General features: G+C 67.6%; 114 protein-coding genes, 2 tRNA genes, 1 pseudogene and 1 riboswitch (2 of these 118 only partly in view). Of the genes and pseudogenes, 63 read left to right on the top strand and 54 right to left on the bottom strand.

What is annotated here, in order from left to right:
• The 3 genes in view from BU124_RS01090 to BU124_RS01080 are tightly spaced (at most 19 nt apart) and all read left to right on the top strand, a layout consistent with a single transcriptional unit that may run on beyond the window.
• Positions 1–251: the end of a hydantoinase/oxoprolinase family protein gene (locus BU124_RS01090; protein WP_084860589.1), read on the top strand. It extends 1825 nt beyond the left edge of the window; only the last 251 of its 2076 coding nucleotides appear in the window; its start codon lies off the left edge, out of view; the stop codon is at positions 249–251.
• Complete coding sequence (locus BU124_RS01085) at positions 248–1954, top strand: hydantoinase B/oxoprolinase family protein (RefSeq protein ID WP_084860588.1); 1707 nt, start codon at positions 248–250, stop codon at positions 1952–1954. Before BU124_RS01090 ends, BU124_RS01085 begins: the two co-directional genes overlap by 4 nt.
• A gap of 19 nt (positions 1955–1973) precedes the next feature.
• Positions 1974–3914, top strand: coding sequence for an acetoacetate--CoA ligase (locus BU124_RS01080; RefSeq protein ID WP_084860587.1), 1941 nt, complete (start codon positions 1974–1976; stop codon positions 3912–3914).
• Positions 3915–3972: 58 nt separating this feature from the next.
• Here BU124_RS01080 and BU124_RS01075 read toward each other — a convergent pair whose 3' ends face one another.
• Entirely contained in the window at positions 3973–4179 is a 207-nt protein-coding gene (locus tag BU124_RS01075) for a cold-shock protein (protein WP_084860586.1), read from the bottom strand.
• Between the two features lie 203 nt (positions 4180–4382).
• Between BU124_RS01075 and BU124_RS01070 the strand changes: the two genes are divergently transcribed.
• Both BU124_RS01070 and BU124_RS01065 read left to right on the top strand, forming a co-directional pair.
• The gene (locus tag BU124_RS01070) at positions 4383–4709 is read left to right on the top strand and encodes an arsenate reductase family protein (RefSeq protein ID WP_084860585.1); all 327 of its coding nucleotides are present in this window, start codon (positions 4383–4385) and stop codon (positions 4707–4709) included.
• Between the two features lie 46 nt (positions 4710–4755).
• A complete protein-coding gene (locus BU124_RS01065) occupies positions 4756–5124 on the top strand; it encodes a hypothetical protein (RefSeq protein WP_084860584.1) in 369 nt (122 codons plus the stop codon).
• Here the strand turns inward: BU124_RS01065 and BU124_RS01060 are convergent.
• The 5 genes from BU124_RS01060 to thrS form a co-directional block, all read right to left on the bottom strand.
• Entirely contained in the window at positions 5027–5659 is a 633-nt protein-coding gene (locus BU124_RS01060) for a DoxX family protein (RefSeq protein WP_084860583.1), read from the bottom strand. The genes BU124_RS01065 and BU124_RS01060 overlap by 98 nt on opposite strands.
• Positions 5656–6405, bottom strand: coding sequence for an HvfC/BufC N-terminal domain-containing protein (locus tag BU124_RS01055; protein ID WP_084860582.1), 750 nt, complete (start codon positions 6403–6405; stop codon positions 5656–5658). Before BU124_RS01055 ends, BU124_RS01060 begins: the two co-directional genes overlap by 4 nt.
• The gene (bufB, locus tag BU124_RS01050; RefSeq protein ID WP_084860581.1) at positions 6402–7256 is read right to left on the bottom strand and encodes an MNIO family bufferin maturase; all 855 of its coding nucleotides are present in this window, start codon (positions 7254–7256) and stop codon (positions 6402–6404) included. Before bufB ends, BU124_RS01055 begins: the two co-directional genes overlap by 4 nt.
• Positions 7257–7325: 69 nt before the next feature.
• Complete coding sequence (locus BU124_RS01045; RefSeq protein WP_084860580.1) at positions 7326–7628, bottom strand: BufA1 family periplasmic bufferin-type metallophore; 303 nt, start codon at positions 7626–7628, stop codon at positions 7326–7328.
• Positions 7629–7830: 202 nt separating this feature from the next.
• Entirely contained in the window at positions 7831–9822 is a 1992-nt protein-coding gene (thrS, locus tag BU124_RS01040) for a threonine--tRNA ligase (RefSeq protein ID WP_084860579.1), read from the bottom strand.
• 155 nt (positions 9823–9977) lie between these two features.
• Here thrS and BU124_RS01035 point away from each other — a divergent pair, with 155 nt between their 5' ends.
• The 3 genes from BU124_RS01035 to BU124_RS01025 all read left to right on the top strand — a co-directional run bounded on the left by BU124_RS01035 (position 9978) and on the right by BU124_RS01025 (position 13035).
• Positions 9978–10718, top strand: coding sequence for an alpha/beta hydrolase (locus BU124_RS01035; RefSeq protein ID WP_084860578.1), 741 nt, complete (start codon positions 9978–9980; stop codon positions 10716–10718).
• Between the two features lie 187 nt (positions 10719–10905).
• Positions 10906–12252, top strand: a complete 1347-nt coding sequence (locus BU124_RS01030; RefSeq protein ID WP_084860577.1) for an MFS transporter — start codon at positions 10906–10908, stop codon at positions 12250–12252.
• A 72-nt stretch (positions 12253–12324) separates the two neighbouring features.
• Positions 12325–13035 (top strand): alpha/beta fold hydrolase, encoded by a 711-nt coding sequence (locus tag BU124_RS01025; protein ID WP_084860576.1) that lies wholly within the window; start codon positions 12325–12327, stop codon positions 13033–13035.
• A 39-nt stretch (positions 13036–13074) separates the two neighbouring features.
• On the opposite strand, the gene phaZ is transcribed toward BU124_RS01025, so the two are convergent.
• Positions 13075–14346 carry a polyhydroxyalkanoate depolymerase gene (gene phaZ, locus BU124_RS01020; protein WP_084860575.1) on the bottom strand — a complete coding sequence of 424 codons (1272 nt, stop codon included), beginning with the start codon at positions 14344–14346 and terminating at the stop codon, positions 13075–13077.
• A 122-nt stretch (positions 14347–14468) separates the two neighbouring features.
• Here phaZ and BU124_RS01015 point away from each other — a divergent pair, with 122 nt between their 5' ends.
• From BU124_RS01015 to BU124_RS00980, 8 genes are all read left to right on the top strand, one after another.
• Positions 14469–16283, top strand: a complete 1815-nt coding sequence (locus BU124_RS01015) for a PHA/PHB synthase family protein (RefSeq protein WP_084860574.1) — start codon at positions 14469–14471, stop codon at positions 16281–16283.
• A 203-nt stretch (positions 16284–16486) separates the two neighbouring features.
• Positions 16487–16930 carry a phasin family protein gene (locus BU124_RS01010; RefSeq protein WP_084860573.1) on the top strand — a complete coding sequence of 148 codons (444 nt, stop codon included), beginning with the start codon at positions 16487–16489 and terminating at the stop codon, positions 16928–16930.
• Between the two features lie 146 nt (positions 16931–17076).
• Complete coding sequence (gene phaR / locus BU124_RS01005) at positions 17077–17634, top strand: polyhydroxyalkanoate synthesis repressor PhaR (protein WP_084860572.1); 558 nt, start codon at positions 17077–17079, stop codon at positions 17632–17634.
• 67 nt (positions 17635–17701) lie between these two features.
• Positions 17702–18508, top strand: coding sequence for an ABC transporter permease (locus BU124_RS01000; RefSeq protein WP_084860571.1), 807 nt, complete (start codon positions 17702–17704; stop codon positions 18506–18508).
• Positions 18509–18568: 60 nt separating this feature from the next.
• Positions 18569–19249, top strand: coding sequence for a type 1 glutamine amidotransferase (locus BU124_RS00995; protein ID WP_084860570.1), 681 nt, complete (start codon positions 18569–18571; stop codon positions 19247–19249).
• On the top strand, positions 19246–20601 hold the full coding sequence (locus tag BU124_RS00990) for a glutamine synthetase family protein (RefSeq protein WP_084860569.1): 1356 nt from the start codon (positions 19246–19248) through the stop codon (positions 20599–20601). The genes BU124_RS00995 and BU124_RS00990 overlap by 4 nt, the downstream gene beginning before the upstream one ends.
• Complete coding sequence (locus BU124_RS00985) at positions 20601–21908, top strand: NAD(P)/FAD-dependent oxidoreductase (protein WP_084860568.1); 1308 nt, start codon at positions 20601–20603, stop codon at positions 21906–21908. The genes BU124_RS00990 and BU124_RS00985 overlap by 1 nt, the downstream gene beginning before the upstream one ends.
• A 133-nt stretch (positions 21909–22041) precedes the next feature.
• Positions 22042–23250, top strand: a complete 1209-nt coding sequence (locus BU124_RS00980) for a DegT/DnrJ/EryC1/StrS family aminotransferase (RefSeq protein ID WP_084860567.1) — start codon at positions 22042–22044, stop codon at positions 23248–23250.
• Between the two features lie 2 nt (positions 23251–23252).
• Here the strand turns inward: BU124_RS00980 and BU124_RS00975 are convergent, their stop codons facing one another.
• Positions 23253–24218: a LysR family transcriptional regulator gene (locus BU124_RS00975; protein WP_084860566.1), complete on the bottom strand. Its 966-nt coding sequence runs from the start codon at positions 24216–24218 to the stop codon at positions 23253–23255.
• Positions 24219–24434: 216 nt separating this feature from the next.
• Between BU124_RS00975 and BU124_RS00970 the strand changes: the two genes are divergently transcribed.
• Positions 24435–24674, top strand: a complete 240-nt coding sequence (locus BU124_RS00970; RefSeq protein ID WP_084860565.1) for an N-(5'-phosphoribosyl)anthranilate isomerase — start codon at positions 24435–24437, stop codon at positions 24672–24674.
• A gap of 49 nt (positions 24675–24723) precedes the next feature.
• Here the strand turns inward: BU124_RS00970 and BU124_RS00965 are convergent, their stop codons facing one another.
• The 9 genes from BU124_RS00965 to BU124_RS00925 all read right to left on the bottom strand — a co-directional run bounded on the left by BU124_RS00965 (position 24724) and on the right by BU124_RS00925 (position 32297).
• Positions 24724–25611 (bottom strand): ABC transporter permease, encoded by an 888-nt coding sequence (locus tag BU124_RS00965; RefSeq protein ID WP_084860564.1) that lies wholly within the window; start codon positions 25609–25611, stop codon positions 24724–24726.
• A 94-nt stretch (positions 25612–25705) separates the two neighbouring features.
• Positions 25706–26422: a transporter substrate-binding domain-containing protein gene (locus BU124_RS00960; RefSeq protein ID WP_084860563.1), complete on the bottom strand. Its 717-nt coding sequence runs from the start codon at positions 26420–26422 to the stop codon at positions 25706–25708.
• Positions 26423–26498: 76 nt separating this feature from the next.
• Positions 26499–27281, bottom strand: coding sequence for an ABC transporter ATP-binding protein (locus tag BU124_RS00955; RefSeq protein ID WP_084860562.1), 783 nt, complete (start codon positions 27279–27281; stop codon positions 26499–26501).
• 82 nt (positions 27282–27363) lie between these two features.
• Complete coding sequence (locus BU124_RS00950; RefSeq protein WP_245831568.1) at positions 27364–28149, bottom strand: phosphate/phosphite/phosphonate ABC transporter substrate-binding protein; 786 nt, start codon at positions 28147–28149, stop codon at positions 27364–27366.
• Entirely contained in the window at positions 28115–28558 is a 444-nt protein-coding gene (locus BU124_RS00945; protein WP_084860561.1) for a tellurite resistance TerB family protein, read from the bottom strand. Before BU124_RS00945 ends, BU124_RS00950 begins: the two co-directional genes overlap by 35 nt.
• Before the next feature lie 55 nt (positions 28559–28613).
• Positions 28614–29048, bottom strand: a complete 435-nt coding sequence (locus BU124_RS00940) for a tellurite resistance TerB family protein (RefSeq protein WP_084860560.1) — start codon at positions 29046–29048, stop codon at positions 28614–28616.
• A 482-nt stretch (positions 29049–29530) separates the two neighbouring features.
• A complete protein-coding gene (locus BU124_RS00935; protein ID WP_084860559.1) occupies positions 29531–31174 on the bottom strand; it encodes a CTP synthase in 1644 nt (547 codons plus the stop codon).
• Between the two features lie 171 nt (positions 31175–31345).
• Positions 31346–31738 carry a preprotein translocase subunit SecG gene (gene secG, locus BU124_RS00930; protein ID WP_084860558.1) on the bottom strand — a complete coding sequence of 131 codons (393 nt, stop codon included), beginning with the start codon at positions 31736–31738 and terminating at the stop codon, positions 31346–31348.
• A gap of 340 nt (positions 31739–32078) precedes the next feature.
• Complete coding sequence (locus BU124_RS00925) at positions 32079–32297, bottom strand: hypothetical protein (RefSeq protein WP_084860557.1); 219 nt, start codon at positions 32295–32297, stop codon at positions 32079–32081.
• A gap of 136 nt (positions 32298–32433) precedes the next feature.
• Between BU124_RS00925 and BU124_RS00920 the strand changes: the two genes are divergently transcribed.
• The 3 genes from BU124_RS00920 to BU124_RS00910 all read left to right on the top strand — a co-directional run bounded on the left by BU124_RS00920 (position 32434) and on the right by BU124_RS00910 (position 34507).
• Complete coding sequence (locus BU124_RS00920) at positions 32434–33726, top strand: adenylosuccinate synthase (protein WP_084860556.1); 1293 nt, start codon at positions 32434–32436, stop codon at positions 33724–33726.
• 9 nt (positions 33727–33735) lie between these two features.
• Positions 33736–33957 (top strand): DUF2842 domain-containing protein, encoded by a 222-nt coding sequence (locus BU124_RS00915; RefSeq protein WP_084860555.1) that lies wholly within the window; start codon positions 33736–33738, stop codon positions 33955–33957.
• 142 nt (positions 33958–34099) lie between these two features.
• Entirely contained in the window at positions 34100–34507 is a 408-nt protein-coding gene (locus tag BU124_RS00910) for a GNAT family N-acetyltransferase (protein ID WP_084860554.1), read from the top strand.
• Positions 34508–34651: 144 nt separating this feature from the next.
• On the opposite strand, the gene BU124_RS00905 is transcribed toward BU124_RS00910, so the two are convergent.
• On the bottom strand, positions 34652–36739 hold the full coding sequence (locus BU124_RS00905; RefSeq protein ID WP_084860553.1) for a hypothetical protein: 2088 nt from the start codon (positions 36737–36739) through the stop codon (positions 34652–34654).
• 138 nt (positions 36740–36877) lie between these two features.
• Between BU124_RS00905 and BU124_RS00900 the strand changes: the two genes are divergently transcribed.
• Positions 36878–37576 (top strand): thiamine diphosphokinase, encoded by a 699-nt coding sequence (locus BU124_RS00900; protein WP_084860552.1) that lies wholly within the window; start codon positions 36878–36880, stop codon positions 37574–37576.
• On the opposite strand, the gene BU124_RS00895 is transcribed toward BU124_RS00900, so the two are convergent.
• On the bottom strand, positions 37515–38429 hold the full coding sequence (locus tag BU124_RS00895; protein WP_084860551.1) for a DMT family transporter: 915 nt from the start codon (positions 38427–38429) through the stop codon (positions 37515–37517). The genes BU124_RS00900 and BU124_RS00895 overlap by 62 nt on opposite strands.
• A 111-nt stretch (positions 38430–38540) precedes the next feature.
• Between BU124_RS00895 and BU124_RS00890 the strand changes: the two genes are divergently transcribed.
• Entirely contained in the window at positions 38541–39422 is an 882-nt protein-coding gene (locus tag BU124_RS00890; RefSeq protein ID WP_084860550.1) for a hypothetical protein, read from the top strand.
• On the opposite strand, the gene BU124_RS00885 is transcribed toward BU124_RS00890, so the two are convergent.
• The 4 genes from BU124_RS00885 to BU124_RS00870 form a co-directional block, all read right to left on the bottom strand.
• A complete protein-coding gene (locus tag BU124_RS00885) occupies positions 39419–40366 on the bottom strand; it encodes a DMT family transporter (RefSeq protein ID WP_084860549.1) in 948 nt (315 codons plus the stop codon). The genes BU124_RS00890 and BU124_RS00885 overlap by 4 nt on opposite strands.
• Before the next feature lie 54 nt (positions 40367–40420).
• Positions 40421–41476 (bottom strand): YeeE/YedE family protein, encoded by a 1056-nt coding sequence (locus BU124_RS00880; RefSeq protein WP_084860548.1) that lies wholly within the window; start codon positions 41474–41476, stop codon positions 40421–40423.
• Between the two features lie 28 nt (positions 41477–41504).
• Entirely contained in the window at positions 41505–41840 is a 336-nt protein-coding gene (locus tag BU124_RS00875; RefSeq protein WP_084860678.1) for an ArsR/SmtB family transcription factor, read from the bottom strand.
• 116 nt (positions 41841–41956) lie between these two features.
• Positions 41957–42361, bottom strand: a complete 405-nt coding sequence (locus tag BU124_RS00870) for a thioredoxin domain-containing protein (RefSeq protein ID WP_084860547.1) — start codon at positions 42359–42361, stop codon at positions 41957–41959.
• Positions 42362–42426: 65 nt separating this feature from the next.
• On the opposite strand from BU124_RS00870, the gene BU124_RS00865 reads away from it, so the two are divergent.
• The 13 genes from BU124_RS00865 to hemA all read left to right on the top strand — a co-directional run bounded on the left by BU124_RS00865 (position 42427) and on the right by hemA (position 54499).
• Positions 42427–43164 (top strand): cytochrome c biogenesis CcdA family protein, encoded by a 738-nt coding sequence (locus BU124_RS00865; protein ID WP_084860546.1) that lies wholly within the window; start codon positions 42427–42429, stop codon positions 43162–43164.
• Positions 43165–43196: 32 nt separating this feature from the next.
• Positions 43197–43790: a thioredoxin family protein gene (locus tag BU124_RS00860; RefSeq protein ID WP_084860545.1), complete on the top strand. Its 594-nt coding sequence runs from the start codon at positions 43197–43199 to the stop codon at positions 43788–43790.
• A gap of 185 nt (positions 43791–43975) precedes the next feature.
• Complete coding sequence (soxX, locus tag BU124_RS00855) at positions 43976–44431, top strand: sulfur oxidation c-type cytochrome SoxX (RefSeq protein WP_084860544.1); 456 nt, start codon at positions 43976–43978, stop codon at positions 44429–44431.
• Between the two features lie 38 nt (positions 44432–44469).
• Entirely contained in the window at positions 44470–44886 is a 417-nt protein-coding gene (gene soxY, locus BU124_RS00850; protein WP_084860543.1) for a thiosulfate oxidation carrier protein SoxY, read from the top strand.
• A gap of 21 nt (positions 44887–44907) precedes the next feature.
• A complete protein-coding gene (gene soxZ / locus BU124_RS00845; RefSeq protein ID WP_084860542.1) occupies positions 44908–45237 on the top strand; it encodes a thiosulfate oxidation carrier complex protein SoxZ in 330 nt (109 codons plus the stop codon).
• Between the two features lie 30 nt (positions 45238–45267).
• Complete coding sequence (soxA, locus tag BU124_RS00840; protein WP_084860541.1) at positions 45268–46116, top strand: sulfur oxidation c-type cytochrome SoxA; 849 nt, start codon at positions 45268–45270, stop codon at positions 46114–46116.
• Positions 46117–46252: 136 nt separating this feature from the next.
• On the top strand, positions 46253–47950 hold the full coding sequence (gene soxB, locus BU124_RS00835; protein ID WP_084860540.1) for a thiosulfohydrolase SoxB: 1698 nt from the start codon (positions 46253–46255) through the stop codon (positions 47948–47950).
• 28 nt (positions 47951–47978) lie between these two features.
• On the top strand, positions 47979–49253 hold the full coding sequence (soxC, locus tag BU124_RS00830) for a sulfite dehydrogenase (RefSeq protein WP_084860539.1): 1275 nt from the start codon (positions 47979–47981) through the stop codon (positions 49251–49253).
• A complete protein-coding gene (locus BU124_RS00825; RefSeq protein WP_245831566.1) occupies positions 49237–50670 on the top strand; it encodes a c-type cytochrome in 1434 nt (477 codons plus the stop codon). The genes soxC and BU124_RS00825 overlap by 17 nt, the downstream gene beginning before the upstream one ends.
• Positions 50670–51374: a c-type cytochrome gene (locus BU124_RS00820; RefSeq protein ID WP_084860538.1), complete on the top strand. Its 705-nt coding sequence runs from the start codon at positions 50670–50672 to the stop codon at positions 51372–51374. The genes BU124_RS00825 and BU124_RS00820 overlap by 1 nt, the downstream gene beginning before the upstream one ends.
• Before the next feature lie 112 nt (positions 51375–51486).
• Positions 51487–52755 (top strand): NAD(P)/FAD-dependent oxidoreductase, encoded by a 1269-nt coding sequence (locus tag BU124_RS00815; protein ID WP_084860537.1) that lies wholly within the window; start codon positions 51487–51489, stop codon positions 52753–52755.
• 85 nt (positions 52756–52840) lie between these two features.
• A complete protein-coding gene (locus BU124_RS00810) occupies positions 52841–53269 on the top strand; it encodes a DUF302 domain-containing protein (protein WP_084860536.1) in 429 nt (142 codons plus the stop codon).
• A gap of 6 nt (positions 53270–53275) precedes the next feature.
• Positions 53276–54499 carry a 5-aminolevulinate synthase gene (gene hemA, locus BU124_RS00805; protein WP_084860535.1) on the top strand — a complete coding sequence of 408 codons (1224 nt, stop codon included), beginning with the start codon at positions 53276–53278 and terminating at the stop codon, positions 54497–54499.
• A 66-nt stretch (positions 54500–54565) separates the two neighbouring features.
• Here the strand turns inward: hemA and BU124_RS00800 are convergent, their stop codons facing one another.
• Positions 54566–55474: an MBL fold metallo-hydrolase gene (locus tag BU124_RS00800; RefSeq protein ID WP_084860534.1), complete on the bottom strand. Its 909-nt coding sequence runs from the start codon at positions 55472–55474 to the stop codon at positions 54566–54568.
• 129 nt (positions 55475–55603) lie between these two features.
• Positions 55604–55690, top strand: a riboswitch (glycine riboswitch).
• Positions 55691–55833: 143 nt separating this feature from the next.
• On the opposite strand from BU124_RS00800, the gene gcvT reads away from it, so the two are divergent.
• Genes gcvT through gcvP form a run of 3 tightly spaced genes read left to right on the top strand, consistent with a single transcriptional unit; the run spans position 55834 to position 60209 of the window.
• Positions 55834–56934 carry a glycine cleavage system aminomethyltransferase GcvT gene (gene gcvT, locus BU124_RS00795; protein WP_084860533.1) on the top strand — a complete coding sequence of 367 codons (1101 nt, stop codon included), beginning with the start codon at positions 55834–55836 and terminating at the stop codon, positions 56932–56934.
• 11 nt (positions 56935–56945) lie between these two features.
• Positions 56946–57308, top strand: coding sequence for a glycine cleavage system protein GcvH (gene gcvH / locus BU124_RS00790; protein WP_084860532.1), 363 nt, complete (start codon positions 56946–56948; stop codon positions 57306–57308).
• Positions 57309–57359: 51 nt separating this feature from the next.
• Positions 57360–60209: an aminomethyl-transferring glycine dehydrogenase gene (gcvP, locus tag BU124_RS00785; RefSeq protein ID WP_084860531.1), complete on the top strand. Its 2850-nt coding sequence runs from the start codon at positions 57360–57362 to the stop codon at positions 60207–60209.
• Positions 60210–60264: 55 nt separating this feature from the next.
• Here gcvP and BU124_RS00780 read toward each other — a convergent pair whose 3' ends face one another.
• From BU124_RS00780 to BU124_RS00740, 9 genes are all read right to left on the bottom strand, one after another.
• Entirely contained in the window at positions 60265–60660 is a 396-nt protein-coding gene (locus tag BU124_RS00780) for a Na+/H+ antiporter subunit G (RefSeq protein ID WP_084860530.1), read from the bottom strand.
• Between the two features lie 7 nt (positions 60661–60667).
• Entirely contained in the window at positions 60668–60937 is a 270-nt protein-coding gene (locus BU124_RS00775; protein WP_084860529.1) for a K+/H+ antiporter subunit F, read from the bottom strand.
• Positions 60934–61425 carry a Na+/H+ antiporter subunit E gene (locus tag BU124_RS00770; protein ID WP_084860528.1) on the bottom strand — a complete coding sequence of 164 codons (492 nt, stop codon included), beginning with the start codon at positions 61423–61425 and terminating at the stop codon, positions 60934–60936. Before BU124_RS00770 ends, BU124_RS00775 begins: the two co-directional genes overlap by 4 nt.
• Before the next feature lie 3 nt (positions 61426–61428).
• Positions 61429–62973 (bottom strand): monovalent cation/H+ antiporter subunit D, encoded by a 1545-nt coding sequence (locus BU124_RS00765; RefSeq protein WP_084860527.1) that lies wholly within the window; start codon positions 62971–62973, stop codon positions 61429–61431.
• Positions 62970–63344: a Na+/H+ antiporter subunit C gene (locus BU124_RS00760; protein WP_084860526.1), complete on the bottom strand. Its 375-nt coding sequence runs from the start codon at positions 63342–63344 to the stop codon at positions 62970–62972. The genes BU124_RS00765 and BU124_RS00760 overlap by 4 nt, the downstream gene beginning before the upstream one ends.
• Position 63345: 1 nt before the next feature.
• On the bottom strand, positions 63346–66207 hold the full coding sequence (locus BU124_RS00755; RefSeq protein ID WP_084860525.1) for a monovalent cation/H+ antiporter subunit A: 2862 nt from the start codon (positions 66205–66207) through the stop codon (positions 63346–63348).
• Positions 66208–66324: 117 nt separating this feature from the next.
• Entirely contained in the window at positions 66325–66963 is a 639-nt protein-coding gene (gene hisH / locus BU124_RS00750) for an imidazole glycerol phosphate synthase subunit HisH (protein WP_084860524.1), read from the bottom strand.
• Positions 66960–67547, bottom strand: coding sequence for an imidazoleglycerol-phosphate dehydratase HisB (hisB, locus tag BU124_RS00745; protein WP_084860523.1), 588 nt, complete (start codon positions 67545–67547; stop codon positions 66960–66962). The genes hisH and hisB overlap by 4 nt, the downstream gene beginning before the upstream one ends.
• A gap of 80 nt (positions 67548–67627) precedes the next feature.
• Entirely contained in the window at positions 67628–68458 is an 831-nt protein-coding gene (locus BU124_RS00740; RefSeq protein WP_084860522.1) for a hypothetical protein, read from the bottom strand.
• A 183-nt stretch (positions 68459–68641) separates the two neighbouring features.
• Here BU124_RS00740 and BU124_RS00735 point away from each other — a divergent pair, with 183 nt between their 5' ends.
• Positions 68642–68881 carry an Lrp/AsnC family transcriptional regulator gene (locus BU124_RS00735; protein ID WP_084860521.1) on the top strand — a complete coding sequence of 80 codons (240 nt, stop codon included), beginning with the start codon at positions 68642–68644 and terminating at the stop codon, positions 68879–68881.
• Positions 68881–69468 carry a GNAT family N-acetyltransferase gene (locus tag BU124_RS00730; protein ID WP_084860520.1) on the top strand — a complete coding sequence of 196 codons (588 nt, stop codon included), beginning with the start codon at positions 68881–68883 and terminating at the stop codon, positions 69466–69468. The genes BU124_RS00735 and BU124_RS00730 overlap by 1 nt, the downstream gene beginning before the upstream one ends.
• Before the next feature lie 3 nt (positions 69469–69471).
• On the opposite strand, the gene BU124_RS00725 is transcribed toward BU124_RS00730, so the two are convergent.
• The 4 genes from BU124_RS00725 to BU124_RS00710 form a co-directional block, all read right to left on the bottom strand.
• The gene (locus BU124_RS00725) at positions 69472–69993 is read right to left on the bottom strand and encodes a flavodoxin domain-containing protein (RefSeq protein ID WP_084860519.1); all 522 of its coding nucleotides are present in this window, start codon (positions 69991–69993) and stop codon (positions 69472–69474) included.
• Positions 69994–70107: 114 nt separating this feature from the next.
• Positions 70108–71088 carry a hypothetical protein gene (locus tag BU124_RS00720; protein ID WP_084860518.1) on the bottom strand — a complete coding sequence of 327 codons (981 nt, stop codon included), beginning with the start codon at positions 71086–71088 and terminating at the stop codon, positions 70108–70110.
• Positions 71089–71212: 124 nt separating this feature from the next.
• Positions 71213–71287, bottom strand: a tRNA-Gly gene (locus BU124_RS00715).
• A 102-nt stretch (positions 71288–71389) separates the two neighbouring features.
• The gene (locus BU124_RS00710; RefSeq protein ID WP_084860517.1) at positions 71390–74833 is read right to left on the bottom strand and encodes a pyruvate carboxylase; all 3444 of its coding nucleotides are present in this window, start codon (positions 74831–74833) and stop codon (positions 71390–71392) included.
• Between the two features lie 170 nt (positions 74834–75003).
• Here BU124_RS00710 and BU124_RS00705 point away from each other — a divergent pair, with 170 nt between their 5' ends.
• On the top strand, positions 75004–77361 hold the full coding sequence (locus BU124_RS00705) for an ATP-dependent helicase (RefSeq protein WP_084860516.1): 2358 nt from the start codon (positions 75004–75006) through the stop codon (positions 77359–77361).
• Between the two features lie 365 nt (positions 77362–77726).
• Here the strand turns inward: BU124_RS00705 and BU124_RS15180 are convergent.
• A pseudogene (locus BU124_RS15180) lies at positions 77727–79121 on the bottom strand (integrase core domain-containing protein).
• Positions 79122–79279: 158 nt separating this feature from the next.
• Positions 79280–79369, bottom strand: a tRNA-Ser gene (locus BU124_RS00690).
• Positions 79370–79522: 153 nt separating this feature from the next.
• Between BU124_RS00690 and BU124_RS00685 the strand changes: the two genes are divergently transcribed.
• The 8 genes from BU124_RS00685 to BU124_RS00650 all read left to right on the top strand — a co-directional run bounded on the left by BU124_RS00685 (position 79523) and on the right by BU124_RS00650 (position 86156).
• A complete protein-coding gene (locus tag BU124_RS00685) occupies positions 79523–80365 on the top strand; it encodes a DUF2059 domain-containing protein (protein ID WP_084860514.1) in 843 nt (280 codons plus the stop codon).
• Positions 80366–80551: 186 nt separating this feature from the next.
• Positions 80552–81175 carry a 50S ribosomal protein L21 gene (locus BU124_RS00680; protein ID WP_084860513.1) on the top strand — a complete coding sequence of 208 codons (624 nt, stop codon included), beginning with the start codon at positions 80552–80554 and terminating at the stop codon, positions 81173–81175.
• A 21-nt stretch (positions 81176–81196) separates the two neighbouring features.
• Positions 81197–81466 (top strand): 50S ribosomal protein L27, encoded by a 270-nt coding sequence (gene rpmA / locus BU124_RS00675; protein WP_084860512.1) that lies wholly within the window; start codon positions 81197–81199, stop codon positions 81464–81466.
• A 134-nt stretch (positions 81467–81600) separates the two neighbouring features.
• Positions 81601–82158: a GNAT family N-acetyltransferase gene (locus tag BU124_RS00670; protein WP_084860511.1), complete on the top strand. Its 558-nt coding sequence runs from the start codon at positions 81601–81603 to the stop codon at positions 82156–82158.
• The gene (locus BU124_RS00665) at positions 82155–82679 is read left to right on the top strand and encodes a GNAT family N-acetyltransferase (protein ID WP_179141831.1); all 525 of its coding nucleotides are present in this window, start codon (positions 82155–82157) and stop codon (positions 82677–82679) included. The genes BU124_RS00670 and BU124_RS00665 overlap by 4 nt, the downstream gene beginning before the upstream one ends.
• An 84-nt stretch (positions 82680–82763) precedes the next feature.
• On the top strand, positions 82764–83804 hold the full coding sequence (obgE, locus tag BU124_RS00660; protein ID WP_084860509.1) for a GTPase ObgE: 1041 nt from the start codon (positions 82764–82766) through the stop codon (positions 83802–83804).
• Positions 83792–84898, top strand: a complete 1107-nt coding sequence (proB, locus tag BU124_RS00655; RefSeq protein ID WP_084860508.1) for a glutamate 5-kinase — start codon at positions 83792–83794, stop codon at positions 84896–84898. Before obgE ends, proB begins: the two co-directional genes overlap by 13 nt.
• A gap of 16 nt (positions 84899–84914) precedes the next feature.
• On the top strand, positions 84915–86156 hold the full coding sequence (locus BU124_RS00650; RefSeq protein ID WP_084860507.1) for a glutamate-5-semialdehyde dehydrogenase: 1242 nt from the start codon (positions 84915–84917) through the stop codon (positions 86154–86156).
• Here the strand turns inward: BU124_RS00650 and BU124_RS00645 are convergent.
• Entirely contained in the window at positions 86153–86743 is a 591-nt protein-coding gene (locus BU124_RS00645) for a histidine phosphotransferase family protein (protein WP_084860506.1), read from the bottom strand. The two genes, BU124_RS00650 and BU124_RS00645, sit on opposite strands and share 4 nt — an antisense overlap.
• Between BU124_RS00645 and BU124_RS00640 the strand changes: the two genes are divergently transcribed.
• The 3 genes from BU124_RS00640 (at position 86742) to olsA (ending at position 88650) form a co-directional block, all read left to right on the top strand.
• The gene (locus BU124_RS00640) at positions 86742–86924 is read left to right on the top strand and encodes a DUF3553 domain-containing protein (RefSeq protein ID WP_084860505.1); all 183 of its coding nucleotides are present in this window, start codon (positions 86742–86744) and stop codon (positions 86922–86924) included. The two genes, BU124_RS00645 and BU124_RS00640, sit on opposite strands and share 2 nt — an antisense overlap.
• A 131-nt stretch (positions 86925–87055) precedes the next feature.
• Positions 87056–87820 (top strand): L-ornithine N(alpha)-acyltransferase, encoded by a 765-nt coding sequence (olsB, locus tag BU124_RS00635; RefSeq protein ID WP_084860504.1) that lies wholly within the window; start codon positions 87056–87058, stop codon positions 87818–87820.
• Positions 87817–88650 carry a lyso-ornithine lipid O-acyltransferase gene (gene olsA / locus BU124_RS00630; RefSeq protein WP_084860503.1) on the top strand — a complete coding sequence of 278 codons (834 nt, stop codon included), beginning with the start codon at positions 87817–87819 and terminating at the stop codon, positions 88648–88650. Before olsB ends, olsA begins: the two co-directional genes overlap by 4 nt.
• A 3-nt stretch (positions 88651–88653) precedes the next feature.
• Here the strand turns inward: olsA and BU124_RS00625 are convergent, their stop codons facing one another.
• The gene (locus BU124_RS00625) at positions 88654–89277 is read right to left on the bottom strand and encodes a thiamine phosphate synthase (protein WP_084860502.1); all 624 of its coding nucleotides are present in this window, start codon (positions 89275–89277) and stop codon (positions 88654–88656) included.
• 123 nt (positions 89278–89400) lie between these two features.
• On the opposite strand from BU124_RS00625, the gene BU124_RS00620 reads away from it, so the two are divergent.
• From BU124_RS00620 to BU124_RS00610, 3 genes are all read left to right on the top strand, one after another.
• On the top strand, positions 89401–90144 hold the full coding sequence (locus BU124_RS00620; RefSeq protein WP_084860501.1) for an RNA methyltransferase: 744 nt from the start codon (positions 89401–89403) through the stop codon (positions 90142–90144).
• 80 nt (positions 90145–90224) lie between these two features.
• Positions 90225–91367, top strand: a complete 1143-nt coding sequence (ctaA, locus tag BU124_RS00615) for a heme A synthase (protein WP_084860500.1) — start codon at positions 90225–90227, stop codon at positions 91365–91367.
• A gap of 1 nt (position 91368) precedes the next feature.
• Positions 91369–92841, top strand: coding sequence for a carboxypeptidase M32 (locus BU124_RS00610; protein WP_084860499.1), 1473 nt, complete (start codon positions 91369–91371; stop codon positions 92839–92841).
• A gap of 133 nt (positions 92842–92974) precedes the next feature.
• Here BU124_RS00610 and BU124_RS00605 read toward each other — a convergent pair whose 3' ends face one another.
• Positions 92975–93760, bottom strand: coding sequence for an enoyl-CoA hydratase (locus BU124_RS00605; protein ID WP_084860498.1), 786 nt, complete (start codon positions 93758–93760; stop codon positions 92975–92977).
• Between the two features lie 70 nt (positions 93761–93830).
• Here BU124_RS00605 and BU124_RS00600 point away from each other — a divergent pair, with 70 nt between their 5' ends.
• From BU124_RS00600 to rpsI, 4 genes are all read left to right on the top strand, one after another.
• Positions 93831–94259, top strand: coding sequence for a PaaI family thioesterase (locus tag BU124_RS00600; protein ID WP_084860497.1), 429 nt, complete (start codon positions 93831–93833; stop codon positions 94257–94259).
• Between the two features lie 82 nt (positions 94260–94341).
• Positions 94342–95319, top strand: coding sequence for an SLAC1 anion channel family protein (locus tag BU124_RS00595; RefSeq protein ID WP_084860496.1), 978 nt, complete (start codon positions 94342–94344; stop codon positions 95317–95319).
• Positions 95320–95446: 127 nt separating this feature from the next.
• Positions 95447–95914 carry a 50S ribosomal protein L13 gene (gene rplM, locus BU124_RS00590; protein ID WP_084860495.1) on the top strand — a complete coding sequence of 156 codons (468 nt, stop codon included), beginning with the start codon at positions 95447–95449 and terminating at the stop codon, positions 95912–95914.
• Positions 95914–96402: a 30S ribosomal protein S9 gene (gene rpsI / locus BU124_RS00585; RefSeq protein ID WP_084860494.1), complete on the top strand. Its 489-nt coding sequence runs from the start codon at positions 95914–95916 to the stop codon at positions 96400–96402. Before rplM ends, rpsI begins: the two co-directional genes overlap by 1 nt.
• A 63-nt stretch (positions 96403–96465) precedes the next feature.
• Here the strand turns inward: rpsI and BU124_RS00580 are convergent, their stop codons facing one another.
• On the bottom strand, positions 96466–97305 hold the full coding sequence (locus BU124_RS00580; protein WP_084860493.1) for a LysR family transcriptional regulator: 840 nt from the start codon (positions 97303–97305) through the stop codon (positions 96466–96468).
• Between the two features lie 195 nt (positions 97306–97500).
• Here BU124_RS00580 and BU124_RS00575 point away from each other — a divergent pair, with 195 nt between their 5' ends.
• The 3 genes from BU124_RS00575 to BU124_RS00565 are packed head-to-tail and all read left to right on the top strand — an operon-like array spanning position 97501 to position 100252.
• Positions 97501–98373: an ABC transporter permease gene (locus BU124_RS00575; RefSeq protein WP_084860676.1), complete on the top strand. Its 873-nt coding sequence runs from the start codon at positions 97501–97503 to the stop codon at positions 98371–98373.
• On the top strand, positions 98370–99173 hold the full coding sequence (locus BU124_RS00570; RefSeq protein ID WP_084860492.1) for an ABC transporter permease: 804 nt from the start codon (positions 98370–98372) through the stop codon (positions 99171–99173). The genes BU124_RS00575 and BU124_RS00570 overlap by 4 nt, the downstream gene beginning before the upstream one ends.
• A 2-nt stretch (positions 99174–99175) precedes the next feature.
• Positions 99176–100252, top strand: a complete 1077-nt coding sequence (locus tag BU124_RS00565) for an ABC transporter ATP-binding protein (RefSeq protein WP_084860675.1) — start codon at positions 99176–99178, stop codon at positions 100250–100252.
• 84 nt (positions 100253–100336) lie between these two features.
• On the opposite strand, the gene BU124_RS00560 is transcribed toward BU124_RS00565, so the two are convergent.
• The 11 genes from BU124_RS00560 to BU124_RS00510 form a co-directional block, all read right to left on the bottom strand.
• A complete protein-coding gene (locus tag BU124_RS00560; protein WP_084860491.1) occupies positions 100337–100849 on the bottom strand; it encodes an acyloxyacyl hydrolase in 513 nt (170 codons plus the stop codon).
• Between the two features lie 66 nt (positions 100850–100915).
• Positions 100916–101560 carry a TetR/AcrR family transcriptional regulator gene (locus BU124_RS00555; protein WP_084860490.1) on the bottom strand — a complete coding sequence of 215 codons (645 nt, stop codon included), beginning with the start codon at positions 101558–101560 and terminating at the stop codon, positions 100916–100918.
• Positions 101553–102425 carry a polyphosphate kinase 2 gene (gene ppk2, locus BU124_RS00550; protein WP_084860489.1) on the bottom strand — a complete coding sequence of 291 codons (873 nt, stop codon included), beginning with the start codon at positions 102423–102425 and terminating at the stop codon, positions 101553–101555. The genes BU124_RS00555 and ppk2 overlap by 8 nt, the downstream gene beginning before the upstream one ends.
• Before the next feature lie 49 nt (positions 102426–102474).
• Positions 102475–103479, bottom strand: coding sequence for a DUF3137 domain-containing protein (locus tag BU124_RS00545; protein WP_084860488.1), 1005 nt, complete (start codon positions 103477–103479; stop codon positions 102475–102477).
• 70 nt (positions 103480–103549) lie between these two features.
• Complete coding sequence (locus tag BU124_RS00540; RefSeq protein WP_084860487.1) at positions 103550–104494, bottom strand: alpha/beta fold hydrolase; 945 nt, start codon at positions 104492–104494, stop codon at positions 103550–103552.
• Positions 104495–104566: 72 nt separating this feature from the next.
• On the bottom strand, positions 104567–105514 hold the full coding sequence (locus BU124_RS00535) for a homoserine O-succinyltransferase (protein WP_084860486.1): 948 nt from the start codon (positions 105512–105514) through the stop codon (positions 104567–104569).
• Between the two features lie 27 nt (positions 105515–105541).
• Entirely contained in the window at positions 105542–106405 is an 864-nt protein-coding gene (locus tag BU124_RS00530; protein ID WP_084860485.1) for an ATPase, read from the bottom strand.
• 104 nt (positions 106406–106509) lie between these two features.
• Positions 106510–107607: an outer membrane protein transport protein gene (locus BU124_RS00525; RefSeq protein ID WP_084860484.1), complete on the bottom strand. Its 1098-nt coding sequence runs from the start codon at positions 107605–107607 to the stop codon at positions 106510–106512.
• Between the two features lie 113 nt (positions 107608–107720).
• Entirely contained in the window at positions 107721–108629 is a 909-nt protein-coding gene (locus BU124_RS00520) for a DMT family transporter (protein WP_084860483.1), read from the bottom strand.
• Positions 108626–110218: a glutamine-hydrolyzing GMP synthase gene (gene guaA, locus BU124_RS00515; protein WP_084860482.1), complete on the bottom strand. Its 1593-nt coding sequence runs from the start codon at positions 110216–110218 to the stop codon at positions 108626–108628. Before guaA ends, BU124_RS00520 begins: the two co-directional genes overlap by 4 nt.
• A 94-nt stretch (positions 110219–110312) precedes the next feature.
• Positions 110313–110993, bottom strand: a complete 681-nt coding sequence (locus BU124_RS00510; RefSeq protein ID WP_179141830.1) for an outer membrane protein — start codon at positions 110991–110993, stop codon at positions 110313–110315.
• Positions 110994–111201: 208 nt separating this feature from the next.
• Here BU124_RS00510 and BU124_RS00505 point away from each other — a divergent pair, with 208 nt between their 5' ends.
• On the top strand, positions 111202–111414 hold the 5' portion of the coding sequence (locus BU124_RS00505) for a trimethylamine methyltransferase family protein (RefSeq protein WP_084860480.1). 1341 nt of this gene lie beyond the right edge of the window; the window shows 213 of its 1554 coding nt (coding positions 1–213); it begins with the start codon at positions 111202–111204; its stop codon lies off the right edge, out of view.

The raw sequence follows: 111414 nt of genomic DNA, 5'->3' as shown, positions 1-111414 counted from the left end.
CGCCTGTCGCGCCAGTCCCTGACGGGCCTGAACCGACAGGCGCGGGCCGACGGGATCTGTTTGATCCCGCGCGCGCCGCGACGGTGTCCGCCGTGGTTCAGCCCCGGACGGGGCTGGCTCCCGGCGGCGCGGTGCCCGGCCCGGCCCTGATCACCGAGGACGAGACCACCATCGTCGTCCCCGCCGGCCGCCGCGCCCGGGGGCTGGGCGACGGCACGGTCGAGGTGGTCGCGTCGGAGGGCACAGCATGAGCACCCCCTCGAACGTCGCCCATCAGGTCATGTGGACGCGGCTGATCTCGGTCGTCGAGGAACAGGCGCAGGCGCTGATCCGCACCGCCTTTTCCACCAGCGTCCGCGAGGCCGGCGACCTGTCCGCCGGGGTCTACAACGCGGGTGGTGAGATGCTGGCCCAGGCCGTCACGGGCACGCCGGGGCACGTCAACGCAATGGCCGACGCGGTGGGCCACTTCATCCGTCGCATCGGGGCGGACACCATGGCACCCGGCGATGTCTACCTGACGAACGACCCCTGGGAAGGAACCGGCCACAAGCACGACATCACGGTGGTGACGCCGACCTTCCACGGCAAAACCCTGATCGGCTTTTTCGCCTGCACCGCGCATGTCACGGATATCGGCGGGCGCGGCTTCGGCGCGGATGCCAACGACGTGCACGAAGAGGGGCTCTATATCCCCGTCATGCCCGTCGCGCGGGCCGGCGCGGTGGACCGGACGCTGCTGCAGATCCTGCGCGGCAACGTGCGCGACCCCGACCAGTTGGTCGGCGACATCCACGCCCTGGCCGGCTGCAACGAGATCGGCCAGCGCCGTCTGCTGGCCATGATGGAGGAGTTCGGGCTGACGGACCTGCAGGCCGTTTCCGATTTCATCCTGACCAATTCGCGCGAGGCCACGCTTGCCCGGATCAACGCGCTGGAACCGGGGCAGGCCGCGGGGCACATGCGGATCGACGGCTACGACGCCCCCATCGACCTGCGGGTCAAACTGACCATCGAGACAGACCGCATCCTTTGCGACTGGACCGGGACCAGCCCGGTCGACCGCAAGGGCATCAACGTGCCGCTGGTCTATACCAAGGCCTATGCCTGCTATGCGCTCAAATGCGCCATCGCGCCGGACATTCCCAACAACGCGGCCAGCCTCGCCCCCTTCGAGATAACCGCGCCCGAGGGCACCATCGTCAACGCGCCCTGGCCCGCGCCGGTGGCGCTGCGCCACGTGATCGGCCACATGGTGCCCGATACCGTCTACGATGCGCTGGACAAGCTCTTGCCCGGCGTCGTGCCCGCCGAGGGCGCGGGCTGCCTGTGCAATTTTCAGCTGTCGCTGCGGCCGCGCCCCGATGCGGCCGCCCCCGATGACGCGGCGCGGGCCGAGGTGCTGACCTTCAACTCCGGCGGCTCTGGCGCGCGGCCGGGACTGGACGGGATGAACGCCACCGCCTTTCCCTCGGGCGTGATGACAATGCCGGTCGAGGCCACCGAACAGGCCGGCCCGGTCATCATCTGGCGCAAGGAACTGCGCCCCGACAGCGGCGGCGCGGGTCGGTATCGCGGCGGGCTGGGCCAGTACATGGAGGTCGGCGCGCGCGCGGGCCACGACTTCGACATCTCCGCCATGCTGGACCGGGTCGATCATCCGGCCCGCGGCCGCCGCGGCGGCGGCGACGGCGCGCCCACCCGGATCGCCCGCGAGGACGGCACGCCGATGCGCGGCAAGGGCCGGCAATCGTTGCCCCATGGCGGCCGCGTATGCATGGCCTTTCCCGGCGGGGCGGGCTACGGTGCGCCCGTCGAGCGTGATCCCGCGGCCGTCCGGCGCGACCTGGCGCTGGGGTATATCACCGTTGAGGTGGCGCGTGAGGTTTACGGGCTAAGCCCGGAGGATATAAACAGAATCACAGCCAGCGACCGCCGGGGCGACGCCGTCTGACAAAGGAGAAAGCGACACAATGCCCGAGATTGTCTGGACCCCGCCCGAGGACCGCTGGACCGACAGCGCGATGGCCCGTTTCGCCCGCGCGGCGGGCTTCGATCCGCAGGACTACGCCGGTCTGCACCGCTGGTCGGTCAGCGATCTGTCGGGGTTCTGGTCCCGGGTCTGGGACTTTGTCGGCGTGATCGGCGACAAGGGCGATGTGGTCTTTCAGCCCGACGATGACGCCTGGATGACCGGCGCGCGTTTCTTCCCGCAAGCGCGCGTGAACCTGGCCGAGAACTTCCTGCGCCGGACCGGCGACACGGTGGTCGTGGTCGAGGCCGACGAGACCGGCCACCGCGCCCATGTCACCGCCGACGATCTGCGCGCGCGGGTGGCCAAATGCGCCGACGGCCTGCGCGCCGCGGGCGTGGGGCAGGGCGACCGCGTCGGCGCGGTCCTGCCCAACCGCACCGAGGCGCTGGTGACGCTGCTGGCCACGGCCGCCGTGGGCGGGGTCTGGACCTCGTGCTCGCCCGACTTCGGGGCGGCGGCGATCCTCGACCGGATCGGGCAGGTGGAACCCAAGGTGCTGTTCGCGGCGCCGCGCATCACCTACGGCGGCAAGCCGGTCGATGTCTCGGACCGCATCGGCGAGGTGGCCGACCGGATGCCGGGGCTGGCGCAACTGGTGCTGGTGGGCGAGAACACGACACAGGCGCAGGTGCCCAGCGTCGCCTGGGAGGATTTCGGGCAAGAGACCGAGCTGACCGTCACCCGCGTGCCCTTCGATGCGCCGCTCTACGTGATGTATACCTCGGGCACGACCGGCAAGCCCAAGGCCATCGTGCACAAGACCGGCGGTATCGTCCTGAACATGATGAAGGAACATGTCCTGCACGTGGACACGCGGCCCGGCGACCGTTTCCTGTGGTACTCGAACACTGCCTGGATGATGTATCACTGGCTGATCTCGGGGTTGGGCGCGGGGGCGACGGTGGTGCTTTACGACGGGGCGCCGGTGGTCAAGCGCGACGGGGCGCTCGACGGCACGATGCTGTGGCAACTGGTCGAAGAGGAGCGGTTGACGCACCTCGGGATCTCGCCCAAGTACCTGTCGACCCTGGCCGACATGGGGTTCCGGCCGCGCGATCACTTCGATCTGTCCTCGCTGCGCTGGCTGCTGGCCTCGGGCAGCCCCATGGCGCCCTATCAATACGACTGGATGTATGACGCGGTGGGCGACCATTTCGGGTTCTTCTCGATTTCTGGCGGCACCGACCTGATGGGCTGTTTCCTGACCGGCGCGCCCATGCTGCCGGTGCGGCGCGGGGCGCTGATGACCAAGGCGCTGGGCATGGCGGTGCAGGTGCTCGACGATCGCGGCGTGGCCGTCATCGACCGCCCCGGCGAGTTGTGCTGCACCGAACCCTTCCCCTCGATGCCGCTGACCTTCTGGGGCGAGGACGGCGACGCGCGCTACCACAAGGCCTATTTCGAGGACCGGGCGCAGGTCTGGACCCACGGGGATCGCCTGACCGAGCACCTGGACGGCAGCCTGACGATCCACGGCCGGTCGGATTTCACGCTCAACCCCGGCGGGGTGCGGATCGGGACGGCGGATATCTACAACGTCTGCGAGCGTTTGCCGCAGGTGGCCGATTGCCTGGCCTTCGGGCGGCCGGTAGGCGAGGACGAGGAAATCGTGCTCTGCCTGCAACTGGCCGAGGGGGCGGAGGCCACGCCCGACCTTGCGAAAGATATCCGCACCAAGCTGCGGCAGGAATGCTCGCCGCGCCACGTGCCGGCGGCGATCTATACCGTTTCGGCGGTGCCCTACACGATCAGCGGCAAGCGGGTCGAGGGCGCGGCGAAATCCACCGCCCTGGGTCAGGAGGTCCGCAACAAGGCCTCCTTGGCGAACCCCGAGAGCCTGGCCGACTATGCCGATCTGGGGGATCGCGCGGCGTTTTAGACCGCGAGCGGCGCCGCGGTCGCCGACCGGGTCTTGAGGTGATGCGCGCCGCCGCGCCTCAGGCCAGCTTCAGTTCGCCCGCCATCTGGCGCCCGTCCGGGCCGTCGACCAGTTCGAATTCGACCGCCTGCTCATCGGCCAGGCCTGTCAGGCCGGCCTCTTCCACCTTCGAGATGTGAACGAAGACGTCCTTGCCGCCCTCGTCCGGTGCAATGAAGCCGTAGCCCTTGGCAGTGTTGAACCATTTCACGGTGCCCTTGGGCATGTCCGTTTCTCCTGTGCTTTCAGGGGGGACTGGGCCCCAGTCCCCGGGGTCCAGGTCTTCCGGTCCCGCGCGGGAAAGGGCGGCGATCCGTCAGCCTTGCCTTGATGAAATTAGACCGGACGGGCAAAAGGCAAATGACAATCCCGGGCCGGGGCCGCGGTTGTGGCGATCCCGACGGCACATGCACAAAAAGGAGGCGACGAATGCGCGTTTTCGGGCTGAAATCCTGCGATACCTGCCGCAAGGCGCTCAAGGCGCTGCGCGCGGCGGGTCATGAACCGCAGGTCATCGACGTGCGCGCCGACGGGATCGCCGAAGCGGATCTGCAGGCGATCGTGGATCGTTTCGGCGACGCGGCGGTGAACACCCGCTCGGCCACCTGGCGCGCCCTGTCGGACGAAGAGCGCCAGCGCCCGGCGGCGGAGCTGCTGACGGCGCATCCGACCCTGCTGAAACGCCCGGTGATCGCGGCGGGCGGCCAGTGGCACCAGGGCTGGACGGCGACCGTCCGCGATGCGCTGCTTGGATAACCGGCGCCGCGCCCCCATTTAGTTTTAAGCGACACACGGAGGCATCATGCGAAACGCGGCACTGGTCCTTGGCCTGATAGGCGGCATCATCGGCATCATTGTCGGGCTTGTGGGCTACGGCTATACCGAGGTCACGGAACGCCACGGCGAGATCGCCGAGATATTCGGCGTGCTCGACAACCCCGGCTTCATACGGGCGGCCAGTTTCCTCGCGCCGCTGCTGGCCATCGCGGGCGGGGCCATGGCCAAGGTGCGCGCGCTCTGGGGCGGGATTCTCATGCTGGCGGCTTGCGCGTTGTTCTACGGCGCCTTCGGGTTCAACGTGGGCACGATGTTTCCCATCGGTTTCGTCGGGTTGGGCGGTCTGTTGGCGATCGCGGCCGGCAAACCGGACGAGCCGAAGGCGCATTTCTGAGCAAGCCGTCCAGCGACAGCGGCCCGGCGCCCCGCAGCACAAGGCAGGCCAGGACAAAGACCCAGAAGGCCCGCTGGTCCAGGATCAGCGCATCCGGCGCGCCGTCGAACCATGCGCCCAGCGTGCCGGCGTGGCCGAGTCCGCCGTGACCGTAAAGGTCGGTCAGGCTTTGCACGGTGACGAAGCCGATCATGCCAAGGGCCGCCAGCCGGGTGAACAGCCCCAGGACGATCAGCAGCGGCAGGATGAACTCCGCGAGCGTTCCGGCCACGACGACGGCCCAGTGAAATGCCCCCAACTGGCCGGGGTCCAAGCCCGCGGCCTCCATCGCCCGCGGAAATATCTGTGCATAGGCCCCCAGCGATGGGTGCACGACCCCGATCAGGCCGTCCCCGACCTTGGTCATCGCAGATTTCCAGAAATAGACGAGGAGCGTGCCGGCAAAGACGAGACGGGCAAGGCTGGGCAGCAGCAGCGGCGCGGTGCGCTCCAGCCCGTCAACGAGACGATCATAGGCGGACAGAAGGGCGGTCATGGCCCGGGCTCCTCGGCGGTCAGAGAGGTGATGGCGCCGCGCTGCAACAGCACGGCCAGCAGCGGGCCGACATCGACTGCCGGACCGCCGGTGTGCAGGGCGTCGCCCAGCGGTGCGCCATCCACAAGCGCGGCCAGAATGCGGCCCTGATCGGGGGTCAGGGCATCGACCATCGGGTCGAAGCCGGGCCGGGTGACAAGGGCGGTTTCCGCGCGTGGCACCGGCTTGCCGCCGCCCGCCGCGTTCGCGGCCCAGATGCCGTGCACCGGATGGTTCGAAGCCACCAGGCGCAGCGCCGGGGCAAAGCCGATGCGCAGTCGCGGCAGGGTGTGCTCGGGCAGGGCGGCCAGCGCGGCCGGGTCGACAGGGGCCGCATCCGCGGCGCGGTAGGCTTGGCCGAGGGCCAGTTCCAGCCGCGCCACATCTGGCAGGTAGGGCAGGGATTGCGCCGGGGCGAAGCCCTGCAGGAAGTCCGGCAGCTCAGCGCCATAGCCCATCATCAGCGGCGAGCGCGGCGGGTGCCGGCGCAGGTAGACCCCGGCCATGGCGCGGAAGAAGGCATCGCCGACGAGTTTGTGCAGGACTGGAAAGGCGGTTTCCAGCGCCTCGGCCAGGCTGACCGCGACATTGTTGCGGTAGACGTCGAACCGCCGCGTGGCGGTAGCGCCCTCCGGGGTGATCAGCCCCGCGGGCGTCGGCGCCTCGGGGTCGAGAAGGGCGGTGCGGAAGGCGGCCTGCGATGTCATGCCGACACCTTTTGCAGCGCGGCGGCCGCGCGCTGCGCCGCGTCGGCCAGAACCGGCCAATCGGGGACATCCGTGTCCCATTCGATCAGCACCGGCTTGGGGCCGATCCTGTCCAATGTTTCATCCAGCAGGGCCCAGACAGGATCGGCCACGTCGCGCCCGTGGCTGTCGATCATCAGCGGCGCGCCGGTTTCATCGCTGTCCTCGTCATGGCCGCCGAGGTGAATCTCGCCCACCGCGTCCAGCGGAAAGGCGTCGATATAGGCCTGCGGCGCCTGGCGCAGGTTCGTGGCGCTGACGAAGACGTTGTTGACGTCCAGCAGCAACCCGCAGCCGGTGCGGCGGGCGACCTGCGACAGGAAGTCGGTCTCCTCCATCTCGCTGTCTGCGAAGGCGAGGTAGGACGCGGGATTTTCCAGCAGCATCTGCCGGCCCAGCACGTCCTTCACCTGGTCGATATGCGCGCAGACACGATCCAGCGTGGCGGCCGTGTAGGGCAGCGGCAAGAGATCGTTGAGAAATGCATCGCCATGGCTGGACCAGGCCAGATGCTCGGAAAAGCTGGCCGGTTGCAGCCAGTCGCAAAGGGTCTTGAGGCGCGCGAGGTGATCGGGGTCGAGGCCGCCCTCGCCGCCGATGGACAGGCCCAAGCCGTGCACCGAGACCGGGAAGCGGTCGGACAGGTGCCGCAACTGGGCGCGCGGCTGCCCGCCCGCGCCCATGTAGTTCTCGGCATGGATCTCGAGCCAGCCCACGGGGCCGGCATCCGCCATTATGGCCGAGAAATGCTGTGGCTTGTAGCCGACGCCGGGCAGGGCGGGCAGGCTGTGACGGGGGCAGGCATCGAACATGGCAAGCGGCCCTTGACTGAGGTTCACAAAAGGGGGCCGGACACCGCGCCCGGCCCCCGCAGGATCGGCTTAGGCCGGCAGGTCGCGCTCGAGCGGTTCGAGGCTGCCCATGCGCTCGGTCCCGTCGGCCATCTCGGGCAGGTCCATGTCCTCGCAGGTGCCGGCGGGCACCAGCGTCCAGGCGTTGCCCTGGTAATCGACGGTCGAGGTGCCCGCGCAGGTCGTGCCGGGGCCGGCGGCGCAGTCGTTCTCTCCGGCCAGGCTTACACCGTAGCACTTGACGTTCTCCTGCGCCTGGGCGGCGGTGGTCAGCCCGGCAACGGCGGTGGCCACAGAGGCGGCGAGCGCCAGCCTGGTGGTGGTCTTGGTCATGGGAGGTCCTCTCATCTGGAATATGGAAACGTTGCCGGCCATTGACAGCCGGTGGCGGAACACTGGGCGGCCGGCCGGAACACGCGCCAATAACGGCGCCGTGCCTCACCGGTCTGTCATGGGGCGGGACGGGGAAAGGCTTGAAAACAAACGCCCCGCGCGAGGCGGGGCGTCGGAGATTACAGCGCGGGACAGGCGAATGTTACAAAAGATCGGGTGGCGTGGCCGACCGCGCCAGTTCGGCGGTGATCTCGTCGAGCGTCGCGGTCGCGGTCTGTTTCTGGCCCAGGCGCCGCACCGAGACGCTGCGATCGGCGACCTCGCGCGCGCCGCAGGCGAGGATCACCGGCACCTTGCCCACGGAATGTTCGCGCACCTTGTAGTTGATCTTTTCGTTTCGGGTGTCGGACTCGGCCCGCACGCCCGCTGCCTGAAGTCGGCCCACCACTTCTTGCACGTAGTCATCGGCCTCGGAGGTGATCGAGGCAACGACCACCTGCCGCGGGGCCAGCCAGAAGGGCAGCTTGCCTTCCCAGTTCTCGATCAGGATGCCGATGAAGCGCTCGAAAGAGCCAAGAACGGCGCGATGCAGCATGTAGGGGCGGTGCTTTTCGCCGTCGGCCCCGATATAGGTCGCGCCCAGCCGCTCGGGCAGGTTCGGGTCCACCTGGAAGGTGCCGCACTGCCAGACCCGGCCGATGGCGTCGGTCAGGTAGAAGTCCAGCTTGGGACCGTAGAAGGCGCCGTCGCCGGGCTCCAGCGTATAGTCGCGGCCCACGGCCTCGATCGCCTTTTCCAGCGCGCCCTCGACGTAGTCCCAGGACTCGTCTGACCCAACGCGCTTTTCGGGGCGGGTGGCGAAGCGGATCTCGAAGTCGTCGAAGCCCAGTTCGCGGTAAACCTCGGCCAGAAAGGCGATGAAGCGCGCGCATTCGTGCTGGATCTGGTCCTCGGAGCAGAAGATATGCGCGTCGTCCTGGGTAAAGCCGCGCACGCGCATGATGCCGTGCAGCGCGCCCGAGGGTTCGAACCGCGCGCAAGAGCCGAACTCGGCCAGCCGCAGGGGCAGGTCGCGGTAGGACTTGAGGCCCTGGTTGAAGACCTGCACGTGGCAGGGGCAGTTCATCGGCTTGAGCGCGTTGATACGCGTCTGGTCGGTGTTGCGGACGCTGGCGTCGTCATCCTCGCCGTCGCGGGATTCGTCGACCTCGACCACGAACATGTGGTGCTGGTACTTGTCCCAGTGGCCCGAGGCCTCCCAGAGCTTGCGGTCCACGACCTGCGGCGTGTTGATCTCGCGATAGCCGCCGGCGCGCTGCTTGCGGCGCATGTAATCCTGCAGCGTGGTGTAGATCGTCCAGCCGTCCGGGTGCCAGAAGACCTGGCCGGGGGCCTCTTCCTGCATGTGGAACAGGTCCATCTCGCGGCCCAGCTTGCGGTGGTCGCGGCGCTCGGCCTCTTCGAGGAAATGCAGGTAACTCTTGAGCTCCTCGCGGGACTGGAAGGCGACGCCGTAGATGCGTTGCAGCATCTGGCGGCTGGAGTCGCCGCGCCAATAGGCCCCGGCCACCGACATCAGTTTCCACGAATCGGCGGGCACCTGGCCGGTGTGCTGCAGGTGCGGGCCGCGGCAGAGGTCCTGCCAGTTCCCGTGCCAGTACATGCGCAGCGGCTCGTCGCCGGGGATCGAATTGACCAGTTCGACCTTGTAGGGCTCATCATTGGCCTCGTAATGCGCGACAGCGCGGGCGCGGTCCCAGACCTCGGTGGTCACCGGGTCGCGGGCGTTGATGATCTCTTTCATCTTCTTTTCGATCGCGCCGAGGTCCTCGGGCGTGAAGGGCTCGGCCCGGTCGAAATCGTAATACCAGCCCTTGTCGATCACCGGGCCGATGGTGACGTTCACCTCGGGCCAGTTTTCCTGCACCGCGCGGGCCATGATGTGCGCCAGATCGTGGCGGATCAGTTCCAGCGCCGGGGCCGCGTCCTTCATGGTATTGATGGCGATCTCTGCGTCGGCGTCGATGGGCCACTGCAGGTCCCAGTGCTGGCCGTCGACATGGGCCGAGATGGCCTTCTTGCGTAGCGAGGTCGAGATGGCGGCGGCCACGTCCGCCGGGGTCACGCCGCTGGGGAAGCTGCGGTTGGTGCCATCGGGAAAGGTCAGGGAAATCTGCGGCTGGCCGTCGTGCATGGCCTGTCTCCTCGTCGGTCTGGCGCCCACGGAACGCCCGGTTGCGGGTATGTCGTACCGCAGACTTGTCGCCGCGCCCGGGCGCGGTGTCAAGCTTGCATCCTGTTGGCCGGGTGTGCACAGAACGTTCGCGAGACACGCAAAAGGGGGATCGCATGGCCGAGCATTTCGAAACGCCGCAGGGGCGCCGCATCGCCTGGGCGCACAGCGCCGGCGTGGGGCCAGCGGTGGTGTTCTGTAGCGGCTTCGCGTCGGACATGGCGGGGACCAAAGCGGTCCACCTCGAGGGCTGGGCGCGGGCCCGCGGGCGGGCCTTCGCGCGGTTCGACTACTCCGGCCACGGGATCAGCGGCGGGGCCTTCACCGAGGGCTGCATCGGCGACTGGCTCGCCGACACCTGCGCAGTGCTGGACCGGATCGCCGGGCCGGTGGTGTTGGTGGGGTCTTCCATGGGGGGCTGGATCGCGCTGCTGGTGGCCCGCGCGCGGCCCGAAAAGGTCGCCGGCCTTGTCACCATCGCCGCGGCACCGGATTTCACCGAGGATGCGATGTGGGCGGGCTTCGATGCCGACCAGCGCGCCGCACTGGACCGAGACGGCCAGGTCGCGCTGCCCTCGGACTATGGCGCGCCGCTGGTGATCACCCGCCACCTGATCGCGGAGGGGCGCGCGCATCTGGTGCTGCGCGCGCCGCTGGCACTACGCTTTCCCGTGCGCTTTCTGCAGGGCACTGCGGATGAGGATGTGGAGATGTCCGTGGCGCTGCGCCTGCTGGAGCACGCGCAGGGGCCGGACATGCGCCTGACGCTGGTGGACGGGGCCGATCACCGCTTTTCCAGCCCCGATTGCCTGGCGCTGATCGAAAGCAGCCTCGAAGAGGTGCTGGGGCGGATCTAGCGGGGCGGCTGCGCCGCGCAGGTATGCCTCGGCTGCGCCTCGGGCATGGGGGCTGTCTGCCCCCCTTGGCCCGTCGGGCCAATTCCCCCCGAGGATATTTCGGGCCAGAAGAAACGGGGGCCGGTATGGCGGTTTCGCTTGGGCCGAGGCCGGATTCGGTGTTGTCTGGAGCCAGCGGGGAGGGTGCATGGCGCTGACACAGGGGCAAAAGGCGGGCTGGGGACTGGCGGACCTCGGCGTGGTGGTCTTCGTGGTGGTCAAGCAGTTGCTGGTGCTGGCCTTCCTGACCTCCTACCTCGGGGTGCCGGCGGGGATGGCGGGGGCGGCCACGACGGGCGTTCTGGTCTTCGACATGATCACCGACCCGGTGATCGGCTATCTGTCGGACCGCACCGACAGCCGTTTCGGGCGGCGCGCGCCCTGGATGGTGGCGGGGGCGGTGGTCATGGTGGCGGGCATGGTGGGGCTTTTCGCAGTGCCCGGGGGGATGGCGGGCGTGGCGGCGCTGCCCTGGGTGCTGGGGTTTTTCTGTCTGGCCACGCTGGGGTTCACCATGGTTGCCATTCCCTATGGCGCCCTGGCCGGCGAGATCACCGAGGACGCTCGCGACCGGTCGCAGATGATGTCCTGGCGCATGGGATTTGCCAGCCTCGGCATCCTGCTGGGCGGGGCGCTGGTGCCGGCGCTCGCCGCCTCGGTCGGGCATGCGCGGGCGGCGCTGGTGGTCTCGCCTTTGATCCTGGGGGCGATCTGGGTCTCGGTCTGGTCGATCCGGGATGCGCCGCGGCATGCGACGCCGGTGCGGATCGGGCCGCGGCAGGTGTTGGCCCATGTGCTGGGCAATCGCCCCTTCCTGGTGCTGGCCGGGCTTTACGGGGTGATGACGCTGGCGGTGGCGCTGATCACCGCCGGGCTGCCCTTTGCCGCGCTGTATCTGATCACCGATACCGGGGACACGCCCCTGTCGGGGGTGGCGCAGGCGGTGTCGGTGCTGTCGCTTCTGTTTGCGGCCTTCACGGTCGGGTCGATCCTGAGCCAGGCGGGCTGGGTTCTGGCCTCGGCGCGGCTGGGCAAGCTGGGGGCGCTGGTGCTGGGCTTGTGTCTCTACGTCGTGCTGCTGCTGGGGCTGTTCGCCGCGCTTCCGTCTTCGAATGTCACGGCGATTGCCGGGCTTTTCGTGCTGGCGGGGATGACCAACGGCGCCTACCAGCAGATCCCGTGGGCCATGTATCCCGACCTGATGGATGTGACCCGCGCCCGCACCGGGGCCGCGATCGAGGGCGGGTTCTCGGCCATATGGCTGGTCGGCCAGAAGCTGGCCAACGCGCTGGCACCGGGGGCGCTGGGAATTATCCTGGGCGCTTTTGGCTGGCGCGAGACGACCCGGGGCCGGATCGTGCAGGACCCCGGGGCGCTGGAGGCGCTGCAGGTAACGGTGACGCTGGTGCCGGCGGCGATCCTCGGGCTTGCCGTGGCCGGCTTGCTCGTGCTTTACCGGCCGCTTGTCGCGCGGGCGCGGGCCGCCCCGGGATAGGTGGTTGCATCCGCAGCGCCGGCGTGTCTGTTTGACGCCGGCGGATCAAGCCGGGTGGGGAGTCGGGCGCTCATGCGCGAGACACTGGTGCTGTTGCCGGACATGCTGTCCGACGCGCGCGGCTGGGCCGATGTGACCACCGCGCTCAACCGTGTGCGGCCGGTCATGGTCGCCCCGGTCTGGACCGGTGAGCGGATCGAGGAAATGGCCTCAGCCGCGCTCTCGGGGGCGCCGGCGAAATTCGCCCTGGCCGGGCACGGGCTGGGCGGCGTGATCGCGTTGGAGATGGTCCGCCGGGCGCCGGAAAGGGTCACCCGCATCGCCCTGATCGGCACCAATGCCCTGGGCGACACGCCGCAGGAGGCCGCCGACCGCGAGCCGCTGATGATCGGCGCCCGCGCGGGCCGTTTCGAGGAGGTGCTGGCGCAGCAGGTGCTGCCCATGCAAGTTGCTGCCGGGCCGCGGCGTCGCGAGCATGTGGACCGACTGTCGCAAATGGCGCGCGATCTTGGTGCCGAGGTTTTCGCCCGCCAGCACCGCGCCATGCAGCGGCGATACGATCATCAGGCGAGCCTGCGCCGGATCGCCCGGCCCGCGCTGGTCCTGGCGGGTGCGCTGGACAGGACAGCCCCGCTCAAGCGGCAACAATTCCAGGCCGACCTGATTCCCGGTGCCACGCTGGCGGTGCTCGACGGGGTCGGGCATTCGGTCATGCTGGAAGATCCCGGCGGCACCATCGCGGCCCTTGAGGCCTGGTTGGAGCAGCCATCGCCGCGGCTCTGAGTGGGGCGCGCGCCAGCCGGCCGGTAGTCTTCCGGGGAATTATTCGACGGCCGCGATGCGCGGCGCAGGTTCGTCCCGGGCTTCGGAATTGGCGTCGATGAAGTCCAGCACAAGCGGGCGGATGTTGTTGCGCCAGCTCTTGCCGGCGAAGATGCCGTAATGCCCGGCGCCGGGTTCCAGGTGGCTGGCCTTCTTGCTGTCGGGCAGGCCGGTCAGCAGGTCGAGCGCGGCCAGGCACTGGCCGGGGGCCGAGATATCGTCATCCTCGCCCTCGACGATCTTGACCGCGACATCGGTGATCTTGCCGAAATCGACCTTGTGGCCATCGACGGTGAAGTCGTTGCGGGCGATCTCGCGGGCCTTGAAGATGCGTTCGACCGTGGAAAGGTAGAATTCGGCCGTCATGTCCATCACGGCGAGATATTCGTCGTAGAAGGTGTTGTGCTTGTCGTGGTCGCTGGCCTCGCCCCGCGCGCCGCGCAGGATCTGGTTGGTAAAGGCATTGGTGTGGGTCTCGCCGTTCATCGAGATGAAGGAGGCCAATTGCAGCAGCCCCGGGTAGACCTTGCGGCCGACCCCGCCATACTTGAAGCCGACGCGTTGAATCATCGACTGTTCGAGCTGGCCCATGGTGACCGTGCGGCCGAAGTCGGTGACCTCGGTGTGGTTCGCCTCGGGGTCGACGGGGCCGCCGATCAGCGTCAGCGAGCGTGGCTGCGCCTCGGGGTGCAGTTCGGCCAGGTAGGCGGTGGCCGCCAGCGTCAGCGGCACCGGCTGACAGACGGCGATGACATGGGTCTCGGGGCCCATCTCGCGCATGAAGTCCATGACGTGCAGGGTGTAGTCCTCGATGTCGAACTTGCCGGCCGAGACGGGGATGTCGCGGGCGTTGTGCCAGTCGGTGATATAGACCTCGCAGTCGGGCAGCATCGAAATCACGGTCTTGCGCAGCAGCGTCGCGTAGTGGCCCGACATGGGCGCAACCAGCAGCACCTTGCGCGGGCGCTCGTGCCGGCCAAGGCAACGGAAATGGATCAGGTCGCCGAAGGGCCGTTCCATGACCTTGCGGATCGAGACGACGTGGTCCTTGCCATCCTCGCCGGGCACCGAGGGAATGCCCCAGTCGGGGCGGGCGGCCATGCGCGCGAAGCTGCGTTCGGTCACCTCGCCCCAGGCCTTGAGCATCGCCATCCCCGGGTTGGGCCACATCGCGAAGGCCGGGTAGGAGGCCATGGCCCGTGCGGTCGCGCCCAGCCACTCGTTCGTGTTCCGGGCCGTTTCCATCATGTCGTAGGTCATCATGTACTTCACGGGTGTCTCCTGCTTGCGCGTGGCCGGTCGAACACGTCGACCATCCGTGCTATGGATAGCATTGACCGCTGGCCGTGCCAGTGGCAGATGCTGCAGCTGCAAAATATCCCGGGAGGGCCCATATGACAACCGAGGATTCCGGAGAGGGCACGGCGGACGATCCTGCGGCGCTGTCGCGGCTGGAGGAAAACATGTCGCGGATCGAGGAACTGACCCAGCGCCTGGTCAATGTCCTTTCGCACAAGCGGCACGTCCCCGAGGACCTGCAGGGCCCCAGTCACGCGCTCTACGCCAAGGCTGCCACGACCTATTGGACCGAGATGATGCAGAACCCCGCCAAGCTGATCGAGCAGCAGGTGGGCTACTGGGGCAAGACGCTGCAGCACTACGTAGAGGCGCAGCAGGCGCTGGCCAGCGGGCAGCTCAAGGCGCCCGAGGATCACACCCCGGATGACAAGCGGTTTCGCAACCCGCTTTGGGACACGCACCCCTATTTCAACTTCGTCAAGCAGCAGTACATGCTCAATGCCGAGGCCGTGTCCAACGCGGTCGAGGCCATCGAGGGGCTGGACGACCGCGATCGCAAGCGTCTGCGCTATTTCAGCCAGCAGATCGTGGACCTCATGGCGCCGACGAACTTCCTGGCCACCAATCCCGACGCGCTTGAACGCGCGGTCGAGACCGAGGGCGAGAGCCTTGTCGCGGGGCTTGAGAACCTCGTCCACGACCTTGAGGCCAACGACGGCGAACTGATCGTGAACCTGGCCGACCGCGAGGCCTTCAAGGTGGGCGAGAACCTGGGGACGACGCCGGGCGAGGTGGTGTTTCGCAACCACATGTTCGAACTGATCCAGTATGCGCCGAGCACCGAGAAGGTGCACACCACGCCGCTGGTGATCTTTCCGCCCTGGATCAACAAGTTCTACATCCTCGACCTGAAAGCGCGCAACAGCCTGATCAAGTGGATCGTCGACCAGGGCTACACGCTCTTCGTGGTCAGCTGGGTCAACCCCGATGCCACCTATCGCGAGGTGGGCATGGCCGACTACATCGAGGATGGCTATGTCACCGCGCTGGAGACCGTGCGCGAGATCTGCGGGGTCCGGAAGGTCAATGTCGTCGGCTACTGCATCGCCGGCACGACGCTGGCACTGACGCTGTCGATCCTGCGTGATCGCGGGCTGGACTACGTCAATTCGGCGACCTTCTTCACCACGCTGACGGATTTTTCCGATCAGGGCGAGGTGGGGGTCTTTCTCGACGACGATTTCGTCGACGGGATCGAGGCCGAGGTCACCGAGAACGGTTATCTCGACAGTTTCTACATGTCGCGGACCTTTTCCTTCCTGCGCGCCAACGATCTGGTCTATCAGCCGGCGATCCGGTCCTACATGCTGGGCGAGGGGCCGCCGGCCTTCGACCTGCTCTACTGGAACGGCGACGGCACCAACCTGCCGGCGAAGATGGCCATGGAATACCTGCGCGGCCTTTGCCAGCGTGACGAATTCGCCAGCGGCGGGTTCGAGGTGGCCGGCCACGTGGCGCGCATCGAGAACGTACAGGTGCCGCTCTGTGCCATTGCCTGCGAGACCGACCACATCGCCGCCTGGAAAAGCTCCTACCGGGGCATCCGCGGGATGGGGTCCGAGGACAAGACCTTCATCCTCGCCGGGTCGGGGCACATCGCGGGGATCGTCAATCCGCCGGCCAAGGACAAGTATGGCTACTGGACCAACGATGACCTGACCCTCGCGCCCGAGGACTGGCAGGCCGCAGCCGACCGGCACGACGGCAGCTGGTGGCCCGAATGGGAACGGTGGCTGCGCAAGCGCTCGGGCAAGAAGACCACGGCGCGGCGCCCCGGTACCGAGGCGCATCCGCCGCTGGCCCCCGCGCCCGGCACCTATGTTGTCGCCGACACCCCCGAGAGCGGCTGACTCTCCGCGGCCCACGCGAAACGCGTGCGTGGGCCTGCGCGAATGTTACAGGATTTTCGCCTGAAATTTCCGGGGTTGGGCGAAATTCGTGAGGGTCATGCTGCGCTGCAGAAAAAAGGTTGAAATGCTGCATTGCAGCATCTATTTTTCGATCAGCCGCAGAACCGGGATCATCCCGCAAACTTGACCAAGGAGATCAGATCATGACTGCCAAGACCCAGGACTTCACCACCGTGATGAAAGACATGATGGGCGCGTTCCCCGTCGACACCAAGGCCATGGAAGACGCCTTCAAGACCCAGACCTCGCTGACCGAGAAGCTGTCGGCCGTCTCCATCGACGCCGCCCAGAAATCGACCGAGTTGAGCGCCAAGTGGACCCAGGACACCCTGGCCAAGATGACCGAGATGGCCAAGGCCAAGGACGAGCCGGCCGACTACGCCAAGGCGATGAGCGACTTCACCTCCGCCTCCTCGGAAGCCGCCGCCGAGCACATGGCCGCCTTCGCCGAGATCGCCAAGAAGGTCCAGACCGAGACCATGGAACTGATGATGGCCGCCGGCAAGGACATGTCCGAGGACATGAACGCCGCCGCCAAGAAGGCCACGCAGGACGTGACCGCCGCCGCCAAGAAGGCCGCGAAGTAAGCGATACGCAAACGCCCGGCCCTCTTCCTCCTCCCCGGGGGCCGACGTCACGCGGGGCGGGTTGCGCAAGCAGCCCGCCCTTGCTTTTTGCTGCAAAGGCATTCACGCTTCTCTGCACCGCAAAACGGTCCTGAGGAGGGAATACCTTGGCCGAAACGTCCCAGCCGCTGCTGATCAAGCGCTATGCAAGCCGCCGTCTGTACAACACCGAGACGAGCGACTACGTGACGCTCGAGGACATCGCCGCCTTCATCCGGGACGGTCGCGAGGTCCAGATCGTGGACCTGAAGTCAGGTGACGACCTGACCCGACAGTATCTGCTGCAGATCATCGCCGAACACGAAAGCCGCGGCGAAAGCGTGCTGCCCGTGGATGTCCTGACCGACCTCGTGCGGTCCTACACCAGCCAGTCGATGTCGGTGGTACCGCAGTTCCTCGCCCAGTCCTTCGAGATGCTGCGCGAGAGCCAGTCCAAGATGATGGAGAACATGGGGCCCATGGGCGCGCTGTCGCAGATGCCCGGGGTCGAGGCCATGCAGGCGCAGCAACGGGCCTTTCTCAAGGCAATGACCGGCGGTGTCATGGGAACCGGGACAACCGACGCAGAATCCGGGGCGCGGACGGACCAGGGCGAGGAAGATCTCGACGATATCAAGACGGAGCTGGCCAAGCTTCAGGAAAAGCTGGCGAAGATGGGGAAATAGAACGAAATTCCGGAATTTCGTTCGCGCCGCAAAATTCTGGAATTTTGCGCGCACCTGGACCGAACCGATGAGTTGTTGGCAAACCATATCCGACTACGCTTTCCGGTCGCTCGGGTTCGGCGAGCGCCTGCTCCCGCGCGAGGACTTCACGCTGTGCCAGCAATTCACCCTGATCGGTTCGGGGATGATCTGGAACGTCTACTTCGGCCTCGTCGCCCTTCTGACGGGATTCGTCTTGGCCACGGCGGTGGCCATGGGAAAGGCCAGTCCCAACCGGCTGCTGCGCACACCGTCCACATGGTTCATTTTCCTGTTCCGGGGCTCGCCGCTCTTCATCCAGTTCTTCTTTGCCTATTTCCTCTTTCTCAGTCTCAAGTCGACCTATCCGGTCTTCGACGCCTTCACCTCGGCGGCGGTAGGCGCGGCCATCGTGCTGTTTCTCAACACGGCCGCCTACTCGGGTGAGATCTTTCACGGCGCGCTGCAATCCATCCCGCGCGGTGATACCGAGGCCGCCGACGCCTACGGCTTTTCCGGCTGGGCCAAGTTCCGCAAGATCACCTGGCCGACGATGCTGCGGCTGGCTTGGCCCGCCTATACCAACGAGGCGATCTTCCTGTTTCATTCCACCACGCTGGTCTTCTTCAGCAGCTTTCCGGCCTGGCAACAGCGCGGCGACGCGCTCTATTACGCCAGCTACTTCGCCGACAAGACCTTCAATCCCTTCGTGCCCTACCCGATCCTGGCGGGGTTCTTCATCCTGCTGACCCTGGTTATCATCGCCGTAATGGGGGCCATCAACCGCCACCTGAACCGGCACCTGCCGCAGGAGCGGCGCGCACGCTTGCGCCTGCGCGCCCCGGCGGTGCGCTAGGCCGCCGCTCGACAAGGCCGGTGCCGGGTCCTAGGGTCTGGCCAGAACGCGAGGTGATCCATGAAAATCGGTGTCCTGCAGACGGGCCATGCGCCCGACCAGATGCGCCCCTTCCTGGGCGATTACGACGCGATGTTCCGCCAGCTTCTCGCCGGCCGGGGCTTCGACTTTGCCACCTTCGATGTCGTCGACGGGGTGTTTCCCTCCGGCCCGACGGCCTGCGACGGCTGGCTGATCACCGGATCGCGGCACGGCGCCTACGAGGATCACCGCTGGATTCCACCGCTCGAAGAGCTAATCCGCGCCATTGGTGAGGCGGGCCAGCCGCTGGTGGGCGTCTGTTTCGGCCACCAGATCATCGCGCAGGCCTTCGGCGGCCGGGTCGAGCAATTCGCCGGCGGCTGGGTCGTGGGGCGGCAGACCTACGACTGGCAGGGCGAAACGCTTGCCCTGAACGCCTGGCACCAGGATCAGGTGGTCGAGCTGCCCCCGGGGGCCGAGGTTCTGGCCACCAACGACCGCTGCGCCCATGCCGCGCTGCGCCTGGGCCCCGAAATCCTGACGGTTCAGGCCCACCCCGAGTTCGACCGCGACGTGATCGCCGGGCTGATAGACCATCGCGGCGACACGGTGCCCGATGCGCAACTGGCACAGGCCCGCGCCGGGCTGGACCGGCCCGTGGACAATGCGCCGATCGCGCGGCAAATCGGCGATTTCCTCCGCGCCCGCGTGCCCGCATGACCGACTGGGTCGACCGTATCCCGGCGGCCGCGCAACGCTACGCCGAGGCGCACCCCCTCGACGAGGTCGAATGCATGATCGCCGATCTGCCCGGCATCGCCCGCGGCAAGGCCGTGCCGGCCTCCAAGTGGGATAAAATGCAGAAATTCCACCTGCCCAACTCGATCTTCTTTCAGACCATCACGGGCGGCTGGGGCGAGGCGGCCGGCGCCGAGGGCTTCACCGAACCCGACATGGTGCTCTATTCCGACCTCACAACGGCCACGGCCGCGCCGTGGGCCGACGACGGCACGTTGCAGGTGATCCACGACGCCTTCGACCAGAAGGGCGCACCGATCCCCTTTGCGCCGCGCAACGTGCTCAAACGGGTCGTCGCGCTTTATGAGCGCGAGGGCTGGACACCCGTCGTCGCCCCCGAGATGGAATTCTTCCTCGTGGCCCGCAACACCGACCCGGCCAAGCGGATCACGCCGATGATGGGCCGCTCGGGCCGCCCGGCCGCCGCGCGGCAGGCCTATTCCATGTCGGCCGTCGACGACTACGGCCCGGTGATCGACGACATCTACGAATATGCCGAGATCCAAGGCTTCGAGATCGACGGCATCACCCAGGAGGGCGGCGCCGGCCAGCTGGAAATCAACCTGCGCCACGGCAACCCGGTGAAACTCGCCGACGAGGTTTTCTACTTCAAGCGGCTGCTGCGCGAGGCCGCGTTGAAACACGACTGTTTCGCCACCTTCATGGCCAAGCCGATCGAGGGCGAGCCGGGCAGCGCCATGCATGTGCACCACTCGATCCTCGATGCCGAGGGGGCCAACATCTTCACCGGCCCCAATGGCGGCGAGACGGATGCCTTCTATCAGTTCATCGGTGGGCTGCAGGCGCATCTGCCCAGCGTCATCGCGCTGATGGCGCCCTACGTGAACAGCTATCGCCGCTACGTGCGCGACCACGCCGCACCGATCAACCTGGAATGGGCGCGCGACAACCGCACCACCGGGCTACGCGTGCCGCTGAGCGATCCGGACGCGCGGCGCATCGAGAACCGCGTCGCGGGCATGGACTGCAACCCCTACCTGTGCATCGCAGCCTCGCTGGCGGCCGGGTTCCTCGGGCTGACGCAGGACCTCTGGGCCGACAAGAGCTTTCGCGGCGACGCCTACGACGGCCAGCCGGACCTGCCGCAGGGCCTGGGCGCGGCGCTGGACCTTTTCGATGCCAACATGGCCATGCACGAGGTCCTGGGCCCGGAATTCACCCGGGTCTATTCCATCGTCAAGCGCGCCGAATACGAGGAGTTTCTGCAGGTCATCAGCCCCTGGGAACGGGAACATCTTTTGCTCAACGTCTGATGCCCGATCCGCTGCATCACAACGACCCTGCGGCCACCTACCCCGAGAGCTGGTATGCCGCCAGCGCCCCCATCGCGCCCCAACGGATCGGCCTGCACGGGGACCGGCGCGCGGATGTCTGCGTGGTCGGGGCCGGGTTCTGCGGGCTGACGGCCGCACTGCACCTGGCGCAGGCGGGGTTGTCGGTGATCGTGCTCGAGGCGCACCGCGCGGGCTGGGGGGCCTCGGGGCGCAACGGCGGGCAGGTCGGCTCGGGCTTCAACGCGGACATGCCCTGGCTGCGTGCGCGCCTGGGCGATGGCCCGGCCCGGGCACTGTGGGACATGACCGAGGAGGCCAAGCAACTGCTGCGCACTCTCGCGACCGCCCATGCCCCCGACGCGCCTTTCAAGTTCGGCGTGGCCCATGCCGCCTGCTCCGCGGCCGAGGCGAGGACCCTGCACGCCACGGCCGAGGATCTGGCCCGCAACTATGGCTACGACCGGATCGAACCGCTCGGGGCCGACGGCTTCCGGCGCATCGTGAAATCACCGTGCTACCGCGGCGGCGTGATCGACCACGGCGCCGGCCACATCCACCCGCTACGCTACGCGCTGGGGCTGGCGCGGGCGGCGGAACAGGCCGGGGCGGTGATCCACGAAGGCTCGGAAGTGCTGGAGGTCGTGCCGGGCCGCCCGGCCGAGGTGACCACCCGCTCGGGTCGTATCACGGCGGACCATGTGCTGCTGGCCGGCAACGGGTACATGCCGCGCCTGAGCGGGCGCGTGGCGGCCCGGACCATGCCGCTCAACTCCTTCATGGCGGCGACCGAGCCGCTGGGCGACCGCGCCGCGCAGGTGCTGGCCGAGGATATCGCCTGCGCCGACAGCAAGTTCGTGGTCAATTATTTCCGCCTGTCCGAGGACAGGCGCCTGCTGTTCGGCGGGTGCGAGAATTACTCGGTCGCCTTCCCGAAGTTCGTTGAAGCGAAACTGCGCAAGCGGATGGAGTCGGTTTTCCCGCAATTGGCGGGCGTCGGGATCACCCACACCTGGGGCGGCACCCTGGGGATCACCATGACGCGCCTGCCGCTGCTGACGCGCGCGGGCGAAGGGGTGCTCAGCGCCGGCGGCTTTTCCGGGCACGGCGTCGCGCTGGCGGGGATGGCCGGCAAGCTGATGGCCGAGGCGGTGCAGGGCCGCGCGGGCCGCTTCGACACCTTCACGCGGCTGCCCGTGCCCCCTTTCCCCGGCGGCACCGCGCTGCGGGCGCCGCTGCTGACCCTGGCCATGACCTGGTATGCCCTGCGCGACAGGCTTGGTCCCTGAGCACTGAGTGTCACACACCTGCAACGGATCGCGCGACGCGCCCCCTGCGCGCCCGTCGTCATGGAACTGACACGCCAAACGTGTTAGTAAAAAGTGAAACCCCGTTTCGATTTATCCGAAAAGAGACCCAGCCATGCCAGAGACCCGCCCGGAGATCCCGAATGTCTACGACGCTGAACCCATCCCGGCGGCGGCCATGGAGGAAGTCACACGCCTGCTGAGCACCGGCGACCTCTTCCGCTATACCGCGCCCGAAAACGCGCCGGTCTCGCTTCTGGAGCGGGAATTCGCCGCGCTGCTGGGCACGAAATACGCGCTGGCGGTGTCGTCCTGTTCGGCGGCGCTGTTCCTGTCGCTGAAGGCGCTGGACCTGCCGCGCGACGCGACGGTGCTGATCCCGGCCTTCACCTTCGCCGCCGTGCCGTCGTCCATCGTGCATGCCGAGTGCCAGCCGGTCCTGGTGGAATGCGGCGCGGACTACCGCCTCGACATGGCCGATTTCGAGGCCAAGCTGCCGCAGGCCGACGCCGTGATCATCAGCCATATGCGCGGCCATACCAGCGACATGGACGCGATCATGGCGCTGTGCGAGACCGCCGACGTGCCGGTGATCGAGGACGCGGCGCATTCGCTCGGCACCACCTGGCATGGGCGCAACATCGGCACGATCGGCAGGCTGGGCTGTTTTTCCTTCCAGTCCTACAAGCTGATCAACGCAGGCGAAGGCGGCATCATGGTGACCGACGATGCCGATCTGGTGGCCCGCGCGGTGATCATGTCCGGCGCCTATGAACACGCCTGGAGCAAACACGACGTGCCCGCCGAGGCGATGCGTACCTGGCAGAACCGGCTGCCGCTCTACAACCTGCGCCTGTCGAACCTTTCGGCGGCGATCATCCGGCCGCAGTTGCCCGAACTGGCGCGCCGCGTGCGCGACGGGCGGCGCAACCACGATCACGTCGCCGCGATGCTCAATGCCAGCCCCTGGCTGCGCGTGCCCGAGAAGCTGGAGCCCGAGGAACGCGCCCCGGATTCCATCCAGTTCAACCTCGAGGCCATGTCCGAGGACCAGATCACCGCCTTTGCCGCCGCCGCCGCCGCGCGCGGGGTCAAGGTGCAGATCTTCGGGCGCAGCACCGACAACGCGCGCGCCTACTGGAACTGGCAGTTCCTGGACCGCGACTGGGACCTGCCGCGAACCCGCGCGATGCTGATGCGCGCCTGCGACGTGCGCCTTCCCGCCCGCCTGACGCCCGAGGAGTGCAGTATCGTGGCAGGTGAACTGGTGGCTGCGGCCGAGGACGCCATGACCTCGGGCGGCGGGGCCGTGGCGGCGGAATAATCCTAGCCCAGAATGCGCAACTGCCCCTCCAGCCAGGGCAGCTTGCGCGTCGCCGGCCCCACGATCACCTCTGCCAGCAGGCGGCGCAGCCGAACCGCCATCTCCGCGGGCATGTCGCCCAGGACGTCGCGCCGCGCCACGAGCGATATCCGGCGGCTGAGTGGCTCGAGTGGCAAGGGATGCAACTCGACCGCGTCGCGAAAGCGCGCGGCGTGGGACCAGCCCAGCGGCGTAAGGATCGTCCAGCCCGTGCCTGCGGCCACCATGGCCAGCACGGCATGGTAGCTGTCCAACTCGAAACGGTGCGTCAGGGTCAGATTTTGCCGCACCAGGTGGCTGGCGATCACCTGCCCCATGTGGTGGCGCGTAGTGTATTGCACCATGGGCAGCCGGCGCAGCTGGCGCAGCAGGTCACCGGGGGCCAGCGCCCCTTTGGGCGCAGCGACGACGAAGGGCTCCTCGAACAGCGGGTGCACCTCCATCCAGTCGGCGCCGCTGCCGATATCGCTGGCAACGACCACGTCCAAGGCGCGGGCTTGCAACAGGTCGAACAGCCGGTGCGAGGCCCCGGTTTCCAGCAGGAACTGGCAGTCGTTTAACTCGGCGCCCATCTCGGACAGCAACCGCGGCGTGACGTCCGCGTCGAAGTCCTCGATCATGCCCAGGCGCAGCCGCGTCAGGCGGCTGAGATCGGCCATGGCCAGTTCCGCGCGGGCCTGTTCAGCCTCGCGCAGGATGGCATTGGCCCGGCGCAGGAAGATCTCGCCCGCCGGCGTCGGCGTCACGGGCCGCGCGTTGCGGTTCAGCAAGGTCGTTCCGAGCGCCGTCTCCAGGTTGGTCAGTTGCTGCGAGACGGTCGCCGCGGAACTGCCCAGCCGCCTGGCCGCCGCGGAGATCGATTGTTCCTCGACCGCTGCAACGAAGACCTCGACGCCCCAGAGCGTTATCCTGCGCGATGCTGCCGCCATGACGCCCCCTTTCACAGCGCAGGGTATCCCCCGGCGCTGGGAGATTAAAAGCCCCGGGATGCGCGCACAGTGTCCAGTGCACTGTCGACCTGCCCGCGACAAAATGCGGCGACGCAGACGGGCGCGATGTTCGACCGGCTGCAAGACGCCAAAGACAGGATTTGTGCGATGGCGCTTTTAAGGAAGCCTCAACCCTGTTGGCGGCAAGCTGCGGACATGCAACATGACAGAGATTTCCGCGCCTGGCCGCGCAAACAGGATTGGCTGGACCAGGTGTTCCAGTGCCGCGCCGCCGAGACCGGCGGCGTGATCCGACGTCAGGTCCGGGACGTGGAGAACGAGGTCGGGGTTGCCGCGCCGGTCGCCGAGGTTCGGCGCCGAAACTTCCGGCTGATCCGCACCCGGGCGCATTTCGAGATCGTCTGCGACCCCGGGCCGATCGACGTCGTGGTATGATCAAAATTCCAGAATTTTGATCGCGCGAACGAAATTCTGGAATTTCGTTTCATCCTGCGACGACCTTTCGCTGGGCGTCCCCGCCCGAGGTCGCCTGTCCGTGGGTCAGTTTCTTCATCAGCCGGTCAAGTCCGACCTCGGAGACACGGGTCAGGGCCAGATAGAAGACCAACAGCACGAGGAAATACCACATGCGCCAATCGCCGTGCGGGTAGTCCGTAAAGCGTTCGCCCTTGATCCCGCCCAGCTCGCGTGCCCAGTAGACGATGTCCTCGACGCCCAGCAGGAACAGCAGCGGCGTGGCCTTGGTCAGCACCATCCACAGGTTGCCCAGTCCGGGCAGGGCATAGACCCACATCTGTGGCACAAGGATGCGCCAGAAGGCCTGGCGCCGTGACATGCCGTAGGCTTCGGCCGTTTCGAGCTGGCCGCGCGGGACTGCGCGCATCGCGCCGAAAAGGACGTTGGCCGCGAAGGCCCCGAAGACCAGCGCGAAGGTCAGCACCGCCAGAAAGAAGCCATAGGTCTCGTGCACCCATTGGGCGGCATTGCCCAGCGGCAGCTTGGCCTGGGCACAGACCACGAAGTCGTTGCCCTGGCGCACCGTGTCGGGCCAGTCGGGGCACTTGAGCTGGTGGCGGATGTACTCGAACGCCTGGTCCAGCGCGATAACGAAGAACAGGAAAAAGGCGATGTCGGGCACGCCGCGGACGATGGCGATATAGGCCTTGCCCAGCCAGGACAGGGGCAGGACCCGGCTGCGCGCGGCCATGGCCCCGCAAAAACCGAAGGCCAGCGCCGTGGGCGCGGTGATGGCCAGCAGCAGCAGCACGGTGCCGAAGGAAGCGTAGAAATTCATGTGCTTGCCTGTGGTCAGGTAGCACGACAGCCATTGCAGGCCGTCCAGGGTCGCGGGGTCGGTGCAGAAACTGAAAATGGCGTGCCTCTGGTCAGCGCCTGGCAGTGATTTTATTGTCCAAGATAAAGGGGGTGCCCGCGCCGGAATGATCCAGCGCGAGCGCGGGCCGGTCTCAGAAGGTCGAGGCCACTTCCCATTTCTCGATCAGCGCGTTGAGCGAGCCGTCGTCCTTCATGGACTGGATCGCCGCGTCGAAGGTCTCGAGCAGTTCGGTGTCGCTCTCGCGCAGGCCCATGCCGACGCCGCCCCCGATCTGCTCCATGCGGTCGAGCATGACCAGGTCGGGGTTGCTTTCCAGCGCGCCGTCAAGGAAGGACTTGTCGGCTAGCACCGCGTCGGCCTCGCCATTGCGCACCGCCGAGATGGTTTCCTCGGGCGTGGCGAATTCCACCAGGGTCCAGCCCTGTTCGGCGACAAAGGCCGCCTGGATGGTGCCGGTCTGGGCGGTGATTACCGCCTCGGTCACGTCCAGATCCGCCGATCGTGCCAAGTAGGACGACGGATCGGGCGGCGTGTACCCTTGGGTGAAGTCGATGACCTCGTCGCGTTCCTCGGTGATCGACATGCCCGCGATGATGGTGTCGTAGTTGCCCGACACGAGGTTGGGAATGATGCTGTCCCAGTCGTTGGTGACCCATTCGCAGGTCAGTTCGGCGCGCGCGCAGAGCTCGTCGCCCAGTTCGCGCTCGAAGCCGTCGACCTCGCCGGCGTCGTTGAGAAAGTTCCACGGCGGGTAGGCGCCTTCGGTGCCCATGCGGACGACGTCCTGCGCCGAGGCCGCCCCGGCGAGCATGGCCAGGGCCGCGGTGGTTATGGCAAGTGTCTTCATTGGTTTCTCCCGTTGGTTTCAGCCCCGAAGGACAGTGGTGGCAGAGGATTCCCTGCCGCGTCGCGTTTGGCAACCGTTACGTATGGGCGGTTGCCGAAAGAAAGCCGCGCAGCCGGTCCGACCGCGGGCTGCCGAACAGCTGGTCCGGCGGGCCCTCTTCCTCGATCAAACCCTGATGGAGGAAGATGACGTGGTCAGAGATGTCGGCGGCCATCTTCATGTCATGGGTGACGACCAGCATGGTGCGCCCCTCTTCGGCCAGTGACTTGATCACGCGCACGACCTCCTGTTCAAGTTCCGGGTCGAGCGCGCTGGTGGGTTCGTCGAACAGCAGCGCCCGGGGTTCCATGCACAGGGCGCGGGCGATGGCCGCGCGCTGCTGCTGGCCACCCGAAAGCTGGGCGGGATAGGCATCGCACTTGTCGCCGATGCCGACCTTGTCGAGATAGGCGCGCGCGGCGGCCTCGACCTCGGTGCGGTCGCGTTTCAGCACTGTCAGCGGCGCCTCCATCACGTTCTGAAGGATGGTCATATGCGCCCACAGGTTGAACTGCTGGAACACCATCGACAAGTTGGTGCGGATGCGGATCATCTGCGCGCGGTCGGCGGGCTGGCGGCTCGGGCCACTGCCCTTCCAGGCCACCGGTTCGCCGCAGAAAAGGATCTCGCCCTTCTGGCTGTCCTCGAGCAGGTTCGCGCAGCGCAGGATCGTGGACTTGCCCGACCCCGACGAGCCGATCAGGCTGAGGACATGGCCGGGCGGCGCCGACAGGTCGACGCCCTTGATGACCTCGAGCGCCCCGTAGGCCTTGTGCAGGTTGCGTATCTTCAGAACGGGGGCGGGTGCCGGGTCGGTCACGGGGCCTCTTGGTGCTGACTGATGAGGCACTAGGGCGTGATTCCGCGCGGATTGCAACGGTTTCCGTCGCCGCGGCGGCGGGTCAGACCGCCGCGCCGTCCGGTGCCCGCGGAATGGGCAGGGCGGTGTAATCGCCGGGCACGCGGGCGACAATCCCGCGCAGGTTGAGCGCGGCGCGGTCCGCCGGGGCCAGCGCGGCGCAGGCCGCGGCAAGGGCCGCGCGGTAGGGTGCAGGATCCTGCCCGGCGCGGGTGATGAAGGGCAGCCCCGGGGCCGGTGGCGTGCGCGCGATCTCGGTGGCGTCGCGCGCCCAGGCGTCGTGCTGTTGCATCAACCACCAGGTCTGGGCGTCGCAGGCGGCGATGTCGGCCCGGTGGTCGAGCACGGCACAGACCGAGGCGCGATGCGCGCCGGTCAGCACGACGCCGCGCGGCGACAGCCCTGTATCGCGGCAGAAGTCCGCCAGCGCCGCCCAGCCGGACTGGCTGAGCACCTCGTTCACGGCCAGCACCGGGGCTGGCGGCGGCGTCGGTGATCGGGCGAGAATGACGCTGTTGTAGTCGCCCGCCGCGCAGCCCGGCAGCCCGTAGTCGCCGGACCCGATCAGGGTCACGGTACCATGCAGCCGCGCGCGGTAGGGCAGCCCGCAGGCCTGGGCCAGCACAAGGTCCGGGGCCTGCCAGACGTCCCACGGATCACGGTCGCGGGTCAGTGCCTCGGGCGCGTCGATGCCGCGCGCGGCGAGGCCGGCGCGGACCCCCGCCCAGAACCGATCGGTCGCCGCCCGCGTCTCGGGCCGGTCATACATGGGCAGGGCGGCGATCACGCCGTGGCTAGCCCTGCCGGGCCTCGACGCGCCGGCGGGCATGGGCGCTGTCCTGGTCGGTCACCCCCAGCATCGGGGCGACCAGCCGCAGCAGCGCGTTTTCCTCGTGGTCGCGCACGCCGTCCGCCAGCACGACCTCCCACAGCGCCTCGATCACGCCCTCGCGGTCCTCGTAGGGCACGCTGTCCTTGATGGCACGGGTGAAGCGCACGGTGTCGGGGGCCTCGGCCTCGACCTGCTCGGCCTCGCGGCGCATTTCGGTCGCGGCCTGCGCGGTCAGGTCGAACCGCTTGCCAAGCACCGCGTCGATGCGCGCCACCTCGCTGGCATCATAGGTGCCGTCCGAGCGCGCGATGCGCACCAGCAGCGCGGCCAGGGCCAGGTGCGAGTCATCGGCCGGGATGGCCTGCGGGGTCGGGGCGGTCAGGGCGCGCAAAAGGTCGGCTATCATGCTCCAGATATACGCCGCGCAGGCCGCAAGGCCAATCCCCCCGGCGCCACGCCGCTCAGTCGGGGCCGCGCAGGGCCTCGGCGCGGTCCGTCGCCATGCCGAGGGCTTCGTGCGCGAGGGCCACGACCAGGCGCTCGCTTTCGTGGCGCACCCCGTCGGCGCCGGCCACGGCCCAGAGCGCGCGCACGAAGGCCTCCTTGTCGGCCTCGCTGATCCCGGGCTGCAGGATCTGGGCCAACGCACCGCTGTCGGGCATGGCCGCCTCGAGCTTTTCGCACTGGGCGCGCAGCTGGGCCGCCTCGACCGGGTTCAGCCCGTTGAGGTCGGCCAGCAGGTGGTCGATCTCGTGGATCTCGGAAAACAGGTAGGTCTTGTCGGCCTTCGCCACCCGGACCAGCAGGGCGCCAAGGGCGTGCTGCGCATCGGCGGGCGGCATCGGCGTTTCGGGCGGATCGGCCAGGTGCAGCCGGGCCAACAGCTTTTCCAGCATCGCGGTGCCTGTTCCTTCCGAGTCGCTAGAGCGTAGTCTGCGCGGCCCCCGTTCGGGTGCAAGGAAAAACCGCCAATGCCCTCGACAGCGGTGACAAGGATGTCGTCCAGCGCGATCTCGCCGGGGGCGTGCGGCGCGATCAGTAGCCTGGCAACGGGCGCGCCACGCCTGCGTCCACCCGGACGTAACGGCGCACTCGCAGCCGAGCGGCAGGCCGGGCACCTGTCCGGCGGATCGGCACGGTTGGCTTGACCGCGAAATCCCGTGCCGGGCCGCGCGGATGGCTGGTCGCAGGCCGCTGACCGACGAACCACTCCGCGATACTCGTTCCGGACGCCAAGGTCACGCCACCGATCGCCGCGCCCGGCGCGGCGGCCAGATGGACAGGAACAAGGTCCGGCTTCTTCTGGCCGAAAATATCCCGGGGGGTGTGGGGGGCTGGCCCCCCACCCGGTCGGATCGCGCAGGCGATCCGAAACCGTTCAGACCAGCCGGGAGTTTTCCACCGCGGCGCGGACGAAATCCGCGAAGAGGGGATGCGGCGCGAAGGGCTTGGATTTCAACTCGGGGTGGAACTGCACCCCCACGAACCAGGGGTGGTCGCGCCATTCCACGATCTCGGGCAGGCGCCCGTCGGGCGACATGCCCGCGAAGCCCAACCCGGCCTGTTCCAGCGTCTCGCGGTATTTCACGTCGACTTCGTAGCGATGACGGTGCCGCTCGTCGATTGCCGGCGTGCCATAGATGCCCGCCACGCGCGAGCCCTCGGCCAGCACCGCGTCGTAGGCGCCAAGACGCATGGTCCCGCCCTTGTCGTCGGTGTGTTTTCGCTTGACCTTGGCGTTGCCCCGCACCCATTCCTTGAGGTGATAGACCACCGGCTCGAACCGCTTCTTGCCGGCCTCGTGGTCGAACTCTTCCGAGCCGGCGGTGCTGACACCGGCCACGTTGCGCGCCGCCTCGATCACCGCCATCTGCATGCCCAGGCAGATGCCCAGATAGGGAATGTCGCGGGTCCGGGCGAATTGCGCGGCCTTGATCTTGCCTTCCGTGCCGCGCTCGCCGAAGCCGCCGGGCACGAGGATCGCGTGAAACCCCTCCAGGTGCGCGGCGGCGTCGTCCTGATCGAATATCTCGGCATCCACCCAGGAGACATTGACCTTGACCCGGTTGGCCATGCCACCGTGCGACAGGGCCTCCTTGATGGACTTGTAGGCGTCTTCCAGCTGCGTGTACTTTCCGACGATGGCCACGTTTACCGTGCCGTCCACGTTGTGGATGCGGTCGGCCACGTCGTCCCACACGCGCAGGTCGGGCCGTGGTGCCGGGTGGATGGCAAAGGCGTCCAGCACCGCCTGGTCCAGCCCCTCGCGGTGATAGGCCAACGGCGCCTCGTAGATCGAATTCAGGTCGTAGGCGGCGACCACGGCGCCCTTGCGCACGTTGCAGAACAGCGCGATCTTCTCGCGTTCCTTGTCGGGGATGGGCTGTTCCGACCGGCAAACCAGGATGTCCGGCGCGATGCCGATGCTCTGCAGTTCCTTGACCGAGTGCTGGGTCGGCTTGGTCTTGAGCTCGCCGCTGGCGGCCATATAGGGCAGCAGGGTCAGGTGCATGAAGATGCACTGACCGCGCGGCTTGTCGTGGCTGAACTGGCGGATCGCCTCGAAGAAGGGCAGGCCCTCGATATCGCCGACGGTGCCGCCGATCTCGCAGAGCATGAAATCGACCTCGTCGTCGCCGATGGCGATGAAATCCTTGATTTCATTGGTGACATGCGGAACAACCTGGATCGTCTTGCCCAGGTAGTCGCCGCGGCGCTCCTTCTCCAGCACGTTGGAATAGATGCGCCCGGACGAGACCGAGTCCGTCCCGCGCGCGGCGACCCCGGTGAAGCGTTCGTAGTGGCCCAGGTCCAGGTCGGTCTCGGCGCCGTCGTCGGTGACAAAGACCTCGCCGTGCTCGAAGGGCGACATGGTGCCGGGATCAACGTTGAGGTAAGGGTCCAGCTTGCGCAGCCGCACCGAGAAGCCGCGCGCCTGCAGCAGGGCCCCCAGCGCGGCCGAGGCCAGCCCCTTGCCAAGCGAAGAGACCACGCCGCCCGTGATGAAGATATAGCGCGCCATGTGCCGGATGCCCCCGTGAAATCTCGTATCGGTCTGGACGTGGGCCCACATAAGGCCCGATATCACGGGATTTGAGAGTATCCGGATTCGCCCCGCAAACGCAACCGGTAACGCAATATCATGGTGCGGGGGCGGCCCCGCCCGCAAAAAGTTGTGGCAGGTGCCGGGCTGTCAGTTCGCGTCTGGTACCAGCGGCGCATCACCCGTGGCACCGTCGGACCCGTCGCTCGAAGGCGGCAACAGCGCGTCGCCGTCCAGCGTCGGCGCCGTCGTGTCCTCCTCGGCCGCCTCGGCCGGAACGGCCCCGTCCACGACCGAGCTTTCGGCGGCCTCGCGCGCGGCGAGGATCGTCAGCGCGATCGAGGTGCTGATGAAGGCAACCGCCAGGAACCAGGTCAGCTTTCCAAGCGCCGTGGCCGCGCCACGCGACGACACCAGGCCGCCGCCGCCACCGCCGCCACCGCCGCCCATGCCCAGGCCACCGCCCTCGGAGCGCTGCATCAGCACGACGCCGATAAGGGTAAGCGCGAGCAGCAGGTGGATGACAAGAACGACGTTCTGCATGGGGCGGACTTTCGGTTGCGCGACATCGGCGTATCTAGAAGCCAAAGCGTCCGCCCGCAACCCCATTCGCCCTTTACCCGTGTCGCCACGCTGCTGTAAATGGGCGGTTGTGCGAGTACGTAAGGATGCCATGACCCAGACCCCGTCCGCCCGACCCATCCGCGCACCGCAATACCGTCGCGTTGTGAAGGCTGGTGGGGTTTCTAATGATGGCCGGGGCGGCTTTGGTGCCTGTCTGGACTGTTTGAGCGAGTGTCGCGGAGGTGGTGGGCGCATCCTTCCGGCCCGCCTCGCAGACAGCCGCCCGCAGCGATGGGTCGGTCCCAACCATCCATCATGTCTAGCGGCGACGGTTGCCCACCCAGCTTCCCAGCGCGGCCGCCGCTAGGCCGATCGATGCCATACCCGAGGGGATAACGATGAACAGGAAACCGAGCAGCCCGGTCAATCCACCGAATTCGTCATCGCCTTCGAAGTAGAAAAGAAGCCCTGAGCCTACCGTCAGCAGGACGAACAGGATCGCGAGCAGGGTCAGGATCTTGGGTGTTCGGTCGGTCATGCCGCTGCGGTCTGCGTGTACAACCTGGCAGCAGTGTGGCGATGTTCGGCAAAGTGGCGAAGCGGGGCGAAGTTTGCGGTTTCGCGGCCGCGCCCCCGCGTGTATTGCAACGGCGGTTTCAAATCCGGAGGTTTGTATGGCAAACGTGGTCGTGGTCGGCGCCCAGTGGGGCGACGAGGGCAAGGGCAAGATCGTCGACTGGCTGAGCGAACGCGCCGAGGTGATCTGCCGCTTCCAGGGCGGGCACAACGCGGGCCACACGCTGGTCATCGACGGCGCGGTCTACAAGCTGCACGCGCTGCCCTCGGGGGTGGTGCGCGGCGGCAAGCTGTCGGTCATCGGCAACGGCGTGGTGCTGGACCCCTGGCACCTGGTCGAGGAGATCGAGACGCTCCGCGCCCAGGGGGTCGAGATCACGCCCGAAACGCTGATGATCGCCGAGAACACGCCGCTGATCCTGCCCTTTCACGGCGAGCTGGACCGGGCCCGCGAGGGCCAGAACACCGTCGCCCGGATCGGCACGACGGGGCGCGGTATCGGCCCGGCCTACGAAGACAAGGTCGGCCGCCGGGTCATCCGCGTCGCCGATCTTGCCGACAGCGCGACGCTGCAGACCCGCGTCGACCGCGCGCTGGTGCACCACAACGCGCTGCGCCACGGGCTGGGGCTGGCGGCGATCGACCGTGATGCGCTGATCGCGCATCTCGAAGAGATCGCGCCGCGGATCCTGCCCTTTGCCGGCCCGGTCTGGAAGGTGCTGAACGACAAGCGCAAGGCGGGCCGCCGCATCCTGTTCGAGGGGGCGCAGGGGGCGCTGCTGGACATCGACTTCGGCACCTATCCTTACGTGACCTCGTCGAACGTCATCTCGGGGCAGGCGGCCACGGGCACCGGCGTCGGCCCGGGCAGCATCGAATACGTCCTCGGCATCGTGAAGGCCTATACCACACGCGTGGGCGAGGGGCCGTTTCCCACGGAACTGGACGACGCCGACGGCCAGCGCCTGGGCGAGCGGGGCCACGAATTCGGCACCACCACCGGGCGCCAGCGCCGCTGTGGCTGGTTCGACGCGGCCCTCGTGCGCCAGACCTGCGCCACCTCGGGCGTGACCGGCATCTCGCTGACCAAGCTCGACGTGCTGGACGGCTTCGAGACTCTGAAAATCTGCGTGGGCTACGATCTCGACGGCGAGCGGCTGGACTACCTGCCCACCGCCGCTGACAAGCAGGCGCGCTGCGTGCCGATCTACGAGGAACTGCCCGGCTGGCAAGACAGCACCGAGGGCGCGCGCAGCTGGGCCGACCTGCCCGCCAACGCCATCAAGTACGTCCGTCGGGTGGAAGAGTTGATCGAGTGCCCGGTGGCGCTATTATCCACGTCGCCGGAACGGGATGACACCATCCTGGTGACCGACCCCTTCGCCGACTGAGGAGGACCTTTGGCCCTGTCGCTCAAAGCCCGCAAGCGCCTGTCGCTGCTGATCCTCGTGGTGGGCCTGCCGGTCTACATCGTGGTCAGCGTCACGGTAGTGAACTGGATCTGGCCCGATCCGCTGTCGCGCCCGCCGCTGGGCGCGGAACTGGCGATCTACGTGGCGCTGGGCGTCCTCTGGGCCTTTCCGCTGAAATGGGTGTTCAAAGGCGTGGGCCAAGGCGAGTGACGCGGCGAGTGGCGGGCCCGCGAGACCAAGCGCGCGGTGCCCCCGTCGACCGACGGCCCCGCGTCTCGGGGCCTGTTTCGGACTCCGGCGGTCGATGACGATGCGGATACGCGCGGCCTAACCAAGTGACGCGGCGCGGGCCGTGGATGTTCTTCGCCGCTCGATCCGGGAGCTGTGCGTCAAGGATCATCGCGTTGACCCTGCCGAGATCGAGGCCTGGCTGGCCAACAAGACGGCCGAGTCCTGGGCCCTGTGGGTGGCACACCCCGAGGCTGACGTGCTGGTCGCGGACCGGGAGGGACTTGTCTGCGGGGTCGGCATGGTGCGGTCGCGCGGTGAGATCCTGTTGAACTACGTCTCGCCCGAGGCACGCTTTCAGGGGATCAGCACGGCGATGCTGGCCGCCCTCGAAGCGCGGGCCGTTGCCCGGGGCGCCGAGGCGATGCAGCTCGAAAGCACCCACACGGCCGAACGGTTCTATCTTGCCAGGGGGTATGTCCGGCAAGACGCGGGCGATCTGCTGAGGCTCGGCAAGAGGCTCGTGCCGTAGACACCCCGCCCTGGGGCGATCGGCCACGGGTCACGCCAGAGCGGCGGTCTTTCCCGCTTGACAGGATCCTTGCGCGGGCGCCCCCGAAAACGCGCGCCGGGGCGGGAAATCCCGCCCCGTTTCGCCCAGGTTTGATCCCGGTGCCTAGCTCGCTTGCCGTTGCGGATGGAAGCGGGTGTCCTCGGCGATCTGGAAACGGCCGTTGCGCACCTTGTTCAGCCGGCCTTCGCGCAGCAGGTCGGCAAAGCTGCGCAGGCCGTCCTCGCGGTTGAATCCCGGCGGCGCCACCTGGCGTACGCGGCGGATGATCTGCGGGCGCGAGAATTCCTCGGCGCCCTCGACGAAGGCGGTATAGGCGGCGGCCGCTTCCAGCAGATCGGGCAGGTCGCGCGCGCCCATGCGGTCAGCGAAGTCGGCGAACCCCTCGGTGCCGGTGCCCTCGGCCCGGGTCCGGGCCTGCACCCGGCGCGGACGCACGGGCTGCACCGGCTGGTCGGGGGTGGTTTCGGCCTCGGCCCCCTCGTTGTTCAGGTCGACGCGCTGAGAGGCGACCAGCTTGAGCGGGGCCGGGCGGGGGCGTTCGCTCTGCGCCCCTCTGCGAGCCTGGTCGGGCCGTGGCGCGCGGCGCGGGCGCACCACCTCATCGAGGTCCTCGCGGAAGGCATTCTCGACCTCGCCGGTGTCGCTCCGGTTGCCGGCCTGCCCTGTCGGGCCCTCGGCCTGGGTCGCGGCAACGGCGGCCTTGAGCTGGGCGATAGCGGCGCGGCGGCGATTGCCCTCGGGTTCCTTCATCTGGGCATCGGTCTCGTCCAGCAGCCGGGCGAGGGCGTCTTCGTCCTCTTCAGGGGTGGCAGCAAAACCGCGAGGCTGGGCCGTCGCGGTCTCCTCCCCGGTGGCCGGATCTTCCCCGGCTCCGGCGTCAATCGCGGCGTCCGCGTCAACCTCGGGGCCGGTGTTAGCGTCGGCACCAGTCTCAGCCTCGGCAGCGGTGTTGTCGTCGCCGCCGACGGCCCCGGCACCGGTGGCGGCCTCGGCCGCGGTGTCGGTGTCGCCGCTTACGGCTTCGAGCAGGTCCGCCTCTTCCTCGGGCGAGAGATCGGCATCGCCCTGTGCGCCAAGATACTGGTCCAGTTCATCCGCCCCGTCGAGCATGGCCAGATCGGGCGCCGCTGGTGCGTCGTCTCCCGCGTCGTGGCCTGCCGGATCGGGGTCGGTGTCCGACGCGGCCGGGCTGTCCTCTTGCGGCGTGGCGGGGGTGGCGTCGGCAGGCGCCTCGACCAAGCCGTCGATACCCTCTTCGAGACGGTGATAGGCGCGTTCGACAGGAGGGTCGGCGGCCTCGGCCTCTGGCGTGGCGGTCACGGCCTTTTCGGTGTCCGTCGCCGGCGTCGCGGCCGGATCGGTGATATCAGGCAGGTGCCCCATCTGCGCCGCGTCCGTGCCGCCCTGGTCCTCGGTGTAGTCCGATCCAGAGACCTCGGCGGTGTCGCGCCCGACGACAGCGCGGATGCGCTGCAGTTTGGCCGCGACGCTGTTGGCATCGGGATGGGCCGGGGCCTCGGCGAGGGATTTGACGGGCAACTCCTCTGTCTGCCGGGCAGCCGCCGAGGGGGGTGTGTCGGCGTCCTCCGGCGGATCGGTTTCGGCCGGTTGCCCGGTGGCCGTGGGCGGCGTGTCGGGCTGACCGGTGTCGGTGGCCTCGGCCGAATCGTCGTCATGCACCGCGGCCTGAGTATCGTCAGCCTGTTCATCCTGGTCACCGGACGCGTCGGCCTCAGGGGGCGTTTCCGGTTCCTGCGGCGCGGCGGGCGGTTGGTCGGCACTGGCGGGACCATCGGCCGGCGCCCGGCGCGACGGCGCGGCGGCCGCGGCCGAGACCGCGGCGGCAATGGCGGTGGACGAGGTCTCACCCGGCGCGGCGGCCGCGTCCAGACCGGGCCTCTCCGGGGAGGCCGGGGCCTCGGCGTCGGGCCGGGACAGGGCGGGGCGCAGGACGATACCGTCATCCTCGGCGCGCGCCTCGACCCGGCGCGAGATTTCCTTTTCGGCGATGCGGGCCAGCATCTCGGCATCCGGGGTTGGCGGTTCCGCCCCGAAATAGCGATCGTCCGAGGCGAGGTCCCGAAAATACTCGGCAATGGCCTTCATCGTGTTGAAGGAGTCGTCGAACCCCTCCAAGGTGCACGAGAAGGTGCCGTAAGAGACCGTCAGGATCTTGCTTGTTCCAACCATGGAATGCTCACTTTCTGTCTACCCAACATCGACGGGTTTACCATCAATTGGTTCGTGATCCGGAACGAAAGAACGTTAAGAGGAGTATTATTTAGTGACCCTTTTGTGGCGAGGCAGCACAGTTATGGATAGTGGAGCGTGAGTCGGGCCATTGTTTCAAGCCGGGCACCGATCACGCTTTTGGGCGGGTCGCATCATGCCGAGGCCGACCTGCACGCGGCCCTGGGCTGGGGGCCGCGACTGGTAGCCGCCGACGGCGGCGGTGACGCGGCGCTGCTGGCCGGGCAGCCGCCCGAGGCGGTGATCGGGGACATGGACAGCCTGTCGGCCTCGGGCCGGGAGGTCCTGCGCGATGTCCTGCACCCGGTAACGGAACAGGAGACCACCGATTTCGACAAGGCGTTGCGGGCGATCGACGCGCCGCTGGTTCTGGCTGTCGGGGTCTCGGGCGGGCGGATGGACCACGAGCTTGCCGCCCTGACCGTGCTGGCGCGCCACCCCGACCGGCCGTGCCTTGTAATCGGCAACGACAGCCTCGTGTTTCTCTGCCCGCCGCGCCTGCGGCTGGCGCTTGACCCGGGCACCACGGTGTCGGTCTATCCTCTGGCACCGGGGCGGGTGGAAAGCCACGGGCTGAAATGGCCGACGACCGGCCTGGACCTCGCGGCGGACGCGCGCGTGGGCACATCCAACCGTGCCACGGGGCCGGTGTACCTTGTCCCCGAGGGGCCGGGCATGCTGGTGATCCTGCCGCGCGCCCGTCTGGACGTGACGGTCAGGTCGCTTCTGGCGTCGGGGGGCGCGGGCGGCGGGCGATGGCCCGCTCGCGCCCTATGATGTAAAGTCCCGCCGCCACGGTCACGCAGATCCCCAGTGCGGCCAGTCCGCCCGGCAGGTCGCGAAAGATCAGCCAGCCGATCAGCGTGGCAAAGGGAATTTCCATGTATTGCATCGGTGCCACCGTGGCCGAGGGCGCAAACCGCAGCGACCATGTCATGAACAGGTGCGCCACGGTCCCGATCAGGGCCATCAACGCCAGCAGGCCGGGATTGCTGGTGCCGAGCCCGGCAAAGGACAGGAGCGGCAGCCCGGGCAGCGCGAGCGCAAGCGGCGCCAGAACGGCAATGGCCATCAGCCCCGAGACGCCCTGCAGGGCGATCGGGTCCACCGCCTTGGCGATCCTGCGCGTGACCAGCATGAAGCCGACGAAGGCAAGCGCGACGCCCAGCGGCAGCAGCGCGGGCCAGCCCGATTCGACGAAATTTGGCTGGATCACCATGAGCGTTCCGGCAAACCCGGCCGCGCAGGCGCCCAGGCGGTGCGGGCCGACGGCCTCGTCCAGCAGCAGCCAACCGGCCAGCAGCATCAGGAAGGGCATGACGAAGACGATGGCCAGCGCGTCGGCCAGCGGCAAGTGGCGCAGCGCCGTGAACATCAGGCCGATCCCGAGAACGTGCAGCGCCGTGCGCAGCGCGATCAGCCAGAGAACCCCGTTGCCGCGGGGCATCGGCAGCCGAAACGCCAGGGCCAGCGGCAGCAGCGTCACCGCCTGGGCGCCGAAGCGCACCGCCACCAGCGCGCCGATCGACAGCGTCGCGCCCAGCAGTTTGGCGATGGCATCGCCCAGCGGGGCGAGCACGCAGAAGGCGAGCATCAACAGGATGCCGAGATAGGGCCGATCATCGTCCATCCCGGCACGCTACAGCCCGTGCGGGCGGGCGCAAGGGGCGGCACGGCCCCGTGGACAAGGGCGCGCCGCTCTGGCTAGATCGCTGTGGACTGATAGGATCGGACGCGCCCCATGTTATCGACGCTGGCCCTGCACCTGGGCGCGCACAAGACGGCGACGACGACGCTGCAGCGTGCCTTCGATTCGCGCCGGCGCGAACTGCTGCGCCTTGGCACCGGATACCTCGGCCCCGGTGACCTGCGCGATGAGCCGGACCTGGTCTTTCCCAAGCCCGAGATGGCACCGGATCGCGTCGCGCAGGTTCAGGGCCGCACGGCGCGCGTGTTGGACACCCTTGTGCCCGCCGCCCTGGGCGCGCGGCGCAGCCGGCTCCTGCTGAGCGAGGAAAACATCCTCGGCACGCCGCGCCTGATGTTGCGCCATGCCGCGCTCTATCCCGGGCTGACGGCCCGTCTGGGGGCGCTTCCGGCGGACTGGGACATGGCCGGCACGCATGTCTTCCTGTCGATCCGCGATTACGCGGGCTTTTTCGCCTCGTGCCACAGCACCGTGGCGCAACAGGGCGTCTGGGTGCCGTTCGGGGCCGAGGAACGGGCGGCGCTGGCACGGATGCCCCGGCGCTGGCCCGACGTGGTGGCCGATATCCGTGCCACCCTTCCAGCCGCGCGGCTGACCGTCTGGCGCTACGAGGAGTTGCACGCCACCGGCCAGGCCGTGGTCGAGGCCATGGCCGGCGGCCCCTTCGAGATCGACCTGGCAGGGCCCGGCGCAATGGGGGCGCTCAGCGCCGGCGCCATGGCGGGCATCGCCGCAGCCAGTGCCGCTGCCGGGGGCGCGCGTCTGCCCGGCGCGCAGGTGCGCCGCATCCGGCAGGGCACCGAAGGGAGCGGCCCCTACGACCCGTGGGAGCCGGAGACGCGCGCCGCGCTCTCGGACCTCTATGCCGAGGACTGCGCCCGGATCGGCCGCATGGACGGGGTCGAGCTGCTCTAGACCGGGCTGCCCGGCGGGGCCTTGGTGGCCTGGTCGGCGCGCGAGATTTGGCGTTCGCGGTGGATCACGAAAAGGCCCGCCCCCATGATCACCGCGATGCCGGCCAGTGTCAGCGGATCGGGGAAATTGCCGAAAACCAGATAGCCCAGCGCGGTTGCCATCACGATTTCCAGGTAGTGCAGCGGGGCGAGCGTGGCCGAAGGCGCAAAGGTCAGGGCCTGGGTCATCATCATGTGGCTGAGCGTGGCAAAACCCCCGACGCCCAGCAGCCAGAGCCAGGCCGTCCCCTCCGGCATCACCGGGTCGAGCGTGGGCCAGCCGCGCCCGTCGGCCAGCCAGACCACCGGCACCGTTGCCAGCGCCGCGATCGCCGCGGTGTGAAACTGCATCGTTACCGGGTGCATGCGCCGCGAGAGCCCGCGCGTGATCAACATGTAGGCGGCAAAGCTGACGGCGGTCCCCAGCGGCAGCAATGCGACATGGCCGAAGGCCACGAAACTGGGCTGGATGACCAGAAGCGCCCCGGCAAAGCCCACCACGGCGGCGCCGATGCGGCGCGGGCCGATCTCGTCGCCGAAGAGGAAGCGCGCGACAAAGAGGATGATGAAGGGCTCGACGAAGACGATGGCCAGCGCGTCGGCGATCGGCATGACCCGGATCGCGGCGATGAAGAAATAGGTCGAGAGCACGAGAAACAGCGCTCGCCACAGCAGCAGGGCGGTGGTGCCCGGGCCGGGCCGCAGGCGCAGACCCAGCCAGAGGCAGACCGGCAGCATCAGCGCGGCCTGTATCACGAAGCGCGCGGCGGTGATCTGGCCCACCGGCAGGGTCCGGGCGGCCAGCTTGGCAGCGACGTCCAGCATGGGCGCGGACATGCAGAACCCGATCATCAACAGGATGCCGGGCAGGATGCGGTCGGGCGCGGGGGTGTCGAGGGTGCTCATGCCGATGCACCTAAAGGGCCGGCAGGGTGGGGTCCAGACCGGCGGTGGGGCGGCCTACTCGGCCGGTTGGAAGCCGGTGATGAGCTGGCGCAGGCCCAGGGCCGCCCCGGCGAGGATCGCCGCGAAGGTGACAGGCGCGCTCCAGGCCAGCACGGAAAAGGCGGACAGGCCCTGGCCGATGGAACAGCCCAGCGCCACCACAGCACCGACACCCATCAGGGCCGCGCCGAGGATTTGGCGGCGCAGCTCGCGCGGGTCCTCGCAGGCCTCCCAGCGGAAATGACCCTTGATGAGCGACCCGATGAAGGCGCCTATCAGCACGCCCACCACCGAGCCGATCCCGAAGGTCAGCTCGTTGCCCGAGGCGGTCATGGCGTAGAGCATGGTCGCTCCCACCGGCGCGGTGAAGGTGTGCGATTGCACCGGCGTCTCGGCAAAGCTCTCGATAGCCAGCCACTGGGTGCCGGCCCAGGCCAGCACCACTGACAGCCCCACGACGGTGCCCCAGGCGATGGCCGCCGGGGCGGCGCGCAACAGGGGCGAGCGCAGGGCAAAGGCCAGGATCAGCCCCCCGAGACCGAGGCCGAAGATCACCGGCGACACCCCGGTGAGCGCGCCCAGCCCGTGGGCGATGCCCGGCGGCGTGCCGGTGGCCGCCGGTTCGGGAAAGACGGCCACCCGCAGCCAAGCCAGCGGCCCCGACAGCGTGATGAGCGCCGACAGCCCCATCACCAGCACGATCACGAAAGAGCGCAGGTCGCCACCGCCCAGCCGCGCCAGCGCGCCGTAGCCGCAGTTTCCGGCGATGGCCATGCCGTAGCCGAAGATCAGCCCGCCCACGATCGAGGCCAGCGGGTTCCAGGCCTGCGCGAGATAGGCGCTCTGGCCCGCGTCGAAGGCGCCCAGCCCGACCAGCGCGAAGCTGCCGATCACCGCCACGCCGATGGCGACGGCCCACATCCGCATCCGGGTATCGTCATGTCCGTAAAGCCAGTCCTCGATCGCGCCGAGCGTGCAGAACCGGCCGAAACGGGCCGCGAGGCCCAGCAAAACGCCCCCGCAAAGCCCGACCAGGGCCGCCGCGTTGGCGTAGCCGATCGTCTCCAGCATTTTCTCCTCCCGGTTGCCTGCGACAGGCTCAGCCGTCGCGGCAGAACATGTCGTAGACGAGGTCCAGTATTTGCCGAGACCGGTCGTCGGTCAAGCGGTAGTAGATCGTCTTGCCCTCGCGCCGGGGGGTGACAAGCCCCTCAAGCCGCAGGCGCGACAATTGCTGCGAGACCGCGGCCTGCCGCGCCGACAGCAGGCTCTCCAGGTCGGTCACTGATTTCTCGCCCGTGGCCAGGTGGCACAGGATCATCAGCCGGCCCTCGTGGCTGATCGCCTTGAGGAAATTCGACGCCTCGGTGGCGCGCTCGGCCATCCGGTCGAGTTCCTCGGGCGGGATGTCGTTGTCTATGACGGGAAGCCCCATGATCCACCTTCCGCGGGTTTCGCAGACCTTACCGGTTTCGGGCCCGGGCGCGAAAGGTGCCCCGGGCGCGTCCGCGGTCACTTGCGCGTTATGCGCAACAGGGGGCGGGGCGTCCTTCATCCCTCAGCCGCCGGCTCGATCAGGCCGGCGTCGGCCGCCATCCGCTCGGCCAGGGCCCAGAAGAAGTCCTCGCCGGGATAGCCTTCGATCCGGTTCAGTTCGACCCCGTCGACGACCAGAACGAAGGTGGGGGTGAAGGTCAGGCGGCGGGCCAGCTCAAGGTCGGCCGGCACGGGGTCGTGCAGGTCGATCCGGCGCAGCGGGGCCGCGGCGCCGAGGTCCGTCTTGGGATAGATCGGGCCGATCTCGGCGTCCCAGCGCTGGCAATAGGCACAACCGGCCTGTTCGACCATGACCATCTGAACCTCGGCGCCGGCCTGCGTGTCCTGCGCGCGCGCCTGTGGGGCGCCGGACAGGGCCGGGGCCAGGGCGAGGCAGAGTGCGGCGAGGAAGCGGAGCATGACGCAATTGACCTATCGTTTTCACTTAGCATAATTTGAATATGTGAATTCTTCAAGGAGCCGGCATGTTCGACGTGTCTTTCATGGGCGCTTTTCTGGCCGGGCTGCTGGCGTTTCTGACGCCCTGCATCCTGCCCATGGTGCCTTTCTACTTTTCCTACATGGCCGGGATCTCCATGGCTGAACTGCGCGGCGACGGGCGAATCGCGCCGGGCGCGCAGAAGCGATTGACCATTTCCGCGCTGATGTTCGCGCTGGGCGTGACCACCATATTCATGCTGCTGGGGCTGGGGGCCACCGCGCTGGGCCAGGCCTTCGCCGCCATCAAGGAGCCGCTCAGCTACGTCGCCGCCGCGGTGATCTTCGTCTTCGGGCTGCATTTTCTCGGGGTGCTGCGCCTGCCGTTCCTGATGCGCGAGGCGCGCATGGAAAGCACCTCGGACCCCTCCACGGTGCTGGGGGCCTACGTGATGGGGCTGGCCTTCGGATTCGGCTGGACCGCCTGTGTCGGGCCGGTGCTGGCCACGATCCTGATGATGGCCAGCGGCATGGGCGACCTTTTGCAGGGCACCCTACTGCTGGCGGTTTTCGGGCTGGGCATGACGCTGCCCTTCGTCATCGCCTCGTTCTTCGCCAAGCCGTTTCTGGGGGTCATGCAGCGGCACCGGGCGCGCATGGCCCACGTGGAAAAGGCCATGGGCGTTCTGCTGATCGTCTTCGCGATCCTGATCGCGACCAACACGATCAACGCCATCGGCAACTGGATGATCGAGACGTTCCCGGCGTTCAGCAACCTCGGCTAGACCGGCCGACATCGAAAAAGGGAGGAGACCCGATGTTCAAGACAGTGTTCAAACCCGTGATCGCGGCCCTTGCGGCGCTGACCCTCATGGCCCCGGTGCAGGCGGCGGAGCTGGGCGACGACGGCCTGCACAAGGCCGACTGGATGCAGCAGACGTTCCTTGACCTGCGCGAGGATCACGCCGATGCCACCGCGCAGGGCAAGCGCCTCGCGGTGATGATCGAGCAGCGCGGCTGCATCTACTGCACCCAGATGCACGAGGAGGTCTACCCGATCCCCGAGATCGACGCGCTGCTGCACGAGGAGTTCTATGTCGTGCAGATCAACATGTTCGGCGATCTGGAGGTTACGGATTTCGATGGTGAATCCCTGCCCGAGAAGGAGATGGTGCAGAAGTGGGGCGCCATGTACACGCCGACCATCTACTTTTTCCCCGAAGAGGTGACGCAAGAGGCGCCCGCCAACCGCGTGGCCGCCGCCTATGTGCCCGGCGCGCTCAGCCCCGGCATGTTCCACAACATGCTGACCTACGTGCGCGACGGGGTTTACCAAGAGGAAAACTTTCAGAAGTATCACGCGCGCATATTCAACGCGGGCGAGGGGCTCTATGCCGAGGGGGGCGAGTAGCGCCGCGCCTGACCGGCCTCACGACGTGGCAGCCCGGCAGCCCCCTAACTCCCGCGTGGCGGGGATTGCGTTGGCGCGCATGAATTCACGCTTATGAATTTGATGTTGCGAGTCGCCCGTTCTGTGCGCTACGGTATACACAATAAGAAAGTCGAAAGACCTCAGAAGGACACCAGGGAGGAACAATGAAGCGAACACTTGCATTGGCCGTTTGTGTGGCCATGGGCGGCAGCGTGGCGCTGGCCGACATGCTGGCCCCGGCCGACGTCACATACGGCGACTACGGCGCGGTCGAGCAGTCTCTGACCGGCACGCCCGGCGACCCCGAGAATGGCGCCCAGGTCTTTCTGGCGCGCAAGCTGGGCAACTGCCTCGCCTGTCACGCCAATTCGGACATGGCCGACCAGCCGTTCCACGGCGAGGTGGGGCCGCCCCTCGACGGCATCGGCAGTTACCGGACCGAGGCGGAGCTGCGCGGCATGATCATCAATTCCAAGAAGACGTTCCAGGGAACGATCATGCCGGCCTTCTATGTCGCCGACGACTTCACCCGCAACCAGGACAAGTTCGAGGGCGAGACGATCCTGACGGCCCAGCAGGTCGAGGACGTTGTCGCCTACCTTATGACCCTGACCGACTGAGCCGAGGTCAGGGAACCGCGAACCCGAGAGGAGAAATCATGAGCTTTTCGCGTAGAGAGACCATCCTGATGGCGCTGGGGGCCGCGGCGGCGACCACGCTTCCGATGCAGGCCCGCGCCGCCATCGAGGATGCCATTGCCGCCTTCACCGACGGGGCAGAGCCGACGGAAGGGGGCATCACCCTGACCGCGCCCGAGATCGCCGAGAACGGCAACACAGTTCCGATCGAGGTCAGCGCCCCCGGCGCCGCCGCGATCACCATCCTGGCCGCGGACAACCCGACCCCGGATGTCGCCACCTTCAACTTCGGCCCGCTGGCCGGGGCGCAGGCCGCCTCAACCCGCATGCGCCTGGCCGGCACGCAGGACGTGATCGCCATCGCCCGGATGAACGACGGCTCGTTCGTGCAGGCGAGCCAGGAAGTCAAGGTCACCATCGGCGGCTGCGGCGGCTAACCCAACGAGAGGATTGAAGACATGGCAGACAACGTTACCCCCCGCGTCCGCGTCCCCCGTGATGCCGCCGCCGGCGACACCATCACCATCAAGACGCTGATCTCGCACCCCATGGAGTCCGGACAGCGCAAGGACAGTGACGGCAACACCATCCCACAGTCGATCATCAACCGCTTCACCTGCGAGTTCAACGGCGAGAGCGTCGTCGAGATGATCCTCGAACCGGCGATTTCCACCAACCCCTTCATCGAGTTTCAGGCGACCGTACCCGAAAGCGGCACCTTCGCCTTCACCTGGTACGACGACGACGGGTCGATCTACGAGGAATCGAAGGACATCGCCGTCAGCTGAGGCTGGCGGACCACAGGGAGGACAACAATAATGAGACTGTCGACACTCAAGACCGCGGCCTGCGGACTGGCCCTCGTGGCCGCCCCGCTGGCCGCCAGTGCCGAGGATCTGTTGATCAACGGCCAGGTCGAGATCAACACCGAGGTCCAGCCGGCCGATCACATGAAGGGGATCGTGCCGGTGGTTCGGTCGGGCTGGACCTTCCGGTCGCCCGAGACGCAGGTCCTGCAGATGGACGATTTCGACAACCCCGGCATGATCTTCGTCGACCAGGGCATGTCGCTCTGGCAGACCGGCGACGGCGAGACCGGCGAGTCCTGCGCCGATTGCCATGGCGACATGGCCGAGTCGATGGAAGGCGTGCGCGCCTCGATGCCCAAGATGAACCCCGAGGGCACCGATCTCTGGACGCTCGAGGAAAACATCAACAATTGCCGGACCGAGCGGATGGAGGCCGACGAATGGGCCTGGGAATCCTCCGAGATGCTGGCCATGACCGCGGCCATCGGCAAGCAGTCGCGCGGCATGCCCGTCGATGTGGAAATCGACGGCCCGGCCCGCGAGTGGTGGGAGCGCGGTGAAGAACTCTACTATCAGCGCGTCGGCCAGCTCGACATGGCCTGTGCCAACTGCCACGAGGACAACTACGACAACATGATCCGGGCCGATCATCTGTCGCAGGGCCAGATCAACGGCTTTCCGGTCTACCGCCTCAAGTGGGGCGGGCTCGGGTCGATCCACCGCCGGTTCAAGGGCTGCATGAAGAACATCCGCGCAGAGCCGTACAACCGCGGCTCGGACGAGTTCAAGGCGCTGGAGCTTTACGTGGCCTCGCGCGGGGCCGGCCTCGACGTCGAAACGCCCTCCGTCCGCAACTGATCCGAAGGCCCGCGCCGGTTCCGCCGGTGCGGGTTTTCTTTGATCTCAGATATTCACTTTTGCGCATATGATCCGCAAAAGGGGACCGGGACCCGGCGACCCCGACCCGGCAGACCAAGACCAGAAGGATCCGCTCATGATCTCCCGTCGCGATTTTCTCCAGGCCTCGATGGCCGCTTCGGCCCTTGTCGGGGCCTCGGGCTTCGGCAACTGGAGCAGGCTGGCCGCACAGCAGGCCCTCACGCAGGACCAGCTGTTGCAGTTCGACACCTTCGGGAACGTCTCGCTGATCCACATCACCGACATTCACGCCCAGCTCAAGCCGATCTATTTCCGCGAGCCGGAGGTCAACATCGGCGTGGGCGACAACCGGGGCGTGGTGCCGCATGTCACCGGCGCGGATTTCCGCAAGCTCTACGGGATCGAGGACGGCAGCCCCTCGCATTACGCGCTGACCTACAACGATTTCTCGGCGCTGGCGCGGACCTACGGCAAGATGGGCGGCATGGACCGCGTGGCCACTGTGGTGAACGCGATCCGCGGCGACCGGCCCGACGCCATCCTGCTGGACGGCGGCGACACCTGGCACGGCTCCTACACCTGCTACCAGACCGAGGGGCAGGATGTCGTCAACGTGATGAACGCCCTCAAGCCCGACGCGATGACCTTCCACTGGGAATTCACGCTGGGCCAGGACCGGGTCCGCGAGATCGTGGCCGACCTGCCCTTCGACGCGCTGGGCCAGAACATCTTCGACGCCATGTGGGACGAACCGGCGGCCGAGTTCAAACCCTACCGGTTCTTCGAGCGCGGTGGCGCCAAGGTGGCGGTGATCGGCCAGGCCTTCCCCTACATGCCCATCGCCAACCCCGGCTGGATGTTCCCCGACTATTCCTTCGGCATCCGCGACGAGCACATGCAGAAGATGGTCGACGAGGTGCGCGCCCAGGGCGCCGAATGCGTGGTCTGCCTGTCGCACAACGGCTTCGACGTGGACAAGAAGATGGCCTCGGTCGTCTCCGGCATCGACGTGATCCTGTCGGGCCACACCCACGACGCGCTGCCCGAACCGGTGACGGTCGGCGACACGATCGTCGTCGCCTCGGGCTCGAACGGCAAGTTCGTCAGCCGCGTCGACCTCGATATCCGCAACGGCCGCATGATGGGCTTCCGGCACAAGCTGATCCCGATCTTTTCCGACGTGATCGCGCCCGACCCGACGGTCGCCGGCCTGATCGACGACCAGCGCGCGCCCTTCAAGGATCAGCTGGACGAGGTCATCGGCCAGACCGACGGGCTGCTCTACCGCCGCGGCAATTTCAACGGCAGCTGGGATGATCTGATCTGCGACGCGCTGATGAGCGAACGCGAGGCCGACATCGCCATGTCGCCCGGCGTGCGCTGGGGGCCGTCGATCCTGCCGGGCCAGGACATCACCCGCGAGGATATCTGGAACGTCACCTCGATGACCTATGGCCGCGCCTATCGCACCGAGATGACGGGCGAGTTTCTTCACACCGTGCTGGAGGACGTGGGCGACAACCTGTTCAACCCCGACCCCTACTACCAGCAGGGCGGCGACATGGTCCGCATCGGCGGCATGGGCTATCGTATCGACGTGACCAAGCCGCAGGGCAGCCGGATTTCGGACATGACGCTGCTGTCCACGGGCGCGCCGATCGACCCAGAAAAGAGCTACGTGGTGGCCGGCTGGGCCTCCGTGAACGAGGGCACCGAGGGTCCGCAGATCTGGGACGTGGTCGAGGACCACATCTGCAAGCAGGGCACCGTGACCGTGACGCCGAATACCAGCGTCAAGGTCGTGGGCGCCTGAGCCGATTGACGCATCGAGAGGACGAGACATGGACATGAAGTTCAAGGGCAAGAAGCCGTCGCGGCGGTCCTTCCTGACCGGGGCGGCGGCAGCCGGCGCCGGCAGCGTCGCCGCCACCGTCGCCAAGGGGCAGACCGCCCCCGACCCGGCGATCACCGAGCTGCAGGACTGGCAGGTCTACCTGGGCGACGGCGTCGATGCCGCCCCCTACGGCATGCCGTCCAAGCACGAACGCCACGTGGTGCGCCGCACCGTGGACTGGCTGACGGCCGACAATATCTCGTCGATCAACTTCACGCCGCTGCACGAGCTTGACGGAATCATCACGCCCAACGGCGTCTGCTTCGAGCGCCATCACAGCGGCGCCGCCGAGATCGACCCGGCCGAGCACCGCCTGATGATCAACGGCCTGGTGGACCGCGAGCTGGTCTTCACCATGGACGACCTGATGCGGTTCCCGCGGGAAAACCACGTGTATTTCCTGGAATGCGCGGCCAATACCGGCATGGAATGGGCGGGGGCGCAGCTCAACGGCTGCCAGTTCACCCACGGCATGATCCACAACGTCATGTACACGGGCATACCGCTCAAGCTTCTGCTGGCCGAGGCGGGCATCAAGACCAACGCCAAGTGGGTCCTGCCCGAGGGCGCCGACGCCGCGGCCATGACCCGCTCGATCCCCATGGAAAAGGCGCTGGACGATTGCCTTGTTGCCTTCAAGATGAACGGCGAGGCCCTGCGCGCCGAACAGGGCTACCCGGTGCGACTGGTCGTTCCCGGCTGGGAAGGCAATATGTGGGTCAAATGGCTGCGCCGCATCGAGGTGGGCGACAAGCCCTGGCACCACCGCGAGGAGACCAGCAAGTATACCGACCTGCTGGAAAACGGCGAGGCGCGCCGCTTCACTTGGGAGATGGACGCCAAATCGGTCATCACCAACCCCAGCCCACAGGCGCCGCTGACCCATGGCCCCGGCTATACCGTGCTGACCGGTGTCGCCTGGTCGGGCCGCGGGACGATCCCGCGGGTGGACGTGACGCTGGACGGCGGCAAGAGCTGGCACCAAGCTCGCATGTCCGGCCCGAGCATGAACAAGTCCATGCACCGCTTCTATTTCGAGTTCGACTGGGACGGCAAGCCGCTGCTACTGCAAAGCCGCGCCCACGACAGCACCGGGTACGTGCAGCCCACCAAGCACCAGCTACGCGACTGGCGGGGCGAGAACTCCATCTACCACAACAACGGTATCCAGACCTGGTACGTGAACGAGAATGGCGAGGCCGAGAATGTCGAAATTTCCTAACCAACTCGCCTTGGTCGCCGTGGCTGCGACCTCGGTCATCGCGCTGAGCGTCGGCCTGTCCGAGCGCGCCGCGCACACCGCCGAGGTCGCCGCCGCCGCGGCACAGGCCGAGGCCGACACCATGGCCGCGCAGGCCACCGCCCCCGACGCCGAAACCACCGAAACCGAAGAGGTCGCGGACGCTGCACCCGCCGAGACCGAAGCGGTCGACGAGGGCACCGAGGACACCGTTGCCGAGGCAACAGCCCCTGCCGAGGCCGAGGCCCCCGCCGACGCCGCGGCCACCGAAACCGTCACGGCAAAGGCGAGCGCCGAGGCCGGCGACACCTTCGAGGGCGGCACCTCGTCGCCCGCGCTTTTCGTCGGGGCCGCCTGGGCGCAAAGCCACGAAAGCCCCATGATCGGCGAGCTTGACGGCATCAGTTTCGACCTCGGCCGCGAAGCGCTGGACGAGGAAGTTGCCGCCTGGGACATCGACATCCGCCCCGATGGCGCCGGCCTGCCCGCGGGTTCGGGCGATGTCTGGACCGGCGAGGAGGTCTACATCGACAACTGCGCCCAGTGCCACGGCGACTTCGGCGAGGGACGGGCGCGCTGGCCCGTGCTTTCGGGGGGCTGGGACACGCTGGAACGCGAGGACCCGGTCAAGACCCCCGGCTCCTACTGGCCCTACCTGTCCACCGTCTGGGACTACGTGCACCGGGCCATGCCCTACGGCCAGGCCCAGAGCCTGACCGACGACGAGGTCTACGCGGTCACGGCCTATATCCTCTATCTCAACAATCTCGTGGAGGACGATTTCGAGCTGTCGCAGGACACTTTCACCGAGGTCAGCTTGCCCAACGAGGACGGTTTCTTCATGGATGACCGCGCCGAGGGCGAGATACCGGCCTTCAGCGAAGAGCCCTGCATGGAGGACTGCAAGGACAGCGTCGAGATCACCATGCGCGCCAGCGTGCTGGACGTCACACCCGAGGACGAAGAGGCCGAGGCGACCGAGGCCGCCGCCGAGACCACCAGCGAGACGGAGACGCAAGAGGCCGCGGCCGAGACGTCGGAGACGGAGTCCACCGAGGAGGTCGCCGCGGTCGATCCGGCGCTGGTCGAGGAAGGCGAGGGCGTCTTCCGCAAGTGCCAGGCTTGCCACCAGGTCGGCGACGGCGCGCGCAACGGCGTCGGCCCGCATCTCAACGGCGTGCTGGGGCGCGCCATCGGCGGGATCGAGGGCTTCCGGTATTCGGGCGTCTTCGAGGAGGCCAACGCCGCGGGCGAGGTCTGGACCCCCAAGCGCCTCGGGGAATACCTTGCCGATCCGCGCGGCGCCATGCCGGGCACGAACATGTCCTTCGCCGGCCTGCGCAGCGAGGACGAGATCGCGGCGATCACCGCCTACCTCTCGACCTTCGAGGCGCAGTGATGATCCGCCGGGCGCTTCTCCCGGCGGTGATCCTCGCCGGCCTGGGCAGCAGCGCCGCCGCACAGGTGGGGGGCGATCCCGACCGCGGCGAGGCGCTCTTTCAGTCGGACTGCGCGTCCTGTCACCAGGTGGGGCAGGGCGCGCGCAACCGGGTCGGCCCGCATCTGAACGGGATCTTCGATCGCCGCGCCGGCGCCATCGAGGGTTTCCGCTATTCCGAGGACATGATGCTGCGGGCGGATGCCGGTCTGAAGTGGACCTTCGAGACGCTGGACCGCTACATCGAGAACCCCCGTGTCTTCGTCAGCCGCACCCGGATGAACTACGCCGGGATGGCGGATGCCGAGGATCGCGCCGACCTGCTGGCCTACCTGCGGCTGTTCTCGGCCGACCCGGCCGACATTCCGGAGGCCGCGCCCACGGCGGCGGCGGTGGATCATTCGGTCGACCCGGAAATCCTCGCCATCGTGGGCGACCCGGCCTATGGTGAATACCTGTCCGGCGAGTGCACCTCGTGCCATCAGGAAAGCGGCGCCGCCAACGGCATCCCGTCGATCACCAACTGGCCCGAGGATGTCTTCGTTACCGCGATGCACGCCTACAAGGAGGGCGTGCGTCAGCACAACGTCATGCAGATGACGGCCAGCCGCCTGTCGAACGAGGAGATCGCGGCGCTGGCCGCCTATTTCGCGACGGTCGAATAGGGACGGACAGGACGGGGTCGGGAGGGCTCCGCCACCAAGGGGGACCGGGCAGCCGGACCACAACGACGCCGGGCCAATCGGCGCGCCAAGCAATAAAGGGAGGAGACCCGACATGAAACTGAACAGAAGAGCCTTCATCGGCACCGCGGCCGCGGGCGCGGCCACGCTTTCGGCGCCCCGCGTCATGGGCCAGGACAGCGGCCGCCCGCGCGTCGTCGTCATCGGCGGCGGCTCAGGTGGGGCCACGGCGGCGCGCTACATTGCCAAGGACTCGAACGGCGCGATCGACGTGACCCTGATCGAGCCGACACGCGCCTATTACACCTGCTATTTTTCGAACCTCTACATCGGCGGCTTCCGCGAGATGGATAGCCTCGGCCATTCCTACGGCACGCTCGCGGGCAGCTACGGGATCAACGTGCTGCACGACTGGGCCACCGGCGTGGACCGCGACGCGCGGACCGTGACCACCGCGGGGGGGTACACGCTGGGCTACGACCGGCTGATCCTGTCGCCCGGGATCGACTTCGTGGACGGGGCCGTGCCCGGCTGGGACATCAGCGCCCAGGACCGGATGCCCCATGCCTACAAGGCCGGCAGTCAGACCGAATTGCTCAAGGCGCAAATCGAGGCCATGCCCGAGGGCGGCACCTATGCCATGGTCGCCCCGCCCAATCCCTACCGCTGCCCGCCGGGCCCCTACGAACGGGTCAGCATGGTCGCCCACCTGCTGAGCGAGATCAATCCGACGGCCAAGATCCTGATCGCCGATCCCAAGCAGAACTTTTCCAAGCAAGCGCTTTTCGAGGACGGCTGGCGCAACAACTACGCCGGCATGATCGAGCGCATCGGCCCGGACTTCGGTGGCGACGATGTCGAGGTCGACCCCGAGGCCATGACCCTATCGATCGGCGGCGCGGTCGAGAACGTGGATGTCTGCAACGTGATCCCGGCCATGAAGGCCGGCCGCATCGCCGAGATCGCCGGCGTCACCGAGGGCAACTGGGCGCCGGTCAACGCCACCGACCTGTCCAGCACCATGGACGAGAACGTCCATGTGCTCGGGGATAGCGCGGCGCAGGGCGACATGCCGAAATCCGGCTTCGCGGCCAACAGCCAGGCCAAGGTCTGCGCCAACGCCGTGCGCGGGGCCCTGACCGGCTCCAGCGTCTTCCCGGCGCGCTTCGCAAATACTTGCTGGTCGCTGATCGACACCGACAACGGGGTCAAGGTGGGCGCCACCTACGAGGCCACCGAGGAAAAGATCGCCAAGGTCGACGGCTTCATCTCGGACACTGGCGAAAGCGCCGAGGTCCGGGCCGCGACCTACCGCGAGTCGATCGGCTGGTACGACGGAATCACCGCCGACATGTTCGGCTGACCGACCGGTCCCGCGGGCCTTGATTCAGGTCAAGGCCCGCGGAATGCCTGTCGGTGAAAATGGCGCCCAACACGGAGGAGACCCCATGAAAACGCTTGCCGCCCTGGCCCTGTGCCTGACCGCATCAACCGCACTGGCGCAAGAGGCCGTCATGACCCCCTTCGAGGGCAGTTTCGACGATGCCACCTTCGCCGTCGAGAACGAGATCATCGGCCGCGGCCTGGTGATCGACTATGTCAGCCACGTCGGCGACATGCTCAACCGCACCGGCGAAGATGTCGGCTCGGACGTCACCATCTTCGAAGCCGCCGACGTCTTCCTGTTCTGCTCGGCCACCGTATCGCGCGAGGTCATGGAAGCCGACCCGATGAACATCGCGCATTGCCCCTACGGCATCTTCGTCACGGAACGTGACGGCGAGGTCATGATCGGGCATCGCACCTACCCGGACGGGCCGATGCAGACCGTCGAAACCCTTCTGGACGAGATCGTCCAGGCCGCCGCGGGGACCTGACCGGACATGGATTACGACGCCTACTTCCGCGCCGAACTCACGCGCCTGAAGGACGAGGGCAATTACCGTGTCTTCGCCGATCTGGAGCGGGAACGCGGCGCCTTTCCCAAGGCCCGGAACCATCTGGATGACGCCGTCCGCGACGTGACGATCTGGTGTTCCAACGATTACCTCGGCATGGGCCAGCATCCCGACGTGCTGGCGGCCATGCATGGGGCGCTCGATACCGTGGGGGCCGGGGCCGGCGGCACGCGCAACATTTCCGGCACCACGCATCATCACGTGCTGCTCGAACGTGAACTGGCCGATCTGCACGGCAAGGAGGCGGCGCTGCTGTTCACCTCGGGCTATGTGTCCAACTGGGCCACCCTGGGCACGCTCGGGGCGAAGATCCCGGGGCTGGTGATCCTCTCGGATGCGGGCAACCACGCCAGCATGATCGAGGGGATCCGCCATTCCAAGGCGCAGAAGGTCATCTGGCAGCACAACGACCTGCAGGACCTGGAGGTGCAGCTGCAGGCCCTGCCGGCGAATGCGCCCAAGCTGATCGCCTTCGAAAGCGTCTATTCCATGGATGGCGACATCGCCCCGATCCAGGAGATTTGCGACCTCGCCGACCGCTACAACGCCATGACCTATCTCGACGAGGTGCACGCGGTGGGCATGTACGGCCCGCGCGGCGGCGGCATCGCCGAGCGCGAGGGGCTGATGGACCGGCTCACGGTGATCGAGGGCACGCTGGGCAAGGCCTTCGGTGTGGTCGGCGGCTATATCGCCGCCTCAAGCGACCTGGTGGATTTCGTGCGCTCCTTTGCCAGCGGGTTCATCTTCACAACGGCGCTGCCGCCGGCGGTGGCGGCGGGGGCCTGCGCCTCGATCCGGCACCTCAAGGCCTCGTCCGCCGAACGCGACCTGCAAAAGGACAAGGTCGCGCAGGTGCGCGCCCGGCTCGACGAGATCGGCATCCCGCACATCCCGAACCCCGGTCATATCATCCCGGTGATGGTGGGCGATCCGGTCAAGTGCAAGTTCATCAGCGACACGCTGATGGACCGGTTCGGAATCTACATCCAGCCGATCAACTATCCCACCGTGCCCAAGGGTACCGAGCGGCTGCGCATCACCCCCGGGCCGGTCCACGCGCAAGCCGATATCGAGCGGCTGGTCGGGGCGCTCTGCGATCTCTGGACCCAGTGCCAGCTGGCCCGTCAGCCCCTGGCGGCGCAGTAGCGCGGAACAAATTTCCAGAAATTTGTTCGCGGGGCCGGAAAACCGGCCCCGCCGCCCGCCCGGCCGTCAGGCCGCGACGAAGCGATAGGCATCGCCCGACCTCTCGGCGCGGCCGATCCCCGGATAGGGCAGGTGGAACCCGACGACCGCCATCTGCGCGCTGGCCAGCTGGTCCAGCAGGGCCGTGCGGGTCTGCGCGCCCAACTCCGGGTCCTGGTCGGACCCGTACGGCCACTCGGGCCGTGCGAAGGCGACGTGGTCGTTGCCGATGCAATCGCCCAGCACCATGACGCTTTCATTGCCGCCGCGCAGCTCGAAGGCCATGTGGCCCGGCGTGTGGCCGAAAGTGGCGCGGGCGGCGACCCCGGGCAGGATTTCCGCGCCGTCCTCGAAGACCGTCAGCCGATCCTCCAGTGCGCCAAGGTAGCGGATCGCGCCGGCCGCAAAGGCGAGACGCGCCTCGCCGATGGTGTCGGGCGTGGCCGGGTCGAGCCAGTAGTCGCGCTCGACACGGCCGATCATGTACTCGGCCTGCGGAAAGACCAGATCGCCGAAATCGTCCTGCAGCCCCCAGAGGTGATCGGGATGGGCATGGGTAAAGACCACGTGGGTGACATCCGCGGGCGCGACGCCGAGCGCGTCCAGCGCCTGCCACAGCTTGCCCGCCGTGGGCATGAAGTTCGGCCCCGCGCCCACGTCGAAGATCACCGTGTTGGTGCCGTCGCGCATCAGCGTGATGTTGCAGTCCGGTGTCAGCTCGTTGCCGGTGATGCCGTGGCGTTCGAGGATGGCGGTGACCTTGTCCTGCGGCAACCCGCCGAACTGGAAGTCGCGCGGCAGCACCAGGTTGCCGTCGCTCAGCGTGTCAATGCGGATATCGCCCAGGGTGACCTGCGCGTGGGTCCAGCGGGGCAGGGCGGCGGCGCCGAGGGCGGCGCTGCCGGTCAAGAGCAGGGTGCGGCGATCGATGTGCATGGTGTCCTCCCGGTTTTCATATTCAATTTTCTCTATGTTAAAGCATGCCGCGCGTCACGGCAAAGCCAAACCTTTGCGGGACGCACCGGGGTGGGGGCTTGTGATTGGGGGCCGGTCGCGCTAGTGTCTCTGTGCGCGACGGGAGAACTGGCAGTGCCAGTGCCGAAGGAGCAACCGCCCCGGTAAACTCTCAGGCTTCAGGACCGCCGCGCGACAGGACTCTGGAGAGTGGTGCCACCTGCACCCGCCGAAGGGATAGCGATCTCAGGCAAACGGACAGAGGGGGCATTGATCGCGGGCCGCGCCCGCAACCAATGCCCGGGGGCCCGCCCCCGGCCCAGACATGGACCGGAGCCGGCATGGCCGACCTGAAGAAAACACCGCTTTACGACCTGCACGCCGAGTTCGGCGCGAAATTCGTGCCCTTCGCGGGCTACGAGATGCCCGTGCAATACGCTGCCGGCGTCATGAAAGAACACCTCTGGACGCGCGAGAGTGCCGGGCTGTTCGATGTCAGCCACATGGGCCAGGTGATCCTGCACGGGCCGCAGGCCGCCGCCGAGGTGGAGGCGCTCGTGCCTCAGGCGCTGCAGACGCTGAAACCGGGCCGCCAGCGCTATGCCTTTTTCACCAATGATGCGGGCGGCATCCTTGATGACCTGATGATCGCCAACCGCGGCGATGACCTGTTCGCGGTGGTCAATGCCGCCTGCAAGACGGCTGACATCGCGCACATGCGCGCGGGCCTGCCAACGACGCAGGTGCAGGAGATAACCGACCGTGCGCTGTTGGCCCTGCAAGGCCCGCGGGCCGAGGCGGCGCTGGCGCGGCTTGTGCCCGACGTCGTGGAGATGCGCTTCATGGACATTCAGACCCATGCCTCCGACTTCGGCGCGCTCTGGATATCCCGGTCGGGCTATACCGGCGAGGACGGCTTCGAGATTTCCGTGCCCGCCGACAGCGCGGCGGCGCTGGCCCGGGCCCTGCTGGCGGATGACGCGGTCGCGCCGGTGGGCCTGGGCGCTCGCGACAGCCTGCGGCTGGAGGCGGGCCTGTGCCTTTACGGGGCCGACCTTGACGAGACCACCACCCCGGTCGAAGCCAACCTGACCTGGGCAATCCAGAAGGCCCGTCGCGAAACGGGAGATTACCCCGGCTTCGCCCGTATCCGGCACCACCTCGTCGACGGCCCCGCGCGGCTGCGCGTCGGCCTGCGCCCCGAGGGCCGCGCGCCGATGCGCGCGGGCACGCCGCTTTTCGCCGACGAAGACGCGACCACCCCGGTTGGCGCTGTGACCTCGGGCGCCCATGGCCCCTCGATCGGCGCGGCGATTTCCATGGGCTACGTTGGCACGGCGCATGCCAGCCTCGGCACGCCGCTGTGGGGCGAGGTGCGCGGCAAGCGCCTGCCCGTTACCGTCTGTGACCTGCCGTTCCGGCCATCCAGCTACAAGACCTGAAGGAGACAGAGATGAAATTCACCGAGGAACATGAATGGCTGCGCGTCGAGGATGATCTTGTCGTCGTCGGCATCACCGAACACGCCTCGACCCAGCTGGGCGACGTGGTCTTCGTGGAACTGCCCGAGCCGGGCGGCGAGGTGGCCAAGGACGACGAGGTCGTTGTGATCGAGAGCGTCAAGGCGGCCTCGGACATCCTCGCCCCCGTCGATGGCGAGATCGTCGAGATCAACGAGACGCTGACCGACAACCCGGCGCTCATCAACGAGGACCCGCTGGGCGAGGCCTGGGTCTTCAAGATGAAGCTGGCCGACATGTCGGTGCTCGACGGCCTGATGGATGAGGCCGCCTACAAGGACTTCATCGGCGCGTAAGGGGCACCGCCCGCCCGCGCGCGACTTTCAACCCAAGGAAACAGGTGTTCGATGCCCTTCACCCCGACCGACTATCTTCCTTACGACTTCGCCAACCGTCGCCACATCGGGCCCTCGCCCGCCGAGATGGACGAGATGTTCAAGGTGATCGGCGTGGACAGCCTCGACCGTCTGATCGACGAAACCGTGCCGCAGGCGATCCGCCAGGCCGAGCCGCTTGATTTCGGCAAACCGATGTCCGAGCGCAAGCTGCTCAATCACATGCGCCAGGTCGCGGCCAAGAACAAGGTCCTGACCAGCCTGATCGGGCAGGGCTATCACGGCACCGTCACGCCGCCCGTGATCCAGCGCAACGTGCTGGAAAACCCCGCCTGGTACACCGCCTATACGCCTTATCAGCCCGAGATCAGCCAGGGCCGGCTCGAGGCGCTGCTGAACTTCCAGACCATGGTGGCCGATCTGACGGGCCTGGAGATCGCCAATGCCTCGCTGCTGGACGAGGCCACGGCCTGCGCCGAGGCCATGGTCATGGCCCAGCGGGTGGCCAAGTCCAAGGCTACCGGGTTCTTCGTGGACGAGAACTGCCACCCCCAGAACATCGCCGTGATGCAGACCCGTGCCGCGCCGCTGGGCATCGAGGTGATCGTCGGCGCGCCCGAGGACATGGACGCCGCCGCCGTCTTCGGGGCGATCTTCCAGTATCCGGGCACCCATGGCGGGCTGCGCGATGTCACCCCGCAGATCGAGGCGCTGCACGCGCAAAAGGCGATCGGCATCGTGAGCGCCGACCTGCTGGCGCTGACCCTGCTCAAGGAGCCGGGCGCGATGGGCGCGGACATCGCCGTGGGCAACACCCAGCGCTTCGGCGTGCCCATGGGCATGGGCGGGCCGCATGCCGCCTACTTCGCCTGCAAGACGGCCTACAAGCGTCACATGCCGGGCCGGATCGTGGGCGTCAGCGTCGACAGCCACGGCAACCAGGCCTACCGGCTGTCGCTGCAGACCCGCGAACAGCACATCCGCCGCGAAAAGGCGACCAGCAACGTCTGCACCGCGCAGGCGCTGCTGGCGGTCATGGCGTCCTTTTACGGGGTGTTCCACGGCCCCGAGGGGCTCAAGGCCATCGCGCAGCGCATCCACCGCAAGACGGTGCGGCTGGCAAAGGGCCTGGAGGAGGCCGGCTTCGAGGTCGCGCCGGGGGCGTTTTTCGACACCATCACCGTCGAGGTCGGGCCACTGCAACGGGCGGTGATGAAATCGGCCGTCGACGAGGGCCTCAACCTGCGCGCGGTGGGCGAGACGGCCATCGGCATCTCGCTGGACGAGGCCACGCGCCGGCCCGTGATCGAGAAGGTCTGGCGCGCCTTCGGCATCGACCGCAAGGATGACGACCTGACGCCCGAATATCGTGTGCCCGAAACGCTGCACCGGCGCACTGGCTACATGGATCACCCGGTGTTCCACATGAACCGCGCCGAGACCGAGATGATGCGCTACATGCGGCGCCTGTCCGACCGCGACCTGGCGCTCGACCGGGCGATGATCCCGCTGGGCTCGTGCACCATGAAGCTCAACTCGGCCGCCGAGATGATGCCGGTCAGCTGGCGCGAGTTCAGCCAGATCCACCCCTTCGCCCCGGCCGACCAGTGCGCGGGCTATGCCGAGCTGATCGCGGATCTGTCCGACAAGCTGTGCACCATCACCGGTTATGACGCGATGTCGATGCAGCCCAACGCGGGCGCGCAGGGCGAATACGCCGGTCTGCTGGCGATCATGGGCTATCACGCCGCCCGCGGCGACACCGGGCGCAAGACCTGCCTGATCCCGGTCAATGCGCACGGCACCAACGGGGCCAGCGCGCACATGTGCGGCATGGACGTGGTGGTGGTGAACTGCACCGACCGTGGCGACATCGATGTGGAGGATTTCCGCGCCAAGGCCGAGGCCGCGGGCGACACCCTCGCCGCCTGCATGATCACCTATCCCAGCACGCACGGCGTCTTCGAGGATACCGTGCGCGAGGTCTGCGAGATCACGCACGCCTTCGGCGGCCAGGTCTACCTCGATGGGGCCAACCTGAACGCCATGGTGGGCCTGTCCAAGCCGGGCGAGATCGGTGCGGACGTCAGCCACCTGAACCTGCACAAGACCTTCTGCATCCCGCACGGCGGGGGTGGCCCCGGCATGGGGCCGATCGGGGTCAAGGCACAGCTGGCGCCCTACCTCCCGGGCCATCCGCTGGCGGGCGACGGTCAGGGGCCGGTCTCGGCGGCGCCCTATGGCTCGCCCTCGATCCTGCCGATCTCCTGGGCCTATGTGCTGATGATGGGCGGCAAGGGGCTGACCCAGGCGACCCGTGTGGCGATCCTCAACGCCAACTACATCGCCAAGCGGCTGGAAGGCGCCTATGACGTCCTGTTTTCGGGCGACAAGGGCCATGTCGCGCACGAATGCATCATCGACACCCGGCCCTTCGCCGAGGTCGGCGTGACGGTCGATGACATCGCCAAGCGCCTGATGGACTGCGGTTTTCACGCGCCGACCATGTCCTGGCCGGTGGCCGGCACGCTGATGGTGGAACCCACCGAGAGCGAGACCAAGGCCGAGCTGGACCGGTTCTGCGACGCCATGCTGGGCATCCGCGAGGAGATCCGCAAGGTCGCCGCGGGCGACTGGCCGCAGGACAACAACCCGCTGAAACACGCGCCGCACACCATGCAGGACATGGTCAAGGATGACTGGGACCGGCCCTATTCGCGGCAGGTGGCCTGTTTTCCGGCGGGCAGTTTCCAGGTGGACAAGTACTGGGCGCCGGTGGGCCGGGTCGACAATGTCTATGGCGACCGCAACCTGGTGTGCACCTGTCCGCCGCTGGCCGATTACCGCGAGGCGGCGGAATAGCCGCGGCCCGCGCGCCGGGCCGGCCCCGGGGGCAGGGCACCCTCGGGGCCGGGCCTCAGTGCTTGGTCTTTTCCTCTGGCACTGCGGTTTCCTGCGGCGGCGGGTCGTCGTAGGGGGCCCAGCCGTAGCGGCGGTCGGTCTCGGGCAGGTCCTGGGGCCGCACGTTGCGAGTGATATAGGTCTTGGCGACGAAATTCGCCGTGATCGGCGCGGTCAGGAACAAGAACAGCGTGATCAGTAGCTCGTGGAACGACAGCGTTTCCTTGACCAGCAGGAAATAGAGCATCGAGGCGATCAGCACGCCGCCCACCCCCAGCGTCGTCGCCTTGGTCGGCGCGTGCAGGCGCTGCATGCTGTCGTGCAGCTTGATCAGCCCGAAAGAGCCGACAAGCCCGAAAATGCCGGCGACGACCAGGAAGAAACTGATGGTGATTTCAGCGATTAGGGACATGCCGGCCTCATTCGATGATGTCGCCGCGCAGCACGAAGCGGCAATAAGCGACGGTTGACACGAAACCGACCATGGCGACCAGCATTGCGGCCTCGTAATACATGGCCGTGCCGCGGTAGATGCCGTAGAGGATCAGCAGCGCGATGGCATTGATGACCATCGTGTCGAGCGCCAGGAGGCGGTCGGCGGCGTCCGGCCCGGTGCTGATGCGCCAGAGGTTGAACAGGAAGCCCAGTCCGAAACAGCCGAAGGCGAAGACAAGCGCGGCGGTGATCATTCGAAAATCTCCATCAGGCGACGTTCGTAGCGGGCCTTGATCTGGTCGCGCACGGCGTCCGGGTCATCCGTATGCAGGCAGTGAACGAGGATCGCGCCGGCATCGGCCGACAGCGACGCCGAGACGGTGCCCGGCGTCATGGTGATGGTCCCGGCCAGAACGGTGATCGCCTCGGCCGAGGTCAGTTGCAGCGGCACGGTGATCCAGCGCGAGGTGATGGCCGCGTTGCGCTTGAACAGGATGATCAGCGCCACCTGGACATTGGCGACCACGATGTCCCAGAGTACGACGAGGATGTACTCGATCACCTTCACGGGGCGCCGGATGCGCGGCCGGTCGGGCCAATAGGGAGAGGTCAGCAGCGGCACGATCAATCCGAAGATGCTGCCCAGGATCAGGTTGCCCAGGGTCACGGTGTTGACCAGGCCCAGCCAGACAAGGACCAGCGTCAGGCTCAGCAGCGGATGCGGAAGAAGGCGTGACACCATGGATCAGGACCCCCCGCTCGTGCCCAGCACGACGCCGATATAGCCCGCCCGGTCGAAGATCTGGCCGCTCGTGGCCTCGAGATAGCCGGCCAGCGGCCCGGCAAAGATGGCAAGCGCCCCGAGGATGCCGACCGTGACGAGGACGGGGGCCACCTGCATGGGGCCGGCGGCCCCGGTCGCGGCCGCGGTCCCGCGTCCCTCGGGGTCGGGGGCAGGGGCCTTCGCGGTCGATTTCCAGAACAGCACGCTGCCCGCGCGGGCGAAGCCGACGATCGTCACCAGCGACCCCGCCAAGATCGCCGCCCAGGCCCAGCCGATCACGCCGGGCGCGCGCAGCGCGTCCATGACCAGCAGCTTGCCCAGAAAGCCCGACAGGGGCGGCATCCCGGCCATGGCGACGGCGGCGGCAAAGAACAGCGCGGCCAACAGCCCGTTCTGCGCGCTGGCAGGCAGGGTGGTGGTCAGCGTGTCGTTGCCCCCGCGCTGGGCCATCACCAGGTCGGCCACCAGGAACAGCGCGGCGGCGGCAAAGGTCGAATGCACCAGATAGTAAAGCCCGGCGGTCAGCGCCGCGGGGGCAAAGGCCGACACCGCCAGCATCAGCGTGCCCATCGAGCCCAGCACCGAGAAGGCGATCAGCGGTCCCAGCCGCCGCGCGCCCAGCACGCCCGCGGCCCCGATGGCCAGCGTGATGACGGCCGCCGGGAACAGCCAGTCGCCGGCCAGCCCCTCGGTCGCCTCGGCGCCGGGGCCGAAGACGGTGGTGTGGATGCGGATAATCGAATAGGCCCCGACCTTGGTCATGATGGCGAACAGTGCGGCGACCGGCGCGGGCGCGTTGGAATAGGCCCCGGGCAGCCAGAACTGCACCGGAAACAGCGCGGCCTTGACCGCGAAGACCACCAGCAGCAGCATCGTGGCCAGGCGCACCAGCGCGGCCTCTTCCAACGGGATCTGCGGGACCTCCTGGGCCAGGTCGGCCATGTTAAGCGTGCCGGTGGTGGCATAGAGCACCCCCAGCGCGAACAGAAACAGCGTCGAACCGGCCAAATTGATGACGACGTATTGCAGGCCCGCGCGCATCCTGTCGCGCCCGCCGCCGTGGATCATCAGCCCGTAGGAGGCAATCAGCAGGATCTCGAAGAAGACGAAGAGGTTGAAGACGTCGCCGGTCAGGAAGGCGCCGCAGATGCCCATGAGCTGGAACTGGAAAAGGGCGTGGAAATGCCGCCCGCGGGCATCCCAGCCGGTGGCGCTGGCATGGGCCAGCACGATCAGCGCCAGCACCGCCGTCAGCAGCACCATGAGCGCCGAGAGCCGGTCCAGCACCAGCACGATCCCGAAGGGCGCGGGCCAGTCGCCCAGGCGGTAGACGCTCGTCTCGCCGCCCGCGGCCTGGACCACCAGCCCCAGAGCGATGGCCAGCACCGCCAGCGCCCCGGCCAGCGAGAAGACCCGCGCGAGGCGGATGTCGTGGCGCATGACGAAGCCGATGACCGGGGCGAGAAGGGCCGGCAGGATGACCGGCGCGATGATCCAGTGGCTCATGTCGCGTCCCCTTCGCCGTCGTCGTCCGGCATCGGGGCGTTCTCGGACCGGCCCAGGTTGATGCGGTCACTGTCGGATTCCAGGAAGGACCCCAGCGCGACCATGACCAGCACCGCCGTCATCCCGAAGGAGATGACGATCGCCGTCAGCACCAGTGCCTGCGGCAGCGGGTCGGTATAGCTCGCCTCGCCGTAGGGCGACAGGATCGGCGGCATGTCCGTGGTCAGCTTGCCGGCCGAAAACAGGAACACGTTGACCGCGTAGGACAGCAGCGCCAGCCCCAGGATCACAGGGAAGGCGCGCAGGCGCATCACCAGGTAGACCCCGGCGGCGGTCAGCACGCCCACGGCGCTGGCGACGATCATCTCCATGTCAGGCCTCCTCCTCGCGCTTGTCCTCGCGCACCACGGGGTCGTAGTCCATAGGTTCCAGGTTGACGGTCTCGCCGGCGTGGCGGGCCAGCCGCGACAGGCTGTAGAGCATCAGCATCACCGCCCCCAGCACGGCCAGGAAGACGCCGAGGTCGAAGGCCATGGCGGTGGCCAGCTCGAACTCCTCGATGGGCGGCCAGTGGACGTAGCCGAAGGCGCTGGTCAGGAAGGGCTTGCCGGCCAGCCAGGCGCCCGCGCCGGTCAGCCCGGCGATGAGGACGCCCCAGCCGATCATGGTGTGATACTTGATCCGCTGGCGGTTCTGCGTCCAGGCAAAGCCCGAGGCCATGTATTGCATCAGCAGCGCGATCGAGACGACAAGCCCCGCCACGAAGCCGCCGCCGGGCTGGTTATGGCCGCGCAGGAAGATGTAGATGCCCACCATCAGCGCGATGGGCATCATTACGCGGGTGGCGACCACCATCATCAGCGGGTGGCGGTCGCGCGAGCGGTCCTGCGACAGTTCCATGGCGCGCAGCCGCCGCGCGGCCGGGCCGTTCAGCAGGGTCTCCATGACCGCGTAGATGATCAGCCCGGCGATGCCCAACACGATGATCTCGCCGTAGGTGTCGTAGCCGCGGAAATCCACGAGGATGACGTTGACGACGTTGGTGCCGCCGCCGCCCTCGTAGGAATTGGCAAGGTGATAGTCCGAGATCGTGTCGACGTCGCGCCGCATGAAGGTGTAGGCCACCGCCGCCACGGCGCCCCCCGCGGCCGTGGCGATGGCGCCGTCGCGCAGGCGCAGGCCGGGGCCGCTCTCGGCCGGGGTTTCCTTTGGCAGGAAGTGCAGCGCGATCAGCAGCAGCATGATGGTGACCGTCTCGACCGAGATCTGGGTCAGCGCCAGGTCCGGGGCCGACAGGAAGACGAAGCCCGAGGCGATCATCAGGCCGATCACCCCGATCAGCACAAGCGCGCGGAACCGGTGGCGGTGCATCACCACGACCAGGGCCGTGGCGCCGATCAGCAGCAGCCAGCCGACCCAGACAATCGGATCGACGGGAAGGGGCGCACGGTTGGCGGGGGCCAGGCCGCCGCCGGTGAAGGCCGCCAGCCCCAGCGCGATCGAGGCCGCGACGAAGATTGCCAGATACCGGCTGATCTGACCGGTGAACAGGCGGTCGGTCACGCCCCGGGTCAGGGTGACCGCGGCGCCGATCAGCGCGTCGAAGATCACCTTGGCCTCGGGGCGCGGCGCGGCAATCCAGGCGCGGTCCAGCGGGCGGTGCAGCAAAAGCAGGACGGCGCCGCCGATCACCGCGATGACCGACATGTAAAGCGCCGGGGTCAGCCCGTGCCAAAGCTTGAGGTGCGCGTGCTGTTCCACGCCGGTGACGGCCCCGGCGGCGACATTGACCAGCGGTTCGGCCAGATGCGGCAGCACCCCGATGACCACCACCGGCACGCAGAGCAGCGCCGGCGCGGCCCACATGCCGAAGGGCGGGTCATGCGGCTTGGCCGGGTAGTCGTCGCGCACCGGCCCGCCGAAGACATGGAAGATGAAGCGCAGCGAATAAGCCACCGAGAAGAGCGCCCCCAGCGTGGCCAGCGCGGGCACGATCCAGGGATTGTCATACCAGACCGTATGCGCGGCCTCTTCCAGCATCTTTTCCTTGGAAATGAAGCCGTTGAACATCGGTATCCCGGCCATGGACAGCGCCGCAACGGTGCCGATGACTGTCGTGACCGGCATGAGCCGGGCCAGCCCACCCAGCCGCTTGATGTCGCGGGTATGCGCCTCGTGATCGACGATGCCGGCCGTCATGAAGAGCGCGGCCTTGAACGTCAGGTGGTTGATGATGTGAAAGGTCGCGGCGATGGCTGCGGCCTCGGTGCCGAAGCCCAGCAGCATGGTCAGCAGGCCCAGGTGGCTGACGGTCGAGAAGGCCAGCAGCGCCTTGAGATCATCCTTGAACAGCGCGATCACCGCGCCCAGCACCATGGTGATCAGGCCCACGGTTGCAACGATGTAGAACCAGGCCTCGGTGCCGGCCAGCGTGGGCCACATCCGCGCCAGCAGGAAGACCCCCGCCTTCACCATGGTGGCCGAGTGCAGGTAGGCCGACACCGGCGTCGGCGCGGCCATGGCGTGGGGCAGCCAGAAATGGAAGGGGAACTGCGCCGACTTGGTGAAGGCGCCCAGCAGGATCAGGATCAGTGCGGGCATGTACCACTCATGCGCCCGGATCTGGTCGCCTGCGGCGAGGATGTCGGTCAGGTTGTAGCTGCCCACGATGTTGCCGAGGATCAGCATGCCGCCGATCATCGCCAGCCCGCCCGCGCCGGTCACGGCCAGCGCCATGCGCGCGCCCTGGCGCCCCTCGGGCAGGTGCTTCCAATAGCCGATCAGCAGGAAGGACGACAGCGAGGTCAGCTCCCAGAAGATCAGCAGAAGCAGAATGTTGTCGGACAGCACGATGCCCAGCATCGCACCCTGGAACAGCAGCAGGTAGGTGTAGAACTGCCCCATCGGATCTTCGCCCGACAGGTAGAACCGCGCATAGAGCGTGATCAGCAGCCCCACGCCGAGGATCATCCCCGCGAACAGCAGCCCCAACCCGTCGAGGAAGAACGAGGCCGATAGCCCGAGTTGCGGCAGCCATTGCAACTCGTACTGGATCACCTCGCCGCGCATGACGCCGGGGGCCAGCACTATCAGCATGGTCAGGGCAAGGGCCGTCGGAATGGCGGTGAAACTGGCGCAGGCATTGCGCCCGGCCCGGATCATCAGCCCCGGTATCAGGGCCCCGGCAAAGGGCAACAGCGCAATGATGATCAGAAAGACGTTTCCCTCGCTCATCGGCCGGCCTGCCCCCTGCGCGTTGTTTCGTTCCCCGAGATATGCTGCAATTGCGCGGCCGATGCAATTGAATCCCGACGGAAATGACTACCCCCACCGCGCGGGCCGTAGCGCTGCTCAGGGCCGCCAGGACAGAAAATTGGCGATCAGGCGCAGGCCGGTGGCCTGGCTCTTTTCCGGGTGGAACTGGGTGCCGACGATGGTGTCGCGGCCCACGACCGCGGTGACCGGTCCGCCGTAGTCCACATGCGCGATCAGGTGGCCGGGGTCGGCGACCCGCATCGCCCAGCTGTGGACGAAATAGGCGTGATCGCCCTGGTCCAGCCCGGCCAGTACCGGGTGCGCGCGGTCCACCCGCAGGTCGTTCCAGCCCATGTGCGGCACCGGCAGGGCGGGATCGTCGGGGGTGATCCGGCAAATCTCGCCCGGAATCCAGCCGAAGCCGGGCGTTTCGCTGTATTCATGGCCCGTCGTCGCCAGCATCTGCATGCCCACGCAGATACCGAGGAAGGGCACGGCGCGGGTCTCGACGGCCTCGGTCACCGCCTCGGCCATGCCCGACAGGCCGAACAACTGGTCGCGGCAATGGGGAAAGGCCCCGTCGCCGGGCAGCACCACGCGGTCGGCCCGGCGCACCGTGTCGGGGTCCGAGGTGACGACGACATCGCCCGCGCCCACCTCGCGCGCCATGCGCTCGAAGGCTTTCTGAGCCGAGTGCAGATTGCCGCTGTCGTAGTCGATCAGCGCGGTGGTCACAGCGCCCCCTTGGTCGAGGGGATGGCATCGCCCTTGCGCGGGTCCGGTTCCACCGCCTGCCGCAGGGCGCGCGCGACGGCCTTGAAGGCGGCCTCGGCGATGTGGTGGCTGTTGAACCCGTGCAGCCGGTTGATGTGCAGCGTGATGCCGCCGTGCGTGGCCAGCGCCTGGAAGAACTCGCGCACGAGCTCTGTGTCGAAGGTGCCGATCCGCTCGGCGGGCAGGTTCAGATTGCAGACCAGGTAGGGCCGGCCCGACAGGTCCAGCGCGCAGCGCACCTGCGCGTCGTCCATGGCCAGGTGACATTCCCCGTAGCGGGAGATGCCACGCTTGTCGCCCAGCGCCTGCACCAGCGCCTGGCCAAGCGCGATGCCGCAGTCCTCGACCGTGTGGTGCGCGTCGATGTGCAGATCGCCCGTCGCCTGCACCGACATGTCGATCAGCGCATGTCGCGACAACTGGTCGAGCATGTGGTCGAAGAACCCCACGCCGGTGCGGTTGTCATACTGGCCGGTCCCGTCGAGGTCGATCTCGACGGTGATCCCGGTCTCGGCGGTCGTGCGGCTGATCGCGGCCTTGCGCATTGCGGCGGCGCCTTTCAGGTTCTGGTTATGGTGCTTATAGGGCCTCCGGGAGCCTCCGCCAACCAAGTAGTATCGCTGCCTCAGGTGGCTTTTGCGACCCGCTTGGCCATGTAGAGCGCTTCCAGTTCCGGCACATCGAGCGAGCTCTCCAGATCGTCCCGGTCATAACCCAGGGAAACCGCGCGATCAACGACGGTGCGATGCAGGGCCTCGTTTCTTAGTTCTATTCCCGCCTTCAGTCGCCCGCTGTGCTGGTCATAAGGATCGGATGTCAGGCCGGTAATGGGGCGGCCCATGATCGTGGCCGCGATGCCATCCAGCGCCCCTTTATCGCCCGAGAACAGCTCCTCGAACCGGAACAACCCTCGAAAGCCGGGTTTGTCATGGGCGCCCTGTACGTGGGCGTTGATCTCGAGCCAACTGTAGAGGGCTTTCTCGAAGGGGGTGAAGTCGTCATAGGTCTCGGCGAATTCGCCGTGGATGACCTTGCGGTCGGTGCCGCGGATGAAACAGGTTCGCGTTCGCATGTCCTCGCGTCCGGCAAAGGCCCCGTGGGTCAGGGTGGATGCCGCGACGTGGAAAGGATTCCGTACCAGGTGAATGAATTCGAACCGGTCGCCGAAACGGGCTTCGAGGTAGTCCAGCCAGGCGAAGGTGGGCCAGCCCACGTCGACATACCGCCGTCCGGCGGAAAGGTGCTCCTCGACCTCGAAGAATTTGCGCTGGATGTGCAGGTTTCGGCCCAGCGTCTCGTAGAGCTTGTTGGGTTTGCGATAGCCCAGGCGCGGGCGATAGCGGGGCCCGATGGGCTCGTGTTCGACCACGACGTCCCCCGCCCGGTCCTCGAGGGCATGGGCCAGGAACTGCGTCGCACAGCGCCCGGTCGACATCACGAACATGGCCTTGGTCATATGCAACTCCTGTCTGCTGCGCGCGGCACCCGTTTCTTCTTGTAGCGCCTTTCGGATGCGTGGACCAGCGCCCCCGGTCCCCGTTGCATGCGGCCCGCGCCGGAGCGTGACCGCGCGGCGACATCGCATTGCCCCTGGCGCGCGCCCGTGCCAGCCTGCGCCGAAACCGCAAGGACCCGCGCCATGACAACCTGTGTCTTCGTCCAGATCCGCTGCCGCCCCGGCACCACCTACCGCGTGGCCGATGCCATCGCGTTCCGCGAAATCCACTCCGAGCTCTACTCGACGTCGGGCGAGTGGGACCTGCTGATGAAGCTCTACGTTCCCGAAACCGCCGACGTCGGGCATTATATCAACGAGAACCTGCTCGACATCGATGGCATCGAACGCAGCCTGACGACCCTGACATTCAAGGCCTTCTGATGCTGCTCGACGGGCTTCGGGACGTCCCGCCGGGCAAGCTGGCCGCGGTGGTCACGCACCTGCAGATGGTCCAGCGCCCCGCGCCGCGGCCCGTGCCACCGGTCGCGGCCGACCTGGTGGCCCATGACCGCCCCGACCCGGCCTGGTATCGCGCGCTGTTCACCCGCGTGGGGCGCGACTGGTTGTGGTTCTCGCGGCTGAGCCTGGAGGACGCGGCGCTGGGGGCCATCCTGCACGACCCCGACGTGCAGGTCTTTTCGCTGCGGCAGGGCGGGCAGGACCTTGGCCTGCTGGAGCTTGACTTCCGCGTGGCCGGCGCCTGCGAACTGGCCTATTTCGGGCTGGCGGCGCAGCTGCAGGGGCAGGGGGCCGGGCGCTGGCTGATGGAGCGGGCGCTGGACCTGGCCTGGGCCGGGTCGATCACCCGGTTCCATGTCCATACCTGCAGCCTCGACAGCCCCGCCGCGCTGGCCTTCTACATCCGCTCGGGCTTCACGCCGTATGCCCGCCAGGTCGAGGTGGCCGACGATCCGCGCCTGACCGGGGTCCTGCCACGCGATGCCGCGCCGCAGGTGCCGATCCTGTAGGCCTCAGGCGAGGAACTCGGTCAGCGTGGCGCGCAGCGCGTCCCAGTCGGTGAACTCGTGTTCCGCCGCCTCGGCGTCGAAGTCCTTGCCCTTCAGCACCACGTGCTGGACGACCTGGGTAGCGAAATAGTCGTATTTCGGCGTCTGCACGGCCCCGGCCACCAGCGCGCTGGCATCGGGGGTGAAGCCGGTGCGCATCTGCATCTCGGTCAGGTAGTCCTGCGCCTCGTCCCGGCCCTCGGGGAAGGCGGCGTTCATGCTGACGGACAGCATCAGGGTTTGCCGAGCGGCCAACTCGTTCTTGCTGGCGGTCAGGAAAAGCTCGAATTCCTGCGGGTGGCGCCGCTCGTGGACGGGGGCGGCCAGGATCACCTTTTCGGCGTCGTCCAGCGGGACCTCGACCGTCGGATCCGACATGTCGACGGGTTGCGGCGTCTTGCCGGAGCCGCGCACCACCTCGGCGACAAAATCGGCGACCTTGCGGGTCTGCCCCTCGATGGATTGAAAGAGGATGGGGACGGTCATGGCGGACCTCGTCATTCGTTGCATCCGGGGCGGCGCGCGCACGCCAATCACCGCCGGTGGAAGTTTAGCCCGCCGGGCAGGCGTCAGACAAGCGCGCCGGCGCTCTGCTGCCGCTCAGGCGTCGGCGGTAGCGTCCGGGGCGCGGCCGCCGGTGGTCCAGTTCATGGCGCGATCCTTGATCCGGGCGAACTTGCGCGAAGCCCCGTCGAGCCTCGCCTCCCAGTCGGGGTTTGGCGTCTGACCGTCGATGATGGTGAAAAAGGCCTGCAGCAGGCAGGCGATGGCGAAGGGCTCGATCAGCGCGGCCTTGACCGCCCAGGCAAAGACGAAGGCAAAGACCAGCCCGCCGGCCGACCACGCGCCCGGGATGAGGTAGACGACCAGGGCCGCCGGGGCCAGCATGACCAGGAAGACGAGGATCGACAGCCCGTAGGTGAACAGCGTCAGCCAGGCCGCGTTGCGCAGCATCGGCCCGCCGTTCTGGCCGTAAAGCACCAGCGCCTCGCGCGCGCTGTCCCAGGGGTTCTCGGCCCGGGTGCGGATACCGTGGGCCAGGATGACCTCGTCGATCAGGCCAACCGCCAGGCGCAGGTAGGCCCGCACAACGCCCATGATCCGGTCCAGCCCGGGGACCGGCAGGAAATTCATCAGGCCCTGCACCAGCCCGGTAATGGCCCGGATCACGCCCTTGACCAGCTGATCCACCGCGAAGAGGACCGAGGCCTCGCCGAAGCGCGCGGTCACGATGTCCTTTGCGTAGGAGATCTGCCCCTTGCCTCGCGGCAGGTCTCGCCCGTCGATCATCTCGACCATGACGGCGATGTGGCCGGCCTTGACCACGTAAAGCAGGTATTCGCGCAGGAAGTAGATCACCCCCGCGGTCAGGCCGAAGCCGGCGATCCCGCCATAGAACGTCGATCCGGCGCGGAACTCTTCGTCGCCTAAATTGCCGATTCCCCAGCCGATCCCGGCGCCGGTGCCAGTGACCAGAACATAGGCCAGCGCGATGCCGAAATAGACCGCCATGCGGAACACGAGGAACGGCGTTGTCGCGCGCATGATGCCCATGGCGCGGCTCATGGAGAAATCCCACATCCGTCGGCCCCCTGGACGATGACTGTGCGACAGCATGGCGCGCCAGAGGCCCCGCGGCAACCCCGGAGTCCGCACTTGCCGGTCGGCACCACGTGCTTTTTTCTTCCCTTTCAGGAGAACCGATTGGAGCGGGTGATGAGATTCGAACTCACGACCCTTACCTTGGCAAGGTAATGCTCTACCCCTGAGCTACACCCGCATCCGTCGGTAGGCGATCGTTTAGGAAAACTGGCGCGGGCCTGCAAGCGGAAAATGCTGCCCGCGCGGCAGAAATTTCCGCCCGCGGGCAGCGCCATCCGGGCTATTCGAATTCGACCAGCAGGTCCTTGGCGTCGATCTGGCCGCCGGGCTGGACGTGGACGGCCTTGACCACCCCGTCGCGCTCGGCGTGCAGGCCGGTTTCCATCTTCATCGCCTCAATGGTCAGCAGCATGTCGCCGTCGCGGACCGTCTGGCCCACTTGGACGGCGACGCTGGCCACCACGCCCGGCATCGGCGCGCCGACATGGGCGGGGTTACCCGCCTCAGCCTTGGGTCGCTGCTTGCTGTCGGCCTTGACCTTGCGGTTGGGCACGCGGATCGTGCGGGGCTGGCCGTTGAGCTCGAAGAAGACCTTCGCGTCGCCGTTCTCGTCGGTCTCGCCGATGGCCTGCAGGCGAATCTCCAGCGTCTTGCCGGGGTCGATCTCGGCGCTGATCTCGTGGCCCTGGTCCATCCCGTAAAAGAAGGTCGCGGTCGGCAGGGTCCGCACCGGGCCGTAGGTTTCGTGCCGCCGGGCATAATCGGTGAAGACCTTGGGATACATCAGGTATCCGTTGAGGTCCTCGTCGTCGATCTCGATGCCGCCCAGCTTTTCGCTGGCCTCGGCGCGCACGGCTTCGAGGTCCACCGGCTCAAGGTGCTTGCCGGGCCGGTCGAGGTTGGGCGCCTCGTCCTTGAGCACCTTGCGCACGATGGCGTCGGGAAAGCCGCCCGGCGGCTGGCCGAGGTTGCCGCGCATCATGTCGATGACGCTGTCGGGAAACGAGACATCGACCGCCGGGTCCTCGACCTCGGCTCGGGTCAGGCCCTGGCTGACCATCATCAGCGCCATGTCGCCCACCACCTTGGAGCTTGGCGTGACCTTCACGATATCGCCGAACATCATGTTCACGTCCGCATAGGCCTGGGCGACCTCGTGCCAGCGTTCCTCGAGGCCCAGCGACCGTGCCTGCGCCTTGAGGTTGGTGAACTGGCCGCCGGGCATCTCGTGCAGGTAGACCTCGGAGGCCGGCGCCTGCAGGCCGCTCTCGAAGGCGGTGTAATGCGCGCGCACGGTTTCCCAGTAGTTGGAAATCTCGCGGATGGCGGCGATATCGAGGCCGGTCTCGCGGTCGGTATGGCGCAGCGCCTCGACGATGGAGCCCAGCGTCGGCTGCGCGGTGTTGCCTGAAAAACTGTCCATCGCCGCGTCGATGATGTCCACGCCCGCGTCCGAGGCCGCCAGCACCGTTGCGATGGCCGCGCCCGAGGTGTCATGGGTGTGGAAATGGATCGGGATGCCGATCTCGTCCTTCAGCGCCCGGATCAGCGCCCCGGCCGCCGGGGCCTTGAGCAGCCCGGCCATGTCCTTGAGGCCCAGCATGTGCGCCCCGGCCTGTTCCAGCTCTTTCGCCATGCCGACGTAGTATTTCAGGTCGTACTTGGCGCGGTCCGGGTCCAGGATGTCGCCGGTATAACAGATCGTGCCCTCGCAGACCTTGCCCGCGTGCTGCACCGCGTCCATGGCCACGCGCATGTTCTCCACCCAGTTGAGGCTGTCGAAGACGCGGAAGACATCGACGCCGCTCGCGGCGGCCTGGCGGACGAATTCCTGCACCACGTTGTCGGGGTAGTTGGTGTAGCCCACCCCGTTGGAGGCGCGCAGCAGCATCTGCGTGAGGATGTTGGGCATCTTGGCGCGGATGTCGCGCAGCCGCTGCCAGGGGCATTCCTGCAGGAAGCGATAGGCGACATCGAAGGTCGCCCCGCCCCAGCATTCCACCGAGAACAGCCCGGGCATCTTCGCCGCGTAGCTGGGCGCGGCGTTGATCATGTCGATCGAGCGCATCCGGGTTGCCAGCAGCGACTGGTGCCCGTCGCGCATGGTGGTGTCGGTGACCAGCAGCTGCGGCTGGTCCTGTACCCATTTCGCCAGCGCCGCGGGGCCATTGCGATCGAGGATCTGGCGGGTGCCGTCGGGCACCGTGTCGGCCGTGCGCACGGGCGGTTTCGGGGTGATCGCCGCCGGGCCGGGCGTCGGCCGGCCGGCCGTTTCGGGGTGCCCGTTCACGGTGATGTCGGCGATGTAGGTCAGCAGCTTGGTGGCCCGGTCGCGCCGCGGCTTGAAATCGAACAGCGCGTCGGTCTCGTCGATGAAGCGCGTCGAATACTCGTTGTTTAGGAACGTCGGGTGGCGCAGCAGGTTGATGACGAAATCGAGGTTGGTGCTGACGCCGCGGATGCGGAACTCGCGCAGGGCGCGGTCCATCCGGGCGATGGCGGCCTCGGGGGTGGGGGCCCACGCGGTGACCTTTTCCAGCAGGCTGTCATAATAGCGCGTGATGACCGCGCCGGAATAGGCGGTGCCGCCGTCCAGCCGGATGCCCATGCCGGTGGCCCCGCGATAGGCGGTGATGCGGCCGTAGTCGGGGATGAAGTTGTTGGCCGGGTCCTCGGTCGTCACCCGGCACTGCAGGGCGTGGCCGTCGAGTTTCACGTCGTACTGGCTGGCGGTGCCGGTCGCCTCGACCAGGCTCTTGCCCTCGGCGATCAGGATCTGGGCGCGCACGATGTCGATGCCCGTGACCTCTTCGGTCACGGTGTGTTCCACCTGCACGCGGGGGTTCACCTCGATGAAGTAAAACGCACCGGTTTCCATATCCATCAGGAACTCGACCGTTCCGGCGCATTCGTAATTGACATGCGCGCAGACCTTGCGGCCCAGGCTGCACAATTCCTCGCGCTGGGCATCCGTCAGGTAGGGCGCGGGCGCGCGTTCCACGACCTTCTGGTTGCGGCGCTGCACCGAACAGTCCCGTTCCCACAGGTGGTAGATCTCGCCGGCCTTGTCGCCGAGGATCTGCACCTCGACGTGGCGGGCGCGGGTGATCATCTTTTCCAGATAGCCCTCGCCGCTGCCGAAGGCGGCCTCGGCCTCGCGACGGCCTTCCAGAACCTTTTCTTCCAACTCTTCCTCGGAGGCGATGGGCCGCATGCCGCGGCCGCCGCCGCCCCAGCTGGCCTTGAGCATGATCGGAAAGCCGATCTCGGCGGCGGCCTTGCGGGTCGCCGCCATGTCGTCGCCCAGCACGTCCGAGGCGGGCACCACCGGCACGCCGGCCTCGATGGCCACGCGTCGGGCGCTGGCCTTGTCGCCCAGCGCACGCATCGTCTCGGCGCGCGGGCCGATGAAGGTGATCCCGGCCTCCGCGCAGGCATCCACGAAATCGGGGTTCTCCGACAGCAGGCCATAGCCGGGATGGATGGCATCGGCGCCGCTGGCCCGGGCCACGCGCAGGATTTCCTCGATCGACAAGTAAGCCTGCACCGGGCCCAGCCCCTCGCCCACGCGATAGGCCTCGTCGGCCTTGAAACGGTGCAGGCTCAGCTTGTCCTCTTCGGCGTAGACGGCGACGGTGCGCTTGCCCATCTCGTTGGCGGCCCGCATGATGCGGATGGCAATCTCGCCGCGGTTGGCGACAAGGATCTTCTGGAAATCGGCCACGGGTCAGGCTCCCCTTTTTGCAGTTGCAGCAATCTATGAAGATTTCGCGACGGGTGTAAACAGCGGAGAACCGGGTGGCCGTTAGCGGTAACATTCGCGCGTGATCGGGGCGCGGAACATTGGGCGAACAGTCCTTCCCCCTCGGGCCGAGTCACGCTAGTCTGCCGCGCATGAGCAGCTTTTCCGACGACGATGCCTTCGACGCCGCCGTGCCGCTGAGCCAGCGCGCCATGGCGCGGCCCGCCGCCCCCTACCTCGAGGGGTTGAACCCCGCCCAGCGCGAAGCGGTCGAGGCGCTGGACGGCCCCGTGCTGATGCTGGCGGGCGCGGGCACCGGCAAGACCAAGGCGCTGACCTGCCGCATCGCGCACCTGCTGGACAGCCGCAAGGCTCGGCCCAACGAGATCCTGTCGGTGACCTTCACCAACAAGGCCGCGCGCGAAATGAAAAGCCGCATCGGGGCGCTGATGGGCGAGACGATCGAGGGTATGCCGTGGTTGGGCACCTTCCACGCGATCTGCGTCAAGCTGCTGCGCCGCCATGCCGAACTGGTGGGGCTGAAATCGAACTTCACCATCCTCGACAGCGACGACCAGAAGCGCCTGCTCAAGCAACTGGTCGCGGCCGAGAACATCGACGACAAGCGCTGGCCGCCGCGCATGCTGGCCGGCATCATCGACGGCTGGAAGAACAAGGCCTGGACGCCCGAGACCGTGCCGGTGGCCGAAACGGGTGCCTACGACGGGCGCGGGGTGCCGCTCTATGCCGCCTACCAGCGCCGCCTTAAGGAACTGAACGCCGTCGATTTCGGCGACCTTCTGTTGCACATGGTCACCATCTTTCAGGATCACCCGGACGTTCTGGCGCAATACCAGCGTTGGTTCCGCTACATCCTGGTGGACGAATACCAGGACACCAACGTCGCGCAGTACCTCTGGCTGCGGCTGCTGGCGCAGGGGCACCGCAACGTCTGCTGCGTGGGCGACGACGACCAGTCGATCTATGGCTGGCGCGGGGCCGAGGTGGGCAACATCCTCAAGTTCGAAAGCGACTTTCCCGGCGCCAAGGTCGTGCGGCTGGAACAGAATTACCGCTCGACCGGGCATATCCTGGGCGCGGCCGGGGGCGTGATCGCCGCCAACACGGGGCGCCTGGGCAAGGAACTTTTCACCGACGCGGGCGCGGGCGAGAAGGTCCGCCTGATCGGCCACTGGGACGGCGAGGAAGAGGCGCGCTGGATCGGCGAGGAGGTCGAGGCGCTGCAGCGCGGCACCCGCGGGCGCGACCCGATGAGCCTGGACGCCATGGCCATCCTCGTCCGCGCCAGCCACCAGATGCGCGCCTTCGAGGATCGCTTCCTGACCATCGGGTTGCCCTACCGCGTGATCGGCGGACCGCGGTTCTACGAGCGGCAAGAGATTCGCGATGCCATGGCCTATTTCCGGCTGGCCGTGTCGCTGGACGACGACCTGGCCTTCGAGCGCATCGTCAACACTCCCAAGCGCGGCCTTGGCGACAAGGCGGTGCAGACCATCCAGCGCACCGCGCGCGACAACGGCGTCAGCCTTGTCGAGGGGGCGCGGCTTTGCGTGCAGGGCGCGCTGGTCAAGGGCAAGGGCGGCGGCGCGCTGGCCGGGCTGGTGCAGGGGCTGGACCGCTGGCACCGACAGCTGCGCGCCGAGGCCGACACCCACGTCGAGCTGGCGCAGGTGATCCTCGATGAGTCGGGCTACACCGCCATGTGGCAAAACGACCGCACGCCCGAGGCCCCGGGCCGGCTGGAGAACCTGAAGGAACTGGTCGAGGCACTGGAGCAGTTCGAGAACCTTCAGGGGTTCCTCGAACACGTCAGCCTGATCATGGACAACGAAAGCCAGGAAAGCGAGGAAAAGGTCACCATCATGACGCTGCACGGCGCCAAGGGGCTGGAGTTTCCGGCCGTCTTCCTGCCGGGCTGGGAGGATGGCCTGTTCCCCTCGCAACGCTCCATGGACGAAAGCGGCCTCAATGGCCTGGAGGAGGAACGCCGCCTGGCTTACGTCGGCATCACCCGCGCCGAGGAGGTCTGCACCATTTCCTTTGTCGGCAACCGCCGGGTCTACGGCCAGTGGCAGAGCCAAATGCCCAGCCGGTTCATCGACGAGTTGCCCGAGGATCACGTCGAGGTTCTCACCCCGCCGGGGCTTTATGGCCATACGGGCGGGGGCATGGACCTGCCGCAGTCCGACCTGCCCGACCGGGCCGCGGGTGCCGACGCCTACAATTCGCCCGGTTGGCGGCGCATGCAGGCCCGGCGCGACCGTCGGCCAATGACCCAGCCCGGCGAGGCCCGCGACCTCGTGATCGACGCGCAGGCGGTGTCGTCCTTCACCGTGGGCGATCGGGTCTTCCACCAGAAGTTCGGCTATGGCGAGGTCATGGAGATCGAGGGCGACAAGCTGCTGATCACCTTCGACAAGGCCGGGGACAAGCGCGTGGTTGGCAAGTTCGTGGTCGCCGCCGGGCAGGCGGACGACGTGCCGTTCTGACCCGGGTCCGGTTTTTTGCGGCCAGACGACCATCCCGGTTTCAAGTGAGGCAGGGGTCCCGGTTTTCCCGGCTCTCGTCGGGACGTCTCGCGCGGCGGTCACCGATTCGTCCGATCGTGGTCCGGGCCCGGCAACGGTAGCGGCCAGACCTGCGCCCCTTGTAGTCGGCTGGTCTTGTTCAGCTTTGCTAAGGGTGTGGTCCGCTCTTGACCGGCGGTTATCCTCCGCATTCCCTTCAACTCCTTCGAGACGCGGATATCTGGCAGCGAGGAGTCAACCGCCCAGGCGCGGCATTCCCGATTGACGTCGTCGTTCACCTTCGGGATGCAAAATCCGTGCCTGACCTGCCCCCCGAGGCTCCTCCTTTATAAATTAGGTGAGTTTGCAGGTCCGGTTTCGAAATTTTTGGTATCAGTTTGGGCAAGCGCGCCGGGCGCGGAGCCCGCAATTTGCTAAGGTGTCCGGTGCGCTTTTGCGGGGCCTGATTGCCGAGCGACGAGTGCGGCCCGACGGTGTTGTGGTCGTAGCGCCAGAGCGCCAGCTTTCGGCGTGCGTCGTCCCGGCTGTCAAACATCTCCTCGTTCCAAAGCTCGTCGCGCAGGCTCCCGCTAAATGACTCGATGACCGTGTTCTGCTGCGGCTGCCCGTATCAATGCAATGCCAGTCCACGCCATTGTCGTTCGCCCTCTTCAGGATCGCGCGACCTGTGAACTCCGTCCGGTTGTCACTTACAATGCTGGCCAGCCTGCGTGCAAATGCGCACCAGCGCGTCCAGTTCCCGCGCAACCCGTGCGTTCGAGTTGCTGGTATCGGCCATCTGGCAGAGGTTCTCGCCGCAGCAATCATCAATCACGGCCAGGATGCGGAACCGACGGGATGCGCCGAAGGTGTCGGACAAGAAGTCGGGCGACCAGCGTTCGCTCAGCCTGAGCGCCTCCGGCATCGAAGTTCGCGAGCCACGGGCCGGTTTGCGGCCCTTTCGCCGCCGGACGCCCGGCGTCTCATCCGTGTAGAGTCTGTAGAGCGCTCCGCCCCACAAGAATCCCCAAGACCATCTGCTAAACGCACTCCGGATTGGTTCATCCTCTTCCGCTCCAGCATGACGCCGATCCGCCGGTAGCCGAACCGATGGCGCTTGACTGCGACGGTCTTCTTCTTGTTGCGTGTCCCTGGGTCATCCCCTCTTTTAGTACCTGCGTTTCGACTGCCGGGGCAGGCGGGACCAACGTTCACGCCGGACCGTCTTTGGATCGACACCGACAAGTCGGCAGACCCGGCGCTGCGAGAGGTGTTCGCCCACTCTCTCGGACCGATGGCGTTCGCGGGCTTACTCCCGCTTCGCGCTGAGTACTGCCTCTCGACGGTCAATCGCTTGCCATCGGTCTCGAACGGTCGCCAATGGTTGCTCAAACCAGTGGCACAACCACTGGCAACATACTCGATGGCTCACGATCAGTTCTTTCCCAGCAAGTCCTTCAGCACGACATTGTCCAGCATCGTGTCATACAGCAGGCGTTTGAGCTTGGCGTTCTCGTTCTCAAGTGTCCGCAGCTTGGCGACGTCAGACACCTCCATGTCGCCATACTTGGACTTGTATTTGTATAACGTCCCCTTGCTGAGACCGTGCTTGCTGCAGACCTCTGCCGTCAAAATCCCGTTCGGCGATACGATTGATTGACGGGCTCAATCGTCAAACCCTTGAACCCTGCTCCTTGATGATACCGAATAATCTGCGCCTCGGTGAAACGGCTCTTTCGTATCTGCTTGCTCCATCGAAAGTTTGAGCAAACTCCACCTCAGAATATAAGTGGTTTCGGGGGGGGGGGGCTGGTCAGAGGGCTGACAGTTTCATGGGCGTGTGCTCCACTATGTGTCGCACTTGCCCGTCCAACTCTTAAGCCATTGATATATATGGAAATGGCGGAGAGACAGGGATTCGAACCCTGGGACCCCGTGAAGGGTCAACGGTTTTCGAGACCGCCCCGTTCGACCACTCCGGCACCTCTCCGCGGGGGTCTGGGCGGGGAATAATCGGGCCGGCCGGACTGTGCAAGCCCTTTCCTGACAATCGCGTCAGCACGCGCGCAGCCGGCCCGCGACCCCTTGGAATGCCCGGGGTGGCGCTCTATTCCTTGGGTCAGGAGTCAGAAAGGGAGCCGCCATGCCGCGCCTCGTTCACCCAGCCGTCCTGCCCGCCGCGCTTGTCGCATTGCTCATGCTGCTCGCCGCGCCGGTCGCCGCTCAGAACCGCGATGCCGAGGCCCTTTTCGAGCGTATGAAGCTGCCGCAGATGATCGGCGTCATGCGGCAGGAGGGCCTCGATTACGGCGAGACGCTGGCGCGCGACATGCTGGGCGGCAACCCAGGCCCGGACTGGGAGGACACCGTGGCGGCGATCTACGACGAGGCGCGCATGGTCTCCAACATTCGCACAGCTTTCGTCGCCGAACTGGAGGGGGCCGACCTGGCCGCGCTGCACGACTTTTACGGCTCGGCGCTCGGTCGCGAGATCATTTCGTTGGAACTGAGCGCACGCGAGGCGCTGCTCGATGATCAGGTTGAGGAGGCCGCGCGCGACCGGGCCACGGTCGCCATGGCCGACGAGACCGACCGGTATCGCCTCGTCGACCGCTTCGTCGAGGCTAACGGTCTCGTTGACCGCAACGTCACGGGTGCCATGAACGCCAACTACGCCTTTTTGCTGGGGTTGGCCGACGGCGGCGCTTTCGGGGGAGACATGAGCGAGGAGCGCATCCTGTCGGATGTCTGGGCGCAGGAGCCGCAGATCCGCAAGGAAACCACCGAGTGGGTCTACGCCTTCACCATGCTGGCTTATCAGCCGCTGGATGATGCCGACCTGGCCGCTTACGCCGATTTCGCCGAAACGGACGCCGGCCAGCGGATCAACCGGGCGCTTTTCGAGGCCTTCGATGGCGAATTCGAGGACATCAGCCGCGCGCTGGGCCGCGCCGCGGCGCAGGAAATGGCTGCACGCGATCTCTAGGGTGCGGCGTCCACGCGCGCCTTGACACCCGCCATCCATTAGCGCATAGCAGCGCGGCCGGCGTGGTGACGCGCCGGTTTCGCATTTGCACCATCCCCCGCAAGGGGCGCTGTCCGAGGCGGGCGCAAGGCCCGCAACACCCGCCACCGCGGGGGCCACAGGACGCGGCAATAAAAGGAAAGACGCATGTTCGCGGTCATGAAAACCGGCGGCAAGCAGTACCGGGTCACCCAGGGTGACGTGCTGCGTGTCGAGAAGATCGCCGCCGAAGCCGGCGAGACGATCCAGTTCAACGAGGTCCTGATGGTCGACGGCACCGTCGGCACCCCGACTGTCGCGGGGGCCGGGGTCCAGGCCGAGGTGATCGACCAGATCAAGGGCCCCAAGACCCTCAAGTTCGTCAAGCGCCGCCGCAAGCACGGCTCGCAGCGCACGCGCGGGCATCGCCAGCAGCTGACGCTGGTGCGCATCACCGACATCCTCGACAAGGGCGCCGACAAATCGGGCGTCAAGGCCGCCCTGGGCGGGGCCGGGGCGCCTGCCGCTGCCGCGCCGAAAGCGGCCAAGCCCGCCAGCAAGGCCGCCCCCGCGCCGGCCGCCGACGCGGGCACGGCCGGCGACGACCTCAAGCAGCTGTCCGGCGTCGGCCCGGCCCTGGAAAAGAAGCTGCACGCCGCCGGCGTGACCACCTTTGCCCAGATCGCGGCGTGGACCGAGGCCGACATTGCTGATATGGACGAGAAGCTGAGTTTCAAGGGCCGGATCGAGCGTGAGGGCTGGGTTGACCAGGCCAAGGCGCTGGCCAAGTAAGAGACCGAGAGGAGAGACACGATGGCACACAAGAAAGCAGGCGGGTCATCCCGCAACGGCCGCGACTCTGCCGGTCGCCGCCTTGGCATCAAGAAGTACGGCGGCGAGACCGTCATTCCCGGCAACATCATCGCGCGCCAGCGCGGCAACAAGTGGTGGCCGGGCAACGGCGTCGGCCAGGGCAAGGATCATACGATCTTCGCCACCGTTGAAGGCAACGTGACCTTCCACAAGGGCCTCAAGGGGCGCACCTTCATTTCCGTAAGCCCGCGTGCGGACGCCGCGGAGTAGGCCGGACCCGAGGTTTCAAGACACTTGGAAAGGGATCGGCGGAACCGCCGGTCCCTTTTTCGTTATGGCGGCTTGTGCCCGGGTGCGCGCCGCCCCATGTCCAATTTTCCCGGGCTTTCGGAGGAGGAAAGCCGATGATCGTCGACAAGGATCTGCCACCCGGCACCGAGGCTGCTCCCGGCATCCAAACGGACCGGTTCGTCCTGCGCCCCATGCGGCGCTCCGACACCGGGCTGATCGAGCTCTACGCCGGCGACGCGCGGGTCGCCCGGATGACGCGTGACATTCCCCATCCCCTGCCGCCGGGCACGGTCGAGACGCTTTTGCGCACCGCCGCCGACCCCGACCATTCAGTGGATGTCTGGGTGATCGACGGGTCGCGGCTGGGCCACGCCGAGGTCATGGGCATCCTCAAGCTGGAACGCATGGACCGGCAGCAATCGGAAATCCGCTTCTGGGTGGCGCCGGCCTTCTGGAACGCGGGGATCGCGACGGCGGCGGTCGAGGCCCTGCTGGCGGCCAATCCCCACGAGGCCGCGCATGTCTTTGCCGAGGCCTTCCAGGACAATCCCGGCTCGGCGCGGGTCCTGACAAACGCGGGGTTCGACTACCTTGGCGATGCCGAGGCCTATTGCGTCGCCCGCGGCGCGATCGTGCGCACCTGGACATACAGCCGCAAGCTGGACCGGTGACGCCCGGCGTCCTTTCCACCGCGCGACTGCGGCTGCGTCCGCCCGTAACAGGTGACGGCCCCGATATCGTCGCGGGGCTCGACGACCTCGAAGTCAGCCGGTGGCTGACAGTGGTGCCGCACCCCTACACGCTCGACGACGCGCACTGGTTCATCGGCGAATGCGCGGCAGGGCGGGACCGCTCCCTCGCCATCACCCGCCACGGCGATGACCGGGTGCTGGGCATGATCGGCGGGCAGGGCACCTTCGGCTACTGGCTGCGCCGCGATGCTTGGGGGCAGGGCCTGATGGCCGAGGCCGCCCGTGCCATGGTCGGGCATCTTTTTCGCGCGGACGGGGCGCAGGTGCTGCACTCGGAGTACTTTCTCGGCAATGCGCGATCGGCCGCGGTGTTGACGGGGCTCGGCTTCGAAGAGACCGGCCAGCGCGAGGTCACCTGCCGCGCGACCGGCCAGGTCATGCGCGCGCAGCAGATGATCCTGGCGCGGGGGCGATGGGCCGACCCGTCGCCACGCCGCTAGGCCCGCCCGGCCAGCAGCCCCTTGAGCGCCCCGCGGCAATGGCGTATCCCGCGCACTTGAAAGCCCGCGAAAGGCCCGCGCCCCATGAAATTCCTCGATCTTGCCAAGGTCAATATTCGCTCGGGCAGCGGGGGCAATGGCTGCATCAGCTTCCGGCGCGAGAAGTATATCGAATACGGCGGCCCCGATGGCGGCGACGGCGGCAAGGGCGGCTCGGTCGTGGCCGAGGTGGTCGAGGGGCTCAACACGCTGATCGACTTTCGATACCAGCAGCACTTCTTTGCCAGCAACGGGCAGGGCGGAATGGGCCGCCAGCGCACCGGCGCCGATGGCGACGACATCGTGCTACGCCTGCCCGTGGGTACCGAGATCCTCGACGAGGATCAGGAGACCGTGATCGCCGACCTGACGGAGGTGGGCCAGCAAGTCGTGCTGGCCCGGGGCGGTAACGGCGGCTGGGGCAACCTGCGCTTCACCACCTCGACCAACCGCGCCCCGCGCCGCGCCAACCCCGGCCAGGACGGGGTCGAGCGCACGATCTGGCTGCGCTTGAAACTGATCGCCGACGTCGGCCTGCTGGGCCTGCCCAACGCGGGCAAGTCAACCTTTCTGGCGGCCACCTCGAACGCGCGGCCCAAGGTGGCAGACTACCCGTTCACCACGCTTGTGCCCAACCTGGGCGTGGTGGGTGTCGACGGTGTGGAATTTGTGGTCGCCGACGTCCCCGGCCTGATCGCGGGGGCGCACGCGGGGCGCGGTCTGGGTGACCGCTTCCTCGGCCATGTCGAACGCTGCGCGGTGCTTTTGCACCTGATCGACGGCACCTCGGGCGACCCGGTGGGCGATTATCGCACCATTATCGACGAGCTGGAGTCCTACGCCGGGGCGCTGGCGGACACGCCCCGCGTCACCGTGCTCAACAAGATCGACACGCTGGACCCCGAGGAACGCGCCTTTCTGGCCGAGGAGATCGCCGCCGGCACCGGGGCGCAGGTGCTGCAGATGTCGGGCGCCACGGGCGAGGGTGTTACGGAGGTTCTTCGCGCCCTGCGCGGGCAGATCGACGCCGACCGCCTGCGCCGTAGCCAAGACGCGCAAGAGGACGCGGCGACGTGGCAGCCCTGAGCGAAGCCAAGCGCGTTGTCGTCAAGATCGGCTCGGCCCTGCTGGTGGACCGGGCCAGCGGCACCCTGCGCGCGGGCTGGCTCGAGGCGCTGGCGCAGGACGTGGCCTGGCTCAAGGGGCTGGGCGCGGATGTCGTGCTGGTCTCCTCGGGCTCGATCGCGCTTGGGCGCGGGGTGCTGGGCCTCGGCCCCGGCCCGCTGACGCTGGAACAATCGCAGGCGGCCGCGGCGGTCGGCCAGATCCGCCTGGCCCGCGCCTACGAAGAGGCCTTGGCCCCGTACGGCATAACCACCGCGCAGGTGCTGGTCACGCTCGATGACACCCAGAACCGCCGGCGCTTTCTCAATTCGCGCGCCACGCTGGAAACCCTGCTGGGCATGGGCGCGGTGCCCATCGTCAACGAGAACGATACCGTGGCCACCGACGAGATCCGCTACGGCGACAACGACCGGCTGGCCGCGCGGGTGGCGATGACCGTGCTCGCCGATCAGCTGATCCTGCTGTCGGATGTCGACGGGCTCTATTCCGGCAACCCGCAGACCGACCCCGGCGCGCGGCGCCTTGATATCGTCAAAGAGATCACGCCCGAGATCGAGGCCATGGCCGGCGACGCCGGCTCGGGTCTGTCCCGGGGCGGGATGCGCACCAAGCTCTCGGCGGCGAAGACGGCCATGGCCTCGGGCTGCGCCATGGCGATCACCGAAGGCGCGAAGCTGCGCCCGCTCACGGCGCTGGCCGAGGGGGCGCCGGCGACATGGTTTCCACCTCAGCAGGACCGGCACGTCGCCCGCAAGGGCTGGATCGCGGCGATGCGGCCGCGCGGCACGCTGACCGTGGACGCGGGCGCGGCGCAGGCGCTGGCGGGGGGCAAGAGCCTGCTGCCCGCCGGGGTGGCGGGCGTGTCGGGCCAGTTCCAGCGCGGCGACCCGGTCAGCGTGACCGATCCGGCGGGGACGGTGCTGGCCACGGGCCTGAGCCGCTACAGCGATGGCGAGACCCGCGCCATCGCCGGGCACCGCAGCGACGAGATCGAGGATATCCTGGGCTATCCCGGCCGCGCGGTGCTGATTCACCGCGACGACTTGGTGACATGAGGGGAAAAGGGGCGACATGACCGAGATCGAACAGACGATGGCCCAGCTGGGCCGCAACGCCAGGGACGCCGCCGCCGCGCTGGCCTCTGCCCCCGCCGCGGCGAAGCGGCAGGCGCTGGAGGCGGGCGCCGATGCCGTCTGGCAGGCCCGCGCCGAGATCATGGCGGCCAACGAAACCGACCTCGCGGCCGGCCGCGACAAGGGGCTGTCCCCCGCCATGATGGACCGGCTGATGCTGGACGAGGCTCGCATCAACGGCATGTGCGACGGGCTGCGCGCGGTGGCCGCGCAGGACGACCCGGTCGGCGAGGTGATCGAGGCCTGGGACCGGCCCAGCGGGCTGCACATCCGCCGGGTGCGCACGCCGCTGGGGGTGGTGGGCGTGATTTATGAAAGCCGCCCCAACGTGACCGCCGACGCCGGCGCGCTTTGCCTCAAGGCCGGCAACGCCGTGATCCTGCGCGGCGGCTCGGAGAGTTTCCACTCCTCTGGCGCGATCCATGCCTGCATGGTCGAGGGGCTCAGGGCCGCAGGTCTGCCCGAACACGCCATCCAGCTGGTGCCGACCCGCGACCGGTCGGCGGTGCAGCAGATGCTGACCATGGTGGACACCATCGACGTGATCGTTCCGCGCGGCGGCAAGGGGCTGGTCGGTCTCGTCCAGCGCGAGGCGCGGGTGCCGGTCTTTGCCCATCTCGAGGGGATCGTGCACATCTACATCGACAAGGCGGCCGACCCCGAAAAGGCCCGGCGGGTGGTCCTGAACGCCAAGACCCGGCGCACGGGCATCTGCGGCGCCGCTGAATGCTTGCTGGTGCACCGCGACGCGCAGGCGCTCGGGCAGGATATCGTGAATGATCTGAAGGCCGAAGGCGTCGAGGTTCATGCCGTGGGGCTGGAGGGCACCGTGCCCGCGACCGAGGAAGACTGGGGCATGGAATACCTCGACATGAAGATCGCCGCGAAAGTGATTGATAATATTGACGACGCCATCACACACATCCGGCGCTACGGGTCCAGCCACACCGAGGCGATCCTGACCGAGGACGACGCGGCGGCGGCGCATTTCTTTGCCCGGCTCGACAGCGCGATCCTGATGCGCAACGCCTCGACCCAGTTCGCCGATGGCGGCGAATTCGGAATGGGCGCCGAGATCGGCATCGCCACCGGCAAGATGCACGCCCGCGGCCCCGTGGGGGCCAGGCAATTGACCAGCTTCAAGTACCTGGTCGAGGGCGACGGCACGGTGCGCGGCTAGAACGCGATGGCCAGCCGCTCGGGCGCGCGGGTGATCCGCGGGCGCCGGTCCAGGTCGGACAGCGCCTGCGGCAGCAGGGCAAAATGCACCGTGCTCGCCGTGGGCGGTGGCGGCGGGGCCGTGCCCTCCAGCGCCGCCCAGGTGTCCGGGTCGGGCTGCAGCGGGCCGATGGCCGCCACCGTCCAGATGCCGCCCGACCGGCTCAGGCTGATCGTGCCGCCGCGGGGCAGGGCGCTGTCCAGGCAAAGTGCCGCCAGCAGCGCTGCCTTGGCCTCGGGGCGCGGCACGGCCTCTTGCAATGTCACCTCGCAGCGGGTCCGGGTTTCGGCGAAATAGGCCTCCAGCAAGGCCCCGATCTCGGGCGCGGGCAGGCTCCGGCCCGGATCGGCGGTGCCGAAGGCCAGCCGGAACAGCTGCACCTTGGCGCTGGCGTTGGCCACGCTCTGGTTTACGAGATCCATTTCCTCGGTCGGGGCGGGTTGCGACAACGACAGCAGTTCGACACCGTTGCCGATCGCCCCAAGTGGGCTGATGATGTCGTGGCAGATGCGAGAGCCGATGAGGGCGGAAAGGTCGGGTGTGGACATGGACGATCAGAACAGCTTTCTCGAACCGGGAATGTTGGTGCGCCATCCCGCGCACCCCGAGTGGGGCGTGGGGCAGGTGCAATCGAACATCGGCGGCCGGGTCACGGTGAATTTCGCCGACGAGGGCAAGGTCGTCATCGATGGCAGGCGCATCATGCTGGTCCTCGTCGGCGAAGGCTGACGTGACGTTAGCCATCTGCGGAAAAACACGCAAGGGTTGTATTGCCGCACCTGCAACGGGCGCGTCGTTGCCAAGCGCGCCCGCGCGGCCTAGACAGCGCGCAGCCGCCCCGACCTGCCCGTGATCGCCCAATGCCCCGGCCCGCCCCCCTGTTCGAGACTACCCTGGCCCGCACGCCCGAGGACCGGCGCGCCGCGCTTGCGCTGCGCTATCGCGTCTTCGTGGCCGAAATGGGCGCGGGCGGTGACGAGGTCGATCATGCGGCCGGGCTGGAGCAGGACGACTTCGATGCCTATGCCAGCCACCTGCTGCTGCGCGACCGCGCCCGGCCCGAGGGCGATCAGGTGGTCGGGGTTTACCGGCTGATGGACGACGCCGCGGCCCGCGCGGCGGGGCAGTTCTATTCCGAAGCGGAATACGACCTGTCGCCGCTGCGGGCCAGGGGGCGGCGGCTGCTGGAGATGGGGCGGTCCTGCGTGCATCCCGACTATCGCGACGGGCAGGCGCTGTTTCACCTCTGGCAGGGGCTGGCCGCCCATGTGCGCGACAGCCGTGCCGATATCCTGTTCGGCGTGGCCAGTTTCCACGGCACCGACCCTCAGGCGCTGGCCCAGCCGCTGTCGCTGCTGCATCACCGGCACTTGGCCCCGGCGGCGCTGCGCGTGCGCTCGCGGGTCTTTCAGCCCATGGACCGGCTGGCCGAGGACCGGATCGACCGCCTTGCCGCGCTGCGGCAGATGCCCCCCCTGATCAAGGCCTACCTGCGGCTGGGCGGGGGCGTTGGCGACGGGGCCTATGTCGATCACGCCTTCAACACGACCGATGTGTGCCTGGTGGTGGACACCGCGCAGCTGAGCGCGCGCGGCCGCACGCTCTATGCCGGGGCAGGGGCATGAGCACCTGGCACGCCGACGATCGGCCCGCTGTCCCCCGTCTCGACACGCGCGCGCGGCTCAGGGTCGGGCTGCGCCTCGTGCCGCTGGCGGCGCTGGTCTTCGGCGGGCTGGTGGTTTTGCTGGCGATGCGGCTGGTCGAGCGGCCGATCTTCGGCCGAGGCCGGCCCTGGACGCCTGCCGTGACGCAAGTCGTCTGCCGCAACGCGTTTCGCATCATGGGGCTGGGGGTCCGCACGCAGGGCCGGCCCATGACCTGCCCCGGCGCGGTGGTGGCCAACCACTCCAGCTGGCTGGATATCTTCGCGCTGAATGCGCCGCAGCGGGTCTATTTCGTCGCCAAGGCGGAAGTGGCGGGCTGGCCCGGGATCGGCTGGCTGGCCCGCGCCACTGGCACGGTCTTTATCGCCCGTGACCGGCGCGCGGCGCGCGGCCAGGTCGCGACTTTTCGCGCGCGCCTGGCGCAGGGCCACACGCTGGCCTTCTTTCCCGAGGGCACCTCGACCGACGGGCGGCGGGTGCTGCCCTTCAAGCCCACGCTGTTCGAGGCCTTTTTCGACCCGGCCCTGCGCGCGGGGATGCGCATCCAGCCCGTTTCGGTGATCTACCGCACGCCGCCCGGCGCGGATCCGCGGGCCTACGGCTGGTGGGGTGACATGGATTTTGTCCCGCACCTGCTGGCCACGCTGGCACAGCACCCGCAGGGGCAAGTAACGGTGAGATATCATGCCCCCGTCGCGGTGGCCGATTTCGCCGACCGCAAGGCCCTGGCAGCGGTACTGGAACGCGCCGTGCGCGATGGCCTGCACGCGGCGGGCGGTGCTGACGCCTGATCGCTACATCATGGCGTTGTGCAGGTCGTGCAGGGCCGCCACCGGATCGTCGGCGCCCCAGATTTCCTCGCCGATGCCGAAGAAATCCGTCACCGGGGCTAGGTCGCGGATCAGGCGCGCGTCGAGCGCGCCCTCGGCCACCACGGGCACCTCGATCATCTGCGACCACCAGGCGAAGAGCGCGGGATCGGCCTGCCGCCCGTCGCCCAGCGGCGTCAGCCCGCAGGGGCCGAAGCTGACGTAATCGGCGCCCAGTTCGCCCGCGGTCATGCCGTCGTGGCGTGACGCGCCGCAGTAAGCCCCGACGATGGCATCATCGCCCAGGTCCTTGCGCGCCTTGCGGACCGATCGCGCCGCGTCGGTCAGATGCACCCCGTCCAGCCCCAGCCGCTCGGCCAGCAGCATGTGGCTGTCGATCACCAGCGCCACGTCGCGGGCATGGGTGACCTCGCGCAGGGCGTCGGCGGCGCGCGCGATAAGGGTTTCGTCGCGGGTGCCCGGGGCCAGGCGCACGCAGGCGACCTCGACGCTGTCGAGCACGCGAGCCAGGGTGTCGGGAAAGCGCGATACATCGATTTCGGCGGGCGTGATCAGGTAGATCTGGGGCTGCTCTGCGTCGTCGGCCATGGGGATGTCCACAGGTCTTGAAAGGGCTGCGCCGCTATAGCGGGGAACGCGCGGCTTGGCCACCGCTTGCCGCGCCCGGCCAGCTTGCGTATCAGCGCGGGGCCGCCACCAGCCGAGACCGCCATGCCCAGCGACACGCCGCAGCCCGCCTTCGTCCTGATCCGCCCCCAGATGGGCGAGAATATCGGCGCCGCCGCGCGGGCGATGTGGAATTTCGGCCTCGACCGGATGCGCGTGGTGGCCCCGCGCGACGGCTGGCCGAACCCGGCGGCCGTGGCCATGGCCAGCGGGGCGGGGCGGCTGCTGGACGAGGCGGTCCTGGCCGGTGACCTGGCCGAGGGCATCGCGGACCGCACCCATGTCTATGCCACCACGGCCCGGCCGCGCGAGCTGACAAAGCCCGTCTTCACCCCCGAGGCCGCCATGCGCGACGCCGCCGCCCGCATCGGGCGGGGCGAAAGGGTCGCCGTGCTGTTCGGCCCGGAGCGCGCGGGCATGGAGAACGCCGATATCGCGCGGGCGAATGCCATCGTCTCGGTGCCGGTCAACCCGGCGTTTCCCTCGCTCAACCTGGCGCAATGCGTGCTGCTGATGGGCTATGAGTGGCAACGCGCGGTCGACGAAGCCCCCGAAGTGACCCTGCACGGCCAGCGTACCGAGCTGGCCGAGGGCGCCGAGATCGAGGCCCTGGCCCGCCATTATGAAGACCGGCTGGAGCGTGCCGGGTTCTTCTTTCCCGAGACGAAGGCCGTGTCGATGCGGCTGAACCTGCGCAACCTGTGGTCGCGGATGCCGCTGACGCGGGCCGACGTGCAGATGCTGCACGGGGTGCTGCGGCAACTGGTCCGCCGCCGCGACGAGCCCTGAGACAGGTGGCCGCGTTCGCTTGCCCCGCGCGGGCGGGCGGCATAACTTCCGCGCTAGGACAGCAACAAGGGCGACGCCGGATGGCCGACAGGAACCGCAGCATCTTTCAGGAGGTCGAGACGGCCGAGAAACCCGCCGCCGCACCCGGCGGTATCGCCCGCGGCAGCCGCGCGGGCGCGCGCCGCGCGATCCGGGCCTGGCTCATGGCGCTTTTCGCGCTGGTGGTGGTGATGATCGCCGTGGGCGGGCTGACCCGGCTGACGGATTCGGGCCTGTCGATCACCGAATGGGCCCCGATCAGCGGCGCCGTGCCGCCCCTGTCGCAGGCCGACTGGCAGGCCGAGTTCGAGGCCTACAAGCAGATCCCCGAATACATCGAGCAGAACGCCGGCATGTCGATGGCCGAGTTCAAGGTGATCTACTGGTGGGAATGGGGTCACCGGCAACTGGGCCGGGTGATCGGGCTTGTCTGGGCGCTGGGGTTTGCAGGCTTCCTGCTGGCGCGCAAGATTCCCGCGGGCTGGACCGGGCGCCTGCTGCTGCTGGGCGGTCTCGGCGGGCTGCAGGGGGCGATCGGCTGGTGGATGGTGCATTCCGGCCTGCAGGACGGGATGCTCGACGTAGCCTCCTACCGGCTGGCCACGCACCTGGGGCTGGCCTTTGCCATCCTCGGGCTGATCGCCTGGTATGTCTTTCAACTGGGCCGGCCCGAGGCGGACCTGATCCAGGCCCGGCGGCTGGGCGACTCGCGACTGGTCTCGCTTTCCACCGGGCTGATGCATGTCACCTTCGTGCAGATCCTGCTGGGCGCGCTGGTGGCCGGGATCGACGCTGGCCGGGCCTTTCCCAGCTGGCCGCTGATGGCCGGCGGGATCTTTCCGCCCGCGCCCTTCGAGCTGACGCCGCTCTGGCGCAACTTCTTCGAGGACGCGGGGCTGGTGCAGTTCATCCACCGCACCTGGGGCTACCTGCTGTTCATCTTCGCAGCGGTCGTCTGGTGGCGCGGGCGCGGGGCCGGAAACCCCGCGACGCGGGTCGCCTTCAACGCGGCCTTTGCCGCGATAACGGTGCAGATGCTGATCGGCATCGCCACCGTGCTTTACCAGGCGCCCTGGCAGATCGCGATCGTGCACCAAGCCGTCGCCGTGCTGGTCTTCGTGCTGATCCTGCGGGCGCGGCACCTGTCGCGCTATCCGCTGCCGCAATCGCTGAGGGGGGCCTGACATGTCCGCCTACGACGCGCTGATGGAATATGCCCGCACCACGCAAGCGCTGGCGCAGGTCGCCGGCCGGCTGGGCTGGGACCAGGAAACCATGATGCCCCGCGCCGCCGCGCCCCAGCGGGCCGAGGAAACGGCCGCGATGGAATCGGTGCTGCACGCGCGGCGCACCGATCCCCGCGTGGGCGAGTGGCTGGCGGCCGTGCCCGAGGACGACGACCCGGTGCGCGCGGCCAACCTGCGCCTGATCCGGCGCGAGTACGAGCGCGCGCGCAAGGTGCCCGCGCGGCTGGCCGCCGAGATCGCGCGCGTCACCTCGATGGCGCAGGGGGTATGGGCCAAGGCCCGGGCCGAGGATGATTTCGCCGCCTTTGCGCCCACGCTCAAAGAGGTCGTGGCGCTGAAACGCAAAGAGGGCGCGGCCCTGGCCGACGGGGCCGATGTCTACGACGCCATGCTGCAGGATTTCGAGCCGGGGGCCACCGCGGCCGAGCTGGAGGCGATGTTTGCGCGGATGCGCCCGCGCCTGGTGGCCCTGCGCACGGCGGTGCTGGAAAGACCCGCGCCCACGGCCCTGACCGGCACCTTCGACGAGGGCGCGCAGATGCGGCTGGCCCGCCATGTCGCCAAGACCTTCGGCTACGACATGGCCCGCGGCCGGGTGGACAAGGCGGTGCATCCGTTTTCCTCGGGCTCGGGGCTGGACGTGCGGATCACCACGCGCACCAACCCGCATGATCCCTTCAACAGCCTTTATTCGACGATACACGAGGTCGGCCACGGCGCCTACGAGCAGAACATTCATCCAGACCACCTGCTGACGCCGGTGGGGCAGGGGGTCTCGATGGGGGTGCACGAAAGCCAGTCGCGCATCTACGAAAACCAGCTGGGCCGGTCGCAGGCCTTCGCCCGCTGGCTTTACCCGCAGATGCAGCAGGCTTTCGGCGCGTTGAACCTGCCCGACCCGGAAGCGCTTTACGCCGCGATCAACCGGGTCGGGGCGGGTTACATCCGCACCGAGGCGGACGAGGTGCACTACAACCTGCACATCCTGATGCGGTTCGACCTGGAACGCGACCTGATCGCGCGGCGGCTGGAAGTCGAGGACCTGGAGGCGGCCTGGAACGACCGGTTCGAGGCGGATTTCGGCGTTGCCGTGGACCGGCCCTCGAACGGGGTCCTTCAGGACGTGCACTGGTCGGTGGGCCTGTTCGGCTATTTCCCGACCTACACGTTGGGCAATGTCTACGCGGGCTGTCTGCACGCGGCCATGCGGCGCGCGGTGCCGGACCTGGACGTCGGCCTGGCCATCGGCGACCTGACCCCGGCCACCGAGTGGTTGCGCGACACGGTGCAGGGTCACGGTGGCCTGCAGACCCCGCGCGAGACGATCCGGCAGGCCTGCGGCGACGCGCCGAGCGAAGCGCCGTTGCTGGACTACCTCGAACAAAAGTTCGGCGGGCTTTACGGGGTGTGACCAAGCGGTGTGGCTGCGCCACGCACGATGTCTCGGCGGCGCGGGCGCGCCGCCTGCGGGCCAGGGGCGCTGCCCCTCTGCCGTGCGGCATTCACCCCGGGATATTTTTTGCCAGAAGACGCGGGCGGCCGGATCAACCGGCCCAGTCAGGGGCGCGCTTTTCGAGGAAGGCGGTGATGCCCTCGTCGGTGTCGCGCTCGAGCATGTTGCGCACCATGACGTCGCCGGTGAGGGCATAGGCGGCCTCGGTCGTCATCTGGGCCTGGTCGTAGAAGGCAGATTTGCCGACACGGACGGCGCTGGCCAGTTTGCCGGCCACGGTCTCGGCCAGCTCGGTCGTGGCGGTTTCCAGGTCCTCGGCGGCCACGGCGCGGTTGATCAGGCCGATTTCGGCGGCCTCGTCGGTCTCGATCAGGCGGCCGGTGGTGAGCATCTCGAAGGCGCGTTTGCGCGGCACGTTGCGTGTCAGGGCCACCATGGGGGTGGAACAGAACAGCCCGATGTTGACGCCGTTGACGCCGAAGCGCGTGCCGTGGGCGGCCACGGCCATGTCGCAGGTCGCCACCAGTTGGCAGCCGGCGGCGGCGGCGACGCCGTGGACCTGCGCGATCACCGGCTGCGGGATCGCCTGGATGGTCTGCATCACCCCGGTGCAGCGGGTGAAGAGATCGGCGAAATAGGCCGCGCCGGCGTCCTCGGACTGCCGCGCGGCTTGCATTTCCCTCAGGTCGTGTCCCGCGCAGAAGGCCTTGCCCGCGCCCGCGAGCGTGACGGCGCGGATCTCGTCGCTCTCGGCGATCTCGTCGAGGGTTTCCTGCAGCGCGGCCAGCATCGCGTCGGACAGCGCGTTGAGGTTTTCGGGCCCGTTCATCAACAGGTGGGCGACATGGTTGCGGTCGGTGCGGTCGAGCAGGGCCATGGCTTGTTCCTTTCACGATTTCCGGCCAAACCTAGTGGTCTGTCGGGCAGGGCGAAAGAGGCAGCGAGAGATGACAGTGCAGATGAGCATCGACGAGATGACGGCGTTCCTCGACGAGGTCTTTCCGCAGGTGCGCGACGACGTGGGGATCGAGCGCATGGACGCGGAGGGGCTGGTGATGCGCCTGAGGGTGGCCGAGCGGCACCTGCGCCCGGGCGGCACCGTCTCGGGGCCGGCCATGTTCGGCCTGGCCGACGTGGCGGCCTACGTGGCGACCATGGCGCGAATCGGGCCGAAGGCGCTGGCGGTGACGACGAACTGCTCGATCGACTTCATGCGCAAGCCGCAGGCGGGGTGCGACATCCTGGCGCGGGCCGAAGTGCTGAAACTGGGGCGGGCATTGAGCGTGATCGAGGTGCGGCTTTATTCCGAGGGCACGGAGGCGCCCGTGGCCCGGGCCGGCCTGACCTATTCGATCCCGCCGGAGCGGTCGGGGTGACCCGGCCCCGTTGATTCAAATCAGGGAAATGGCATATTTCCCGTGCCAGACAGGCCGGGCCTTTGCCCCCGAGGAGTTTCCGATGACCAAAACGCACGTTGACGCGGCCCCGGCGGACCGGCTGACGCATTTCCCGGTGACCTTCTTTGCCGTGGTGATGGGGCTCTTGGGCCTGACGCTGGCCCTGCATGCCGCGGCGCCGGTCTGGGCGCCGGCCGGGGCGCTGTCGTCGGGGATGCTGGGGCTGTCGCTGCTGGCGCTGGCGGTGATCTCGGCGCTCTACGTCCTCAAGGTGCTGCGCCATCCCGGCGCGGTCGCCGCGGAATGGCAGCACCCGGTGAAACTGGCCTTCTTTCCCACGATCACGATCTCGCTGTTGTTGCTGGCCACGGCGCTCTGGTCGGTCTGGCCCGGGCTGGCGCGGAGCGTCTGGCTTGTGGGCGTGATCGGGCAGGGGGCGCTGACCGTGGCGGTCATCAGCGGCTGGATCAGCCATCGCAGTTTTCAGGTTGGGCACCTGACGCCGGCGTGGTTCATCCCGGCGGTGGGCAATGTCATCGTGCCCGTGGCCGGGTTGCCGATGGGGTACGTGGAGATCTCGTGGCTGTTCTTCTCGGGCGGGCTGATGTTCTGGGTCGTGCTGCTGACACTGGTGATGAACCGCCTGATCTTTCACGACCCGATCCCGGCGCGGCTGTTTCCCACCATGGTGATCCTGATCGCCCCGCCCTCGGTGGCCTTCGTGGCCCATGTGGCGCTGGCGGGCGGGCTCGACGGGCTGGCGCGCGGGCTGATCTATACCGCCTACATCTTTGCCGCGCTGGTTATTGTGCAAGTGCCCAAACTGGTGCGGTTGCCCTTTGCCCTGTCATGGTGGGCGTTGAGCTTTCCGCTGGCCGCGCTGGCCATCGCCTCGTTCCGGTTTGCCGCGCTCGCGGGGACCCTGGCGCACCTGCTGATCGGGGCGGTCACGCTCGGCCTGCTGATACTGGTGGTGCTGGGGTTGGCGGTGCGGACGGGCATCGCCGTCGCCCGTGGCGAGATCTGCCGCCCCGAATGATGGGGTATCTTGATACCTAATTATCAAGCCTCAGAAAATGAACGGAAAATCGGCACCGAAGACGCTTGACTGCGCGGGGCAAACCCTTAAAACGCGCCCATCCGAAACCCAACCAGGGCCGATACACATGAAAACCTATTCTGCGAAGCCGGCAGATATCGAGAAGAGCTGGGTCGTGATCGACGCCGAGGGCGTCGTTCTGGGCCGCCTTGCCTCGATCGTGGCCATGCGCCTGCGCGGCAAGCACAAGCCGTCGTTCACGCCGCACATGGACATGGGCGACAATGTCATCGTCATCAACGCCGACAAGGTGCAGATGACGGGCAAGAAGCGCACCGACAAGACTTACTACTGGCACACCGGCCACCCGGGCGGCATCAAGAACCGCACCGCCGAGCAGATCCTCGACGGCGCCCACCCCGAGCGGGTCGTCACCCAGGCCGTCAAGCGGATGCTTCCGGGCAACAAGCTGGCCCGCAAGCAGATGACCCACCTGCGTGTCTTCGCCGGGGCCGAGCACGGCATGGACGCCCAGAAGCCCGAGGTTCTGGACGTCAAGTCCATGAACACCAAGAACACGCGGAGCGCATACTGATGGCCGATCAAGTCAAATCCCTCGAAGAGCTGGGCCAGGTGGCCGAGGGCGCCGAAACCCCGGCCGTCGAAGAAACCCCGCGCGAGCCCGTTCGCGACAGCCTGGGCCGGTCCTATGCCACGGGCAAGCGCAAGGACGCGGTCGCCCGCGTCTGGATCAAGCCCGGCTCGGGCAAGATGTCGGTGAACGGAAAGGCGCTGAACACCTATTTCGCCCGTCCGGTGCTGCAGATGCTGCTGCGCCAGCCCTTCGACGTGGCCGGTGTCAGCGATCAGTTCGACGTCATGGCCACCGTCAAGGGCGGCGGGCTGTCGGGGCAGGCCGGGGCGGTGCGCCACGGAATCTCCAAGGCGCTGCAACTCTACGATCCGGGGCTGCGTGCCCCGCTCAAGGCCGCCGGGTTCCTGACCCGTGACAGCCGCGTGGTGGAACGCAAGAAGTACGGCCGTGCCAAGGCCCGCCGCAGCTTCCAGTTCTCCAAGCGCTGATCTAGGTCGCCCCGCCGTTTTTCAGGGCCGCCCAGCCGGGCGGCCCTATTTCGTGCCCGGGTTTCAGCCCTCGGCCTGGCCAAAGCACTCCGACACGAGCGCATCGGCCAGCCGCACGATCGGGTCGAGCTTGCGGCTGCGATGAAAGCTGATCCAGACCTCCAGCATTTCCACCGGGCCGTCCGGTGTCAGCCGCTTCAGGTCGGGCCGCGCATCGCCGAACCGCTCGGGAAGGGTCGCGACAAGGTCCGTGCCCATCAGCACGCCCTCCGCGGGCGACAGCCCCTCCATCCGCAGCCGCGTGGGCAGGTCGGCCTGGGTGGTCTGGAACACCTCGACCTGGCGCGCGGCGTCGTCGTAATCGATCGTCAGCCAGCCCGAGGGCGCGCCGTCAAGGCCCGCCCGGACGTAGGGCCGAAGGCCCAGCTCGCCCAGCTTGCGGCAGGTCAGCAGGCCCTGCGTGGGCCGGGTATAGGTCACGGCGACATCCGCCTCGGCATAGGCGATCGAACGATGCCGTATGGTCAGGTCAAGCCCGAGGTCCGGGTGGCGGCGCAGGAAGGCCGGCCCGCAGCCGCTCAGCGCGCTTTGCAGGATCGTCAGCGACACCGTCGCCCGCACCACCGAGCCGGGCGAAGGGGTCATGTCCTGCTGCAACGCGAAGGCATCGAGATCCTGCTCGACGGTCTCGGCCAGCGCGATCAGCCGGCGGCCGGCCTCGGTGGGTTCCCAGGTGTTGGCGTGCTTTATGAAGAGCGACTGGCCCAGTTCCTCGGTCAGCTTCTCGATGCGCCGCGACACCGTGGCCACGTTCGCCGAGAGACTTTCCGCCGCTTTCGTCATGGTCTTGTGTCGGTCCAGCGCGAGGCAGAAACGCAGATCGTCCCAGTTGTGCAGTGCCAAATCGTCGTCTTTCCCGTTTCCCGCGGACCGGTGCCGCGGCGACGAACAACAGGATTTGGCATCCAAGTTTAAGGAAAACCTCACCTTGACTGGCTATAAGGACAGGCCGAATCGCACCGGGCCGACGGGGCATTGATCTTTCCGGCGTTTCTCGGTCCCTTGGGGATGGCAGGTCTTTCGGGAATCGGGGTGCGCATGGCCAGGGCGGCACTGACGGCGGGCGGCAAACGGGGGCTGATACTGGTCAGCCCGCCGTTCCTTTATGCCCTGCTTCTGCTGGCGGTGCCCTTGGCGACGATCCTGCTGTTCAGCTTTTGGACCCAGGATTACCTGGACATCGACACCCGGTTCACCCTCGCCAATTACGTCGAGGCCTTCAATGATCCGCTTTACATGCAACTGCTGCGCCGGTCGTTGCTGATCGCCGGGGCGGTGACCCTCGTGACCGTCGTGCTGGCCTTTCCCATCGCCTATTTCGTCAGCTTCCACGTCGCCCCGGGGCGTAAGTCGCTGTGGCTGTTCCTGATCACCATTCCCTTCTGGACCAGCTACCTGATCCGCGTCTTCCTGTGGAAGGTGATCCTGGGCTACAACGGCGTGCTCAATTCCGGCCTGACCGGACTGGGGCTGATCGACGAGCCGCTGTCGGTCATCCTCTACAATGCCAACGCCGTGGTCATCACCCTGGCCCATGCTTTTGCGCCCTTCGCGATCCTGCCGATCTTTGTGGCGCTGGAAAAAATCGACCGGTCGCTGCTCGAGGCTTCGATGGACCTGGGCGAGACGCGCGCGACCACCTTCCTGCGGGTGACGCTGCCGCTGGCCATGCCGGGCGTGGTCGCGGCCGTGCTGATCGTCTTCATCCCCACCATCGGCGATTATGTCACGCCGCGGCTGGTGGGCGGGCCGGATGGCCTGATGATCGCCAACATGATCCAGACGCAGTTTCTCAAGCTCAACAACGCGCCCATGGGGGCGACGCTGGCGGTGCTGGCCATGCTCTCGGTCACGGCCGTCTCGCTGCTCTTCATCTGGCTCAACCGGCGCTGGCTGCGGGGGCCGAAATGACCGGGCTGCGCGCTTATGCCATCGCCTACCTGGTGTTTCTCTACGCGCCCATCGCGTTGCTGCCGCTCTTTGCCTTCAACGACGCGGATATCATCGCCTTTCCCCTGTCGGGGGCCACGACCCGCTGGTTCGCCGAGCTGACCCAAAGTGCGAGCCTGCTGAACGCGGCGCGCAATTCGCTCATCATCGCCGCCACCACCGCGGTGCTTTCCACTGTGCTGGGCGTCTGTGCCGCGCGCGCGGCCAGCATGGCCGACTGGCCGCTCAAGCGGCCCATGATGGGGCTGATCATGCTTCCGCTGGTCCTGCCCGAGATCATCGTCGCGGTCTCGCTGCTGGTGCTGGTGGTGCAGGTCTTCGGGCTGGGGCTGTCGAACACCACGATCATCGCCGCGCATACGCTGATCTGCATGCCCTTCTCCATCGCCGTGCTCAACGGCGCCTTCCAGAACCTGGACCCGGCCCTGGAAGAGGCCGCGCTCGACCTGGGCGAAACACGGCTGAGCGCCTTTCGGCTGGTGATCCTGCCGCTGGTGATGCCGGGGATCGTCTCGTCGCTGCTGATCGCCTTCACCATCTCGCTGGACGAATTCATCATCGCCTTCTTCCTGTCGGGCGCCAATCCGACCATGCCGGTCTATATCTGGGGCTTGCTGCGCTTTCCCGGGCAGCTGCCGGTGGTGATGGCGCTGGGGACGATCCTTGTGGCGCTGTCGATCGTGCTGCTGATCATCGCCGAGATCATGCGGCGGCGCGGCCTCAAACGCGCCGGTCTCAAGGACAGGGGGGGCTTTCTGTGACGCTGATCAGCCTGGCGGGCGTGAACAAGCATTTCGGCGACTACCACGCCCTGCGCGATATCGACCTGGAGATCCGCGAGGGCGAGTTCTTCTCGCTGTTGGGGCCCTCGGGCTGCGGCAAGACGACCCTGCTGCGCCTCATCGCGGGCTTCGAGGCGCCGGACATCGGCACCCTTCACATCGACGGGCGCGACATGGCCGGGGTGGGGCCGAACCTGCGGCCCACCAACATGGTGTTCCAGTCCTACGCCATCTTCCCGCACCTGACCGTGGCCGAGAACGTGGGCTTCGGCCTGCGCCGCGCGCAGATGGACAAACCCGACAGGGCCCGCGCCGTGGACGAGGCCCTGGAGATGGTCGGCCTTGCGGGCTATGGCATCCGCGCGGCCAATGCGCTCTCGGGCGGCCAGCGCCAGCGCGTTGCCCTGGCCCGCGCGCTGATCCTCAAGCCCAAGGTGCTGCTGCTGGACGAACCCCTTTCGGCGCTGGACAAGAAAATCCGCGAGCAGATGCAGGTGGAACTGATGAAGCTCCAGCGCGAGGTCGGCATCACCTTCATCCTCGTTACCCACGACCAGGAAGAGGCGCTGGTCATGTCCGACCGCATCGCGGTGATGTTCGAGGGCGGCATCGGCCAGCTGAACGACCCCGAGACGCTCTACCGCCGACCCGCCTCGAAACGGGTCGCGGGCTTCATCGGCATGATGAACTTCCTCAACGGCCGGGTCACCGCCACCGGCCCCGAGATCGCGGTCGAGGTCGCGGGGCTCGGCCGTTACCGGGTTCCGGCCGAACAGGCCCCCGGCGGGGTCGAGGAAGGGCCGGTCACGATCGGCATCCGCCCCGAGACGCTCTCGCTGCTCTTCGAGGGCGAACGCACCGACCGGATGGAAGTCGCGGGCCGTGTTGACGAGGTCGTCTACTACGGCGACATGACCTATTACGACGTCGCCGTCGCCGGGATCGACAAACCGCTGACCCTGTCCATGAAGAACCGCATCGGCCGACCGGTGCTGGACGTCGGCAGCCCCACGCGGGTGGCCTGGGACGAACGCTCGCTGGTCCTGCTCGGCCGCTGACCCGCGCCCGCGCCTCTTCTGGCCAAAAATATCCCGGGGTGAATTGGCCGCAGGCCAAGAGGGGCAGCGCCCCTCCTGCACGGCTCAGTCGAGCGCCACCTGATAGCGGATCGCCAGGGTTTCCAGACCGGGGTTGCGCGCTCGAGTATCCGCGTTCGAGCGATGATCGTAGAGCACGCTCACCGTGGCCCCGTTGCCGAACTCGTAGCCCAGCCCGAGGGCCGAGCGGATCTGCAGGGTGCCGCCCAGGTCGGGCCCGTCGCCGGCACTGTAATAGCCCGGCATGATCGAGCCCTCGGCGAACAGCCCGCCCGCGCCGATCTCGAAGCGGGATTTCACGCCCAGTCCGATCCAGCCCGCGCGTTGGTCGGTCACCGACAGCCCGACGGTCGGCTGGAACGGACCATAGGCATGGTTGAGGTCGTAGCCGAGGAAAACCTCCTCGCCGATGCTGTCCTCCTGGAAGATCACGTCGCCGGCCTGCACCGAAAGGCGCGCGGGCGCCGCCTCGCGGGTCAGGCAGCCCTGTGGGCAATGGGTCATTCCCATGTCGAACAGACTGGCAATCAGGTAGATCGCGGCAAGGGTGCCATCCATCGGTGCGCCTCCGGTCCGGGTCTTCCCGTTGGATACCGGTCCTGCGCCCGCCGGGCCAGCCCTTTTTCAGCCCTCGGTGTCCCCCGGATCGGCTTCCGCGTCGGGCCGGATCAGACCCAGCCCGCGCAGGTAGATCCCGATCCCGGTTTCCAGCAGGTCCTCGGGCGGGAAGGGCCCGCGGCTTCCCGGGCTGCCGCGGGCGAAGAGTTCGACCACGCCGTGCGACATGGCCCAGACATGGGCCGAAAACATCTGCGGCGGCGGGCGCTTGTCTTCGGGGATATGCTGCGACAGGTCGGCGGCCGCCTTTTCCAGAACCCCCATGGCCCGGCCGGCGGCGGCGGCCAGCTCCGGCGTGCGCTGGACGGATAGGCCGCTTTCGAACATGGCCACGTAGTGCCCCGGAAAGCGGCGCGCGAAGGCGAGATAGGCGCGCCCCGTAGCCTCGAAACTGGCCAGCGCCGAGGGCTGGCCCTTCTCGTAGGCATGTTCCATCAGGTCGGCGAAGATGACATAGCCCTGCCGGGCGGCCTCGGCGATCAGGTCCTCGCGCCCGTCGAAATGGCGATAGACGGCGGCCGGGGTCACGCCGGCCTCGCGGGCGGCCTCGGACAGGGTAAAGCCGGTCGGGCCCTTTTCCTCGATCAGGCGCAGGGCGCCGTCGACCAGCGCGCGCTTGAGGTCGCCGTGATGATAGCCGCGCTTAGCCATGCCAGAGGTCCGGCCCCCCCGCGATCATGGAATCCACGGGGCCGACCTGCGACAGGTCCTTGCGGTCATAGTCCAGCGCGTGCAGCACCGTGCGGATGGCGTTGACCCGCGCCCGGCGTTTGTCGTCCGAGCGGATGATCGTCCAGGGCGCGTCGGGTTCGTGGGTCAGGGTGAGGGTCTCACTGATGGCGCCGGTGTAGGCTTCCCAGCGTTTCAGCCCCTCGACGTCGATCGCCGACAGCTTCCATTGCTTGAGCGGGTCCTGCTCGCGCTTGAGGAAGCGCTTGAGTTGCGCGGCCCGGTCCACGTTCAGCCAGAACTTGAACAGGTGAATGCCCTCGTCGACCAGCATCTTCTCGAAGGGGCCGACCTGGCGGAACCAATGCGCGCGCTCTTCATCCGTGCAAAAGCCGAAGACCTTTTCGACGACACCGCGGTTGTACCACGACCGATCGAAGAAGACGCATTCGCCCCCTGCGGGCAGGTGGTCGATGTAGCGCTGGAAATACCATTGGGTCGCCTCGGTCTCGGTCGGCTTGGGCAGGGCCACGACACGGGCGCCGCGCGGGTTCATGTAGTCGCGGAACCGCTTGATCGTGCCGCCCTTTCCGGCGGCGTCGCGCCCCTCGAAAACGATGACGACGCGCTGACCGCTGTCCTTGAGCCAGCGCTGCAGCTTGACCAGCTCCACCTGGCAGGCCCGCAGGCGGGCCTTGTAGACCTTCTTTTTCCAGCGTTGGGCATAGGGGTGGTACCTGGACAGGATCTCGCCCTTGCCCCAGTCCTCGATCTCGCGGCGCACCTCGGCGGGGGCCTCGTGCCGGAAATACTGGCTTATGGCCCCATCGAAGGGCAGGTCCCGCATCGCTCTCTCCTGTGTGGACCCCGGGCCGGGGACCGGCGTGAACGTCTGTCTAGACACTCGGTGCCAGCCCGTGAAGCCGATCTATGATCCGCCGGATCAGCGCAAGGTCCTCGAAAACGCCGTGCAGGTCGTCCTCGATATCGTGCATTGGCGTTGTCAGGCTACCGACCTCCAGGAAGGGGCCGCCCCGTTCCAGCGCAAGATAGAAGGAGTCATGCTGGAACCCGGCCCGTATGGCGCGCGCACCCTTTTCGCCACCCTCCGACTCGGCGATCCCAAGCAAGGTTTCGAGGAACCCCGCCGGCATGATCCGCCGGGCCTCGTCCGGATCGTCGGCATAGACCGCGAAGGCGGCCTCGAAAGCGTCATGGTCGAATTCCACTCGCGGCATGCTGCGCCCGCCGCCGAAGGCGAACATTTCTCCCAACTTGTTGCCGAAGCCGCCCAGCTCGCGGGCGATGAAAATGTCCGTCCCCACGGACTCGGGCACGCCGATACGCATCAACAGCCCCTTGAAGATTGTCGTGGTGCTGCTGTCGTTGTCCCCGCCGCCGCCCGAGGACCTGTGCTGGAGTTTCGCCTCGACCAGTTCGAACGGCGTGTCGCGATAGGTGCCTTCCAGCCGGTCTTCCAGGGTCGAGCGATTGTAGTTGCCGATCAGGCCGAGCCCCTGCACGCGGTCGAGCGGGAAGCGCTTGCGCGCCGTCTTGTCGTAGTCAAGGCCACCCAGAAAGCGGCAGATCACCGGCATCACGGTGTCGGCCAGGCGATTGCCCCAGCGGTTCGACTGCCGTGACCAGAGAAACCAGGCGATCAGGCCTCCGAAGACAAGCGCCACGACCGCGCCGACCAACCGACCTTCCCAGTCGTCGGCGCCGATGAGGCTCCAGATCGCCAGTATGCCGCCGATCCCCAGCGGGATGCCCGCATGCCGTTTGGCCTTGCCGAGCAGCGCCTGCCGGTCTGTCTCGATCCGGTCTAGGTCAGGCGCGATCTCGGCCTCGAAAACAGCCGAGAACCCCTCCTCGATCGGTGCCCGTTCTTCAAACTGCATCTCCGCCCTCCTGTTGGCCGACGCCTGGCTCACGCTAGTGGCCGCGCCGCGCGGTGACAAGACGGCCGGTTTACCGCAGCCCGGCGCGGGCAGCGGCGCGGTCGATGGCGGCGCGGGTCGCGTCGGGGGCGGTGTGATGGGGCAGGTGGCCTACCCCTTCAAGCCGGGTCAGCTGGGCCTGCGGCACCTCGAGGATGAATTTCTCGGCATGGATCGACAGGCCGACGGTGGTGTCGGCGGTGCCGTGGATCATCTCGATGGGCAGGGTCAGGGCGTCATAGCGCGGCTGCATCTGCGTGATCTGGTCCAGCAGGGCGACCCGGTGTCTGGCATTGGCACGCAGGCTGACGCGCCGCGCGGCCAGTTCCGCGCCGAGGTAGCTGTCGTAGCCCTCGGGCATCGGCTCCTGGGTGAACACCGTGCGCACCTGGTCGCGGATGTAGGACCGCGGCACCAGCGCGGTGATCAGCGGGACCGCGAGGGCCGACCCGAGCGCCGATCCGTTCACCCGGTAGAGCGCGGGCACATGCCCGTCCCACGGGTGCGTGGGCGAGGAGACCAGCACAAGCCCCACCGCCGCCCCGGGGTGGTTGACCGCCCAGGCCAGCGCCACCGCGCCGCCGTAGCTCTGGCCCAGCACGAGGGGGCGGTCCGCGCCCAGCTGCGCCGCCGCCTTTTGCAGCAGGGCGGCCTGTTCGGCGATCGTCGCGCCGCGGTCGTGCAGCCGTTCGGTGTAGCCCAGCCCGGGCCGGTCAAAGGTGATCACGCGGTAGTCCTGCGCCAGCTTGTCGACCATCCGAAACGAGAAATCCCGCAGGTTCCCCGAGGACCCGTGGATCAGCACCAGGTCGGGACCATCACCCTTGACCAGGGCATGCACGCGGGTGCCGTCCACCTCGATGACCTGGCCCAGCGGCGGGTACTGCGCCTCCCACCGTGCCTCGCGGGCACCGGCGCGCAGATGAACTGCCAGCGCGAGACCGAACAGGATCAGCAACAAAACAAGGAACTTCATGACAGGTCTCCACGCAGGCCGGGTGATCGCAAGATAAGCCCGGCCGCGCCGGGGTCGAGACGCGCCGCAGCGTCAGCGCCGCAGGTCGGACACTTCCTGCCCGATGCGGCCCATGTCGAACGGCGTGGTCAGGTAGATCTCGGAAATCCAGTTGCCATAAAGCAAATGCGCGTGGCTGCGCCAGCGGTTCTGCGGCGCGCGCGCGGGATCGTCGAAGGGAAAATAGTTGACGGGCATCAGCACATCCGCGCCCTCGACCTGCGAGGCGGCTAGGTCGCGGCGGTATTCCTCGTCCAGCGTGGCGCTGTCGTATTCCAGGTGGTTGAAGACGTAGAGCGCCCGGTGCGCCGGGTCCTCGACCAGCGCCGGGCCGACCTCGTCGGAGTGCAGCAGGATGGGCAGGCCCGCGGCCTCGATCTCGGGGCGGCGCATCTCGGTCCAGCGGCTGACGGGCATGACGAAATCATCGGAAAACCCCCTCAGGTAGGGGCTTTGCGGGGCAAAATTCATGTGCCGATAACAGCCGAAAAGCTTTTGCTCCAGCAAATGCTTCTTCACCCCGTGGAAGTAGTGGATCATCGCCATGCCGCCCCAGCAGACCCCGAAGGTGGAATGCACGTGGCTCTGGGTCCATTCGAAAACCTCGCAGAGCTCGTCCCAGTAGGTGACCTCCGCGAAGGGCAGATGCTCGATCGGGGCGCCGGTGATGATCAGCCCGTCGAACTTCTCGTCGCGGACCTCCGCAAATGGGCGATAGAACTCCTCCATGTGATCGGCCGAGGTGTTGCGCGCCTCGTGGCCGGTCATGCGGATCAGGCTGAACTCGATCTGCAGCGGTGTCGCCCCGATCAGGCGCGAGAACTGGATCTCGGTCTGGATCTTGCGGGGCATCAGGTTGAGCAGCGCGATGCGCAAGGGCCGGATGTCCTGCTGGCTGGCCGGACCCTCGCCCATGACCATGACGCCCTCGGTCGAGAGCACGTCATAGGCGGGCAGGGAACGGGGCAGCTTGATGGGCATGTCGGTCTCTTTCGCGGGGTGTCGGGCTCAGCGGGGCGCGTCGAGGGCCGTGGCGATGACTGCCTCGATGTCGGCGGCGTCGCGGGCGCGGGCCATGGCCTCGGCATCGACGGTCACGCCCCAGTTGCGCGCCATTGCGGCATAGCGCGGCTGACGGTGCGCCAGCGCCCGTGCATAGGCCCAGCGGATGAAGGCATCCGGGTCAACGTCGCCCTCTTGCATGTTGTTTTCGCTCAGATATTCCGCCCAGGCCTGCGCCAGGAACTCGGGTTGATAGGACATCGGCTTGGGCGCCCGGTCAAAGCGGCGGATCAACTCGTCGGTATGCGCGTCGCTGCCCTTGATCCAGACCAGCAGGCACTGCGCGGACAGGGCGCGCAGGATCGGGTCGTCGGGGTCGTCGGGGTCGACCCATTCGCAGATCGACCCGCCGGTGTCGCAGACGAAATGCGGGTAGCCGTAGACCTCTTCGGCGCGGGTGATGAAGGCCCCGGTATCCAGCAGCGTGCGTTCCTCGGCATCGCGAAACTCGTCCTGGCGGCGCGTATATTCGGCCATCGGCAGGCCGCCGCGGGCCGGGTCGCCGGGCTTGCCGAGATAGGCCGAAACGGCGGTCAGGTCATCGTCGTGGATATTGGCGGCGATGTGGATGGCATCGGCGCGCAGCATCTCGGCCAGGAAGGGCACCTGCATGGCCTGTTTCTTGAGATTGTCGGCGATGGGCTCGGCCATGTAGCGGGTGCCGATGCGGTAATCCACACTGTAATGGAACCAGTCGCCGGTGCCCGCCAGCATCTTGGACAGATGCGTCTTGCCCAGCCCGGACATGGCGAAAAAGACCACGCGCTTGTGGGCGGCCCGGGTCCAGTCGGCGGCGCTCTCGTAAATCATGGCCCGTGCCTAGCGCGGGCGCGCCCGGGGTCCAAGCCCGAATTGGCCCGCCATGAAAAAGCCCCGCCGGGTGGGGCGGGGCTTTCGGTGTGGTCCTGGTCCGGTCAGTAGGAGTAGGCGACCTTCGCGCCGAGGCCCACGGCCGAGTTGTCGCTGAAGTCGGATCCGATGGTGGTCGTCGCGTCGCCGATGTCGATGTAGCGGATGCCCCCCGACAGTTCGACCCCGTCGGCGATCATGTAGGCCGCGCCCAGCTGGTAGCTGACGTAACCATCCGTCGGGCCGAGGTTGCCGGTCGGCTCTCCGGTGGACTCCTCGTAGCCCACCGAGAAGGAGGCCGAGAGCTTGTCGGTGAACTGCCGCCCGACGCCAAGGGTGTAGGTATAGACGTCGTCGTCGTAGTCGAGGATATCACCCGCGCGGCTGTCGGTCAGCGCGAACCCGTCCCAGGCGACATAGCGGACCGAGCCGAACAGCAGCGTGTCCTGCGCGATGCCGGTCTGGACGTCGAGGTTGACGCTTTCGGGCATGGTGGTGCTGAGGTCGCCCACCGATCCGTCCAGGGCGAGGTCGACCGGGCTGCTGTAGGTCAGCGCCACGCGCAGGGCGATGTCGGGGCGTTCGTAGGCCCCGCCCAGGACATAGCCCATGCCGGTATCGCTGGAATAGGTCGAGGCGTAGGCGGACGATGCCGTCGCGGGCCCTTGCGGGCCGTCCAGATCGGGCACCGCCGGCACGTCGTAGACACCGCTTGCCGTCACCGTGCGGACCCCGCCGTGCAGGCTGAAATTCTCGTCGATCCGGAACCGCAGCAACACCGTAAGCCCAGTGGTGTCGACCTCTGCCTTCGCGCCGGCCAGGGCATAGGCGGTCGTGTCGTCGTAGTCGACGTCGGCGCCATAGGGTTGATCCAGGATGATGGCGAGCGCGGTGCCCTCGAACAGGTCGGTCTTGTAGGCCGCCCCGAACTGCGCGTAGCTGGGGGCCATGTCGCCGGAGGGTGCGCCACCACCCAGAATAGACGGCAGGGCGGAGCTCATGTTGCCGCTGACCGACGGGTTGACCAGGCCGAAGCTCAGCTCGGCATAACTGCCCTCCTCGAAAATTGCGCCGACCGGCTGCCCCGACCGATCGAGCCCGCCGGCACTGGCAAGCCCGGTCGTCATCAATAGCGCGGCGCCCGCGCCGAGTATCTTGTTCATGTCCCTCATCCCTGAACTGGTGTCTCTCCTCGGGCAAACCCTAGGAAGCGCTGGGGCGCTTGGTCAATTCTTGACGCGACGTCAGGTTGATACGGCGTCGCGGCGTCGCGGCGTCACTTTCGCGCGGTGGCGGCGCGTACCGTCGGTCGGGGCTGGCCGTGCGTGATGTTCAGGTAATTGCCCGCGAAGATGAAGGCCGCCCCCAGAAACACGAAGGGGTCGAGCGCCTCGGCGTAGACCAGCGCGCCGACCACGGCGATCACCGGCAGGCGGACGAAGTCGATGGGCATGACCACCGCCGCCGGGGCGATGGACAGCGCCGTTGTCAGGCAGAAATGCGCCAGAAGACCGGCGCAGCCGATCAGCACCAGCCATGGCAGACTGCCGGGCGAGGGTCGGGCGATGGCGCCGTCCGCCCCGGCGCAGATCAGGCCCAGGACCAGCTGCATCGCCGTCAGCCAGAACAGGATGCCGGTGATCGTCGTCCCCCGCGTCAGCCGCCGGGTGAACAGCGCCGACAGGGCAAAGCCCACCGCCGCGCCGGCGGCGGCCAGATGGCCCACCTCCAGCGCCGAGACCCCGGGCCGGGTGACGATCAACACCCCGGCAAACCCGATGGCGGCGGCCAGCGCGCCGGTGCGCGTGATCCGCTCGCCCAGCACCAGCGGGGCCAGCAGGATCACCCAGATGGGCGAGGTGAACTCCAGCGCGAAGACCTGCGCCAGCGGGATCGCCGCGATCGCGAAGAACCACAGGTTCTGGCCCGCGAAATGCGCGATGTTGCGCAGGGCGTGCAGGCCCAGCCGGTCGGTCGTGATCTGGCCGCGCGTGCCCGCCAGGCTGCTGACAAGAAGCACCAGCACAACGCCGACGGCCGAGCGGTAGAGCATGATCTCGAAGGTGTCGAGCTCGACGCTGACTGCGCGCCCAGCGACGGCCATCGAGGTGAAGGACGCGATGGCGCCGGCCATCCAGAGCGCCGCGCGCAGGGCCTCGGGCAAGAGGGCCGCCGCGCGGGTCATTCCCACTCGATGGTGCCGGGGGGCTTGGAGGTCACGTCATAGGTGACGCGGTTGATGCCCTTGACCTCGTTGATGACGCGCGTGGCGGTCTCGCCCAGAAAGTCGTGATCGAAGGGGTAGTAATCGGCCGTCATGCCGTCGACGGAGGTCACCGCGCGCAGGGCGCAGGCATAGTCATACGTGCGCCCGTCGCCCATCACGCCCACGGTGCGCACCGGCAGGATGGCGACATAGGCCTGCCATATCTTGTCATACAGCCCGTGCTTGCGGATCTGGTCGATGTAGACGGCGTCGGCCTTGCGCAGAATCTCCAGCTTGTCGCGGGTGATCTCGCCGGGGCAGCGGATGGCCAGGCCGGGGCCGGGGAAGGGGTGGCGGCCGATAAAACTGGCCGGCAGGCCCAGCTCGTGGCCCAGCGCGCGGACCTCGTCCTTGAACAGCTCGCGCAGCGGTTCGACCAGCTCCAGGCCCATCTTGTCGGGCAGGCCGCCCACGTTGTGGTGCGACTTGATGGTCACGCTCGGCCCGCCGGAAAAGCTGACCGACTCGATGACATCGGGGTAGAGCGTGCCCTGCGCGAGGAAATCCGCCCCCGCGATATCGCCGGCATGTTTCTGGAAGACGTCGATGAACAATCGCCCGATGATCTTGCGCTTTGTTTCGGGGTCGGAAACACCGTCCAACTCGCCCAGGAACAATTCGGCCTCGTCGGCGTGGATCAGCGGGATGTTGTAGTGGTCGCGGAACATGGTGACGACCTCGTCGGCCTCGCCCTGGCGCAGCAACCCGTGATCGACGAAGACGCAGGTCAGCTGGTCGCCGATGGCCTCGTGCAGCAGCACCGCGGCGACGGAACTGTCCACCCCGCCCGACAGCCCGCAGATCACCTTGCTGTCGCCCACCTGCGCGCGGATCTTCGCGATGGCCTCGGCGCGGTAGGCCTGCATGGTCCAGTCGCCCGCAAAGCCCGCGTTGCGCACGAAATTCTCGTAGAGGGTCTTGCCGTTGGGGGTGTGGTGCACCTCGGGGTGGAACTGCACCGCGTAGAAGCCCCTATCCAGGTCCGCGGTGATGGCGAAGGGCGCGCCGGGCGAGGTGCCCAGCACCTCGAAGCCCGGGGCCAGCTTCGAGACATGGTCGCCGTGGCTCATCCAGACCTGCTCGCGCCCCGAGCCGTCCATGAACCAGCCGTTGAGGAAATCCGGTCGGGTCCCCTCGGCCGGGGTGACCCAGGCGCGGCCGAACTCGGCGGTGGCGGCCGCGCCGGCCTCGACGGTGCCGCCGAGGTCCTGCATCATCACCTGCTGGCCATAACAGATCCCCAGGATCGGCACGCCCAGCTCGTATACCGCTCGCGGCGGGCGCGGGCTTCCCGCGCGCATCACCGAATCCGGCCCGCCCGAGAAAATCACCGCCCGCGGCGCGAAATCATCGAGGAAGGCCTCGGTGACGGCCTGGAAGGGGTGAATCTCGCAATAGACATTCAATTCCCGCAGCCGCCGCGCGATCAGTTGCGTGACCTGGCTGCCGAAGTCGATGATTAGGAGGCGTCTGTGCCGATCGGAGATACTAGAGGCGTTATCTGTCATGCCGCTCGGATAGGCACGATCGCACTGGCAGGCAAGCGCAAAGCGTGGTGGCCCCGCACAAACGGCTGGGGCCACCACGCGATCTTGGCGTCGATCAGAACGAGTAGATGATCGCCGCCTCCAGTTCGTTGAAGGACGAACTCACGTCAGGATAGACTTGATCTGTCTGAAAATCCTGCCCGTCGAAGGTATAGCGGTTGATACCGATCCGGCCGCGAAGGCGCTCTTTGAATGCCCGTTCCACGCCGATGCCGAACACCGTCCCGTTCAGCCGGTTGACTTCGCCCTCCGGTCCGCTGCCGTCGTCGACAAATCCGTCGGCATCGCCCGCGGCGACCCCAGCCAACCCGTAGATGAGTGTATCTGAAGAGGCGAGGTAACCGCCGCGCAGACGCAGCGACCCGACAGTCGAGAATTCGAGCGCGCATTCGAAATCCGGGTTGTTGCACTCCTCGGTGCCGTGGAGCCTGCTGGCCGACAGCGCCAGTTCGGCACCATACACAAATTTAGAGTTCTGGAAGTTGTATCCGACTAGACCGCCGACACCGGGGCCACTCAATTCGCCCTCGCCGTCGCCTGGGAAGATAGCGTCGTTCCCATAGACTCCCGACCCAAAAGACAAGATCCCCCCGACATAGGCGCCGGACCAGTCCATGACGGTGTCCAGTTCGGGGGTCGAGGTGGCGGGGTCGGATGTCGCCTCATCTGCCGATTCGGCTAATACCGCCCCACTCGCCAGTCCGAACGCGAAAAGTGTCGTGGTAAGCAATTTCATGGCATCCCCCAGAAATATGGTAACTATTCTATTTAGTCTCATCCTTTCGCGCACGGGGCAACGCCTTCGTCCGCCTAAATGTTTGGATGTGATGACAATATCACAGCCCGTATGTCGCTTTCGCACCCAAAGGGGCGCAAATCCGATCCATCCGCAGCGCGCAGGGGGTTATCACCCGCCCAAGGCAACGAGACCAGGGAGACTCGGCATGAGCGACGCAAGCACGGCACGGGCAGGGCGCAGGGGCCGCGGTGGTGGCGGGGCCGCGCGGCGGGCACAGCGCTCGGCGGTCAGTTTCGAGACGGCGAAATACATCGAACGCAACGTTCCCAACTTCGAGGTCCTCACCGAGGAGGCCATCGCGGTGATCGAGGCCAATGCCGAGCAGGTCCTCGAAGAGATCGGCGTGGCCTTCGTGGAC

Origin of the sequence: Salibaculum halophilum (assembly GCF_002094885.1) — a bacterium.
In the GTDB taxonomy this organism is placed as follows: Bacteria; Pseudomonadota; Alphaproteobacteria; order Rhodobacterales; family Rhodobacteraceae; genus Salibaculum; species Salibaculum halophilum.
The sequence above is the reverse complement of the archived record's forward strand: the minus strand, read 5'-3'. Positions and strand labels throughout refer to the sequence as shown.

Bases quoted from the DNA above. Each gene is read 5' to 3' on its own strand.
- BU124_RS00940 (WP_084860560.1), bottom strand. From the start codon at position 29,048: ATGCTGGAAAAGCTGTTGGCCCGGCTGCACCTGGCCGATCCGCCCGAA.
- BU124_RS00640 (WP_084860505.1), top strand. From the start codon at position 86,742: ATGGACGATCAGAACAGCTTTCTCGAACCGGGAATGTTGGTGCGCCAT.
- BU124_RS00770 (WP_084860528.1), bottom strand. From the start codon at position 61,425: ATGGTGTCACGCCTTCTTCCGCATCCGCTGCTGAGCCTGACGCTGGTC.
- BU124_RS00570 (WP_084860492.1), top strand. From the start codon at position 98,370: ATGACCGGGCTGCGCGCTTATGCCATCGCCTACCTGGTGTTTCTCTAC.
- BU124_RS00905 (WP_084860553.1), bottom strand. From the start codon at position 36,739: ATGGTTGGAACAAGCAAGATCCTGACGGTCTCTTACGGCACCTTCTCG.
- hisB (WP_084860523.1), bottom strand. From the start codon at position 67,547: ATGCGCAAGGCCGCGATCAGCCGCACGACCGCCGAGACCGGGATCACC.
- BU124_RS00510 (WP_179141830.1), bottom strand. From the start codon at position 110,993: ATGAAATTGCTTACCACGACACTTTTCGCGTTCGGACTGGCGAGTGGG.
- BU124_RS00625 (WP_084860502.1), bottom strand. From the start codon at position 89,277: ATGGCCGACGACGCAGAGCAGCCCCAGATCTACCTGATCACGCCCGCC.
- BU124_RS00735 (WP_084860521.1), top strand. From the start codon at position 68,642: ATGACAACCTGTGTCTTCGTCCAGATCCGCTGCCGCCCCGGCACCACC.
- BU124_RS00610 (WP_084860499.1), top strand. From the start codon at position 91,369: ATGTCCGCCTACGACGCGCTGATGGAATATGCCCGCACCACGCAAGCG.
- ppk2 (WP_084860489.1), bottom strand. From the start codon at position 102,425: ATGCGGGACCTGCCCTTCGATGGGGCCATAAGCCAGTATTTCCGGCAC.
- BU124_RS00980 (WP_084860567.1), top strand. From the start codon at position 22,042: ATGCCAGAGACCCGCCCGGAGATCCCGAATGTCTACGACGCTGAACCC.
- BU124_RS00555 (WP_084860490.1), bottom strand. From the start codon at position 101,560: ATGGCTAAGCGCGGCTATCATCACGGCGACCTCAAGCGCGCGCTGGTC.
- BU124_RS00520 (WP_084860483.1), bottom strand. From the start codon at position 108,629: ATGACCCGCGCGGCGGCCCTCTTGCCCGAGGCCCTGCGCGCGGCGCTC.
- BU124_RS00820 (WP_084860538.1), top strand. From the start codon at position 50,670: ATGATCCGCCGGGCGCTTCTCCCGGCGGTGATCCTCGCCGGCCTGGGC.
- rpmA (WP_084860512.1), top strand. From the start codon at position 81,197: ATGGCACACAAGAAAGCAGGCGGGTCATCCCGCAACGGCCGCGACTCT.
- soxZ (WP_084860542.1), top strand. From the start codon at position 44,908: ATGGCAGACAACGTTACCCCCCGCGTCCGCGTCCCCCGTGATGCCGCC.
- BU124_RS01045 (WP_084860580.1), bottom strand. From the start codon at position 7,628: ATGACCAAGACCACCACCAGGCTGGCGCTCGCCGCCTCTGTGGCCACC.
- olsB (WP_084860504.1), top strand. From the start codon at position 87,056: ATGCCCCGGCCCGCCCCCCTGTTCGAGACTACCCTGGCCCGCACGCCC.
- BU124_RS00895 (WP_084860551.1), bottom strand. From the start codon at position 38,429: ATGGACGATGATCGGCCCTATCTCGGCATCCTGTTGATGCTCGCCTTC.
- BU124_RS01035 (WP_084860578.1), top strand. From the start codon at position 9,978: ATGGCCGAGCATTTCGAAACGCCGCAGGGGCGCCGCATCGCCTGGGCG.
- BU124_RS01060 (WP_084860583.1), bottom strand. From the start codon at position 5,659: ATGACCGCCCTTCTGTCCGCCTATGATCGTCTCGTTGACGGGCTGGAG.
- BU124_RS00705 (WP_084860516.1), top strand. From the start codon at position 75,004: ATGAGCAGCTTTTCCGACGACGATGCCTTCGACGCCGCCGTGCCGCTG.
- BU124_RS00725 (WP_084860519.1), bottom strand. From the start codon at position 69,993: ATGACCGTCCCCATCCTCTTTCAATCCATCGAGGGGCAGACCCGCAAG.
- BU124_RS00875 (WP_084860678.1), bottom strand. From the start codon at position 41,840: ATGGGGCTTCCCGTCATAGACAACGACATCCCGCCCGAGGAACTCGAC.
- BU124_RS00990 (WP_084860569.1), top strand. From the start codon at position 19,246: ATGACCGACTGGGTCGACCGTATCCCGGCGGCCGCGCAACGCTACGCC.
- secG (WP_084860558.1), bottom strand. From the start codon at position 31,738: ATGCAGAACGTCGTTCTTGTCATCCACCTGCTGCTCGCGCTTACCCTT.
- obgE (WP_084860509.1), top strand. From the start codon at position 82,764: ATGAAATTCCTCGATCTTGCCAAGGTCAATATTCGCTCGGGCAGCGGG.
- thrS (WP_084860579.1), bottom strand. From the start codon at position 9,822: ATGCACGACGGCCAGCCGCAGATTTCCCTGACCTTTCCCGATGGCACC.
- BU124_RS00605 (WP_084860498.1), bottom strand. From the start codon at position 93,760: ATGGCCCTGCTCGACCGCACCGACCGCAACCATGTCGCCCACCTGTTG.
- BU124_RS00645 (WP_084860506.1), bottom strand. From the start codon at position 86,743: ATGTCCACACCCGACCTTTCCGCCCTCATCGGCTCTCGCATCTGCCAC.
- BU124_RS01080 (WP_084860587.1), top strand. From the start codon at position 1,974: ATGCCCGAGATTGTCTGGACCCCGCCCGAGGACCGCTGGACCGACAGC.
- ctaA (WP_084860500.1), top strand. From the start codon at position 90,225: ATGGCCGACAGGAACCGCAGCATCTTTCAGGAGGTCGAGACGGCCGAG.
- BU124_RS01010 (WP_084860573.1), top strand. From the start codon at position 16,487: ATGACTGCCAAGACCCAGGACTTCACCACCGTGATGAAAGACATGATG.
- soxB (WP_084860540.1), top strand. From the start codon at position 46,253: ATGATCTCCCGTCGCGATTTTCTCCAGGCCTCGATGGCCGCTTCGGCC.
- BU124_RS00780 (WP_084860530.1), bottom strand. From the start codon at position 60,660: ATGTCCCTAATCGCTGAAATCACCATCAGTTTCTTCCTGGTCGTCGCC.
- BU124_RS00760 (WP_084860526.1), bottom strand. From the start codon at position 63,344: ATGGAGATGATCGTCGCCAGCGCCGTGGGCGTGCTGACCGCCGCCGGG.
- BU124_RS00620 (WP_084860501.1), top strand. From the start codon at position 89,401: ATGCCCAGCGACACGCCGCAGCCCGCCTTCGTCCTGATCCGCCCCCAG.
- BU124_RS00985 (WP_084860568.1), top strand. From the start codon at position 20,601: ATGCCCGATCCGCTGCATCACAACGACCCTGCGGCCACCTACCCCGAG.
- rpsI (WP_084860494.1), top strand. From the start codon at position 95,914: ATGGCCGATCAAGTCAAATCCCTCGAAGAGCTGGGCCAGGTGGCCGAG.
- rplM (WP_084860495.1), top strand. From the start codon at position 95,447: ATGAAAACCTATTCTGCGAAGCCGGCAGATATCGAGAAGAGCTGGGTC.
- BU124_RS01085 (WP_084860588.1), top strand. From the start codon at position 248: ATGAGCACCCCCTCGAACGTCGCCCATCAGGTCATGTGGACGCGGCTG.
- BU124_RS00960 (WP_084860563.1), bottom strand. From the start codon at position 26,422: ATGAAGACACTTGCCATAACCACCGCGGCCCTGGCCATGCTCGCCGGG.
- BU124_RS00545 (WP_084860488.1), bottom strand. From the start codon at position 103,479: ATGCAGTTTGAAGAACGGGCACCGATCGAGGAGGGGTTCTCGGCTGTT.
- BU124_RS00920 (WP_084860556.1), top strand. From the start codon at position 32,434: ATGGCAAACGTGGTCGTGGTCGGCGCCCAGTGGGGCGACGAGGGCAAG.
- gcvH (WP_084860532.1), top strand. From the start codon at position 56,946: ATGAAATTCACCGAGGAACATGAATGGCTGCGCGTCGAGGATGATCTT.
- BU124_RS00600 (WP_084860497.1), top strand. From the start codon at position 93,831: ATGACAGTGCAGATGAGCATCGACGAGATGACGGCGTTCCTCGACGAG.
- BU124_RS00970 (WP_084860565.1), top strand. From the start codon at position 24,435: ATGCAACATGACAGAGATTTCCGCGCCTGGCCGCGCAAACAGGATTGG.
- BU124_RS00995 (WP_084860570.1), top strand. From the start codon at position 18,569: ATGAAAATCGGTGTCCTGCAGACGGGCCATGCGCCCGACCAGATGCGC.
- BU124_RS01065 (WP_084860584.1), top strand. From the start codon at position 4,756: ATGCGAAACGCGGCACTGGTCCTTGGCCTGATAGGCGGCATCATCGGC.
- soxC (WP_084860539.1), top strand. From the start codon at position 47,979: ATGGACATGAAGTTCAAGGGCAAGAAGCCGTCGCGGCGGTCCTTCCTG.
- BU124_RS00685 (WP_084860514.1), top strand. From the start codon at position 79,523: ATGCCGCGCCTCGTTCACCCAGCCGTCCTGCCCGCCGCGCTTGTCGCA.
- BU124_RS01070 (WP_084860585.1), top strand. From the start codon at position 4,383: ATGCGCGTTTTCGGGCTGAAATCCTGCGATACCTGCCGCAAGGCGCTC.
- soxX (WP_084860544.1), top strand. From the start codon at position 43,976: ATGAAGCGAACACTTGCATTGGCCGTTTGTGTGGCCATGGGCGGCAGC.
- BU124_RS00950 (WP_245831568.1), bottom strand. From the start codon at position 28,149: ATGCCCGCCGGCGCGTCGAGGCCCGGCAGGGCTAGCCACGGCGTGATC.
- BU124_RS01015 (WP_084860574.1), top strand. From the start codon at position 14,469: ATGACAACCGAGGATTCCGGAGAGGGCACGGCGGACGATCCTGCGGCG.
- BU124_RS00935 (WP_084860559.1), bottom strand. From the start codon at position 31,174: ATGGCGCGCTATATCTTCATCACGGGCGGCGTGGTCTCTTCGCTTGGC.
- soxY (WP_084860543.1), top strand. From the start codon at position 44,470: ATGAGCTTTTCGCGTAGAGAGACCATCCTGATGGCGCTGGGGGCCGCG.
- BU124_RS01055 (WP_084860582.1), bottom strand. From the start codon at position 6,405: ATGACATCGCAGGCCGCCTTCCGCACCGCCCTTCTCGACCCCGAGGCG.
- BU124_RS01000 (WP_084860571.1), top strand. From the start codon at position 17,702: ATGAGTTGTTGGCAAACCATATCCGACTACGCTTTCCGGTCGCTCGGG.
- BU124_RS00680 (WP_084860513.1), top strand. From the start codon at position 80,552: ATGTTCGCGGTCATGAAAACCGGCGGCAAGCAGTACCGGGTCACCCAG.
- gcvT (WP_084860533.1), top strand. From the start codon at position 55,834: ATGGCCGACCTGAAGAAAACACCGCTTTACGACCTGCACGCCGAGTTC.
- BU124_RS00535 (WP_084860486.1), bottom strand. From the start codon at position 105,514: ATGCCCATCAAGCTGCCCCGTTCCCTGCCCGCCTATGACGTGCTCTCG.
- BU124_RS00880 (WP_084860548.1), bottom strand. From the start codon at position 41,476: ATGCTGGAGACGATCGGCTACGCCAACGCGGCGGCCCTGGTCGGGCTT.
- BU124_RS00560 (WP_084860491.1), bottom strand. From the start codon at position 100,849: ATGGATGGCACCCTTGCCGCGATCTACCTGATTGCCAGTCTGTTCGAC.
- BU124_RS00575 (WP_084860676.1), top strand. From the start codon at position 97,501: ATGGCCAGGGCGGCACTGACGGCGGGCGGCAAACGGGGGCTGATACTG.
- BU124_RS00890 (WP_084860550.1), top strand. From the start codon at position 38,541: ATGTTATCGACGCTGGCCCTGCACCTGGGCGCGCACAAGACGGCGACG.
- BU124_RS00825 (WP_245831566.1), top strand. From the start codon at position 49,237: ATGTCGAAATTTCCTAACCAACTCGCCTTGGTCGCCGTGGCTGCGACC.
- BU124_RS00810 (WP_084860536.1), top strand. From the start codon at position 52,841: ATGAAAACGCTTGCCGCCCTGGCCCTGTGCCTGACCGCATCAACCGCA.
- BU124_RS00730 (WP_084860520.1), top strand. From the start codon at position 68,881: ATGCTGCTCGACGGGCTTCGGGACGTCCCGCCGGGCAAGCTGGCCGCG.
- BU124_RS00755 (WP_084860525.1), bottom strand. From the start codon at position 66,207: ATGAGCGAGGGAAACGTCTTTCTGATCATCATTGCGCTGTTGCCCTTT.
- BU124_RS00720 (WP_084860518.1), bottom strand. From the start codon at position 71,088: ATGTGGGATTTCTCCATGAGCCGCGCCATGGGCATCATGCGCGCGACA.
- soxA (WP_084860541.1), top strand. From the start codon at position 45,268: ATGAGACTGTCGACACTCAAGACCGCGGCCTGCGGACTGGCCCTCGTG.
- bufB (WP_084860581.1), bottom strand. From the start codon at position 7,256: ATGTTCGATGCCTGCCCCCGTCACAGCCTGCCCGCCCTGCCCGGCGTC.
- BU124_RS00540 (WP_084860487.1), bottom strand. From the start codon at position 104,494: ATGAAGTTCCTTGTTTTGTTGCTGATCCTGTTCGGTCTCGCGCTGGCA.
- BU124_RS00870 (WP_084860547.1), bottom strand. From the start codon at position 42,361: ATGCTCCGCTTCCTCGCCGCACTCTGCCTCGCCCTGGCCCCGGCCCTG.
- BU124_RS00815 (WP_084860537.1), top strand. From the start codon at position 51,487: ATGAAACTGAACAGAAGAGCCTTCATCGGCACCGCGGCCGCGGGCGCG.
- BU124_RS00530 (WP_084860485.1), bottom strand. From the start codon at position 106,405: ATGATTTACGAGAGCGCCGCCGACTGGACCCGGGCCGCCCACAAGCGC.
- BU124_RS01030 (WP_084860577.1), top strand. From the start codon at position 10,906: ATGGCGCTGACACAGGGGCAAAAGGCGGGCTGGGGACTGGCGGACCTC.
- BU124_RS01025 (WP_084860576.1), top strand. From the start codon at position 12,325: ATGCGCGAGACACTGGTGCTGTTGCCGGACATGCTGTCCGACGCGCGC.
- hemA (WP_084860535.1), top strand. From the start codon at position 53,276: ATGGATTACGACGCCTACTTCCGCGCCGAACTCACGCGCCTGAAGGAC.
- BU124_RS00945 (WP_084860561.1), bottom strand. From the start codon at position 28,558: ATGATAGCCGACCTTTTGCGCGCCCTGACCGCCCCGACCCCGCAGGCC.
- BU124_RS00800 (WP_084860534.1), bottom strand. From the start codon at position 55,474: ATGCACATCGATCGCCGCACCCTGCTCTTGACCGGCAGCGCCGCCCTC.
- olsA (WP_084860503.1), top strand. From the start codon at position 87,817: ATGAGCACCTGGCACGCCGACGATCGGCCCGCTGTCCCCCGTCTCGAC.
- BU124_RS00525 (WP_084860484.1), bottom strand. From the start codon at position 107,607: ATGAACAAGATACTCGGCGCGGGCGCCGCGCTATTGATGACGACCGGG.
- BU124_RS00765 (WP_084860527.1), bottom strand. From the start codon at position 62,973: ATGAGCCACTGGATCATCGCGCCGGTCATCCTGCCGGCCCTTCTCGCC.
- BU124_RS01075 (WP_084860586.1), bottom strand. From the start codon at position 4,179: ATGCCCAAGGGCACCGTGAAATGGTTCAACACTGCCAAGGGCTACGGC.
- guaA (WP_084860482.1), bottom strand. From the start codon at position 110,218: ATGACAGATAACGCCTCTAGTATCTCCGATCGGCACAGACGCCTCCTA.
- BU124_RS00865 (WP_084860546.1), top strand. From the start codon at position 42,427: ATGTTCGACGTGTCTTTCATGGGCGCTTTTCTGGCCGGGCTGCTGGCG.
- BU124_RS00740 (WP_084860522.1), bottom strand. From the start codon at position 68,458: ATGACCAAGGCCATGTTCGTGATGTCGACCGGGCGCTGTGCGACGCAG.
- BU124_RS00775 (WP_084860529.1), bottom strand. From the start codon at position 60,937: ATGATCACCGCCGCGCTTGTCTTCGCCTTCGGCTGTTTCGGACTGGGC.
- BU124_RS00925 (WP_084860557.1), bottom strand. From the start codon at position 32,297: ATGACCGACCGAACACCCAAGATCCTGACCCTGCTCGCGATCCTGTTC.
- BU124_RS00975 (WP_084860566.1), bottom strand. From the start codon at position 24,218: ATGGCGGCAGCATCGCGCAGGATAACGCTCTGGGGCGTCGAGGTCTTC.
- BU124_RS00885 (WP_084860549.1), bottom strand. From the start codon at position 40,366: ATGAGCACCCTCGACACCCCCGCGCCCGACCGCATCCTGCCCGGCATC.
- gcvP (WP_084860531.1), top strand. From the start codon at position 57,360: ATGCCCTTCACCCCGACCGACTATCTTCCTTACGACTTCGCCAACCGT.
- BU124_RS00650 (WP_084860507.1), top strand. From the start codon at position 84,915: ATGACCGAGATCGAACAGACGATGGCCCAGCTGGGCCGCAACGCCAGG.
- BU124_RS00595 (WP_084860496.1), top strand. From the start codon at position 94,342: ATGACCAAAACGCACGTTGACGCGGCCCCGGCGGACCGGCTGACGCAT.
- BU124_RS00670 (WP_084860511.1), top strand. From the start codon at position 81,601: ATGATCGTCGACAAGGATCTGCCACCCGGCACCGAGGCTGCTCCCGGC.
- BU124_RS00860 (WP_084860545.1), top strand. From the start codon at position 43,197: ATGTTCAAGACAGTGTTCAAACCCGTGATCGCGGCCCTTGCGGCGCTG.